The 110,664-nt window shown below is 69.0% G+C and carries 106 protein-coding genes and 9 pseudogenes (2 of these 115 running past the window's edge); 63 read left to right on the top strand and 52 right to left on the bottom strand.

Translation table 11 applies throughout. From position 1 onward, the window contains the following. A protein-coding gene (locus CSEG_RS04375; protein WP_013078050.1) for a hypothetical protein crosses the window boundary here: on the top strand, positions 1-355 show its final stretch. 1,196 nt of this gene lie to the left of the window's left edge; 355 of the gene's 1,551 nt are visible here — the last part of the coding sequence; its start codon lies off the left edge, out of view; the stop codon is at positions 353-355. 12 nt (positions 356-367) lie between these two features. On the opposite strand, the gene CSEG_RS04380 is transcribed toward CSEG_RS04375, so the two are convergent. From CSEG_RS04380 to CSEG_RS04390, 3 genes are all read right to left on the bottom strand, one after another. Then, positions 368-2,593 (bottom strand): sensor histidine kinase, encoded by a 2,226-nt coding sequence (locus CSEG_RS04380; RefSeq protein WP_227878886.1) that lies wholly within the window; start codon positions 2,591-2,593, stop codon positions 368-370. Positions 2,594-2,746: 153 nt separating this feature from the next. Then, complete coding sequence (locus CSEG_RS04385; RefSeq protein ID WP_013078052.1) at positions 2,747-4,174, bottom strand: DEAD/DEAH box helicase; 1,428 nt, start codon at positions 4,172-4,174, stop codon at positions 2,747-2,749. 367 nt (positions 4,175-4,541) lie between these two features. Continuing rightward, on the bottom strand, positions 4,542-4,991 hold the full coding sequence (locus CSEG_RS04390; protein WP_013078053.1) for a nuclear transport factor 2 family protein: 450 nt from the start codon (positions 4,989-4,991) through the stop codon (positions 4,542-4,544). Between the two features lie 104 nt (positions 4,992-5,095). Here CSEG_RS04390 and mutT point away from each other — a divergent pair, with 104 nt between their 5' ends. Next, on the top strand, positions 5,096-5,500 hold the full coding sequence (mutT, locus tag CSEG_RS04395) for an 8-oxo-dGTP diphosphatase MutT (RefSeq protein WP_013078054.1): 405 nt from the start codon (positions 5,096-5,098) through the stop codon (positions 5,498-5,500). Positions 5,501-5,524: 24 nt separating this feature from the next. Here mutT and CSEG_RS23170 read toward each other — a convergent pair. After that, positions 5,525-5,656: pseudogene (locus CSEG_RS23170) on the bottom strand (hypothetical protein); the annotation flags it as partial. A gap of 19 nt (positions 5,657-5,675) precedes the next feature. Next, positions 5,676-6,590 (bottom strand): methyltransferase domain-containing protein, encoded by a 915-nt coding sequence (locus CSEG_RS04405; protein WP_013078055.1) that lies wholly within the window; start codon positions 6,588-6,590, stop codon positions 5,676-5,678. On the opposite strand from CSEG_RS04405, the gene CSEG_RS04410 reads away from it, so the two are divergent. From CSEG_RS04410 to CSEG_RS04430, 5 genes are all read left to right on the top strand, one after another. Beyond that, the gene (locus CSEG_RS04410; RefSeq protein WP_041538186.1) at positions 6,589-7,380 is read left to right on the top strand and encodes a ComF family protein; all 792 of its coding nucleotides are present in this window, start codon (positions 6,589-6,591) and stop codon (positions 7,378-7,380) included. The two genes, CSEG_RS04405 and CSEG_RS04410, sit on opposite strands and share 2 nt — an antisense overlap. A gap of 28 nt (positions 7,381-7,408) precedes the next feature. After that, positions 7,409-7,663: a glutaredoxin 3 gene (grxC, locus tag CSEG_RS04415; RefSeq protein WP_013078057.1), complete on the top strand. Its 255-nt coding sequence runs from the start codon at positions 7,409-7,411 to the stop codon at positions 7,661-7,663. Between the two features lie 14 nt (positions 7,664-7,677). Continuing rightward, the gene (locus tag CSEG_RS04420; protein ID WP_083778452.1) at positions 7,678-8,496 is read left to right on the top strand and encodes a carbon-nitrogen hydrolase family protein; all 819 of its coding nucleotides are present in this window, start codon (positions 7,678-7,680) and stop codon (positions 8,494-8,496) included. A gap of 19 nt (positions 8,497-8,515) precedes the next feature. Next, a complete protein-coding gene (locus tag CSEG_RS04425) occupies positions 8,516-8,950 on the top strand; it encodes a DUF1178 family protein (protein WP_013078059.1) in 435 nt (144 codons plus the stop codon). Positions 8,951-9,025: 75 nt separating this feature from the next. After that, positions 9,026-9,802: a helix-turn-helix domain-containing protein gene (locus tag CSEG_RS04430; protein WP_013078060.1), complete on the top strand. Its 777-nt coding sequence runs from the start codon at positions 9,026-9,028 to the stop codon at positions 9,800-9,802. 25 nt (positions 9,803-9,827) lie between these two features. On the opposite strand, the gene CSEG_RS04435 is transcribed toward CSEG_RS04430, so the two are convergent. The 6 genes from CSEG_RS04435 to ubiG form a co-directional block, all read right to left on the bottom strand. Next, entirely contained in the window at positions 9,828-12,146 is a 2,319-nt protein-coding gene (locus CSEG_RS04435) for a glycoside hydrolase family 31 protein (protein WP_013078061.1), read from the bottom strand. 119 nt (positions 12,147-12,265) lie between these two features. Then, a complete protein-coding gene (locus tag CSEG_RS04440) occupies positions 12,266-12,787 on the bottom strand; it encodes a lipocalin family protein (RefSeq protein ID WP_013078062.1) in 522 nt (173 codons plus the stop codon). Between the two features lie 125 nt (positions 12,788-12,912). Then, positions 12,913-13,218, bottom strand: a complete 306-nt coding sequence (locus tag CSEG_RS04445; protein WP_013078063.1) for a glycine zipper 2TM domain-containing protein — start codon at positions 13,216-13,218, stop codon at positions 12,913-12,915. Positions 13,219-13,330: 112 nt separating this feature from the next. Next, positions 13,331-14,344, bottom strand: coding sequence for a glycine zipper domain-containing protein (locus CSEG_RS04450; RefSeq protein WP_013078064.1), 1,014 nt, complete (start codon positions 14,342-14,344; stop codon positions 13,331-13,333). 117 nt (positions 14,345-14,461) lie between these two features. Continuing rightward, entirely contained in the window at positions 14,462-14,845 is a 384-nt protein-coding gene (locus tag CSEG_RS04455; protein WP_013078065.1) for a hypothetical protein, read from the bottom strand. Positions 14,846-14,881: 36 nt separating this feature from the next. After that, a complete protein-coding gene (gene ubiG, locus CSEG_RS04460; protein WP_013078066.1) occupies positions 14,882-15,640 on the bottom strand; it encodes a bifunctional 2-polyprenyl-6-hydroxyphenol methylase/3-demethylubiquinol 3-O-methyltransferase UbiG in 759 nt (252 codons plus the stop codon). A 169-nt stretch (positions 15,641-15,809) separates the two neighbouring features. Between ubiG and CSEG_RS04465 the strand changes: the two genes are divergently transcribed. From CSEG_RS04465 to CSEG_RS04475, 3 genes are all read left to right on the top strand, one after another. Next, positions 15,810-17,057 carry an aspartate kinase gene (locus CSEG_RS04465; RefSeq protein ID WP_013078067.1) on the top strand — a complete coding sequence of 416 codons (1,248 nt, stop codon included), beginning with the start codon at positions 15,810-15,812 and terminating at the stop codon, positions 17,055-17,057. A 221-nt stretch (positions 17,058-17,278) separates the two neighbouring features. After that, positions 17,279-17,743: a hypothetical protein gene (locus CSEG_RS04470; RefSeq protein WP_013078068.1), complete on the top strand. Its 465-nt coding sequence runs from the start codon at positions 17,279-17,281 to the stop codon at positions 17,741-17,743. An 18-nt stretch (positions 17,744-17,761) separates the two neighbouring features. Continuing rightward, positions 17,762-18,493 (top strand): AraC family transcriptional regulator, encoded by a 732-nt coding sequence (locus tag CSEG_RS04475; protein WP_013078069.1) that lies wholly within the window; start codon positions 17,762-17,764, stop codon positions 18,491-18,493. Between the two features lie 39 nt (positions 18,494-18,532). Here CSEG_RS04475 and CSEG_RS04480 read toward each other — a convergent pair whose 3' ends face one another. Further along, positions 18,533-18,976 (bottom strand): nuclear transport factor 2 family protein, encoded by a 444-nt coding sequence (locus tag CSEG_RS04480; RefSeq protein ID WP_013078070.1) that lies wholly within the window; start codon positions 18,974-18,976, stop codon positions 18,533-18,535. A gap of 197 nt (positions 18,977-19,173) precedes the next feature. Between CSEG_RS04480 and CSEG_RS04485 the strand changes: the two genes are divergently transcribed. The 6 genes from CSEG_RS04485 to CSEG_RS04510 all read left to right on the top strand — a co-directional run bounded on the left by CSEG_RS04485 (position 19,174) and on the right by CSEG_RS04510 (position 26,114). Continuing rightward, a complete protein-coding gene (locus CSEG_RS04485; protein ID WP_013078071.1) occupies positions 19,174-20,133 on the top strand; it encodes a DMT family transporter in 960 nt (319 codons plus the stop codon). A gap of 80 nt (positions 20,134-20,213) precedes the next feature. Continuing rightward, complete coding sequence (locus tag CSEG_RS04490) at positions 20,214-20,609, top strand: hypothetical protein (protein ID WP_013078072.1); 396 nt, start codon at positions 20,214-20,216, stop codon at positions 20,607-20,609. A 231-nt stretch (positions 20,610-20,840) separates the two neighbouring features. Then, complete coding sequence (gene ptsP, locus CSEG_RS04495) at positions 20,841-23,105, top strand: phosphoenolpyruvate--protein phosphotransferase (protein ID WP_013078073.1); 2,265 nt, start codon at positions 20,841-20,843, stop codon at positions 23,103-23,105. A gap of 186 nt (positions 23,106-23,291) precedes the next feature. After that, complete coding sequence (locus tag CSEG_RS04500; RefSeq protein ID WP_013078074.1) at positions 23,292-24,380, top strand: helix-turn-helix domain-containing protein; 1,089 nt, start codon at positions 23,292-23,294, stop codon at positions 24,378-24,380. A 182-nt stretch (positions 24,381-24,562) separates the two neighbouring features. Further along, the gene (ispG, locus tag CSEG_RS04505; RefSeq protein ID WP_013078075.1) at positions 24,563-25,702 is read left to right on the top strand and encodes a flavodoxin-dependent (E)-4-hydroxy-3-methylbut-2-enyl-diphosphate synthase; all 1,140 of its coding nucleotides are present in this window, start codon (positions 24,563-24,565) and stop codon (positions 25,700-25,702) included. Between the two features lie 10 nt (positions 25,703-25,712). Beyond that, on the top strand, positions 25,713-26,114 hold the full coding sequence (locus CSEG_RS04510; RefSeq protein ID WP_013078076.1) for a hypothetical protein: 402 nt from the start codon (positions 25,713-25,715) through the stop codon (positions 26,112-26,114). 12 nt (positions 26,115-26,126) lie between these two features. Here the strand turns inward: CSEG_RS04510 and CSEG_RS04515 are convergent, their stop codons facing one another. Further along, complete coding sequence (locus tag CSEG_RS04515) at positions 26,127-27,575, bottom strand: S41 family peptidase (protein ID WP_013078077.1); 1,449 nt, start codon at positions 27,573-27,575, stop codon at positions 26,127-26,129. 86 nt (positions 27,576-27,661) lie between these two features. After that, entirely contained in the window at positions 27,662-28,765 is a 1,104-nt protein-coding gene (locus tag CSEG_RS04520; protein ID WP_106907066.1) for a helix-turn-helix domain-containing protein, read from the bottom strand. Between the two features lie 137 nt (positions 28,766-28,902). Here CSEG_RS04520 and CSEG_RS04525 point away from each other — a divergent pair, with 137 nt between their 5' ends. Next, entirely contained in the window at positions 28,903-29,421 is a 519-nt protein-coding gene (locus tag CSEG_RS04525) for a glycine cleavage system transcriptional repressor (protein ID WP_013078079.1), read from the top strand. A 43-nt stretch (positions 29,422-29,464) separates the two neighbouring features. Here the strand turns inward: CSEG_RS04525 and CSEG_RS04530 are convergent, their stop codons facing one another. Continuing rightward, on the bottom strand, positions 29,465-30,943 hold the full coding sequence (locus CSEG_RS04530) for a hypothetical protein (protein WP_013078080.1): 1,479 nt from the start codon (positions 30,941-30,943) through the stop codon (positions 29,465-29,467). Positions 30,944-30,964: 21 nt separating this feature from the next. Further along, entirely contained in the window at positions 30,965-32,047 is a 1,083-nt protein-coding gene (locus CSEG_RS04535; RefSeq protein ID WP_041538187.1) for a trypsin-like peptidase domain-containing protein, read from the bottom strand. 606 nt (positions 32,048-32,653) lie between these two features. On the opposite strand from CSEG_RS04535, the gene CSEG_RS04540 reads away from it, so the two are divergent. From CSEG_RS04540 to CSEG_RS04550, 3 genes are all read left to right on the top strand, one after another. Continuing rightward, a complete protein-coding gene (locus CSEG_RS04540; protein ID WP_013078082.1) occupies positions 32,654-32,818 on the top strand; it encodes a hypothetical protein in 165 nt (54 codons plus the stop codon). A 132-nt stretch (positions 32,819-32,950) separates the two neighbouring features. After that, positions 32,951-34,129, top strand: a complete 1,179-nt coding sequence (locus CSEG_RS04545) for a mannosyltransferase family protein (protein ID WP_041538188.1) — start codon at positions 32,951-32,953, stop codon at positions 34,127-34,129. Next, a complete protein-coding gene (locus CSEG_RS04550; RefSeq protein WP_157038967.1) occupies positions 34,099-34,626 on the top strand; it encodes a hypothetical protein in 528 nt (175 codons plus the stop codon). Before CSEG_RS04545 ends, CSEG_RS04550 begins: the two co-directional genes overlap by 31 nt. A 2-nt stretch (positions 34,627-34,628) precedes the next feature. On the opposite strand, the gene CSEG_RS04555 is transcribed toward CSEG_RS04550, so the two are convergent. Beyond that, positions 34,629-35,399, bottom strand: a complete 771-nt coding sequence (locus CSEG_RS04555; RefSeq protein WP_013078085.1) for a pseudouridine synthase — start codon at positions 35,397-35,399, stop codon at positions 34,629-34,631. Between the two features lie 58 nt (positions 35,400-35,457). Further along, positions 35,458-36,528: a peptide chain release factor 1 gene (gene prfA, locus CSEG_RS04560; protein ID WP_013078086.1), complete on the bottom strand. Its 1,071-nt coding sequence runs from the start codon at positions 36,526-36,528 to the stop codon at positions 35,458-35,460. Positions 36,529-36,746: 218 nt separating this feature from the next. On the opposite strand from prfA, the gene CSEG_RS04565 reads away from it, so the two are divergent. Then, complete coding sequence (locus CSEG_RS04565; protein WP_013078087.1) at positions 36,747-38,960, top strand: putative bifunctional diguanylate cyclase/phosphodiesterase; 2,214 nt, start codon at positions 36,747-36,749, stop codon at positions 38,958-38,960. Positions 38,961-39,213: 253 nt separating this feature from the next. Here the strand turns inward: CSEG_RS04565 and CSEG_RS04570 are convergent, their stop codons facing one another. From CSEG_RS04570 to CSEG_RS04580, 3 genes and pseudogenes are all read right to left on the bottom strand, one after another. After that, complete coding sequence (locus tag CSEG_RS04570; RefSeq protein ID WP_041538474.1) at positions 39,214-41,490, bottom strand: TonB-dependent receptor; 2,277 nt, start codon at positions 41,488-41,490, stop codon at positions 39,214-39,216. 295 nt (positions 41,491-41,785) lie between these two features. Continuing rightward, positions 41,786-42,184, bottom strand: coding sequence for a DUF1801 domain-containing protein (locus tag CSEG_RS04575; protein WP_013078089.1), 399 nt, complete (start codon positions 42,182-42,184; stop codon positions 41,786-41,788). Positions 42,185-42,212: 28 nt separating this feature from the next. Continuing rightward, positions 42,213-44,601: pseudogene (locus tag CSEG_RS04580) on the bottom strand (PAS domain-containing protein). 73 nt (positions 44,602-44,674) lie between these two features. On the opposite strand from CSEG_RS04580, the gene CSEG_RS04585 reads away from it, so the two are divergent. The 3 genes and pseudogenes from CSEG_RS04585 to CSEG_RS23175 form a co-directional block, all read left to right on the top strand. Further along, on the top strand, positions 44,675-45,154 hold the full coding sequence (locus CSEG_RS04585; RefSeq protein WP_013078090.1) for a Dps family protein: 480 nt from the start codon (positions 44,675-44,677) through the stop codon (positions 45,152-45,154). 17 nt (positions 45,155-45,171) lie between these two features. Further along, the gene (locus CSEG_RS04590; protein ID WP_013078091.1) at positions 45,172-46,407 is read left to right on the top strand and encodes a cell wall hydrolase; all 1,236 of its coding nucleotides are present in this window, start codon (positions 45,172-45,174) and stop codon (positions 46,405-46,407) included. 10 nt (positions 46,408-46,417) lie between these two features. After that, a pseudogene (locus CSEG_RS23175) lies at positions 46,418-46,591 on the top strand (hypothetical protein); the annotation flags it as partial. On the opposite strand, the gene trxB reads toward CSEG_RS23175, so the two are convergent. After that, positions 46,554-47,561, bottom strand: a complete 1,008-nt coding sequence (gene trxB / locus CSEG_RS04595) for a thioredoxin-disulfide reductase (protein ID WP_013078092.1) — start codon at positions 47,559-47,561, stop codon at positions 46,554-46,556. The pseudogene CSEG_RS23175 and the gene trxB sit on opposite strands and share 38 nt — an antisense overlap. Positions 47,562-47,707: 146 nt before the next feature. Here trxB and CSEG_RS04600 point away from each other — a divergent pair, with 146 nt between their 5' ends. The 3 genes from CSEG_RS04600 to CSEG_RS04610 all read left to right on the top strand — a co-directional run bounded on the left by CSEG_RS04600 (position 47,708) and on the right by CSEG_RS04610 (position 49,630). Next, positions 47,708-47,917 carry a hypothetical protein gene (locus tag CSEG_RS04600; RefSeq protein ID WP_013078093.1) on the top strand — a complete coding sequence of 70 codons (210 nt, stop codon included), beginning with the start codon at positions 47,708-47,710 and terminating at the stop codon, positions 47,915-47,917. Between the two features lie 229 nt (positions 47,918-48,146). Then, the gene (gene pseI / locus CSEG_RS04605) at positions 48,147-49,199 is read left to right on the top strand and encodes a pseudaminic acid synthase (protein ID WP_013078094.1); all 1,053 of its coding nucleotides are present in this window, start codon (positions 48,147-48,149) and stop codon (positions 49,197-49,199) included. Positions 49,200-49,201: 2 nt separating this feature from the next. Then, positions 49,202-49,630, top strand: a complete 429-nt coding sequence (locus CSEG_RS04610) for an NUDIX hydrolase (protein ID WP_013078095.1) — start codon at positions 49,202-49,204, stop codon at positions 49,628-49,630. Here CSEG_RS04610 and CSEG_RS04615 read toward each other — a convergent pair. After that, positions 49,627-50,487: an MBL fold metallo-hydrolase gene (locus tag CSEG_RS04615; protein WP_013078096.1), complete on the bottom strand. Its 861-nt coding sequence runs from the start codon at positions 50,485-50,487 to the stop codon at positions 49,627-49,629. The genes CSEG_RS04610 and CSEG_RS04615 overlap by 4 nt on opposite strands. 73 nt (positions 50,488-50,560) lie before the next feature. Here CSEG_RS04615 and CSEG_RS04625 point away from each other — a divergent pair, with 73 nt between their 5' ends. The 3 genes from CSEG_RS04625 to CSEG_RS04635 are packed head-to-tail and all read left to right on the top strand — an operon-like array spanning position 50,561 to position 52,209. Beyond that, positions 50,561-50,923, top strand: a complete 363-nt coding sequence (locus CSEG_RS04625; protein WP_013078097.1) for an ArsR/SmtB family transcription factor — start codon at positions 50,561-50,563, stop codon at positions 50,921-50,923. Further along, positions 50,889-51,425 (top strand): rhodanese family protein, encoded by a 537-nt coding sequence (locus tag CSEG_RS04630; protein ID WP_013078098.1) that lies wholly within the window; start codon positions 50,889-50,891, stop codon positions 51,423-51,425. The genes CSEG_RS04625 and CSEG_RS04630 overlap by 35 nt, the downstream gene beginning before the upstream one ends. A 4-nt stretch (positions 51,426-51,429) precedes the next feature. Next, positions 51,430-52,209, top strand: a complete 780-nt coding sequence (locus CSEG_RS04635) for a sulfite exporter TauE/SafE family protein (RefSeq protein WP_013078099.1) — start codon at positions 51,430-51,432, stop codon at positions 52,207-52,209. A 126-nt stretch (positions 52,210-52,335) separates the two neighbouring features. Here the strand turns inward: CSEG_RS04635 and pseG are convergent, their stop codons facing one another. Then, a complete protein-coding gene (gene pseG / locus CSEG_RS04640; RefSeq protein ID WP_013078100.1) occupies positions 52,336-53,331 on the bottom strand; it encodes a UDP-2,4-diacetamido-2,4,6-trideoxy-beta-L-altropyranose hydrolase in 996 nt (331 codons plus the stop codon). After that, positions 53,328-54,041: a cytidylyltransferase domain-containing protein gene (locus CSEG_RS04645; protein ID WP_013078101.1), complete on the bottom strand. Its 714-nt coding sequence runs from the start codon at positions 54,039-54,041 to the stop codon at positions 53,328-53,330. Before CSEG_RS04645 ends, pseG begins: the two co-directional genes overlap by 4 nt. A 119-nt stretch (positions 54,042-54,160) precedes the next feature. Between CSEG_RS04645 and CSEG_RS04650 the strand changes: the two genes are divergently transcribed. The 7 genes from CSEG_RS04650 (at position 54,161) to CSEG_RS04680 (ending at position 59,541) form a co-directional block, all read left to right on the top strand. Next, the gene (locus CSEG_RS04650) at positions 54,161-54,823 is read left to right on the top strand and encodes a glutathione S-transferase family protein (RefSeq protein WP_013078102.1); all 663 of its coding nucleotides are present in this window, start codon (positions 54,161-54,163) and stop codon (positions 54,821-54,823) included. Positions 54,824-54,994: 171 nt separating this feature from the next. After that, positions 54,995-55,321, top strand: coding sequence for a hypothetical protein (locus CSEG_RS04655; protein ID WP_085954002.1), 327 nt, complete (start codon positions 54,995-54,997; stop codon positions 55,319-55,321). Continuing rightward, the gene (locus CSEG_RS04660; RefSeq protein WP_013078104.1) at positions 55,318-56,949 is read left to right on the top strand and encodes a methyl-accepting chemotaxis protein; all 1,632 of its coding nucleotides are present in this window, start codon (positions 55,318-55,320) and stop codon (positions 56,947-56,949) included. Before CSEG_RS04655 ends, CSEG_RS04660 begins: the two co-directional genes overlap by 4 nt. Positions 56,950-57,201: 252 nt before the next feature. Next, positions 57,202-57,675, top strand: a complete 474-nt coding sequence (gene greA / locus CSEG_RS04665; protein ID WP_041538194.1) for a transcription elongation factor GreA — start codon at positions 57,202-57,204, stop codon at positions 57,673-57,675. A gap of 109 nt (positions 57,676-57,784) precedes the next feature. Then, the gene (locus CSEG_RS04670) at positions 57,785-58,861 is read left to right on the top strand and encodes a mitochondrial fission ELM1 family protein (protein WP_013078106.1); all 1,077 of its coding nucleotides are present in this window, start codon (positions 57,785-57,787) and stop codon (positions 58,859-58,861) included. 95 nt (positions 58,862-58,956) lie between these two features. Next, a complete protein-coding gene (locus CSEG_RS04675; protein ID WP_041538195.1) occupies positions 58,957-59,337 on the top strand; it encodes a hypothetical protein in 381 nt (126 codons plus the stop codon). A 9-nt stretch (positions 59,338-59,346) separates the two neighbouring features. Beyond that, complete coding sequence (locus CSEG_RS04680) at positions 59,347-59,541, top strand: hypothetical protein (protein ID WP_013078108.1); 195 nt, start codon at positions 59,347-59,349, stop codon at positions 59,539-59,541. Between the two features lie 65 nt (positions 59,542-59,606). On the opposite strand, the gene CSEG_RS04685 is transcribed toward CSEG_RS04680, so the two are convergent. The 4 genes and pseudogenes from CSEG_RS04685 to CSEG_RS04695 form a co-directional block, all read right to left on the bottom strand. Then, positions 59,607-60,062 (bottom strand): hypothetical protein, encoded by a 456-nt coding sequence (locus CSEG_RS04685; RefSeq protein WP_013078109.1) that lies wholly within the window; start codon positions 60,060-60,062, stop codon positions 59,607-59,609. 102 nt (positions 60,063-60,164) lie between these two features. Beyond that, a pseudogene (locus CSEG_RS23180) lies at positions 60,165-60,245 on the bottom strand (hypothetical protein); the annotation flags it as partial. 12 nt (positions 60,246-60,257) lie between these two features. Further along, positions 60,258-61,142, bottom strand: a complete 885-nt coding sequence (locus CSEG_RS04690) for a kinase (RefSeq protein WP_013078110.1) — start codon at positions 61,140-61,142, stop codon at positions 60,258-60,260. Next, entirely contained in the window at positions 61,142-62,812 is a 1,671-nt protein-coding gene (locus CSEG_RS04695; RefSeq protein WP_013078111.1) for a sensor histidine kinase, read from the bottom strand. The genes CSEG_RS04690 and CSEG_RS04695 overlap by 1 nt, the downstream gene beginning before the upstream one ends. A 169-nt stretch (positions 62,813-62,981) precedes the next feature. On the opposite strand from CSEG_RS04695, the gene pgsA reads away from it, so the two are divergent. Further along, entirely contained in the window at positions 62,982-63,599 is a 618-nt protein-coding gene (pgsA, locus tag CSEG_RS04700; RefSeq protein WP_013078112.1) for a CDP-diacylglycerol--glycerol-3-phosphate 3-phosphatidyltransferase, read from the top strand. Between the two features lie 85 nt (positions 63,600-63,684). Here pgsA and CSEG_RS04705 read toward each other — a convergent pair whose 3' ends face one another. Next, positions 63,685-63,864, bottom strand: a complete 180-nt coding sequence (locus tag CSEG_RS04705; RefSeq protein ID WP_013078113.1) for a hypothetical protein — start codon at positions 63,862-63,864, stop codon at positions 63,685-63,687. 283 nt (positions 63,865-64,147) lie between these two features. Between CSEG_RS04705 and CSEG_RS04710 the strand changes: the two genes are divergently transcribed. Beyond that, positions 64,148-64,357, top strand: coding sequence for a cold-shock protein (locus CSEG_RS04710; protein ID WP_013078114.1), 210 nt, complete (start codon positions 64,148-64,150; stop codon positions 64,355-64,357). A 153-nt stretch (positions 64,358-64,510) separates the two neighbouring features. On the opposite strand, the gene CSEG_RS22815 is transcribed toward CSEG_RS04710, so the two are convergent. Continuing rightward, entirely contained in the window at positions 64,511-64,681 is a 171-nt protein-coding gene (locus tag CSEG_RS22815) for a hypothetical protein (RefSeq protein WP_013078115.1), read from the bottom strand. Positions 64,682-64,802: 121 nt separating this feature from the next. Here CSEG_RS22815 and CSEG_RS04720 point away from each other — a divergent pair, with 121 nt between their 5' ends. Continuing rightward, positions 64,803-65,987 (top strand): patatin-like phospholipase family protein, encoded by a 1,185-nt coding sequence (locus CSEG_RS04720; RefSeq protein WP_013078116.1) that lies wholly within the window; start codon positions 64,803-64,805, stop codon positions 65,985-65,987. Here the strand turns inward: CSEG_RS04720 and CSEG_RS04725 are convergent, their stop codons facing one another. Continuing rightward, on the bottom strand, positions 65,988-66,752 hold the full coding sequence (locus tag CSEG_RS04725; RefSeq protein ID WP_013078117.1) for a LytTR family DNA-binding domain-containing protein: 765 nt from the start codon (positions 66,750-66,752) through the stop codon (positions 65,988-65,990). A gap of 105 nt (positions 66,753-66,857) precedes the next feature. Between CSEG_RS04725 and CSEG_RS04730 the strand changes: the two genes are divergently transcribed. Both CSEG_RS04730 and carB read left to right on the top strand, forming a co-directional pair. Continuing rightward, the gene (locus tag CSEG_RS04730) at positions 66,858-67,484 is read left to right on the top strand and encodes a DUF2306 domain-containing protein (RefSeq protein ID WP_013078118.1); all 627 of its coding nucleotides are present in this window, start codon (positions 66,858-66,860) and stop codon (positions 67,482-67,484) included. Between the two features lie 148 nt (positions 67,485-67,632). Further along, positions 67,633-70,926 carry a carbamoyl-phosphate synthase large subunit gene (gene carB, locus CSEG_RS04735; protein ID WP_013078119.1) on the top strand — a complete coding sequence of 1,098 codons (3,294 nt, stop codon included), beginning with the start codon at positions 67,633-67,635 and terminating at the stop codon, positions 70,924-70,926. Positions 70,927-71,061: 135 nt separating this feature from the next. Here carB and CSEG_RS04740 read toward each other — a convergent pair whose 3' ends face one another. Beyond that, positions 71,062-71,601: a hypothetical protein gene (locus CSEG_RS04740; RefSeq protein WP_013078120.1), complete on the bottom strand. Its 540-nt coding sequence runs from the start codon at positions 71,599-71,601 to the stop codon at positions 71,062-71,064. Positions 71,602-71,776: 175 nt separating this feature from the next. Between CSEG_RS04740 and CSEG_RS04745 the strand changes: the two genes are divergently transcribed. Continuing rightward, positions 71,777-73,936 carry a DUF6311 domain-containing protein gene (locus CSEG_RS04745; protein WP_013078121.1) on the top strand — a complete coding sequence of 720 codons (2,160 nt, stop codon included), beginning with the start codon at positions 71,777-71,779 and terminating at the stop codon, positions 73,934-73,936. On the opposite strand, the gene CSEG_RS04750 is transcribed toward CSEG_RS04745, so the two are convergent. The 5 genes from CSEG_RS04750 to CSEG_RS04770 form a co-directional block, all read right to left on the bottom strand. Beyond that, positions 73,920-74,366: a GtrA family protein gene (locus CSEG_RS04750; protein WP_013078122.1), complete on the bottom strand. Its 447-nt coding sequence runs from the start codon at positions 74,364-74,366 to the stop codon at positions 73,920-73,922. The two genes, CSEG_RS04745 and CSEG_RS04750, sit on opposite strands and share 17 nt — an antisense overlap. Then, a complete protein-coding gene (locus CSEG_RS04755; RefSeq protein WP_013078123.1) occupies positions 74,363-75,385 on the bottom strand; it encodes a glycosyltransferase family 2 protein in 1,023 nt (340 codons plus the stop codon). Before CSEG_RS04755 ends, CSEG_RS04750 begins: the two co-directional genes overlap by 4 nt. A gap of 81 nt (positions 75,386-75,466) precedes the next feature. Next, the gene (locus CSEG_RS04760; RefSeq protein ID WP_013078124.1) at positions 75,467-76,078 is read right to left on the bottom strand and encodes a hemerythrin domain-containing protein; all 612 of its coding nucleotides are present in this window, start codon (positions 76,076-76,078) and stop codon (positions 75,467-75,469) included. Positions 76,079-76,216: 138 nt separating this feature from the next. After that, positions 76,217-77,152 carry an alpha/beta hydrolase gene (locus tag CSEG_RS04765; protein WP_013078125.1) on the bottom strand — a complete coding sequence of 312 codons (936 nt, stop codon included), beginning with the start codon at positions 77,150-77,152 and terminating at the stop codon, positions 76,217-76,219. Positions 77,153-77,305: 153 nt separating this feature from the next. Further along, on the bottom strand, positions 77,306-77,710 hold the full coding sequence (locus tag CSEG_RS04770) for a hypothetical protein (protein ID WP_013078126.1): 405 nt from the start codon (positions 77,708-77,710) through the stop codon (positions 77,306-77,308). A gap of 105 nt (positions 77,711-77,815) precedes the next feature. Between CSEG_RS04770 and CSEG_RS04775 the strand changes: the two genes are divergently transcribed. Both CSEG_RS04775 and CSEG_RS04780 read left to right on the top strand, forming a co-directional pair. Beyond that, positions 77,816-78,586 (top strand): response regulator, encoded by a 771-nt coding sequence (locus tag CSEG_RS04775; RefSeq protein WP_227878887.1) that lies wholly within the window; start codon positions 77,816-77,818, stop codon positions 78,584-78,586. A 13-nt stretch (positions 78,587-78,599) separates the two neighbouring features. Continuing rightward, entirely contained in the window at positions 78,600-79,946 is a 1,347-nt protein-coding gene (locus CSEG_RS04780; RefSeq protein WP_013078128.1) for an ATP-binding protein, read from the top strand. 10 nt (positions 79,947-79,956) lie between these two features. On the opposite strand, the gene uvrC is transcribed toward CSEG_RS04780, so the two are convergent. The 3 genes and pseudogenes from uvrC to CSEG_RS23705 form a co-directional block, all read right to left on the bottom strand. Further along, complete coding sequence (gene uvrC, locus CSEG_RS04785; RefSeq protein WP_085953982.1) at positions 79,957-81,870, bottom strand: excinuclease ABC subunit UvrC; 1,914 nt, start codon at positions 81,868-81,870, stop codon at positions 79,957-79,959. A gap of 19 nt (positions 81,871-81,889) precedes the next feature. Then, positions 81,890-82,168, bottom strand: coding sequence for a type II toxin-antitoxin system RelE/ParE family toxin (locus tag CSEG_RS04790; RefSeq protein WP_013078130.1), 279 nt, complete (start codon positions 82,166-82,168; stop codon positions 81,890-81,892). Further along, positions 82,165-82,281: pseudogene (locus CSEG_RS23705) on the bottom strand (hypothetical protein); the annotation flags it as partial. The gene CSEG_RS04790 and the pseudogene CSEG_RS23705, both read right to left, overlap by 4 nt. Before the next feature lie 220 nt (positions 82,282-82,501). Between CSEG_RS23705 and CSEG_RS04800 the strand changes: the two are divergent. Next, a complete protein-coding gene (locus CSEG_RS04800) occupies positions 82,502-83,122 on the top strand; it encodes a TIGR02466 family protein (protein WP_013078131.1) in 621 nt (206 codons plus the stop codon). Between the two features lie 9 nt (positions 83,123-83,131). Here the strand turns inward: CSEG_RS04800 and CSEG_RS21440 are convergent, their stop codons facing one another. Further along, a complete protein-coding gene (locus CSEG_RS21440) occupies positions 83,132-83,692 on the bottom strand; it encodes a hypothetical protein (protein ID WP_013078132.1) in 561 nt (186 codons plus the stop codon). A gap of 33 nt (positions 83,693-83,725) precedes the next feature. After that, positions 83,726-84,358, bottom strand: a complete 633-nt coding sequence (locus tag CSEG_RS04810; RefSeq protein ID WP_013078133.1) for a DUF998 domain-containing protein — start codon at positions 84,356-84,358, stop codon at positions 83,726-83,728. Positions 84,359-84,416: 58 nt separating this feature from the next. On the opposite strand from CSEG_RS04810, the pseudogene CSEG_RS23710 reads away from it, so the two are divergent. Continuing rightward, positions 84,417-84,520, top strand: a pseudogene (locus tag CSEG_RS23710) (hypothetical protein); the annotation flags it as partial. A gap of 40 nt (positions 84,521-84,560) precedes the next feature. Here the strand turns inward: CSEG_RS23710 and CSEG_RS04815 are convergent. Next, positions 84,561-86,285: a M20/M25/M40 family metallo-hydrolase gene (locus CSEG_RS04815; RefSeq protein WP_013078134.1), complete on the bottom strand. Its 1,725-nt coding sequence runs from the start codon at positions 86,283-86,285 to the stop codon at positions 84,561-84,563. Positions 86,286-86,689: 404 nt separating this feature from the next. Here CSEG_RS04815 and CSEG_RS04820 point away from each other — a divergent pair, with 404 nt between their 5' ends. Together CSEG_RS04820 and CSEG_RS04830 are read left to right on the top strand one after the other, a co-directional pair. Beyond that, the gene (locus tag CSEG_RS04820) at positions 86,690-86,929 is read left to right on the top strand and encodes a flagellar basal body rod C-terminal domain-containing protein (RefSeq protein ID WP_013078135.1); all 240 of its coding nucleotides are present in this window, start codon (positions 86,690-86,692) and stop codon (positions 86,927-86,929) included. 575 nt (positions 86,930-87,504) lie between these two features. Beyond that, positions 87,505-87,690: a hypothetical protein gene (locus tag CSEG_RS04830; protein WP_157038969.1), complete on the top strand. Its 186-nt coding sequence runs from the start codon at positions 87,505-87,507 to the stop codon at positions 87,688-87,690. Positions 87,691-87,842: 152 nt separating this feature from the next. Here the strand turns inward: CSEG_RS04830 and CSEG_RS23520 are convergent, their stop codons facing one another. Together CSEG_RS23520 and carA are read right to left on the bottom strand one after the other, a co-directional pair. Then, positions 87,843-87,971, bottom strand: a complete 129-nt coding sequence (locus CSEG_RS23520) for a hypothetical protein (RefSeq protein WP_265416128.1) — start codon at positions 87,969-87,971, stop codon at positions 87,843-87,845. Positions 87,972-88,002: 31 nt separating this feature from the next. Further along, entirely contained in the window at positions 88,003-89,187 is a 1,185-nt protein-coding gene (gene carA, locus CSEG_RS04835; RefSeq protein WP_013078137.1) for a glutamine-hydrolyzing carbamoyl-phosphate synthase small subunit, read from the bottom strand. Positions 89,188-89,527: 340 nt separating this feature from the next. On the opposite strand from carA, the gene CSEG_RS04840 reads away from it, so the two are divergent. Beyond that, complete coding sequence (locus tag CSEG_RS04840) at positions 89,528-89,812, top strand: DUF1272 domain-containing protein (RefSeq protein WP_013078138.1); 285 nt, start codon at positions 89,528-89,530, stop codon at positions 89,810-89,812. 47 nt (positions 89,813-89,859) lie between these two features. Here CSEG_RS04840 and CSEG_RS22465 read toward each other — a convergent pair. Further along, positions 89,860-89,977: pseudogene (locus tag CSEG_RS22465) on the bottom strand (hypothetical protein); the annotation flags it as partial. Positions 89,978-90,215: 238 nt separating this feature from the next. On the opposite strand from CSEG_RS22465, the gene CSEG_RS04845 reads away from it, so the two are divergent. The 4 genes and pseudogenes from CSEG_RS04845 to CSEG_RS23185 form a co-directional block, all read left to right on the top strand. After that, on the top strand, positions 90,216-93,305 hold the full coding sequence (locus CSEG_RS04845) for a TonB-dependent receptor (RefSeq protein ID WP_013078139.1): 3,090 nt from the start codon (positions 90,216-90,218) through the stop codon (positions 93,303-93,305). A gap of 202 nt (positions 93,306-93,507) precedes the next feature. Then, positions 93,508-93,642, top strand: a complete 135-nt coding sequence (locus tag CSEG_RS23525; RefSeq protein WP_013078140.1) for a hypothetical protein — start codon at positions 93,508-93,510, stop codon at positions 93,640-93,642. 96 nt (positions 93,643-93,738) lie between these two features. Next, positions 93,739-94,440, top strand: coding sequence for an HAD family hydrolase (locus CSEG_RS04855; protein WP_013078141.1), 702 nt, complete (start codon positions 93,739-93,741; stop codon positions 94,438-94,440). Next, a pseudogene (locus tag CSEG_RS23185) lies at positions 94,441-94,647 on the top strand (hypothetical protein); the annotation flags it as partial. Here CSEG_RS23185 and CSEG_RS04860 read toward each other — a convergent pair. Continuing rightward, positions 94,575-95,654: an acyltransferase family protein gene (locus CSEG_RS04860; RefSeq protein ID WP_041538203.1), complete on the bottom strand. Its 1,080-nt coding sequence runs from the start codon at positions 95,652-95,654 to the stop codon at positions 94,575-94,577. The pseudogene CSEG_RS23185 and the gene CSEG_RS04860 overlap by 73 nt on opposite strands. A 15-nt stretch (positions 95,655-95,669) precedes the next feature. On the opposite strand from CSEG_RS04860, the gene CSEG_RS23715 reads away from it, so the two are divergent. After that, the gene (locus CSEG_RS23715; protein WP_407642824.1) at positions 95,670-95,765 is read left to right on the top strand and encodes a hypothetical protein; all 96 of its coding nucleotides are present in this window, start codon (positions 95,670-95,672) and stop codon (positions 95,763-95,765) included. Positions 95,766-95,835: 70 nt separating this feature from the next. Here CSEG_RS23715 and CSEG_RS04865 read toward each other — a convergent pair. The 3 genes and pseudogenes from CSEG_RS04865 to manD all read right to left on the bottom strand — a co-directional run. Further along, positions 95,836-96,159, bottom strand: a pseudogene (locus CSEG_RS04865) (endonuclease domain-containing protein); the annotation flags it as partial. Positions 96,160-96,318: 159 nt separating this feature from the next. Then, the gene (locus CSEG_RS04870) at positions 96,319-97,068 is read right to left on the bottom strand and encodes a FadR/GntR family transcriptional regulator (protein ID WP_013078144.1); all 750 of its coding nucleotides are present in this window, start codon (positions 97,066-97,068) and stop codon (positions 96,319-96,321) included. A gap of 109 nt (positions 97,069-97,177) precedes the next feature. Next, entirely contained in the window at positions 97,178-98,389 is a 1,212-nt protein-coding gene (gene manD / locus CSEG_RS04875) for a D-mannonate dehydratase ManD (protein ID WP_013078145.1), read from the bottom strand. A gap of 246 nt (positions 98,390-98,635) precedes the next feature. On the opposite strand from manD, the gene CSEG_RS04880 reads away from it, so the two are divergent. From CSEG_RS04880 to CSEG_RS04915, 8 genes are all read left to right on the top strand, one after another. Then, a complete protein-coding gene (locus CSEG_RS04880; RefSeq protein ID WP_013078146.1) occupies positions 98,636-100,780 on the top strand; it encodes an alpha-glucuronidase family glycosyl hydrolase in 2,145 nt (714 codons plus the stop codon). 198 nt (positions 100,781-100,978) lie between these two features. Next, positions 100,979-102,295: an amidohydrolase gene (locus CSEG_RS04885; protein ID WP_013078147.1), complete on the top strand. Its 1,317-nt coding sequence runs from the start codon at positions 100,979-100,981 to the stop codon at positions 102,293-102,295. Between the two features lie 254 nt (positions 102,296-102,549). Next, entirely contained in the window at positions 102,550-103,701 is a 1,152-nt protein-coding gene (locus tag CSEG_RS04890; RefSeq protein ID WP_013078148.1) for an endo-1,4-beta-xylanase, read from the top strand. Positions 103,702-103,873: 172 nt separating this feature from the next. Continuing rightward, positions 103,874-105,559 carry a glycoside hydrolase family 43 protein gene (locus CSEG_RS04895; protein WP_013078149.1) on the top strand — a complete coding sequence of 562 codons (1,686 nt, stop codon included), beginning with the start codon at positions 103,874-103,876 and terminating at the stop codon, positions 105,557-105,559. A 228-nt stretch (positions 105,560-105,787) separates the two neighbouring features. Beyond that, positions 105,788-106,306, top strand: coding sequence for an FKBP-type peptidyl-prolyl cis-trans isomerase (locus CSEG_RS04900; protein WP_013078150.1), 519 nt, complete (start codon positions 105,788-105,790; stop codon positions 106,304-106,306). A 140-nt stretch (positions 106,307-106,446) separates the two neighbouring features. Continuing rightward, positions 106,447-108,075, top strand: coding sequence for a sensor histidine kinase (locus tag CSEG_RS21445; RefSeq protein WP_106907070.1), 1,629 nt, complete (start codon positions 106,447-106,449; stop codon positions 108,073-108,075). Positions 108,076-108,240: 165 nt separating this feature from the next. Then, the gene (locus CSEG_RS04910; RefSeq protein WP_013078152.1) at positions 108,241-109,836 is read left to right on the top strand and encodes a flavin monoamine oxidase family protein; all 1,596 of its coding nucleotides are present in this window, start codon (positions 108,241-108,243) and stop codon (positions 109,834-109,836) included. A gap of 2 nt (positions 109,837-109,838) precedes the next feature. Next, on the top strand, positions 109,839-110,261 hold the full coding sequence (locus CSEG_RS04915) for a c-type cytochrome (RefSeq protein ID WP_013078153.1): 423 nt from the start codon (positions 109,839-109,841) through the stop codon (positions 110,259-110,261). Positions 110,262-110,409: 148 nt separating this feature from the next. On the opposite strand, the gene CSEG_RS04920 is transcribed toward CSEG_RS04915, so the two are convergent. Continuing rightward, positions 110,410-110,664, bottom strand: partial view of an aldehyde dehydrogenase (NADP(+)) gene (locus CSEG_RS04920; RefSeq protein WP_013078154.1) — the end only. 1,329 nt of this gene lie beyond the right edge of the window; the window shows 255 of its 1,584 coding nt (coding positions 1,330-1,584); its start codon lies off the right edge, out of view — the gene reads right to left on this strand; it ends in the stop codon at positions 110,410-110,412.

The raw sequence follows: 110,664 nt of genomic DNA on the forward strand, positions 1-110,664 counted from the left end.
GGTGGGCCTGCTGCTGGTCGTCCCGGTCGTGGTGATGGCGTGGTTCCAGCCTCTGGCGGGCTTCTGGACGGGGCTCGGCGCGGGCCTCACGGCCTGGGCGGCCGGCATGATCGGCATCTGGCGTCAGAAGCCGGGCAAGCGCGCCGACTTCCGCCGCCGGCGCGCAAGCTCGTTCCTGGCGGCGCTCGGCGAGCTGGCCGTGACCATGCTGCTGGGCGCGGCGACCGCCCTGGCCGTCGCCGGCTGGCTGGTCTGGGCCGTCCTGCCCCTGATCGTGGCCGGCGCCCTGATGATGGCTCTGCGGCGCACGGAAGAGCAGATCTCCGCGGCCCTGCGCGCGGCGGCCATGGCCTAGGCGGCCGGCCGCTCAAGCCTCCAGCAGCGCTTGGATCTGGCAGACGACGCCGGTCGGGTGGAACTCGATCGTCGCCGAGCCGGACAGCTCCGCCGCCAGGCCGCGCTCGATCAGGCGCGAGCCGAAGCCCCGCTGGGCCGGCGGGGTCACGGGCGGACCGTCGCGCTCGCTCCAGGTCAGGTGCAGACGTTCGGCGCCTTGGCCGGCCGACACGTCCCAGGCGATGCGGACACGCCCGGCGGGCGCGTTGAGCGCCCCGTACTTGATCGCGTTGGTCGCCAGCTCGTGCAGGGCCATCGACAGCGACAGAGCGGTCTTCGGCGAAAGGCGCACGGCCGGACCGCTCAGCTCGAAACGATCCGCGCCGCCGTGCAGCGCCGCCAGGCGCTCGGCCACCTTGTGCAGGTCCGCGCCTTCCCAGTTCTCGCGGGTCAGCAGGTCGTGGGCCTCGGCCAGGGCGACCAGGCGATCGGCGAACGCCTCCTTGGCCTGGGGCAGGGAGTGGGCGTCGGTGAAGCTCTGGGCGGCGATGGCCTGGATGGTGGCCAGGCTGTTCTTCACCCGGTGGTTCATCTCGTTGACCAGCAGGCGCAGGTGCAGCTCGGCGCGCTTGCGGTCGGTGACGTCGACGGCCGCGCCGACGAACCGGACCGGGTTCCCATTGGGGCCGAAGAACACCTTGCCCTTGGCGTTCAGCCAGCGCTCGACGTGGTCGTCTCGGCCGATCACCCGGTACTCGCTGGCGTAGTCGGCGCGGATCGCGGGATCCATGGCGCGCGCGACGGCGTCGCGGACCCGGTCCGCGTCGGCCGGATGCACGTAGTCCAGGGCCGCGCTGATATCGGGCGGCTCGCTCAGGTCCACGATGCCGAACATGGCGTAGACGCGGTCCGACCAGACCAGGTCGCCGGTCTCGATATTGTAGTCCCAGGTGCCGACGTCGGCGGCGTCGATGGCCAGGCGCAGGGTTTCCTCTTGGCGCAGCAGCCGGTCGATCGCCTCCCGCCGCTCGGTCACGTCCGAGACCACGCCGACGAAGCGTACGCAGACCCCCCGCTCGAAGAAGGCGCGGCCGAAGACCTCGACCCAGCGTGTGACGCCGTTCTGGCGGACGATCCGGTACTCCAGGTTCATCAGGCCCGAACCGTCCGGATCGACGGCCGCCGCCACCGCCGCGCGCACGGCGGGCAGGTCGTCGGGATGCACCGCCTTCTCGAAGATCGACGTGGAGGGCGGGGCGTCGGGCGGGATGCCGAAGATCGTGCGCGCGCGCGCGTCCCAGTAGCGCAGGCCCTGCGATGGATTGTGGTCCCAGCGACCCATGCCGGCGGCTTGGGCCGCGAGGTCGATGTCGACGCGGGCGGCCTCCAGCGCGGCCTCGACCGCCTTGCGCTCGGTGATGTCGATGATGACGCCGGTGTTGCGGGCCGGCTTGCCGTCAGCGCCGAGATACGAGCGGCCGCGCGTATAAATCCAGCGGATCGAGCCGTCGGGCTGGACCAGCCGGTATTCCTCGGAAAAGCCGCCCCCGGTCTGCAGCGAGGTCTGGGCGGCGACCGCTATCCGCTCGACGTCGTCGGGATGAACCGCTGGCGTGAAGGCTTCGACGGGCAGGCCCGCGGCGGCGAGTTCGGGCACGACGCCGTGCAGCTCGGCGTAGCGGGCGTCGGCGTAGACCTTGTTGGCCCGAACGTCCCATTCCCACGCTCCGACCACGCCGGCGGCCTCGCGGGCGAGCTCGTAGCGCTCCTCGGCGCCGCGCAGCTTCTGCGTGGCCTTGACGGTTTCGGTGATCTCGACGGCGCTGATCAGCACGCCGCCGACGCCGTGGGGGGCGGAGGCGTCGGGAACGGGGCTGTAGCTGATGGTGAACCAGGCGGTCTCCTGGCGGTCGGTCCGCATCAGCTTGAACGACAGCTTTTCGAACACGAACCCGCGGCTGGCGCCGCTCAGGAGGTCGGCGTAGAGCGCCCGCGTGGAGGCCTGGAAGTCCGCGGACGTGTTCTTGAACAGCACGCCCAGATATTCGGGATGTCGCTCGCCCAGGGCCGGCGCATAGGCGTCGTTGTAGAGCAGGACCAGTTCTGGGCCCCAGCGCAGCGCCATGGGCAGCTGCGTGGCCAGCACCATGTCGACGGCGAACTTGAGGCTGGGGGACCAGGTCTCGATGGCGCCCAGGGGCGTGGACGACCAGTCGAACGCGCGCACGCGTTCGGCCATCTCGCCACGGGCGAGCATCGTCAACCCAGGCGCGGCGACGGACCCGCTCCCGCCCATTCAGTAGCCCCCCGATCCGGCTCGTCAGCCGGCCTTAAAGCGAGGGGCAAACCCTATAGCGGTTGCTGTTGCCCGGGCCTGCAACAAAAGGTCGCAGGCCCGGCTATGGAGGGTTTAGTCGATCGGCGACCAGCGCTTCTCGGCGGGAGCCGCCGGACGCTTGGGACCGCGGAAGCCGTTTCCGCCGCCGGCGGCCTTCTGGCCCTGCGGCTTGCCCTGGCCTTGGCCGCGACCTTGACCCTGGGCCTGAGGGCCCTTCTGGCCGCCGCCGCCATTGCGAGCGCCGCCGTTGCGGTTGCGCTTGCGGCGCAGCTCGGACGGCACGTCGTTGCGCGGGTCGGCGCGGCGCGGGTCCACGTACTTTTCCGCCGGAACCAGCTTGTCGGCCACGGCCGCGGCCGCCGCCAGCTGCTTGTCGTTGCGACGGTCGAAGGCCGGGATCGTCTGGCGGGTGGCCTTCTGGATGTCCTTCAGCAGGTTACGCTCGTCATCGGCGCAGAAGCTGATGGCGATGCCGTCCTTGCCCTTGCGCGCGGTGCGGCCGATCCGGTGGACATAGGCCTCCGGCACGTTGGGCAGCTCGTAGTTGATCACGTGGCTGACGTCGTTGACGTCGATGCCGCGCGCGGCGATGTCGGTCGCCACCAGGGCCCGCATCTCGCCGGCCTTGAAGGCCGCCAGGGCGCGCTCGCGCTGGCCTTGGGTCTTGTCGCCGTGGATCGAGGCGGCCTCGATACCGGCGGCGTTCAGATACTTGGCCACCCGGTCGGCGCCGCGCTTGGTGCGCGTGAAGACGATGGTGCGCGAGAAGCTGCTATCGGCGAACAGCTCGGCCAGCAGCGGACGCTTGCGCTGGGCCTCGATGAACAGGACGCGCTGGTCGATACGCTCGACCGTCGTGGCCTGCGGCGCGACCGAGACCTGGACCGGGTCCTTCAGCAGCTCGCCGGCCAGCTTGCCGATTTCGCTGGGCATGGTGGCCGAGAAGAACAGGTTCTGGCGGTTCTTGGTCAGCTGGCTGGCGATCTTGCGGATCGGCACCACGAAGCCGAGGTCCAGCATCTGGTCGGCTTCGTCGAGCACGAAGATCTCGGTGCCCGAGACGATGGCCGACTTTTCGGCCATGTGGTCCATCAGGCGGCCGGGGGTGGCGACCAGGACGTCGATGCCGCCGGCCAGGGCCTTCATCTGCGGGCCGTACTTCACGCCGCCATAGATGGTGTGGACCGACAGGCCCATGTGGACGGCGTAGGCCTTGAAGTTCTCGGCGATCTGGGTCGCGAGTTCGCGCGTCGGCGAGAGCACCAGGCAGCGGAAGCCGCGGCGCGGGGCCGGCTTACGGTCCTCGGCCAGGCGCTGGAGGATGGGCAGGGCGAAGGCGGCGGTCTTGCCGGTGCCGGTCTGAGCGATGCCCAGCAGGTCCTTGCCTTGCAGCACCACCGGGATGGCCTGGGCCTGGATCGGCGTCGGCTCCTTGTAACCCTTCTCGGCGAGGGCCTTCAGCAGCGGCTTGGCCAGGCCAAGGTCAGCAAATTGAGTCACGTGTGTTTCGTCTTTTCATGCGCCGAACGCAGCCCATGCGTCCTCGCACGGCTGGCCCCTCGGCTGGTCGTCGGGGAGCGCCCCGCGTGCACGGGCGATCTAATGAGAAGCTCTTCAGGGCGCTCGACAGGCTGGTCCGAAAGGGGACCCTCACGCGGCTGGAGCACCGATAGCGCCAAGGTGGCGCAGGCGTCGTATCGGTTATCCCAGTGGGAAAGTCAAGTTTTGGGCGCGGCCAGTTCCTCCCCCGCGACGCGGGGGAGGTGGCCCAGAGGGTCGGAGGGGGCCAGCTAGGCCTTTACGGCGCTTGCCCCCTCAGTCGCTGCCGCGACAGCTCCCCCGCATCGCGGGGGAGCATCTTGTCACCCTACGCCGCGGGCTTGGCCTTGGGGGCCACGTCGAAGATCTTGTGCACGATCTTCCAGCCGTCCGGGGTCTTCAGCAGCTGCATGTAGTCGGTCAGCACGGCGGTCGGGTAGTCCAGCACGATCTTGGCGCTGGCGGCCGAGCCGGTGATCGAGATCGACTCGATCCAGCGCTTGCGCTGGGCCTCGTCGGCGGCGGGCTTGCCCGAAGCGCCGCCGATGTACTCGTCGTCGGAACGCTGGACCAAGGCGTTGTCGCGGATCCACATCAGCCGGCTTTCGTCGTGGAAGGCCTGGCGGAATTCCTTGGGATCGCCGGTGGCGTGGCCGGCCAGATAGTGCTCCAGCACCGCGCGCACGGCGGGTTCCTCGGGATTGGCGGCCTGGGCCAGGGCCGGAGCGGCGGCGAGCAGGGTCGTAACGGCGGCCAGGGCCGCGATCGTGTGGCGCATGATGGTGTCCCTCCCAATAGCGAGAGGAGTTACAGGGGTGATTGCGGCGCCGATGGGGCGAGCCGCCTCTTGCCAGTGCGCGCCCACCGCGCCAAACCCGGCCCATGAGCAAGCCCATCGTCCTCGTCGCCGCCGCCGCCCTGATCGATGTCGACGGGCGGGTGCTGATCTGCCAGCGCCCCGAGGGCAAGCAGCTGGCCGGCCTCTGGGAGTTTCCCGGCGGCAAGGTCGAGGCCGGCGAGACGCCCGAGCAATGCCTGATCCGCGAGCTGGACGAGGAACTGGGGATCAAGGTCGCCCAGGCGTGCCTGGCGCCCTTCGTCTTCGCCTCGCACACCTACGAGACCTTCCACCTGTTGATGCCGCTCTACCTGCTGCGCCGCTGGGAAGGGCAGGTGACCCGCAAGGAGCACGCCGGCCTGGCCTGGGTGAAGCCCGACAAGCTGGCCGACTACCCCATGCCCCCGGCCGACGAGCCGCTGGTGGCGTGGCTGCGGGATGTGCTGTAGGCGCTCACGTTTCCAACAGGCCCGTCATTCCCGCCCTTGTGGCGGGAACCCCTGGTTCAGCCCGCAGGTGCGGCGCAAGCGGACCGCTGGCGGTCCGCCCCTTCCTCACCTGCGGCGGATAGAGAGGTTCCCGCCACAAGGGCGGGAATGACGGAAAGATTTATAGGTTGGGAGCTTACGACCCGGCCTTGTCCCCCGCCGGCTGCTCCTTCACCCCCAATGCATCCGCCAGCCGCATCTTCGCCGAGCCCGGCCGCAGCGGCTTCTGCTGGCTCTCGTGCGGGGCCCAGCCGGTGACCGAGACGATCTCGAAGGTCGCGGGGACCTTGCCGTCGGGCTCGGCGAAGCGCTCGGCATAGAGCTCCATGGCGCGAAACAGCACCTTGCGGGACAGCGGCTTGCGCGAGCGGTCCAGCAGCACGCTGGTCTCGCCCATGGCGCGCAGGTCCTGAAGCAGCTTGATCGGGTGCGAATACCGCACCTTGACCCGGTCGACGTCGGCGACGGGCAAAGCAAAACCGGCGCGTTGCAGCAGGCCCGCCGCGTCGATGGCGTCGGCGAACGGCGAGACGCGCATGGACGCGCCATCGGTCAGCTCGGACTCGGCGGCCAGCAGGCATTGGCGGAGCTCGGTCAGGGTGGCCCCGCCGAAGATCGCGCCGACGAACAGGCCGTCGGGCCGCAGCGCCCGGCGGATCTGGATCAGGGCGCCTACGAGGTCGTTGGTCCAGTGCAGCGACAGGGTCGAGACGATCAGGTCGAGGGTCGCGTCGCCGAACGGCAGGCGCTCTTCGTCGGCCACGACGCGCAAGGTGTTCCGACCGCCCAGCATCCGCCCCGACAGGTCGGCCTCGATCAGGGTGTCGATGTTGGCGCGGGCGTCGCTGGCGTCCAAGGCTTTGAAAAAATGGCCGTTTCTCGCGCCGAGGTCGACGGCGACCGGAAAGCGTCGCAGGATCGTCTCCAGCCGCATGACCACGTCTTGCGCCGCCCGTTCCTTCAGGAAGTCGGCGGCGGCGTAGTCGGGCGCGGCGCGGTCCAGGCGGGCCCGGTGCAGGGCGCGGTCGAACAGGAGGGGCGAGGCGGTCATGGGCGCGGAACATGGCGATTTGCGATCGACATGGAAAGCCGCGCCGTCCCGGGCGCGTCCGTTTTTCGCCGAGCTGGGGCGCGGCGTGCTGGACCTGCTGCTGCCGCCCGCCAGCCTGGACGGCGAAATAGCCCTGACCGGCGGACTTTCGGCCAGCGCCTTTTCCAAGGTGACCTTCCTGGACGACCCGGTCTGCGACGGCTGCGGCCTGGCGCAAGCCTATGAAGCCGAGACGCGCTGCCCGGCGTGCCAGGCCAAGCCTCGGGCGTTCCAGCGGGCGCGGGCGGCCTGTGTCTATGACGAGCACTCGCGGGAGCTGATCCTGAAGCTGAAGCACGCCGACCGCACGGACCTCTCCGGCCTGTTCGCGCGCTGGCTGTCGCGAGCCTCGGCGGACCTGCTGGCCGAGGCCGACGCGGTGGTTCCCGTGCCGATCCACCGCGCCCGGCTGCTGCGCCGCCGCTACAACCAGGCCGCCGAGATCGCCCGGCCGTTGGCCCGGATGGCGGGGCTGGCCTATCTGCCCGACGCGCTCACCCGCAAGCGCGACACCGCCAGCCAGGGCGGCAAATCGGCCTCGGGCCGCCGCCGCAACGTCGCGGCCGCCTTCGCCGTGCCGCCGAGCAAGCGCAAGCTCGTGGAGGGCCGGCGGATCGTCCTGGTCGACGACGTTCTGACCACCGGCGCCACGGCCGAGGGCTGCGCGCGGGCCCTGCTGGCGGCCGGCGCGGCCAGCGTGAGCCTATCCGTCGTCGCCCGCGTTACAGAAGGCCAAGCGCGTCCTATATGAGGACGTCGGAACACCTACGAGTCAGAGCATGGCCAAAGTCACCATCTACACCCGTCCGTTTTGCGGCTACTGCGCGCGCGCCCTGGCGCTGCTGAGCGAGAAGGGCGCGGACTTCACCGAGATCGAGGCGGGCATGGATCCGGCCCTGCGCCAGGAGATGATGCAGCGTTCGGGCCGCAGCACCTTCCCGCAGATCTTCGTCGGCGACCAGCACATCGGCGGCTGCGACGACATGATGGCCCTGGAAGAGCAGGGCAAGCTGGACCCGCTCCTCGCCGCATGAGCGCGCAGGGGGGCATGCTTCGGGTCGGGCTGATCCAGACGCGCACGCCGGCCACGCACGCGGCCGCGCTGGCGCATGTCGCGCCGCTGGTGCGCCAGGCGATCGGCGAGGGCGCCCAGTTCGTGCTGACGCCGGAGTGCACGAACGTCCTGCAGAAGGACCGCGCCAAGCTGCTGCCCACCCTGACCGCGCTCGAGGACGATCCGGTGGTCAACGGCCTGCGCGCGATCGCGGCGGAGACCGGGACCTGGATCGATGTCGGCTCGGCTCTCGTGCGGCGCGAGGATGGAAAGGCCGCCAATCGCCAGGCGGTCATCGACCCGAGCGGCGCGATCGTGGCGACCTACGACAAGCTGCACATGTTCGACGTCGACCTGCCCACCGGCGAGACGGCGCGGGAGTCGGCGACCTATACGCCCGGCGAGCGCGCGGTGGTCGTCGATACGCCGGCGGCCAAGATCGGCCTGACCATCTGTTATGACATGCGCTTTCCGGCCCTGCACCGGGCCCTGGCCCTGGCCGGCGCCACGGTGATCACGGCCCCCGCCGCCTTCACGCGTCCGACCGGCGAAGCGCACTGGGACGTGTTGCTGCGGGCCCGCGCCATCGAGACGGGCTCGTTCGTGATCGCCGCCGCGCAGGGCGGCTTCCACGAGGACGGCCGCGGCACGTGGGGCCGCTCGATCGCCATCGGGCCGTGGGGCGAGGTGATCGGAAAGCTTGACCACGACGAGCCCGGCGTGCTGATGGCGGACCTCGATCTGGCCGCCGCCGACAAGGCGCGCGCCGCGATCCCCGTGCTCAAGAACGCCCGGCCTTTCGTCGGGCCGTAAAGGGTCCCATCTTTAGTCGATGATCAGGTACGCGCTTCAGTGCGATCAGGCTCACGCGTTCGAGGGCTGGTTCGGCTCGTCGTCAGACTATGACGACCAGGCCGCGCGCGGTCTCGTCGAGTGCCCGGTCTGCGGCTCGCACGGCGTCTCCAAGCAGATCATGGCCCCCGCCGTGGCGGGCACGAAGGCCCAGCGCGCCACGCCCGCGCCAGACCCGAAGATGCGCGAGATGATGATGGCCGCCATAGGCGAGGTCCGCCGGCACGTCGAGGACAATTTCGACTATGTCGGCGACGCCTTCGCCAAGGAGGCCCGCGCCATCCACGAGGGCAAGTCCGAGGAACGCGGCATCTACGGCGAGGCCTCGCCCACCGAGGTGAAGGCCCTGGTCGAGGACGGCGTGAAGGTGGCGCCGCTGCCGCCGGGGCCGCCGAAGAAGACCGAGGTGAACTAGGCGGCGCGCGGCGAACCTTGGCCGACTCTGGTGTGTCTCGTTAGACTGCCACCGGTCGTTGAAAGGCGCTCCGCGATGAATGAACGGTCCCAGACGCTCACCGAGCGCGAGAAGGAGACGCTGCGGCTGCTCCTGGCGGGCCACGACGCCAAGTCGGCGGCCGCCGCGCTGGGGCTATCCGTGCACACGGTCAACGAGCGCCTGCGCGAGGCGCGTCGGAAGCTCGGCGTCGGCAGCAGCCGCGAGGCGGCCCGGACGCTGGCCCGCGCGGAAGGCCCAAATTTCTTGGGGGACAAGCAATTGGGGGTCGCCCAGGCCGCCGCCCCAGGCCCAGAACACCGCCCGTCAGATCAACGCCGACGCTTGGGGTCGCCCCTCGTCTGGCTCTCTGGAGGAATGGTGATGATGCTCGCGATGGTCGCCGCGGTGGCGATGACGATGGCTCCGCACGGCGACGGCAAGGCCAACCCCGCCAAGACGCCGGTGGCCTACGCCGCCGCCGATACGGCGTCGGACAAGGCTGGCGTGGATTCCGCCGAAGCCTGGACCAAGCTGCTGGACCAGCAGCGTTGGGGCGATAGCTGGAAGGCGTCGGGAACCCTCTTCCAGTCCAAGATCGACCAGGCGCGCTGGGCCGCCACCGCCCAGCCCCTGCGGCAGCGACTGGGCGCGGTGTCCTCGCGCTCGGTGAAGAGCGTTTCCAGCGCCACGACGCTGCCGGGCGCGCCCGATGGCCAGTACAAGATCGTCCAGTTCGCCACCGCCTTCGCCAGCAAGCCCGACGCCATCGAGACGGTGGTGCTGGCCAAGGAAGGCGCCGACTGGAAGGTCGACGGCTACTTCATCCGCTAGAACGCGCCGCGAGGCGGGTCTCGCCCTACCGGCAGTCCGGCAGGGCGACGCTGGTCTCGGCGCCCGCGTAGCGCACGTCCTGGACCTTGCCGGTCGGGACGCAGACCACCTTCAGGGGCTGCACCGGCTTCATGCCCGGATAGCGACCCTCGCGCGCGCTGAGGCGCAGGGTCCTGGCCGCGTCGTTCCAGGTCAGCAGGGTCGTGGCCCGCTCGCCCTTCTCGTAGGCGCGGCCGTCGCCGGCGTCGTCATAGAGCTCGAAGCGGCCGTCGCGGCCCGGATAGATCCGGATCTCCAGGGGCTCCTGGCTGGGCTGGTCGGCGTAGCTGACCACCGGTCCCAGCGGCAGGATCGTCCCCGCCGGGACGTGGACCGGGATCGTGTCGATGTCGGCCTTGACCGCCAGGACCTTGCCGCCCGTGAGCTTGGCGCCCGTCCAGAAGTCGTACCAGTCGCCCTTGGGCAGGTAGATCGTTCGCAGGTCGGCGCCTGGCTGGACCACGGGGCTGACCATCAGGGCTCGGCCGAACATGTATTGGTCGGCCAGCCGCAGCGCGTTCGGATCGCTCCGGAAATCCATGACCAGGGGCCGCATCATGGTTCCCGACCGCTGGGTCACCTCCCAGGCGGTGGAATAGATGTAGGGCAGCAGGCGATAGCGCAGCTTGTCGTAGGCGATCAGCCGCGCCTGGGTCTCGGGCTTGAAGTCCCAGAGCGCCTTGCCCTTGCCCGTGCCGTGAACGCGGAACATCGGGTTGAAGACCCCGAACTGGTACCAGCGGGTGAAGAGCTCGGCATAGGCGGGGTCCTGGGGATCGCCGCCGAAGAAGCCGCCGATGTCGGCCGACCAATAGGGAATGCCGCTGGCCGAGAAGTTCAGGGCCGCCGGGATCTGCTTGGCGAAGGTGTGCCAGTCGCCGTTGACGTCGCCCGACCAGGTGATGGCCGCGTTGCGCTGCTGACCGGCATAGGCCGAGCGGGTCAGGATGAAGGCGCGCTTGCCCGGCATGTCGCGACGCATGCCGTCGTGGACCGCGCTCGTGTGCAGCAGGGGATAGCTGTTGAAGGTCTCCGCGCCCGGACCGGCGGCGGTGGTCAGGGCCGCCATCTGGCCGGGCTTGCCGCCCAGCTCGGCCTCGGAGCCATCTAGCCACCAGCCATCGAAGTCGTATCGGCCCAGGTTTCGCATGATCTGGTTCCAGTAGATCTCGCGGCCCTTGGGCGACCAGGCGTCGTACCAGCGGCCCTCGCCCGCTGGATAGACGTTGGGATAGGCGGGCTCGAACAGGGCGCCGGCCTTGCGCAGCTCGTCATGGTTGGCGGTGGTCAGGTCGAAGCGCGGCCAGACCGAGATGATGATGTGGGCGTTCAGGTCGTGGACCGCCTTTACCAGGCCGGCCGGATCGGGGAAGCGCTTGGCGTCGAACTGGTGACTGCCCCAGCCGCCGGGCGCCCAGTACTGCCAGTCCTGCACGACCGCGTCGAACGGGACGCCCATCTGGCGGTAGCGCTGGACGATCGACAGCGTCTCGGCTTGCGTCTCGTAGCGCTCCTTGGATTGCCACAGGCCCCAGGTCCAGCGCGCCATCAGCGGCGCCTGGCCGGTCAGGCCGCGATAGCCGGCGATCACCTGGTCGATCTCGGGGCCGACGATCAGGTGATAGTCCACGCCGCCGCCGGCTTCCGAGGCGAAGCGCAGGCTGTGGGCGTACTGAGGGCTGGCGACGTCGACCCGGGTGGTCGCCGGGTTGTTCCAAAGGACGCCATAGCCGCGCGAGGACACCGCCATCGGCACGGCGACGTCGGTGTTGATCTGCTGCAGCAGGACGCTGGATCCGCGATAGTCCAGCTGGCCGGCCTGATGCTGTCCCAGGCCGTAGATCGCCTCCTGGGAGTCCAGCTCGAAGCGCTGGACGGAGGGACCGGCGTCCGTGTCGCTGGGTCGGGCGCGCGTCACCCGCTGGCCCTTGGCGTCGAGCACCTGAAGCTCGCCAGAGGCCCGGTCGACGACGACCTGGAGGGTGGGGGTCCTCAGCGTGACCTTGTCGGCGCCGGTCTCCAGCGTCCAGTCGACCTTCCCGGGCTGGGCGATCACGGCGGGATTGTAGTTTCCGGTCCAGGCGGGGCTCTTCGAGAAGCGGACCCGCACGATATTGTCCGACCACGGGTCCAGCCGCAGGACGCCGTCGGTCAGGCGGATCTCGACGCCGGTCGCGGTCTTTCGGACGGCGGCCTCCTCAACGGCGACGCGCGCACGGGCCAAGGCCGGACTGGTCTCGCAGACAGCGAACGCCGCCGCCATCAGCGCCATCAACCCGATCCCGCTCGCCATGGAACGTCGCATGCCGTCGCCTCCCTCGATGTCGGGCGGCCGGCTGGTGCGGCAAAAATACTCCGACAATTGTCGTACGATTGCCCGGTCTGGCGGCGGTCGTAAAGAGGGCGCGTGGTCTTAGGCGGCGGCTAGGGCGCGACGGGCCGAGCCGGTGGGAACTCGATTTCGCCCGCATAGCCTGCGCGACGGGCGCGTTGGGCCAGGTCGTCGAGCTGGGCCTGGGGCAGGGGCCGTCGCGCGTAGAGGAAGACCTTCTTCCGGTCCGGCGAGGCCGAGATGAACCAGGCGCCGGCCGGATCGGTCTCCACCACCTCGTAGCGCCAGGTCACGAACGGCAGGTAGCTCACCTTCAGGCGGCGGTTCACGCCCGGATCCTCGATCACGCCCTTGCCGCGGATAGCCTTGCGCTTGCCGTCGACGCCGCCCTTGCGGCAATCGTCCTCGACGTCCACTCGCCGCTCGTCGAGGCGGGTGTAGGTCGTCGAGCCCGCCACGCAGCCGTCGGTGATCCACATCGGCGTGCGGCCAAGCTCCAGCCAGACGCCGGAATAGTGGTTGGCCGCGTCGAGGGGGAGCTGCCGGGGCTCGGCCGGGCTCCCAGCGGCGAGGGCGAGCGCGAAGGCGACAACGGCGAACGGCGTGCTGGTCATGGCGATCTCCTTGTCCAACGCTACGGACCGGACGGGCTGGCGGACGCCTGAGACGACGCGCTGAAACGAGAAAGGGCGCCAAGCCCTTCGGCCTGGCGCCCTTGTCTTCGACCTAGGCCTCTCGATTACCGGCGATAGCGGTACTCGTAGTGGCACTTCTTCTTGCCCTTGCCGATCTCGTGGCCGGCGACCGCGCCGACCGCGCCGCCTAGCAGGGCGCCTTCGGTCTTGTTGCCGCGGCCGGCGACGGTGTTGCCCAGCAGGGCGCCGCCCAGGCCGCCGATGATGGCGCCGTTCTTGGCCTTGGACTTATTGCAGACCAGGACGCGATAGCGTTCGCGCGACTGGGCGTCGGCGGCGGTGACGGCCACGCTGCTGGCGGTGAAGCCGACGACGGTGGCCAGGACGAGTGCTTTGAGACGGGGGCGCATGGCGGCTCTCCGGTTGTTATTGTCTAGATCCCTCGGGGGATAAACGTCCAAGCGGCGCGCCGGTTTCCCTTAAAGTCGGGCATCCGACGGTTCCGCTTAGACGTTCGGTCGATCAGCCTTCGACGCGGTAGCGACCGTCGGAGTCCGGGCAGACGCGGATGTAGCGGGTCTCGACGCGGCCGTTGTACTCGGTCGGGGCCGGGGCCAGGCGGCAGCGCTCGTTGGCCTGGGCGTAGCGGCCGTCGGCGTAGCGGTAGGGCTGGGTCTCTTCATAGGTCCAGTAGTTGCCGCGCGTGTCGCACTTGGCCGAGGCGTTGCCGACCGCCGCGCCGACGCCGGCGCCGACCAGGGCGCCCAGCACCGAGCCTTCGGTCTTGGCGTTGCGGGCCGCGACGTTCGAGCCCAGCGCCGCGCCGGCCAGGGCGCCGATCACGCCGCCGACAGTGGCGTTGCGCTTGGCGTCCTGACGGCACTCCTCGCGGTTCACGACACTGGCGCTGGTGTCGAGGCTGTAGGCCCCGCCGGCGTAGGGCGTGTTGTAGCGGGTGGCGTAGTCGGGATAGCGGCGATCATAGGCGCCGCCGCCGTAACGACGGTCGTAGTCGGCGCGGGCGCGCTCGTACTCCGCCCGGTCGCGTTCCCACTGAGCGCGCTGGCTGTCATAGCCGCCGTTGCTGGCGTAGCCGCCGTTGATGCGGAAACGGTCCGCCTCGGCCCGGTGGCGACGGTCATAGGCGCCCTCGCCGTAGCGGCGGTCATAGTTGTAGCGGGCGCGCTCGTAATTGGCGCGCTCGCGCTCGAACCGGGCCTGTTCGGCGCGGTAGGCGGCGCTTTCGCGGTACTGGGCCGCCCGATAACGCTCGGCCTCGGTCCGATTGCGGCGGTCATAGGCGCCGCGGCCATAACGGCGGTCATAGTCGTCGCGGGCCTGAAGATAGTTGGCGCGATCACGCTCGTAGGCCGCCTGGCGTTCGCGGTACTCGGCCACGCGCTCATAGTAGTTGGCGCGCTGGTCGTCGTAGCGCTGCAGGCTTTGCTGATAGGCCGAGGTCTGGGCCAGGGCGGGGGCGATCGCGCCGCACGCCATGGTGGTCGCCATCAGCGCGACGAGGGTCTTGGACGTCATATTGAGTCTCCGTTCAGATCGAACGGATCGACGGCCGACCCCCGACACCGGGTCGCCAATCCGGGGCTTTATGTCCCTGCGGAGATGATAAGGCGCAGGTTGGCCCAGAGGTTCCGCTTAGTCCGAGATCCAGGTTACGCGGAAGGCGCGACCGTCCCACTTGGCGACGGCGAGAGAAGCCTCGGCGGTTCCAAACAGCAGATCGCCCTTTTCGACCGTGACGACCTTGTCGGGACACGGCGCGTCGCGTGGTCCGGCGCCCTTGGCGCAGGCCGTGGCCTCGACGCTTTTGGCCTGGGCCGCTGTCAAAATGTCGGGAAAGCCCTTTCCCAGGCGAATCCGAGCCGGGGTTTCCGCCCCGCCGCCCCGCTTGATGCTCAGGACATAGGCCTCGCCGCCGTCACGCTGGACGGCGGCGACGTCGGGCTTGCCGTCATGATCGAAGTCGCCGGACACGGACGCCGGCAGGCCGGTCGCCAGCAGAAGGATCAAGGGCAGCATCGGGACCTCACGCGGAATGCTTGAGGCGACTGTGGCTCAGTCCTTCGTCACCGTCATCATGTAGTTGATGTCGGTGTCGGCCGAGCGGCTCCAGCGGCCGGTCAGCGGGTTGTAGGCCACGCCGAACGGGCCCTGCATCGCCACCGGCTCGCCGGCCAGGAAGGCGCGCAATTCTTCGGGTTTCAGGAACTGCTTCCAGTCGTGGGTGCCGGGCGGCACCCAGCGCAGCACGTACTCGGCGCCGATCTTGGCGAGCGCGAGCGCCTTCAGCGTGCGGTTCAGGGTCGCCACGAACATGATCCCGCCGGGCTTCAAGAGCTTGGCGCAGGTGCGCAGGAACGCGCCCGGATCGGCGACGTGCTCGATGACCTCCATGGTCAGGACGACGTCGAACGGCCCCGCGCCCTCGGCCAGCAGCTGCTCGGCGGTGGCGGGGCGGTAGCCGATCTTGAGCTCCTGCTCGGCCGCGTGGGTGGCGGCGGTCTTGATGTTCTTCTCCGAGGCGTCGATCGCCGTGACGGAAAAGCCCAGCCGGGCCATCGGCTCGCTCAGCAGCCCGCCGCCGCAGCCGATGTCGAGCAGGGACAGGCCCTCGAACGGCATGCGCAGGTCGCCGTCGCGCCCGAACCGGGCCAGGGCCTGCTCACGGATGAAGGCCAGGCGACAGGGATTGAAGACGTGCAGCGGCGCGAACTTGCCCTTGGGGTCCCACCACTCGGCGGCGATGGCCGAGAAGCGGGCCACGTCGGCCGGGTCGATGCTCCAGGAGGGGGCGGAGGAGGCGGCTTGCGTCATGTGGCCTGTCTAGCACGGACGCCGACGCTCGCCACGATCCCGCAAAAAAGACGTGAGCGCGACATTGCCGTTGCGCCATCGCGCCGCTAGAAGGCGCTTCGCTTGCGCGAAGGGGAGGGTTCCCGCCGCGCGGGCGCAAGAAATAACCAAGTGTCGAGGTACCAAGGACGTGTCACGTCTGGTGATGAAGTTCGGCGGCACGTCGGTGGCCGACCTGGAGCGCATCCGCCGTGTGGCGCGCCTGGTCGCCGCCGAGGTGGCGACGGGTAAAGAGGTCGCGGTGGTCGTCTCGGCCATGTCGGGCAAGACCAACGAGCTGGTCGCCTGGACCGACGGCGCGGGCCGCGCCGCGCAAGGCCTGCCGGAGTCGGACGACGAGTACGACGCCGTCGTCGCCTCGGGCGAGCAGGTGACCGCCGGCCTCCTGGCCATGACCCTGCGCAACATGGGCCACAAGGCCCGCTCGTTCCTGGGTTGGCAGGTGCCGATCATCACCGACGAGGCCCACGGCCGCGCGCGGATCGAGGAGATCCCGCCGGAGAACCTTGAGGAATGCTTCGCCAACGGCGAGATCGCCGTGATCGCGGGCTTCCAGGGCGTGACCCCCAAGCGCCGCATCACCACGCTGGGCCGCGGCGGCTCGGACACCTCGGCCGTGGCCATCGCGGCGGCCGTGAAGGGCGCCTGCGACATCTACACCGACGTGGACGGCGTCTACACGACCGATCCGCGCATCGAGAGCAAGGCCAAGCGCCTGGCCAAGATCTCCTACGAGGAGATGCTCGAAATGGCCTCTCTGGGGGCCAAGGTTCTGCAGACCCGCTCGGTCGAGATGGCCATGGCCCATCGCGTCCCGGTGCGGGTGCTGTCCAGTTTCGTCGAACCGGGCGAAGCCCCGGGCCAAGGTACGATCGTCTGCGACGAGGAAGAAATCATGGAAAAGCGCATCGTCTCGGGCGTCGCCTACAGCCGCGACGAAGCCAAGATCACCCTGCTGGGCCTGCCCGACCATCCGGGCGTGTCCTCGCAGATCTTCGGCCGTCTCGCCGACGCCAACGTCAATGTCGACATGATCGTCCAGTCGCGCGCGCGCACCAACGCGACCGCGAACATGGAATTCACGGTCGGCAAGCGTGACGCCGCCCGCGCCGTCGAGATCGTCCAGGCCGCCAAGGCCGAGATCGGCTTCGAGGACGTCGCGGTCAACGAGGACGTCGCCAAGGTGTCGGTGATCGGGGTCGGCATGCGCAGCCACGCCGGCGTCGCCCAGTCGATGTTCGCGGCCCTGGCCGAGAAGAACATCAACATCCAGGTCATCTCGACCTCGGAGATCAAGATCTCGGTCCTGATCGACGCGGCCTACACCGAACTGGCCGTCCGCGCCCTGCACGCGGTTTACGGGCTGGACCAGCTGTAGGATTGCTGAGCGGAGGGGAGCGCCCCTCCGTCACGAGGCTTCGCCTCGCGCCACCTCCCCCGTTCCACGGGTGAGGAGGACGATCACCCATCCTCCCTCGCGAAGCGGGGGAGGGGGACCGCGAAGCGGCGGAGGGGGCGCTTTCGCCTTTCCTTCGACAAAACGTCGCCTTCGGACGTTATGAGGGGCGCAAGCCCTCGAAAGCACCGTAAGAAGCCCGCATGTCCGACGTCTTCAAGTTCGATCCCGACGCCAAGACCGTCACCTTCCACGGCGACGCGGGGCTTGAGCTGCTCTACGACCTCCTGCTGCGCGCCAAGTTCGGCGACGGCTACGAGAAGCCGCTGCTGATCAGTCCGTGGCTGGCCGCCCTGCTGAACAAGCTGGACAAGGCCCTGCCCGACGACGGCCAGTGGTTCCCGGAAAAGCCCGGCCAGCCGATCTTCGACACCGACGACCTCCTGGCCATGGGCGACGCGGTGATCGAGGAAGGCCACACCGTCGGCTGGTGGACCATGACCGAGGCCGAGCGCCGGGCCTATCTGCGCGACGTCGTCGCCGCGCCCCATCCGCTGACCGACCTGCAGGTCGAGTTCATCGAAAACGACATCGACGCGGCGCTGGAACAGGCAAGGCGCCTGGTGGCCGACGCCGACGAGCCGCTAAGCCTGCCAGGGCACGGCTGATCCCGCTATAGTCGCGGCATGGCTCACGCCCTGACCGCGCCCGCCGAACTGTCGTTCCGCCGCTATGGCGAGGACGCGCCGCCGCACGTCCACGCCTTCGACCAGATCGTGTTGCCTCGGCGCGGCGTGCTGGAGATGGAGATCGACGGCAAGGGCGGCCGGGTCGATCCGGGCCGTGCGGCGGTTGTCCCGCCCGGCGCGCGCCACGCCTTCGCCGCCTCGGGCGAGAACCTGTTCGTCGTGGCCGACATCGGCGGCGACCTGATGAAGCCGTTCGAGCGCCTGCGCGAGCGGCCGTTCGCCCCGGTCACCGGCGCGGTCCGGGGGCTGCTGGACTTCCTGTCGGGCGAGGCGCCAGGCGCGATCGAGAGCGGCGTCGCCCGTCTGTGGACGCCGCTGCTGCTGCGCGGACTTTCCGCCGCGCCGACCACGGTCGATCCGCGCCTGGCCCGCGCCATGGGATTGATCGAGACCCGCTTCGACCAGCCGCTGACGGTCCGCGACCTCGCCGCCGAGGCGGGCATGAGCCAGAGCCGCTTTTTCGCGCGGTTCGCCGAAGCCTATCGCACGACCCCGTATGCGGCCCTGGTCGATGCGCGGCTAAGGGCGGCCCAGCGTCTGCTCTCCGACACCCATCTGTCGATCGCCGAGATCGCCGCGCGCACCGGGCACGGGGATCAGAGCGCTCTGACCAAGCGCATGAAGGCGACGCTGGGCGTCACGCCGGGCGCGTGGCGCAGACAGCGGTGACCCCAGCCGCGGCGGCGGCGTCGGAGCGCGCCGGTCCGCTTACTTCGCGGCCGGGCGGGGCTTGGCGTGCCACAGCGCGTTGACGATCACCCAGCGCTCGCCGAACCGCCCGAGGTTGAGGTAGTCGACGAACCAGGGCGTTTCCACGCGGGCCACCGCCGCGTCGCCGGCGATGTCCAACACCCTGACGCTGCGGTCCCACTGATCGCGCGGCGTCTTCAGGGCTCCCTGCCGCGTCAGGTCGATGAGCTCGTCTCGGCTCATGCGGCGCAGAGCCAGCGTCTCGTCGGGATCGGGTTTGCTGCGCACGGCGCGCTTGGCGAGGTCTGGGTGCAGGGCGCGGGTGACGCGCGCGACATCCCCCTCCAATTGACCGTCGACATAGTCGTAGGCCACGGCCTCGACCGCCTTCACCGCCGCCGGATCCATCGCCGGCGTGGCGGCGCTGTTGAGCAGCAGGGCGGCGAACATGGCGGCGATCATGGAAGGCTCCGATGGCGATCAAGTTCAGCTGACGCCGAATCCTGGCGGGACGCCAAGCTCCTTACGAAAAGCGACGCTTGAGTGGCAAGCCGTCGTTCTTTGAACGTGTGCGTTCAATTCGAGCACGAGAGCCTTCGCCAAGTCTCCCGGAGTTTTCGCCAAAGTCAGCCGCCGCCGGGCCTGCTAACTCCCAACCCATGACCCCGTCCCGCAAACTCCTGCTCGGCCTGCTATGCGGCGTGATCGCCGGGGCGTTCTGGGGCGGCGTGTTCCTGGCGCCGAGACTGCTGGCCGACTTCACGCCGCTGCAGGCGACGGCGGGGCGCTATCTGGCCTATGGCCTGGCGGCGACGGCGCTGCTGATTCCGAGTTGGAAGACCGTCATGGCCCGGATGGACGGGCGCGACTGGCGCGACCTCTTCCTGCTGAGCCTGCTGGGCAACCTGATCTACTATGTCGGCCTGGCCGTGGCGGTTCAGAGCGCCGGCGTGGCCCTGGCCTCGCTGGTCATCGGCCTGCTGCCCGTGACCATCACCCTGGTCGGCGCCCCCTCCAGGAAAGATGGGCCCGGGGAGGGGACGCCGATACGCCGGCTGATCGCGCCCCTGGCCCTGATCGTCGCCGGCGGGGTCTGCATCAACCTGGACGCCTTCGCCGCCGCTGGACGGGCCGGCGCGGGGCGGACGCTGGTCGGCCTGGCCGGCGCGCTCCTGGCCCTGGCGGTCTGGACCGCCTACGCCGTCTGGAACGCCCGGCGATTGGCCGCCACGCCGAAGTTCAACAGCCACGAGTGGTCTCTGCTGACCGGCGTCGCGACGGGCTTGCTGTCCCTGGTCATCGTGGTCCCGGCCTTCGCCCTCGGGGGGAAGGCGCATGCGGCCAGCGCTTGGGGCCTGTTTTGGGGCGTCAGCTTCGCGGTGGCGATCGGCGCATCGGTGATCGGCAACGGCCTGTGGAACGCCGCCAGCCGCCTGTTGCCGCTGTCGCTGTCGGGCCAGCTGATCGTGTTCGAGACGGTGTTCGCGCTGGCCTACGGCTTCCTGCACGAGGGGCGGTGGCCGCGCCCCCTGGAGAGCGTCGCCATCGTGCTGATGCTGGCCGGCGTGCTGTGGTCGGCGCGGCGGCATCGGGCCCCGACCGAGGCGCTCGCAACATGACGCGAACCTGAACGGCCAGTCCCGATCGGGTTCAGATGCGGGGGTCTAGAACAGCTATCAACAGAGATAGGAGACCCGCCATGACCACCATCGGCAAGTTCACCAAGACCGCGATCGCTGTCACCGTCGCCGGCGCGCTGGTCGCTCCCGCCACCGCCGCTTTCGCCGGCGAAAAGACCGAGCGCGCCATCCTGGGCGCGGTGATCGGCGGCGTCGCCGGCGCGGCGCTGGGCAATGGCAAGGGCGATGCGGTCGCCATCGGCGCGGTCGCCGGCGCGGCCCTGGGCGCCACGACGGCCAAGGACAAGAACGACCGCCGCTACAGCCACGGCTATCGCACGGCGCCGCGCTACGACAACCGCTACTACAACGCCGGCTATCGCAACGACCGCTACGCCTACGATCGCTACGACCGTCGCAACGATCGCTCTTACGACCGCTACGACAACCGCTACGCCTACGGCTATCGCCGTTAACCGCTAAGCCTTCCTCGTTGGAGTTTCGATCCCTCCTCCCGCGAGCAAACTGCGCCGTCCCGGACCGGGGCGGCGCTTTTTCGTGCCGCCACACCTAAACATCGTTTGGTTGACACCAGCGGCTATCGCGGCGGCGAAATCTGCTATAGCCCCCTCTTGAGGAAAGAGTGGTTCGGGCCCGGCGCTAAGCGGGACCGGCTGTTCCTGGGTTAGGGAGCGCGCTTAAGGCTCATGGCGGCATCCGGCATCGCCGTTCGAGGACCACGAAGCCTGCTTCGGCAGATTCGAGAAGCCATGGCCGGGGGCGGCCCCGCCCAGGCCAAGCTCGACATGGTGGTGCGCACCATCGCCATCTCGATGGTGGCGGAAGTCTGCTCGATCTATCTGCGCCGCGCCTCGGGCGATCTCGAACTGTTCGCCACCGAGGGTCTGGCGCGCGAGGCCGTCCACGTCACCCGCCTGAAGCCGGGCGAGGGCCTGGTCGGCGAGACCATGCGCCTGGGCCGGCCGCTGAACCTGTCCGACGCCGCCAGCCACCCGCAATTCTCGTACCGTCCGGAAACGGGCGAAGATCCCTACCACGCCTTCCTGGCCGTGCCCCTGCTGCGCGGCGGCCGCGCCATCGGCGTGCTGGTCGTCCAGAACCGCACCGAGCGGGTCTATGACGAGGAAGAGGTCGAGGACCTGCAGATCATCGCCATGGTGCTGGCCGAGATGGTCAGCTCCAGCGAGCTGCTTGGCGCCGATGAGCTGAAGGACGTCGAGCTGGCGCCGCACAAGCCCGAGCGGCTGAAGGGCGCGCGCTTCGCCGAGGGCCTGGCCTATGGCGTGGCGGTTCTGCACGAGCAGCCGGTGGCGCCCGAGCAACTGTTGTCGGACGACGCCCTGGCCGAGGAGGCCCGGCTCAAATACGCGATCGAGACCCTGCAGACCCAGATCGACCAGATGCTGGAAGGCCAGCATGGCCTGGTCGGCGCGTCCTACGAGGTGCTCGAGACCTATCGCCTGTTCGCCCACGACCGGGGTTGGAACCGCAGCCTCGAGGAGGCCGTGCGCTCGGGCCTGACCGCCGAGGCCGCCGTCGAGCGTGTCCGCTCCGAGCACCGCGCGCGCCTGGGCCAGGCCCGCGATCCCTATCTGCGCGAGCGGCTGCACGACCTGGAAGACCTGAACGATCGGCTGCTGCGCCACCTGTCGGGCGACGTCCACCACGTGCGCCAGCTGCCTGACGACGCCATCCTGATCGCCCGGAACTTGGGTCCGGCCGACCTGCTGGAATACGACCGCACCAAGCTGAAGGGCATCCTCCTGGAGGAGGGCAGCGCCGCCAGCCACGCCGGCATCGTGGCCCGGGCGCTGGATATCCCGTGCGTGGGCCGCCTGGCCGGCCTGCGCGACCGGGTCAGCGAAGGCGACCCCGTGGTCGTCGACGCCGAGACTCAGGAAGCCTGGCTGCGGCCGCGTCCGGACGTGGTCAAGGCGCTGAAGGTCCGGATGGAGGTCCGCGCCCAGCGCAAGGCCGAGTTCGCCCGCCTGCGCGACACGCCGCCGATCACCAAGGACGGCGCCAAGATCACCCTGCTGATGAACGCGGGGCTCGCGGTCGATCTCGACATTCTGGCCGAGACGGGCGCCGAGGGCATCGGCCTGTTCCGGACCGAGTTCCAGTTCATGGTGGCCGAGGAGCTGCCGCGCCTCGAGGCCCAGACCAGCCTCTACGAGAAGGTGCTGGAGGCCGCCAACGGCATGCCGGTGACCTTCCGCACGCTGGATCTCGGCGGCGACAAGCTGCTGCCGTACATGGAGCTGGAGCGCGAGGACAATCCAGCCTTGGGCTGGCGGGCCGTGCGCATGGGGCTGGACCGTCCGGCCCTGCTGCGCATGCAGATCCGCGCGCTGATCAAGGCCGCCGCCGGCCGGCCGCTGCGGGTGATGTTCCCGCTGGTGGCCAATGTCGACGAGTTCCGCGCCGCCCGCTCGTTCGTCGACCAGGAAGTCGCCTGGGCCCAGCGTCGCGGTCGTCCCGCGCCGGCGCGTCTCGATGTCGGCGCCATGATCGAGGCGCCGTCGCTGCTGTGGCATTTGGACGCGTTGTTGCCGATGACCGACTTCGTTTCGGTCGGCACCAACGACCTGATGCAGTACCTGTTCGCCGCCGACCGGGGCAATCCGAAGGTCTCGGACCGCTACGACCCGCTGTCGCCGGCCGCCCTGAGGGCGCTGAAGACCATTCAGCAGGCTTGCGCCGACACGGGCACGCCGGTGTCGGTCTGCGGCGAGATGGCGGGGCGTCCGTTGGAAGCTTTCGCCTTGGTGGCCTTGGGTTTCGAGGGTCTTTCCATGCCGCCGGCGGGCATCGGCCCAGTCAAGCAGATGGTCCTGTCGCTTGATCGGGAGGCCGCTCGCCGCAATGTCGAGGCCCTGCTGAAGGGCTCCGGCGGATCGCTGCGCGGCGAAATCGAGACGCTCGCGCGAAAGCTCTACGTCGCGGTGTAGAACGCTGTTATGCGGTTAGGCAAGCGTGGCCGGTAAGTACATTGAATCCGGATACTTAGTTTGCTACCCACAAACACTCGTTAACAATTCCGTGCATGATGGAGTCGGCGAAGCCGCCGTGCTTTACCGGCGATCGGCGCCAGGCGGTTTTAAGTTCCAGGCGAGTTTCGGGGGCGCTTAGTCAGTATGCCGCGAGATATGGGCAACGTAGAGCGTTTGCATCTCGACGACGTCGAGGCTGAAACGGCGCCGTTCGCCGTCGCCGAGGCCGTGGTCAGCGAACCCATGCAGCATGAACCCGCCGACATCGGCGCCGCGTTGAAGGCCGCTCGCGAGGCGCGGGGTCTCAGCCTGCAGCAGGTCGCCGAAGCCACCCGCATCCGTCAGGGCTATGTCGAGGCGTTGGAAGAGATGCGCCTGGAGGCGCTGCCCTCGCGCCCCTTCACCATCGGCTATGTTCGCGCCTACGCGGCCCTGCTGGGCATGGATGGCGACACGGCCGTGGCCCGCTTCAAGACCGACGCGCCGGACGAGGGCGCCGAACTGCGCGAGCCGGTGGGCGTTCGCCGCGAGCGCGATCCGCGCCTGGCCCTGATCCTGGCCGGCGGCGTGCTGGTGGTCGGCGCGATCCTGCTCTGGAACGTCGCCCAGCGCGCCATCGCCAAGGATCAGCCGCCGCAGCAGATCGCGCCGGCCGCCGCCTCGACCCAGGTCCAGGCCCACGCCAACAACAGCTCGGTCGCGCTGGGCGCGCCGCTGCCGGCGCCGGTCGAGTCGACCACGCCCGAACCCTACAAGACGCCCGGTCTGGACGACGCCGCCGCCAATGGCGGCTCGGTCGACGCGGCCAAGGCCGCCGCCAAGGCGCGCGCCGAGGCCGACGCGCGGGCGGGGATCGTCGATCCCGCTCACCAGGTCCAGGTCGGCGCGCCGTTCAAGCCCCGTGGCGTCATGCTGGGCGCCGCGCAGGGCGAAGGCTCCGGCGTGGTGCTGCAGGCGCGCAAGCCCGCGACGCTGGTCGTGCGCGGCGTCGACGGCCAGGTCTATTTCGCCCGCGCCCTGACGGCTGGCGACGCCTATCGCGCGCCGCGCACGCCGGGTCTGATCGCCGACGTCTCGGATCCGATGGTGTTCGAGGTCTATTACGGCGGCGCCCTGGTCAGCCACCTGCCGTCCAACTCGACCGCGCTGTCCAAGCTGGTCCCCGCGCCGAAGGTGGCTCCGGCCGCCCCGGCCGTGGCGCAGACTGCGCCGGCGGCGACGCCGCCACAGTAGTCCCTTCTCCCCTTGCGGGAGAAGGTGGCCGCGAAGCGGGCGGATGAGGGGTTGAACCCCCGTCCGTCAACGTCTTCGCGACCCCTCATCCGTCGCCTGGCGGCGACACCTTCTCCCGCAAGGGGAGAAGGGGGGCGGGTAAGCCCCTTCTATCGCGGCTCAACACCCTCTAAATTAGCGCCATGTCCGCAGACCACACGTCCGTCCGTCCCTGGCGCCAGATCACGCGTCGGCCCTCGCGCAAGATCCGCGTGGGCTCCGTCGAGGTGGGCGGCGACGCGCCGATCTCGGTGCAGTCGATGACCAACACCCTGACCAGCGACGCGGCCGCGACGCTGGAGCAGATCCGCCAGCTGGAGGAGGCCGGCGCCGACATCGTCCGCGTCAGCTGCCCGGACGTCGAGAGCACGGCCGCGTTCAAGACCATCGCCCGCGAGGCCAAGGTCCCGCTCGTGGCCGACATCCACTTCCACTACAAGCGCGGCATCGAGGCGGCGCAGGCCGGCGCGGCCTGCCTGCGGATCAATCCGGGCAACATCGGCAGCCCCGACCGGGTGCGCGACGTGATCCAGGCCGCGCGCGACCACGGCTGCTCGATGCGCATTGGCGTCAACGCCGGCTCGCTTGAACGGGAATTGCTGGAAAAGTACGGCGAGCCCTGCCCCGAGGCGATGGTCGAGAGCGCCCTGAACCACGCCCGCATCCTGCAGGACCACGACTTCCACGAGTTCAAGATCTCGGTGAAGGCGTCCGACCCGTTCATGACCGTCGCCGCCTACTACCAGCTGGCCGAGGCCATCGACTGCCCGCTGCACCTGGGCGTCACCGAGGCCGGCGCGACGCGCACCGGCACGGTGAAGAGCTCGATCGGCATCGGCTCGATGCTGTGGGCCGGCATCGGCGACACCATTCGTGTTTCCCTTGCCGCGGATCCTGTCGAAGAGATCAAGGTCGGCTTCGATATCCTCAAGTCGCTGGGCCTGCGCCACCGCGGCGTCAACATCATCGCCTGCCCGTCGTGCGCGCGGCAGGGCTTCAACGTCATCAAGACGGTCGAGGCCCTGGAAGAGCGCCTGGCCCACATCGCCACGCCGATGTCGCTGTCGATCATCGGCTGCGTCGTCAACGGCCCGGGCGAGGCGCTGATGACCGACATCGGCTTCACCGGCGGCGGCGCGGGCGCGGGGATGGTCTACATGGCCGGCAAGCCGGATCACAAACAATCCAACGAGGGGATGATCGATCACATCGTCGAACTCGTCGAGAAGAAGGCCGCCGAGATCCAGGCGACCAAGACGGCCGGAGCCCTGGCCGCGGAATAGGAACAGCGCGATGCGTTCGATGCCGAAAGCCTTGGCGGCGGTTGTGGTTCTGGCGGCGGCGTCCGGCGCGGTCGCCGCGCCGAAGGAGGCTCCGGAGGTGAAGCTGGCGCGGCTGCTGGACGGCCGCGTGGCCGGCGAGCCGGTCAACTGCATCAACGCCAGCAACACCGACTCCATCGAGATCATCGACGGCGTGGCGATCGTCTACCGCATGAAGAACGGCGTGGCGTACGTGAACCGCCCGTCGATCGGCGCCGACAGCCTTCGCCGCGACCAGGTGCTGGTGACCAAGATGAACGGGAGCCAGCTGTGCCGCATGGACATGGTCACGCTGGTGGATCAGGGCTCGCGCTTCCAATCGGGCGCCATCAGCCTCGGGACGTTCACACCCTACGCCAAGCCGCGCCCCTAGAGCGTCCGTCGCCTAGCCCAAGGCCGCCATCAGCGCCGGATCGACGCCTGCGGCGATTGTCTCTCGCCGTCGAGGGACGAACACGTCAGGGGCGAGCCCCGCGTCCGGCTGGGGCGTCCTGGGGAAGTAGCCGATCAGCGGCAGGTCGACCTCGATCCCCGTGCGCGGCAGGCGCAGGAAGTAGAACGCGCCGCCGTTGATGCCGCGCCGGCTGCCGCCGGTCGTCTCGCCGTACAGCCGCCCCAGCCTCTCCCGCTGCATCAGCTGCGAGAACTGGAAGGTCGCCGAGCTGTTCTGCGGCCCGATCAGCACCCGGACCTCGCCCGCATAGCGCGGGCCCTTCGGTTCGATGACGGCGCCCTCGCTGTCGCGGCGCGCCAGGGTGTAGAAGCGGTCGTCATAGGGCTGGGCGTCGTCGCCCCAGTCGTCGAAGGCGCGGTCCCAGGTGTCGAGATAGGGCTTCAGGTTTTCCGGGATGCGGCGATAGCGGGTCAGCCGCAGCATGTCGTCCTTGCGCACCGGCGTCTGGGTCAGGCGCGCGATGATGGCGTCGCCGCAATCGAGGCCGCCTTCATTGTCCCGAATGTCGATCACCAAGCGGGGGACCTTCTGGGCGATCAGCTCGTCCATCCGCGCGTCGAGCCAGGCGCGCCAGTCCCAGGCCGCGCCGTACAGCGCCCAGCCCGGCATGGTCAGGATCGCCGCGTCCTTCTCGCGGCGCATCGTCCAGGCGGGCGTGTCGTGATCCTTGTCGATCTGCGGCGGCCGCTGGGCGCGCCGCTGCGCCAGGGTCATGGCCGGCGCCAGCAGACGCCGCCGGCGGCCATCCTGGCCCTCGATGACCAGGTCGTGGCGCGTCCGGGCGCCGAAGATCAGCGGGTAGAAGACGTCGAAGCTCTCGAAGCTGTCCTCGCCCCCGACCGACATCAGCTGGCGGCGCTTGGCGTCATTGCCGCCGTCCGCGCGAGCCACGGTCATCAGGGCGGCCAGCACTTCGCCGGCGGGAACACCGTTGAGGGTGACCACTTCGTCGCCGGGCGACACGCCCAGGCCCAGCGGATCGCCGGTGACGACCATGCGCGACCCCAGCCAGACGAACCGCAGCGGCAGACGGTCGGGGCCCTCGAACAAGGCCCGCCGCACCGGCGCGCGCTGATTGTAGAAGTTGGCGTAGGTGTGCCCGCAGCGGATCGTGGTCAGAAACCGCGACAGACGCAGGTAGAAGCCGGCCAGATCGCTGGGGCCTGGCGCGGTCAGGGCGGCGTAGCCAGCCTCGATCGTCGCCGGATCGTTGTAGCGCAGCAGGCCCGGATGCAGCGCGCCGTAGGCCTCGCGCATCAGCGCCACGTCCTCGGCGACGGCGTCTCGCGGGAGCGGGGTCTCGCCTTCGATCGGCGGGGCCGCCTGGACGAAGGGCGTGGCGGTCAGGGCGGTCAGCAGGCTTCGGCGGTCGAGCGACATGGGATGAGCATCTCCGGAAGAACGACCCTCGTCTTCCCGCAACCTCGCGCGGCGATCGTCTCAGAACCCTGGGCGCGGCGTGATTTTCAGCTTTTGAGACCTTCCAGCATCCGCCGCTTGGCTTGGGGCGTCATGCCGTAACGCTCGCGGAACGCCCGGTTGAAGCTGGCCTTGGAGCTGAAGCCGGCCTCCAGGGCCAGGTCCAGGATCGCGCCGGCCGGCGCGCTGGTCAGCCGCTCGGCGACCTCCTCGCAGCGCAGGGCGTTGATGGTGCGCGAGAAGTTCTGGCCCAGGCCCTGGTTGAAGGCGCGCGAGACATAGCCGGTGTTGGCGCCCAGCCGGCGCGCGGCGCGCCGCAGGCTGAGGTCGGGTTCGCGGTGCCAGCCCTCGGCGCGGATCTTCTCCCGCCAGGCCTGGCCCAGCGCCGCCCAGTCGCGCTCCTGGGCGGGCGGCTCGGGCGTCAGGTCGCGCAACGGCGGGAAGGGGAGGGCGGCGTTGCGCCAGCCTTCGATCGCCAGATAGACGGCGATGGCGGCGACCCCGACATAGAGGCCCATCAGCCCCTTGTAGTCGAGCGGCCGGACCAGGTCCCAGAGGGCGTAGACCGTCCAGATCGCCGCCAGCAGCGCCCCGGCGGCCAGGGCCCGCGTCAGCCAGCGCGCGGCGAAGCGGCTGTCGTCGCTGCGCCCCTGGGCCAGGGCCGCGCGGTAGGCGACCAGGCGCCGCCAGCTCGCTGTTCCGTAAGCGGCGAAACTGACGATCAGGGCCAGGGAAAAGACCAGGTCGCCCGGCTGCATGGCGATGTCCGCCCAGCGGTTCTTGAGGTCCAGCGGCAGCACGAAGCCGCCCAGCAGCCAGGCGAACTGGACAAGGCCCGGCAGCAGGTGTCGCCCCGCGCCGCGCGGGGTCTCGCCGACGACCAGCGCCTCGACGTACAGCCACAGCAAAGGCGGCCCCAGCAGCGGAACCGCGACGGGCAGGAAGGTCAGCCAGCGCCAGCGGTCGTAGAAGCCCGCGAAGCCGATCAGCCACGGCGTGAACACCCCGACCAGCACCACCAGCAGCAAGGCCAGGTCGCGGTTGGCGGTCCGGTTGGCCAGCGTGCTCCACAGGCCGCCGGCGATCGGCAGGATGACCAGCGCCGCGACGCTGAGCACCGCCGTCCGCCAGCCGAACACCAAGTCGTGCAACCTCGCGCCCCCGCCGCCTCGATCGGGCGAGCCTAGGGAAGATCGATGCGCGGATATAGGGGGCGACGTCTGCGTCGGCGCATTGACAGCGGCGCGGCCGCGTGGCGGGCTCCGCCTCCACGTTTTGGAGCGCCTCGATGACCACCCTGATCCTCAGCGTCGTCGGCAGCGACCGGCCCGGCCTGACCCAAGCCCTGGCCAGCGCCGTGCTGTCGGCCGGCGGCAACTGGCTGGAGAGCCATCTCAGCCAGCTGGGCGGGCTCTATGTCGGCTCGGTGCTGGTCGCGCTGGACGACGACAAGGTCGAGGCCCTGCGCGCGGCGGTCTCGGCGGTCGACGCCCACGGACTGGAGGTGCGGATCGCCCCGACGGTCGAAGCCCCCGCCGCGACGGGCGAGCTGCTGCAGCTGGGCGTCGTCGGCCAGGACCGTCCGGGCATCGTCCACCAGGTCACCGGCGTGCTCAGCGCCCTGGGCGCCAATATCGAGAGCTTCGGCTCGCGCCTCAGCATCGAGCCCCACCAGGGCGCGCCGCTGTTCCACCTGGACGCCCGCCTGCGCCTGCCGCGCGGCCTGACCGCCGCCGCCGTCCAGGACGCGCTGGAAGCCATCTCCGGCGAGATCATGGTCGACATCGCGCTGACCCCGGCGGGGTAGGGGTTACACCTTGACGCTTCGCCCTCGCGCTCTGCGGTCGACCTTAAGTCACAGGAAGCAAGTTCGGATAGGGCGGCCGATCGCCCAGCGCGACGGCGGCTTCGTTAGCCTTGGCCTTGAGGATCGTGAGTTCGTCGGCAAGGGCTGCGGCGGCCGTGGCGTCCCCCTTCTCTTGAGCCGCGCTGAGTTCGCGCTGCTTGGCGGCGACGGCGGTCATCGCCGAGACCATGGTGGTATCCGCCGTCGACCATTTCGGCTGAGGTGCGACGGCTTCCTGGACCGCTTTCCCAACGTTTTCAGACTGGCCTTTGAGCGCGGCCGCCACGGCCAGACCAAAGCCGTTTGCGTCGCGGATGACCACGAACCTCGCCTTAACGTTGGTGACGCCGAAGGTGCGGACGGTTTGCGCATCGGCTTCCTTCAATGCTTTTAAGCGGTTGGAAGCTTCATCAAGCTCCTTGACCTTGTCGCTTAGCGCCAACTCCGCCAAGCGCTGGGCCTCCTTGTCGTCGGGCTTCTTGGTGGCCAACGCTTTTCGCTGGGCCTCTTCGGCGACGCGAGTCGCGGTTTTCTTTTCGGCCTCGAGGGTCGCGACGGAGGCGTACAAGGCGTTGGTGTCGGCGAGCGCCTTCTCGGGGGCGCCGGCGATGGGGCGCTGGGGCAAGGCGATGAACTTGCGCCCGGCAAGATCCCACGACCCCACGGCGTTGTCGGGCGCCAACGAGGGCAGGGGGATCTGGACCGAGGCGAACGGCGCGCCGATATCCAGAGCGTCGGAGCCGGCGGCCGGGGTGGCGAAAGTCACATGTAACTCGGTCGGCGCAGCCTTGGATGGCGCGCCCTTTTTCCACGCTGCGCCGTACCAGGCGAGGACCGGACGAACCATCATGCCTTCGTCAGTGGGGATGAGTTCGGCCTCGACATAGAGACGTGGATCTACTCCAGCCCCGAGATCCTTAAGCGTATTGGTCGTAGCGTCCGCCGCGGCGTCGTCGAGGAAAGGGCGTAGCTCCAGCCCGGCGTCAGGCGCCTTAGCGTTGAGCCGCTGCAAGGCGCCGACCTCTTTCAAGCTCTTCGGCGACGGCGCCTTGCCTTTGCTCTGCTTGGCGCCGTCGGCGTCGGCCGGAAGAAACAGGATAAGGCATGAGCGGGGCTGCTCAAGCCTGGCCAATCGTTCGCCCTCCGCCGGATGGCTCAGATCGTAGAAGCGGAAGGTCGTGGCGCCCTCCGCCACGAAGCCCTTCTCTACGCTCGCCTTCTCAATTGCATTGCCGAGAGCCGTCATTCCCGAGCTGGCCAGGGAACCAGCGATGTTCGCGCCGACCATGGCCAAGGCCAGGCCCAGTGTTTCGCGGCTCTTATCGCTGCGCTCCATTTCGGTCGCCGTCGCGGAGCTGAGCGGGCACTGAGCGCGAACGGCGGCGCGCGCGGTCGTGACGCTTTCGGCACGCTCCGCGAGAGCCGCCGTCGGGCTGAGGATCAACCCAACGGCGGGAGCGAGGAGAGCGAAGCGGCGAAGCATGAGATCATCTCCGGAGTGAGATTAGGGGCGCACGGCGCTGGAGGCGGTTGCGGTGGTCACATAGGTTTCGCGGACGCCGCACGCGGCATCCTCCGCCATGGAGGGGCGGCTGATGAAGCCGATGACCTGCAAGGGCTGATCGGCGGCCGTCGTGTTCATGAAGACGGGGGTCCCCGAGAAGCCTTCGACGGTTTGACAGAGCAGCTTCACGCACTTGGTCTTTTCTTCCCGATAGACTTGGCAGAAGCCCTCTCTCGGCCACCGCAGTCCCTTGCGCCAAGAGGGGGCCGAGCTGACGGCGGGGCCATAGTCCGCCGCCTTGTGGTCGTCGAAATAGGCTACAAGCGAAACCGGTCCCGCCGCCGCTTCCTGGCGCAGATTGGTCGCGGGCGCGGCGATCGCATCGGTGGTGAGAATTTCCACTACGGCCCAATCGGCTTCGACGGCCTGGCCAGAGCCATGGTCTTTGAAGCGGGGCGCCACGGGCCAGGGGGCCGCGCGTCCATCCGCGGGCCGCACCCAGACTTTGCCGCTGGTCCAGGCCACGTTCCTGGCGCCTTCGAAGCAGTGGCGGGCGGTGATGAGGGTGCGATCGTTACGCAGCAGGCCGGCGCAGAATGGCCCGTTCTCGTCCTCGAGTAGGCCAACAGCGGCGAGCGCGCTGGTGGAGCTGCGCGCGAGGATGGCTGGGGGGATATCGGGACTGTACGAGCCGCCCTGGGCTCGTGGCTCGTAACTGCCAAGGCACGCCAAATCAAAGCGCGCGGCAATCGAGGCTGGAGGCCGGGACTTGGGATAGTATCCGAGATAGGCGTCGGCGGCCGCCGAGCAGTCGGGGTGGAGGCTGATCGCGTCGCGCATGGACGTGAGCGACCGATTCAGGTCGCGGGCGCGTTGGCAGCTGGGGCTCCCCAGTTTGAGAGCACACTCGCTCTCGAGAGTTTTCAGTTCTTTTTCGAGATACTTCGCGCCGTAGCTCGGATTCAGCGGGCGCTGGATCGTTTCGTTGCGCCGGAGAATCTGACCCAGGGTGATCGTCGATCCGAGGTCGACGACACCGAACTCCGGTCCGCGATAACCGGGTAGACTGAGCTTCTTCAGCACGTCCTCTAGATTATCCGTCGTCGAGACATCGACCGGGGCGGCGGGGCGCTGGAGCGTTCCGCTTCCAAGGGGTCTCGCTCCCGGACCCAACGCAGGGCCCAGGCCGGGTTGGCCGCCGAAGCTGGCGTTTTGAGCGAAAGCGTTCGGTGTCAGCAAAACACCGCCCGCGGCGCACAGGGCGGCAAAGACACGCCATTTGGGAAGCGTACTCAAATCTGACCCCCCTGCCAGATCGAATAGTCTTAACAGACAACCGTAAAGTGTGCTACGTGTCAATCGCACGTCGAAGCCGCTTTGAAGGCTAGGGCGCGCGTTAACCGCTCGCCGAGAGCCAGGCGTTCGGTTTAGGTCTCGCAGATTGGTGGGTGGCGTCGTCGTCCTGCGCCGCGCCCGCTGCGATCTTCAGCCGCGCCCCTTGAACGGGACGGGTGGCGCACCATCTGTTATCCATAAGCGATCGCCCGCTTACGTTTCCGCGCCTGTTATCGGCCGGATGTCAGGGCGATGCTTCGCTCGCTCCGCGCCGTTACAGATGGCCTTGAGCGATTTCCCACCCATCTAGCGTTTTGGGGCCCGCACTGTCGCCGGCCCCTGTTTTGGAACTTCATGAAAATCGTTTCTATCCGCGAGGCCGCCGCTCGGCGTGAGCCCCGCACTCAAACCCCGCAGCGCGTCGCGCTGTCGCCGGCGCGTCCGGCTCAAAGCGAATGGGCCTGGCCCGGCATGACCCGCGCCGCTCTGCGCGCCGAGATCATCGACCAGATCGGCTAAGCCTCCCCACCGACACGCGCCCGGCGGTTCGATCGCCGGTTGACGTGGTTCGGGCTTCCGTCGATCTAGCCTCTGTCCCATTCACCGGCGGAGGCGAGCTTGGCGAACACCGCGGCGAAAAGCCGAGCCCCCTTGGCGACCCGCCGCGAAACCTGGTTTTCGCTCGACGCCTGGAGGGCCTTTCACGACCGCCACGCCGTCGTGATCTGGAGTTTCCTGGCCAGCCGGCTGATGCTGCTGGCGGTCGGGCTGCTCACCCTGGTCAACATTCGACCGCTCACCAACACCGGCAACGCCCTGAGCCAAAGCGCCCACCAGGTCCTGAACATCTGGGGGGCGTCGGACAGCGGCTGGTACCTCGATCTCGCGACCAACGGCTACCAGCTGGTCCCCGCCGCCAACGGGCAGGCCAACTGGGCCTTCTTTCCGGCCATGCCGGGGCTGGCGGCCGGCCTCGCGCGCCTGACGAGCCTGACGCCGTTCGAGGCGATGCTGGTCGTCTCGAACCTCAGCTTCCTGGTCGCCCTGATCCTGGTCCATCGCCTCGCGCGCCAGGCCTTCAACGTGAAGACCGCCGACGTCACCGTCGTGCTGCTGTGCGTCGCGCCGGCCAGCTACATCTTTTCCGCCGCCTATACCGAGGCGCTGTTCCTGGCGTCGCTGACCGGCGCCCTGCTGCTGATCCGCGACCGCAGGTGGCTGGCCGCGGGCCTCGTCGCCGCGCTGGCCGCCCTGACCCGCAACCTCGGCCTGGCCCTGCTGCTGCCCTATGGCTGGGCGGTCCTGGAGCGTTGGCGGGCTCGGGACCAAGCCCCGCTGGGCCGGGCGGAGAGCGTCCGGATCGTCCTCGGCGGCCTGGCGCCGATCGCGGGCGTCGCGCTCTTCCTGCTGCATCTGAAGTCGCGCACTGGCGACGCCCTGGCGTTCCTGCACATTCAAAAGACGTGGGGCCGGAGCCTCGAGCAGCCCTTCGCCGCCCTCGTGCAAGGCCTGGTTCATCCCTCGTCCATCCCTGATACTGAGCTGCTGAGCTTCGCGATCGCCTGGCTGGCGCTGGGCCTCCTGCTGGCGCTGGCGCTGCTGAGGCGCTGGGGATGGCTGCTGCTGTCGGCGGTGTTGGTCCTGGCGCCGCTGGCGACCGGCGTGACCTCGTTCTCGCGCTACGCCCTGGTGGTCCTGCCGCTGTGGATGGTCGCCGGCCATCTGCTGAGCGAGCGGCCCCGGTCGACGATGGTCACCATCGCGTCGCTGGCCATGCTGAACGGGTTCATGATGGCGGCTTGGACACTGGCCTTGGGGATCACGGTTTGACGGCGCGCGGCTTTGGGCCGGTCGCCCTCGGCATCCTGATCGGCCTGGTCTCGCTGCTGGTGCTCACGCAGCTGAGCCAGAGGGCCGACCGGACCTACGACGAGGCCACGGCGATCCGCGTCGAAGGCCGGCGTGTGCTGACGCTCTATGATCGCACCACCCCCACCAGCGTGCTCGGCAGCGGCTGGACGGCGCCGGTCCGGGGGGAGGGATCATGGTCGACCGCGCCCGAGGCCCACCTGAACCCGCCTACCTCGTCGTTCGATGGCGAGGTGTTGGTCTCGCTGACCCTGGCCTCGCCGCCGCGCCAGCAGCCGGTGACGGTGCGCCTGGGCGATGCGGTCCTCGGCGCCTGGACGCCGTCGAGCCATCGCGAGGAGACGGTCACCTTCGTCGCGCCCAGAAGCCTGCGCGCGCACAGCTATGACCTGCAGCTGGTGCTGGAGGCGGGCGACGCCCCCCTCCGGATCGTCAAGGTCGTGACGAAGGTTCGCTGAGGCTAAGCGGCGCTGAGCAGGGCCGCGCGCTCGGCGCTCGTCAGTGGGCGCCAGCGGCCTTCGGGCATGTCGCCCAGGTCCAGCGGACCGATGCGCACGCGGAACAGGTCGACGACCTTCAGATCCACCAGGTCGCACATCCGGCGGATCTGGCGATTGCGGCCTTCGCGCAGCACGAAACTCAGGCGCTGGTCCGAGATCACCTCGACCTCCGCCGGGCGCAGCTCGCGGCCGTCGAGTTCCAGGCCAAAGCGCAGCAGCTCCAGCTTCTCCTCGGTCAGCTCGCCCATGACGGCGACGCGGTATTCCTTTTCCAGGTCCGACTGCGGCCCGATCACGGCCTTGGCCACCACGCCGTCCTGGGACAGCAGGAGCAGGCCGCGCGAGTCCTTGTCCAGGCGCCCGACCGGCGGGATCAGGTCGCCCGACTGCGGGATGGCCACGCCACGCGCGTCACCCCACAGGTTGGCGCGGGTCAGGAGGCGCGCGGCCGGGACCTGGCCGGGATCCGGCTGGGACGAGACCACGCCGCGCGGCTTGTGGATCAGGTAGGTGGGCGTGCCGTCCAGCTTGGCCGTGGCGCGATCGGCCAGGACCAGGGTCTGGCCCGGCTGGATCTTGCGGCCCACGTCTTCGACCACCTCGCCGTCGATCGACACCAGGCCGTCGGAGATCAGCTGTTCGGCTTCCCGGCGCGAGCACACGCCGCTCTGGGCCAGCCACTTGTTGACCCGCTGGGGCTCGGCCTCGTCGTAGGTGCGGGTGAAGGCCATCAGAGCGTGATCCCGAAAAGTGGGAACCGGTTTTCGGACGAGATCATGCTCCAAGCCATCAGCCAAAGCTCTCTTCCAGGCTGGCCAGGCGCTCGGCCTGGTCCTCGGCGATCAGCGGGTTGATGACGTCGTCGAGGGCGTCGCCTTCCATGATCCGCGACAGGTTGTAGAGGGTCAGGTTGATGCGGTGGTCGGTCACCCGGCCCTGCGGGAAGTTGTAGGTGCGGATGCGCTCGGAGCGGTCGCCGCTGCCGACCTGGCTCTTGCGGGCTTCGGACCGGGCGCTGTCCAGCGCCTCGCGCTGCATGTCGTAGAGGCGCGCCTTCAGGTTCTTCATGGCCCGGGCGCGGTTCTGGTGCTGCGACTTTTCCGAACTGGTCACCACCACGCCGGTCGGCAAGTGGGTGATGCGCACGGCCGAGTCGGTCTTGTTGACGTGCTGGCCGCCCGCGCCCGACGAGCGGTAGGTGTCGATCCGCAGATCGCTTTCCTTGATGTCGATCTCGACATCCTCGGCCTCGGGCAGCACCGCGACGGTGGCGGCCGAAGTGTGGATGCGGCCCTGCGCCTCGGTGGCCGGCACGCGCTGCACGCGGTGGACGCCGCTTTCGAACTTCAGCCGGCCGAACACGCCGTCGCCGGTGATCGAGGCGACGATTTCCTTGTAGCCGCCCATTTCGCCTTCCGAGATGCTGTCGATCTCGACGCGCCAGCCGTGCAGCTGGGCGTAGCGCTGGTACATGCGGAAGAGGTCGCCGGCGAACAGGGCCGCCTCGTCGCCGCCGGTTCCGGCGCGCACTTCCAGGATGGCCGAGGCGTTCTCGTCCTTGTCCTTGGGGGCCAGCATCAAAGCCAGGTCGCGTTCGAGGACCGGCAGCTTCTCGTCGAGCTCAGCCATCTCGTCGCGGACCATGTCGGCCATTTCCGGATCGGCCGCCATGACGTCCAGCTCGGCGCGCTCGGCGCTCAGCTTGGCCAGGCGCTCGACGGCCTCGGCCACCGGCTTCAGCTCGGCGTGCTCCTTGGAGAGCTTGACGATCTCGGTCCCGTCGGTGGCCGCGCCCATGCGCGCCTCCACTTCGCGGAAACGATCGAGAACCTGGTCGAGACGGGCCTGGGGAAGTCGCAAGGGAGGTTTCGCGCAGCTCTGTGAGGACGGGTCGGTCTCTCTAGAACCTTTCCGGCCCAAAGTGAACGGTCGGCCCCAAGAACCCTGCGGGCGATCCGGCCAGGGGTGCGACGGCGGGTCGCGGCCGGTCAGGTTTGGTTAAGGTGACCGCTTAGGCCAAGTTTAGCCATTTTCAGCGAACGGTGATCGCGAAGTTTCAAGAAAGGGACAGCCGCGCAATGACGGCCCTCTCAAGGAAGCTGTCGGCGCCGTTGGCGATGATCGCCCTGTCCGCGGTGGGGCTGCTTCTATCGGTCATGATCATCCTGGCCGGGGAAATCGACCAGGAAGCCGAGCGGCACGACCGCAATCTGGTCGAGCGCGGCCTGATCGCGACCACGCGCGACATCGAACACGCGATCGCGCCCCAGGTGGTCTGGGACGAGGCCGTGCGACGCCTGGACAACCAGTTCGACCTGGCCTGGGCCAAAGAGAACGTCGCCGCCTATCTCGTCCAGCAGAGCGGCTTCGAGCAGGTGCTCGTCCTGGACGGCGAGGACCGGATGCGGCTGGCCCAAGCCGAACACGCGGTTCTGTCGCCGGCCGAGGGCGAGCGGCGCGTGGCCATGCTGGCGCCGCTGGTGGCCAAGCTCCGCCGCAACGAGCAGGCCATAAGGTCAGACTCCGGCGTCGCGCCGATCGGCGCGCTGGCCTTGCATCCCGCTCAGGTCAGCGCCTTCGCCAAGATCGACGACAAGGTCTATCTCGTGACGGCCAGCCTGGTGCGACCGGACTTCAACCACGCCGCGCTCCGGCACGCGCGGGCGCCGATCGTCCTGACGGCGATGAAGTTGGACGGCCCCTTCATCGAGGCCTTCGCCGATCGCTTCCTGCTGGCCGGGACCCATCTGCACCATGGCGGCGCCAGCGAGCCGGCCTACAGCCATCTGCCGCTGCGCGACGCGGCGGGCAAGGTCGTGGCGACGCTGGACTGGAGTCCGCCGCATCCCGGCCAGCGCCTGTTGCGCCGGATGATCGGACCGGTGATGGGCGTGGTCTGCGCCCTGGCCCTGGCGACCATTCTGCTGGCCCGGCGCGGACGGATGATCGCCGAGGGGCTGATCACCAGCGAGGCGCGCGCCAAGCATCTGGCTCTGCATGACGGCCTGACCGGCCTGCCCAACCGCCTGCTGTTCGAGGAGCGGCTGCGCCAGGCGATCGACAGCCTGGATCGCAAGCGGCGGCCCATGGCGGTGCTGGCGATCGACCTCGACCGCTTCAAGGCCGTCAACGACACCTATGGCCACGCCGCCGGCGACGAGCTGATCCGCAAGGTCGGCGAGCGCCTGGCCAGCGTGTGCCGTGGCGGCGAGACCGTCGCGCGCCTGGGCGGCGACGAATTCGGCGTGGTCGCCTCGGACCTCGACGCCAACGGCGCGGCGATCGTCGCCGAGCGGCTGCTGAAGGCCCTGTGCGGGCCTATGGAAATGTCGTTCGGCGTCCACTTCGTCAGCGGCTCGGTGGGCGTCGTGCTGGTCGGGTCCGAAGAGGCCCACATCGGCGCCGCCGAGGCCGCGCGACGGGCCGACGTGGCGCTCTATCGCGCCAAGAGCGAAGGGCGCGGACGCTACTGCTTCTTCGAGGACGCCATGGACGCGGCCCTGAAGGCCCGCCGAGCGCTGGAGGAGGACCTGCGCACGGCCCTGCGGGAGGGCGCTGTGCGTCTCGACTACCAGCCGCAGGTGGACGCCGCCGACCGCGTGGTCGGGGTCGAGGCCCTGGCCCGCTGGTCGCATCCCACCCGCGGCGAGATCCCGCCGGACGCCTTCATCCCCCTGGCCGAGGACTGCGGCCTCAGCGAGGAGATGGGCCGCTATGTCCTGAAGCGCGCTCTGGAGGACAGCGTCCGTTGGCGCAGCCTGCAGGTCGGGATCAACATCTCGGCCCGGCAAATGAAGCGCGCCGGCTTCGTCGACGAACTGGCCGAGCTGCTGCGGGAGACGGGCGCCAATCCGCGTCAGCTGGCCCTCGAGATCACCGAGGGGGCGCTGCTGGGCGACGGCGAGGGCGTACATGAGACGGTCGACCGTCTGCGGCAGGTGGGTTTCTCGCTGGTGCTGGACGATTTCGGCGTCGGCTGCTCAAGCCTGTCCTACATCCGCCGCTACCCGATCGACCGGATCAAGATCGACCGCAGCTTCGTCGCGCCGCTGGGCCATGACGCCGACTCCGAGGCCGTGGTCGCCGCGATCGTCCGCCTGGCCAAGGCGCTCAGCCTCTCGGTCATGGCCAAGGGGGTCGAGACCCTGGCGCAGCGCGAGATCCTGAAGGCGATCGGCTGCGCCCAGGCCCAGGGCTTCCTGTTCAGCCCGCCGGTCTCGGCCGACGCGATCGACGCCCTTATGGCCCAAGGCGGCCGCATCCGACCGCTCGCCGAGCCCGACGCGGCGTGAGGGGGCAGGCCTCCCACTCCCACGCTCAATTTCCTTGTCATCCCGGAAGCCTCGCAGAGGCTATCCGGGACCTAGGGGTGCAAGAGCGCCGTGCGCACCGCCCCTGGGTCCCGGCTCTCCGCGCTATGCGCTACGGCCGGGATGACACGGAAATTGGGAGCGGGGATGAAGCCCAAAGAAAAAGCCCCGCGGCTTTCGCCACGGGGCCGAGAGGTTTGCCCCGCCGGAACGACGGGGCAGGGGGAGGAAGTCGCTAGTTCAGCTTGGCGCTCAGCGAGACGCCGATGACGCGCGGCTCGTTGTAGACGGCGGCCATGTAGTTCTCGATCACGCCCTTGAGGTTCTTCTCGTTGGTGATGTTGCGGCCGAACAGGGCGATCTCGTAGCCCTTGTCCAGGTTCTCGTAGCCCAGCTTCACGCCGCCCTCGAAGTTGCCCTTCGAGTAGAACTCGCGGGTCTTGTAGAGCACGAAGTTGGTGTAGCCCTGGACGTTCCAGTCCGTGGCGATGAACACCCGGCGGTCGTCGGCCACCGGCACGTCGTAGCGGGCGGTGAAGTTCAGGTTGTACTTCGGCGCGTTCGGCAGCGGCTGGCCGTCGATCTGGGCGAAGGTGTTGGCGCCGACCTTGATCGTCGGGTTCTCCACGGTGCAGACCACGACGCCGTTCAGGGCGCAGACCTGGGCGTAGACGCGCTTGTCCTTGATCTCGCTATGCAGCCAGCTGGCGCCGGCGGTCAGCAGCAGGTTCGGGATCGGGCGCCATTCGGCGTCGGCTTCCAGGCCATAAGCCTTGGCCTTGTCGGCGTTGAACAGCACGCCGTTGCCGTTGCTGTCGTTGCCGTTCAGCTGGATGTCGCTGACCTCGTAGGTGAAGGCCGAGGCGTTCAGGCGCAGCGTGTTGTCCAGCAGGCGGCTCTTGAAGCCGGCTTCCCACGACAGGATCGTTTCCGAATTCGCGGTCGTGAAGTCGGCGTTGAACACCGCCGAGCGGCCCTGGATGGTCGGGCCGCGGAAGCCCTTGGCGACGCGGGCGTAGACGCTGAAGTCGTCGGTGGCTTCGTACAGGGCCGACAGGTCCCAGCTGGGCTGGGTGTCGGCCAGGCGCACGTAGCGGCGGCCGGTGTAGGTGACGACGCCGGCGGCGGTGTCGGCGGTCTTCAGGAGGTTGGTCTTCTTGACGTCCTTGGTCTCGCGAGCGCCCGCCGTGACGGTCAGCTTGTCGGTGACCTTGTAGCTGGCCTGGCCGAACACGGCCCACGAGGTGTTCTCGTTGCGCAGCGCCACCCAGTTGTTCGGATTGGCCTTGGTGAAGTAGGCGCGCTGATAGAAGTTGGTCAGGTCCTCGGAGCTGAACAGCATGCCGCCGACCTGCCACTTCAGACGGCCGTCGCTGTTGCTGGCCAGGCGGATTTCCTGGCTGACCTGGTCCAGGTCCTTCAGCTGGCCCATCGACTGGCCAAAGCCGTTCGGCACGCCATTGACCGGGAAGTTGGCCGCCGCGCCGCCGTCGGTGTCGCCGCGGCTCTTGCCCTTGGCGGCCTCGTAGGCGCTGATCGAGGTCAGGGTGACCGGGCCGAAGTCGTAGGCGATGTTCAGGCTGGCGCCTTCCATCTGGTAGGCCTGCGGATTGTTGTCGGCCTCGTCGTAGGCGACGCTGTCGCGCGGGGCGTTCGGCTTGTTCGAGCCCTTGGTCAGGGCGTTGCGCAGGAACAGGGTCGAGGTGCCGTCGTAGTCGCGGGCGTGGGCCGAGGCCAGCACGGTCAGCTGGTCGTTCGGCGTGGCCAGCAGCTGGACGCGGACGTCCTTCTCGTCATAGCCGCCCATGGCGTTCTTCTTGGGCGTGACGGTGCCGTCGGCGCTGGTCCCGCTGAAGGTGTTGTCCACCCAGTCGTCGCGGTGCTGGTAGAGGGCCGAGACGCGGAAGGCCAGCTTGTCCTGGACGATCGGACCGCCGATCCCGCCGTCGAACGTCGTCGTGCCGTAGCTGCCGTACGAGGCCGAGAAGCGGCCCTGCAGGTCCTGGGTCGGCTTGGCGGTGTCGAACTTGATGATGCCGGCGGTGGTGTTGCGGCCGAACAGCGAGCCTTGCGGGCCGCGCAGCACCTCGACCTGCTTGATGTCGAACATCGGGTTCGACTTCAGGGTCACGTGCTCCAGGACGACGTCGTCCTGGATGATGGTCACGGGCTGCGAGGCGCCCAGGTAGAAGTCGATGTTGCCGAGACCGCGGATGTAGAAGCGCGGGAAGATCCGGCCCGTGGTGGTTTCGGCGTACAGGCTGGGGACGCGGCCGGAGAGGGCCAGGATGTCCTCGCCGCCGGCCTGGACGGCGCGCAGCTGGTCGCCGCCGACCGCGGCCACCGACAGCGGAACCTTCTGCAGGTTTTCCGAGCGGCGCTCGGCGGTGACGACGACTTCTTCCAGAGCCGTGGTGGGCTCGGCGGCCTGACGGGCCTGGGCCGCCGAGGCGACGCCCAGCAGGGACACGCCCAAGAGGCACGCCAGCTTGAGGGAGGATTGAGTGCGCATGAAAGAGACCTTGTTCGCGGCCTTTTGGCCGTCGTTCGAGAGACGCGTGGAGCTAGCGGGGCGCGCGCGATTCGTCTCGCGTCCAAACCCCATGCCCGACACGCTCGCGCTATAGGCGGCTTCCATGTCACTTCAGTGAAGGCTTACTTACTTGAGGGGGGATTCCTTCTCCCCTTGCGGGAGAAGGTGTCAGCGAAGCCGACGGATGAGGGGTTGAAAGTCCTTCCGTCTAGCGGAGCGCAACCCTTCGCCCGACCGCCTTGGGCGGCCCTCCTCTCCCGCAAGCGGAGAGGGACTATTTCTTCTTCCCCGCCGTGTTCACCGCCACCGCTGCGCGGATCAGATCCTTGAACGCCGCCTCGTCGAAGGCCTCGTCCCGGCGGAAGTCGATCGCGCGCCGGACGTTTCCGTCCAGGCTGGAATTGAACAGGCCCGAGGGATCCGGCACGGACGCGCCCTTGGCGAAGGTGGTCTTCACATAGGCCTTGTAGGTCTCGCCGGTGCAGAGGATGCCGGCGTGCGACCACACCGGCTTGCCCCACTTCCACTCCTCGACCACGTCGGGATCGGCCTCGTGGATCAGCTTGCGGAGCTTGGCGAGAATCTCGCCGCGCCAGTCGCCCAGTTCTGCGATGGCCTGGTCGATCAGGTCCGAGACGGGAACGCCCTCGGGCGCGGGTTTCATCTTGCCCATGAGGCCAAAGCTCCTTCGATCATCGAACCTAGTGCGGCCGCGCCTGAGCCAACGCCTGGGCCAGGGTCTCCAGCGAGAAGGGCTTGGAGATGAACGGCCAGTCGCCGGCGCGAGCGCGGCTCTGGTCGCCGCCGACATAGCCCGAGCACAGCACCACCGGCAGGCCGGGACGCGAGGCGGCCAGCTGCTCGGCCAGATCGACGCCGCTCTTGCCGCCCGGCATGATCACGTCGCTGAGCACCAGTTGGATGTCCGGGTCCTGCTCCAGGCGCGCGAGCGCCTCGTCGACGCCACTGGCGCGGACGACCGTGTGTGGCCCAGATCGCTGAGCATCGCCTCGATCAGCTCGGCCACCTGGGGATCGTCCTCCACCAGCAGCACGCGGGACGGCGTCTGGGCGCGGATGTGGTCCACCTTCACCGCCGGATCGCCCGACGGCGCAACCTCGACCACCGGCAGCAGCAGCGAGACGGTCGAGCCCTCGCCCACCACGCTTTCGATCTCGACGGAGCCGCCGCTCTGGCGGGCGAAGCCGTAGACCTGGGACAGCCCGAGGCCGGTGCCCTCGCCGGGGGGTTTGGTGGTGAAGAAAGGCTCGACCGCGCGGGCGATCGTGGCGGCGTCCATGCCCGAGCCGGTGTCGCGGACCGAGACCTTCAGATAGGCGCCGGGCTCGAGCTCGCCGGTCCGTTCGGCGAGCGTCGCCGCGCGCCCGACTCGATGGTGACCGAACCGCCGGGCGGCGTGGCGTCGCGGGCGTTGACCACCAGGTTCAGCAGCGCCGCCTCGAACTGGCCGGCGTCGATACGGGCCGAGCGCACGCCCGCGCCCAGCCGCAGCCTGAACCCGTAGGCGTCGCCCAGGGCGCGCTTGAGCAGCTCCTCGCTTTCGGCGATCAGGCGGTCGACCCGGCGGACCTCCGGCTTCAGCGGCTGGCGGCGGGCGAAGGCCAGCAGGTGCTGGGTCAGCTTCTCGCCGCGCTTGGCCGCCGCCAGCGCCGCGCCGATCATCCGCTCGCGCCGGCGCACGTCATCGGGATGGCGCGAGACCACGTCCAAGGCGCCGATCACCACCGTCAGCAGGTTGTTGAAGTCATGGGCCACGCCGCCGGTCAGCTGGCCGATCGCCTCCAGCTTCTGGGACTGCAGCAGCGCGGTCTGGGCGGCGTCGCGCTCGGCGACGGCGGCGGCCACGCGCTCGCTGAGCAGTTCGTTGATATTGGTGAGATTCTCCTCGGCGCGCTTGGCGTCGGTGATGTCGAAGGCGATGCCGACGAAGCCGGTGAAGACGCCGGCGGGATCGAAGCGCGGCTGGGAGAACGACTTCAGCCAGCGCCATTCGCCGTCGCCGCGCAGGTAGCGCGCTTCGAGGCTGAACGGCTTGCGCGACGACTCGCCCTCGATCTGCGCCTTCAGGATCTCCGGCAGGTCTTCGGGCATGAGCCGCGAGCGCCAGTCCAGGTTCAGCGCCTCGTCGTACGAAAGCCCCGCGAACGCGACATAGGCCTGGTTGACGAACGCGCGGACCCCGCCGGGGCGGGTGGTCCACATCAAGGCCGGGGAGCTGTCGGCCAGGCTGCGGAAGCGCGCCTCGCTCTCGCGCACCTGCTCCTCGGCGCGGCGGCGGTTGGTGACGTCGAAGTTCAGGCCGATCATCCGGGTCGGCTTGCCGGTCTCGTCGCGGATCACCTCGCCCCGGCCGTGGACCCAGCGCTCACCCTGGCTGGTGTCGGCCAGGCGGTACTCGACCTCGTAGTCCTCGGCGCCGGCCAAGGCGGCCCGGACCCGTTCGCGCGCCATGGCGCGGTCGTCGGGATGGACGTAGTCAGCCATGTCGGCCAGGTTGATCGGCCCTTCCAGCGGCGCGCCCAGGTTCCGCCGCGCGGCGGACGAGAGATAGAGCTCGCCCGTCTCCAGATCGAACTCCCAGGGACCGACGCCCGCGGCGGTCTGGGTCACGCGAAGGCGGTCCTCGGCGTCGTTCAGATCCTTCTTGACCTTGGCCAGGCCGCGCAGGGCGCCGCGCAGGCCTTCGGCGACGCCGACCACCATCACCGCGCACATCAGATAAATGACCATGGTGGCCAACTCGTCCTCGGACAGCGGCACGCCTTCGCGGCCGCCCCACAGCCACCAGCCGAACGCCGCGCCCGACAAGGTCGGAACCAGCCCCCAGCGCCATCCGGCGTAGAGCGTCACCATCATCACGGCGGGAAAAAACGGCTGGGTCGCGCCGACGCCGCCGTGCAGCCCCAGGAGCGCGACGCGGATCAGGACGGCCATCCCCACGCCGATCAGGGCCGCCAGGGCGCAAAGCGGCGCCGGTGGGGGAACCGGAGGGATCAGCCAAGCGCTAATCAGGCCGTGAATGCGTCCTTGCTCGTCAGAGACAAGGGACGGGGCGTCTTTGTTCTCCATCTTCGTCCCAGCAAAGATGTCTTGCGCGGAAGATGGGCACGCTTACCTAAGACAAGCAACACGGGAGATCACGATGGCCGACGCGCTGAACACCGGACTGAGCGCCAAACAACGTTCCGACATCGCCGCGGCGCTGAACAAGGTGCTGGCCGACAGCTATGCGCTCTATCTGAAGACGCACGGCTATCACTGGAATGTTCGCGGCCCGAATTTCCAGTCGCTGCACGTCCTCCTGGAAGGCCAGTACACCGAGGAATGGACGGCGCTGGACGCCATCGCCGAGCGCATCCGCGCCCTGGGCGAGCTGGCTCCGCAGGGCTACGCCGCCTTCGGCAACCTCTCGAGCATCAAGGACGGCAACCCCGAGAACGACTGGGAAGCGATGCTCAAGGAGCTGCTGGCCGACAACGAGACGGTGATCCGCACCCTGCGCGACAGCTTCCCGGTCGCCGACGACGCCGGCGACGAGGCCACGGCCGACCTGTTCACCCAGCGCCTGCAGGCCCACGAGAAGCACGCCTGGATGCTTCGCTCCACCCTCGGCGGCAAGTAGCCGTCAGAGGGGGCGGGGTGGGGACCCTGGACGCCTTTAAAGCTCACAAGGCCGCCGCGACCCTGCTGGTCGTCGGCGGTCTTTGCGCGTGTTCGACCACGACCTACTACGTCGCCGCCGGCGAGGGACGCGAGGCGGGGCTGGTGCGCGTGACCGGCAGCTTCAGCGACAAGGGCCTGGCCCGCTATGTCGCCGACTACGACCCGGCGATGCTGGCCCTGGCCAAGCGCCACGACCCGCGTCCGCACAAGGATTACTGGGGCCGTGTCGAGGGCTGGGAGGTCATCGACCTCAAGGTCATTCCTCGATTGGGCGATCGCGCCCCCGACTTCGACGAGGCGCGGATCATCAACGCGCTGCGCCCCGTCGCTCCGGACGGGCTGGAGGCGGCCAAGCCGTTCGTGCTGACCGGATCGGCCGACGCGCGGGCCAAGGCGTTGAAGTGCCTGACCCAGGCCGTCTATTACGAAGCGGGCTTCGAGCCGGGCGAGGGCCAGATGGCCGTGGCCCAGACGGTGATCAACCGGATGCGCCATCCGGGCTACCCAAAGTCGATCTGCGGCGTGATCTACGAAGGCGCGGCGCGGGTCACGGGCTGCCAGTTCAGCTTCGCCTGCGACGGCTCCCTGGCCCGCGAGCCGGTTCCGACCATCTGGGCGAACGCCGAGGCCGTGGCGCGGCGCGCCCTCAAGGGCTTCGTGTTCAAGCCGGTCGGGACGGCCACCCACTACCACGCCGACTATGTGGCGCCGTACTGGGCGCCGACCCTGGTCAAGCTGAAGCAGTTCGGCCAGCACATCTTCTATCGCTGGACGGGACCGTCGGGGACGCTGGCGGCGTTCCGCGGGCGCTACTCAGGCAACGAGACGGTTTCGGCCGACATCCTGCTGGCCGCCGACCCGCGGACCCTGGAAGCCGCGCCGCCCGAGGTGCTGGCCGCCCAGGCCGGACCCGCGGCGCCGTTGGCGACCGGCGCGGCGGCGCAGATGTTGGGCGTCGCGAACCTGGTCCTGCCCGAGGCCAAGCTGGTGACGGTGCCTGACGCCAACTCCCCGACGGGCGAGCGCGTCGTGGCGCAGGGCGTGGTGGCCGGCCGCCGCATTCCGACCGCCGACGAGATCGCGCGGATCAACAAGGCGCTGGAGGCGGTGACCGAACCCGCGCCACCCGCCGTCACGGCGCCGCCCGCGCCGCCCCCTCCGCCGCCAAAGCCGAAGCCCCGTCCGCCGAGTTTGCTGAATCCGCTGAATTAGAGGGAAGGGAAGCGCCCCCTCCGTCTCGTCGCTACGCGCCGATCCACCTCCCCCGCGCGCGGGGGAGGATGATCCTTCCTCCTCACCCGTGAAACGGGGGAGGTGGCGCGATGCGAAGCATCGTGACGGAGGGGGCGCTGCCTACCTCACCAAACCCCGATCTTGTTCGCTTCCGCGTGGCTGATCGGGTGGTGGGCCTTCTTGTGGTCTTCCTCGGCCAGGAAGCGGACGGCTTCCAGGGCGGCCATGCAGCCCATGCCGGCGGCGGTGACGGCCTGGCGGTAGACGTCGTCGGTGACGTCGCCGGCGGCGTAGACGCCCTTGATCGCGGTCGAGGCCGTGCCCGGCTTGACCTTCAGATAGCCGCCGGGGCCCGTCTCCAGCTGGCCGGCGAACAGCTCCGACGAGGGCGCATGGCCGATGGCGATGAAGACGCCGTCGCAGGCCAGGTCCGTGGTGGCGCCGGTCTTGATGTTCTTCAGGCGCACGCCGGTCACACCCATCGGATCGGTGTCGCCCTTCACCTCGTCGATGACGCTGTCCCAGACCACCTCGATCTTCGGGTGGGCCAGCAGGCGCTCCTGCAGGATCTTCTCGGCGCGCAGTTCGTCCTTGCGGTGGACCAGGGTCACCTTGCTGGCGAAGCTGGTCAGGAACAGGGCCTCCTCGACGGCCGTGTTGCCGCCGCCGACCACCACGACTTCCTTGTTGCGGTAGAAGAAGCCGTCGCAGGTGGCGCAGGCCGAAACGCCGAAGCCCTGGAACTTGCTCTCGCTCTCCAGGCCCAGCCACTTGGCCTGGGCGCCGGTGGCGATGATGATCGTCTCGGCGATCCAGTCCTGGCCGCTGTCGGTCTTGACCGTGAACGGGCGCTTGGAGAGGTCGACCGAGGTGACGATGTCGTTGACCAGCTCGGTCCCGACATGCTCGGCCTGGGCGCGCATCTGGTCCATCAGCCAGGGGCCCTGGATGACGTCGGCGAAGCCCGGATAGTTCTCGACGTCCGTCGTGATGGTCAGCTGGCCGCCCGGCTGGATGCCGGCGATCAGCACGGGCTTGAGCAGCGCGCGCGCGGCGTAGATGGCGGCGGTGTAGCCGGCGGGACCCGATCCGATGATCAGGCAGCGGGTTTGGCGGGGAGCGGTCGTGGACATGGCGGATATCTAGGCGCGATTCCGCCTCCGCGCCAGATTGGCTCCCCTCCAGCGTGATCATGTCACGGTGAAGGTGCGTAGACATAACCCTGTTTTTGGTGTGGACTTCCATCTTAGTGGCGACAAAAGCCACCGGAGGAACACTCATGAAGCTCGGAGTCATGCTGGGCGTGGGTCTGGTCGTCCTGTTCGCGGGACTGGCCAATTTCTGGATCGGCGACGTCAAGCTGGGCTTGGCGCTGATCGCGATCTTCGCCGCCCTGGCCGGCGTTTCCGCCCTTGTCGGCAAGCGCGAATACGAAGAACGGCGTGGCCGCCGGCCCAACCTCTCTGATTACGAGCCTCATCCCGAATAGGGTTCTTCTCAACAGAACCCGTCATCCCGCGCTTTATGCGCGGGACCCATCTATCCGTCGCACGTGCGGCGCGAGATCGTTCTCTCTCGACTAAGCTGAACCATGGTTCCCGCGCATAAAGCGCGGGATGACGGTGTTTTTCCGTGGCGGATTCAGACCTGAAGAGATTGACGGCTCGTCCACCTTTGGCGGGTTAAGCTGGCGGCAACCACGTTTCCGGTGATCCGTCATGTCCGCCCCCTTCATTGAAATAGATGGTCGCCGCATCGGCGCCGACTATCCGCCCTATGTGATCTGCGAGCTGTCCGGCAACCACAACGGCAGCCTGGACCGCTGCCTGGAGATGGTCGACGCGGCGGCGGACACCGGCTGCGACGCGATCAAGATCCAGACCTACACCGCCGACACCATCACGCTGGATGTCGACCGCCCCGAGTTCAAGATCCACGGCGGGCTGTGGGACGGCCGCACGCTGTACGAACTCTACCAGGAAGCCCAGACGCCGTTCGAATGGCATGCGGCCATCTTCGAGCGCGCCCACAAGCGCGGCGTGACGATCTTCTCAAGCCCGTTCGACGAGACCGCCGTCGACCTGCTGGACGACCTGGGCGCGCCGGCCTTCAAGATCGCCTCGTTCGAGGCCGTCGACCTGCCGCTGATCAAATACGCCGCGTCCAAGGGCAAGCCGCTGATCATCTCGACCGGCATGGCCAATCTCGAGGAGATGAAGACCGCCCGCGACACCGCCCTGGCCGCCGGCGCGGCGGGCGTGCTGCTGCTGCACTGCGTGTCCAGCTATCCGGCGACCTTCGCCGACGCCAATGTGCGGACCGTGCCGGACATGGCCGCCCGCTTCGGCTGCCCGATCGGCCTGTCGGATCACACCCCGGGCACGGCCGCCTCGGTGGCGGCGGTGACCCTGGGCGCCTGCTGCGTCGAGAAGCACTTCACCCTGGCCCGCGCCGACGGCGGTCCCGACGCGGCCTTCAGCCTGGAGCCGGCTGAGTTCAAGGCCCTAGTCGACGACACCAAGAACGCCTGGGCCGCCCTGGGCGTCGCGCACTACGACGTGCTGGGCGCCGAGCGCGCCAACCTGCAGTTCCGCCGCTCGCTCTATGTCACCGCCGACGTCAAGGTGGGCCAGACCCTGAGCCGCGCCAATATCCGCTCGGTCCGCCCCGGCGCGGGGTTGCCGCCCGGCGAGCTCGACAAGGTGCTGGGCCGCCCGGCGACCCGCGACATCGCGCGCGGCGAACCGCTGGACTGGTCGATGGTCGGCTGACCATGGCCTACACCGTCGGGGTCTTCGCCACGGTTTTCGACGATCTGGGTCGCGTGCTGCTGGTGCGCCAGGCCTATGGCGAGCAGGCCTGGACGCAGCCTGGCGGCGGTCTGGACGTCGGCGAAACCCCGGTTGAGGGCGTGCTGCGCGAGATCCTGGAAGAGACGGGATGCACGGCCGAGGTGACCGGCTTCATAGGGACCTACGTCTCGGTGTTCCGCTCCGACGTCGTGCTGCACTTCGAGGCTCGCATCGTCGAGCACGGCCAGCGGGAGCCGGACGACGAGATCGCCGCCCTGGGCTTCTTCGTCGCCGACGACCTTCCGAGCCACATGCGCGTCCATACCCGCGCGCGCGTCGGCGACGGCCTGGCCCGTCGCCGGAACGTCCTGCGCACCCTGACCTCGACTGACGCCTGGACAGACCTCTAGGCCGCCCGAGTCACGGGGATCCTCAAGAACACATTCCCCGCCGGCGTGGGATCGGGCAGGGCGCCGGCGCGGATGTTCACCTGCAGCGAGGGCAGGATCAGGGTGGGCGCGGCCAGGGTCGCGTCGCGGGCCTGGCGCAGGGCCACGAAGTCGGCCTCCTCGACGCCGTCGTGGACGTGGATGTTGCGGGCCCGCTCCTCGGCCACCGTGGTCTCCCAGCGATAGTCCGAGCGGCCCTCCGGCAGGTAGTCGTGGCCGACGAAGATCCGGGTCTCCGGCGGCAGGTCCAGGACCTTGCGGATGGAGCGATAGAGCGTGGCCGGGTCGCCGCCGGGGAAGTCGGCGCGGGCGGTGCCGTAGTCCGGCATGAACAGGGTGTCGCCGACGAAGGCCGCGTCGCCGATCAGATAGGTCAGGCACGCCGGCGTGTGGCCCGGCGTGTGCAGGGCGCCGATCGACAGCTCGCCCAGCGGCAGGGTGTCGCCCTCGTTCATCAGCACGTCGAACGCCGCGCCATTGGCGTCGGCGTCGGCTTCGAACACCGGGATGAAGGTCTTCTGCACCTCGACGATGCGGGCGCCGATCACGATCTTCGCGCCGGTCTCACCGCGGATGTAGTCGGCGGCCGACAGGTGGTCGGCGTGGGCGTGGGTCTCCAGCACATAGGCCAGCGTCAGGCCGCGCGCCTTGATCGCGTCGACAAGCGCGTCGGCGGACGTGGTCGAGAGCTTGCCGGCCTTGGGCTCGAAGTCGAGCACCGGGTCGATGATGGCCGCCACGCCGGTCGCGGGGTCGCTGACCAGGTAGCTGGCGGTGAAGGTGGCGGGATCGAAAAACGCTTGAACGTCGGGACGCATGGCTAGAGCCTCCAATCAGCACGGCCTTCATATAAGGACTTGCTAATTTAGCACAAGCTAATATATGGCGCTCATGTTCGATCTCTCGCGTTTCGATGTCAGCCAGTTCGAGGCCAGCGCCGCGGAAGCCGCCAAGCTTCTGCGCGCCCTGGCCAACGAGCGCCGGCTGATGATCCTGTGCCAGCTCGCCGAGGGCGAACGGTCGGTGGGGCAACTGACGCCCCTGGTCGGCCTGTCGCAATCGGCCCTCTCGCAGCACCTGGCGGTGCTTCGCGAGGAGGGCGTCGTGGCCGCGCGCCGCGAAGCCCAAACGGTCTGGTACCGGATCGCCGACCCCGCCGCCGTCAAGGTGGTGGGCGTCCTCGCGGAGATCTTCTGTCCCCCAGCAGAGAGCGCCGCCCATGACCACCGCCCAACTGATCCCGCTGAAACCTGAAGACGCCGCCCAACGCGTCGCCGACGGCCGCGCCGTCCTCATCGACATTCGCGAGCCCGACGAGTTCGCCCGCCGCCGCGCGCGGGGCGCCCTGTCGCGTCCCGTCTCCACCCTGGCCGCCAAGGGCCTGGGCGCGCCCGACGCCCGGGAGGTGATCTTCACCTGCCGCTCGGGCATGCGCACCGGCGCCCACGCCGGGGCCCTGGCCGCCGCCTGCGGGACGCGCGGCTATGTGCTGGACGGCGGGCTTGACGCCTGGGACGCCGCCGGCCTGCCCGTCGAGGTCGACGCCAAGGCGCCGCTGGAGATGATGCGCCAGGTGCAGATCGCCGCCGGCCTGCTGGTGCTGACCGGCGTGGTCCTGGGCCTGCTGGTCTCGCCGCTGTTCTTCGGGATCGCCGGCTTCGTCGGGGCGGGCCTGACCTTCGCCGGCGTCACCGGCTTCTGCGGCATGGCGCGCCTGTTGGCGCTGGCGCCCTGGAACCGTCCGGCGAGCGCGTGAGGTCATGGACCCCGTCTGGACATACGGGGCCGCCGCCCTGAGCGGCGCGCTGGTCGCCCTGCTGCTGACCCTGTTCGGCGGCGGCGGCTCGGTGCTGGCCACGCCCCTGCTGCTCTATGTCGTCGGCCTGCGCGACGCCCACATGGCGATCGGCGCCTCGGCCGCGGCCGTGGCGGTCAACGCCGCCGCCGGCCTGGCCGCCCAGGCGCGGGCGGGACGGGTGAAGTGGCCCTGCGCCCTGACCTTCGGCGCGCCGGGGCTGGTCGGCGCGCTGCTGGGCGCCCAGATCGCCAAGACCCTGCCGGCCCAGCATCTGCTGGCCTGGTTCGCCGTGGCCATGGCGGCGGTCGGGCTCTCGATGCTGCGCGCGCCGCGCTCGCCGGGCGACCCGGACGTGCGCATCGATCCGGCCAAGGCGATGAAGCTCGCGCCGATCGGCCTGCTGACCGGTCTGGCGGCCGGCTTCTTCGGCATCGGCGGCGGCTTCCTGATCGCGCCCGGCCTGATGGCCGCCACCGGCATGACCCTGGCCAACGCCGCGGCCTCGTCCCTGGTCTCGGTGACCCTGTTCGGGGCGGCCACCAGCGCCAGCTACGCCGCCTCGGGCCTGGTCGACTGGCCGGTGTTCCTGGCGGTGGTCGCGGGCGGCGGCGTCGGGGTGCTGGCGGGCGCGAAGCTGGCGCCGCTGATGGCCAGCCGGGTCCTGCTGGCGCGACGTCTATTCGCCGGCATGATCGTGGTGACGGCGGTCTATGTCGCGTGGCGAGCGGTGGGCGCAGGCTAAATTCTCTCGTCATCCCGGGCGGCGAAGCCGACCCGGGACCCAGGGGCCAAGCGCGATGCGGCCGCCCCTGGGTCCCGGCTCTCCGCTACGCTGCGGCCGGGATGACGAAGGAACAGGGTTTCGAGGCTAAGAACTCATCCCGCCGACGATCTCCAGGAACGCCTTCGCCGCCCTCTCGGCCCCAAGGCCATCGCACACCGTCGCGCTCGCCGCCGACAGCGCGGCGCGGCGCTCTCCCTTCTCCAGCAGGTCCGAGACCTCCCGCGCGAAGGCCGCCTCGAAGTCCTGGGCGGCGACGTCCAGGCAAGGCGCGACGCCGGCGGCCTCCAGAGCCCGGGCGGCGGGGGCCTGGTTGTCGGCCAGGATCAGGGCCAGGGTCGGGAGGGCCAGCACGCAGCGCTCCCAGGTGGTCGAGCCGCCGGCCCCGACGGCGAGATCGGCCTCAAGCGTCAGGCGCGGCATGTCCTGGGCGTCGACGTGGAGCGCCAGGCGCGGGTCCTCGGCGGCCAGGGCGCGCAGGGCGGGCAGGCTGGACGCCGCCCCGCCGACCACCACGTCCAGCGCCGCCTCGCCGGCGAGCGGGCGCAGCAGGCCGACCACGCGCTGGGTGATTCCGCCGACGTCGGTCAGGCCCAGCGACACCAGGATGCGCCGCACGGGCGGTCGCTCGGCCCGCCGCGCCAACGCCGCGTCGCGCAAGGCGGCGAAGGCGGGCCGCACCGGCGCGTAGGACGGTCCCAGCAGCAGGCGCGCGCCGGACGGGATCAGGCCGTCATAGTCCTCCGCGTTGCGCGCCGGCCCCGAGTCCAGCACCAGGTCGGCGGCCAAAGGGCGATCGGCGAGGTCGTCGAGGGCGAGGGCGGGGCGGCCCTTGGCCAGCGCGCGATGGTCGTCCGCGCCCAGGCCGTAGTGGTCGAACACGATGGCGTCGAAGTCCCGATCATCCTCTGCGCGCGCCATGCCGGGCGCGAAGGCGTCCAGCACCGCGCCGACCTCGGGACGGGCCAGGAAGGCGCAGGCCGCGCCGGCCCGCTCAAGCGCCCGCGCCAGGGTCAGGGACCGCATCACATGGCCGCCGCCGACAGCGGCGCCCGCCCCGCAGACGAACAGGATCCGGCTCATACCCGCCGGTCGCCCCCGTACTCCTGCAGATCCGGCCGGTCGCGCACGAAGGCCCGCACGTCGTCCGAGGTGAAGGCGCGGTTCTTCGGATAGAGCGCGTCATAGACGGCGGCGACGAAGGCGTAATCGTCGGGGCGGTCGACCGTCCAGCGCACCGCGCCCTGGTCGGGATGGCAGGCCAGGAACACCTGCCGCCAGCGCTCGGGCTGGGTGCGCAGGTCCCAGGTGACGTGTTCGCGCGCTTCGGGGCTGGCGACCTTGGCCGCCTCGCGCAGGGCCGAGACCCGCATCACCTCGACGTCGGTGCCCTTGGGCCAGGCGCGCCCCTCGGCGACATTGTTGGCGTAGTCGGCGCCGCTGGAAAGGCAGAGGTCGATGGTGGCGTCGATCAGGTCGGGATCGGCCAGCGGACAGTCCGCGGTCAGCCGCACCAGATGCTCGGCCGGATGGGCGTCCAGCGCGCCGAGGAACCGCTCCTGCACATCGTAGAGCGAGCCGCGGAACACAGCGATGCCCTCGCGCAGCACGGCCTTCTCGATCGCGTCGTCCTCGCGGCCGTCCGAGGTGGCCACGACCAGCTTGTCGATCTTGCGGGCGCGGGCGACGCGCTCGATCTGCCGCACGATCATCGGTTGGCGCACGATGGGCATCAGCACCTTGCCGGGCAGCCGGGTGGAGCTCATGCGGGCCTGGAGGATGGCGACGATCATGCGCGGATGATGGGGTGTCTCGCCGTGAAAGGCTAGCGCCAGGCGAGGCGAGACGTGGAGCCTTGCCGAACGCTGAACGGCTGGTCATTGGTTAGACCCAGAGACCGGAGGAACGCGTCGTGATCGTCGTCCATCACCTGAACAATTCCCGGAGCCAGCGTGTCCTTTGGCTGCTCGAGGAGCTGGGCGTTCCCTACGAGGTCAAGCGCTACGAGCGCGATCCCCAGACCATGCTGGCCCCGCCGGCGCTGAAGGCGATCCACCCGCTGGGCAAGTCGCCGGTGATCAGCGATGGCGACACGGTCATCGCCGAGACCGGCGCGATCATCGAGTACGTCACCGAGGTTCACGGCCAGGGGCGTCTGATCCCGGCGGCGGGCTCGGCGGAGCGCCTGCGCTACACCTACTGGCTGCACTACGCCGAGGGCTCGGCCATGACGCCGCTGCTGCTGACGCTGGTGTTCTCGGCCCTGCCCAAGCGCGCGCCGGGTCTGATGAAGCCGCTGGTGAAGTCGATCGCCGCCAAGGCCCAGGCCGGCTTCGTCGATCCGCAGCTGAAAACCCACATCGACTACTGGGAAGCCGAATTGGCCAAGTCGCCGTGGTTCGCGGGCCCCGAGTTCACCGCCGCCGATATCGCCATGAGCTTCCCGCTGGAGGCGGGCGCCGACCGCGCCGGCGCCGCCAGCCGCCCGCATATCAAGGCGTTCCTGGAGAAGATCCACGCCCGCCCGGCCTACCAGCGGGCCCTGGAGCGCGGCGGGCCATACGCTTACGCGTAACGGGTTTGGCGGCCTGCGACCAAGCGTCGCCGTGGCGTTAAAGTTAAGGCTTGGCAAACCAACGCCCGAGCAATCGTGAGCCTAGCGTCGCGGCCTCCGTCCGTGGCGCGGAGAGGGAGCACGCCCGCCTTGATCTCGGCCTCGACGCCACAGCCTGCTGAACGCCGCCGCGTGGCGACGATCCTGAGCTCTGTCGCGCTCGGCGTCTCGGGCGCGCTGCTGGGCCTGTTCGCCGCCGTGGCCGTGGAGGCCCAGCCCCGGACGCCCGGCCGCGTTGCGGCGATCTTCCCGCCCTGGTGGTCCTCCGCCCGGATCTTCGGCGCGGCCGGAACGGCCGGCGACATCGCCGACGCCGGCGGCGCGCCCTTCATCGTCATTCTGCGCGGCGATCCCGCCCGCCTTTCGGAGCGGGCGCGCGAGGCCGGCGCCTTGCTGTTGCTGGACCCGGCCCTGGCCGGCGTCTGCGCTCGCCCGTCTTCACCGGACGCCACGCCATGAAAGCGCCCTCCGCCATGAAAGCGCCCTTCAACCTGGTCTTCTCGAGCCTCGACGAGCAACGCAAGATCGGCGGCAAGCTGATCGTCGTGCTGGCCTGGGCCATGGTTCCGGTCGTGCTGGGCGCACGCCTGCTGGCCCACGGCGCCCTTCTGGGCCTGGCCGTGGCCGTTGTCATCGCGGCCGCGGCCGCCACCCTGGCCTGGCGGCGCGGGGGGCAGGGATCGGCGGGCCGGGCGCTGCTCGGCGTGGCCCTGATGGCGCAGGTTTCGCTGCTGGTCGCCGCGCTGGGCGGCCATGCGTGGCAGACCGACATGCACATGGCCTATTTCGCGGCCCTGGCCGTGCTGGTGGTCTATTGCGACTGGCTGGTGATCGCCGCCGCGGCCGCGACCGTGGCCGTGCATCACCTGGGGCTGAGCTATCTGCTGCCGCAGGCGGTCTTCCCCGGCTCCGCCAGTTTGGGGCGCGTGATCGTCCACGCCGTGATCCTGATCGTGGAGGCGGGGGCCCTGATCGCCATCAGCGCCAGCGTCAACCACATGTTCGCCGTCGCTCAAGGCGCGCGCGCCAAGGCCGAGGAAGCCGTTGAGGAGGCCCGGGCCGCCCAGGACGCCGCCGAGGGCGCGCGCCGCTCCGAGCAGGAAACCCGCCTCAGCCACGCCGACGCGCATAGGCAGGCCGAGACCCAACGCGACGCGGCCATCGCCGCCCTGGGCCAGGCGCTGTCCCACCTGGCGCGCGGCGACCTGACCGCGCGGCTGCACACCCAGTTCGCCGAGGCCTACGAGGCCCTGCGCTCCGACTACAACACAGCCGCCGACCGTCTCGCCGACGCCCTGACCGTGATCGAGGGCCGGGTCGACGGCGTGCGTTCGGGCTCCGACCAGATCGCCGACGCCGTCCAATCGCTGGCCCGCCGCACCGAGCGCCAGGCCGCCAGCCTGCAGGCGACCGCCTCGACCATGGACGACATCACCGCCACGGTCGGCCAGACGGCCTCGGGCGCCAAGCGCGCCGCCGACGTCGTGGCCCGCACCCGCGACGACGCCGAACGCTCCAGCGAGGTCGTCGAGCAGACCGTCTCCGCCATGACCGCCATCGAACGCTCGTCGCAGGAGATCACCAACATCATCGGCGTGATCGACGAGATCGCCTTCCAGACCAACCTGCTGGCGCTGAACGCGGGGGTCGAGGCCGCCCGGGCCGGCGAGAGCGGCAAGGGCTTCGCCGTCGTCGCCATGGAAGTCCGGGCCCTGGCCCAGCGCTCGGCCGAGGCGGCCAAGGAGATCAAGCAACTGATCTCGACCTCGACGGGCCAGGTCGAAACCGGCGTCGGCCTCGTGGCGCGCACCGGCGAGGCCCTGCAGCGGATGGTCACCCAGATTTCGGAGATCGACGCCCTGGTCTCGGAGATCGCCGGCTCGGCCCAGGCCCAGGCCCAGGGCCTGGCGCAGGTCAATACGTCCGTCGCCGAGATGGACCAGGGGCTGCGGGAGAACGCCGGCATGGTCGAGGAGACCTCTGAGGCGACCCAGACCCTGAACGCCGACGCCGCCCTGCTGGCCGACCTCGTCGACCAGTTCGACCTGCCGCATGGGCCGCCGACCATCGAGCGGCTGCGGGCCTAGGGCGCGCCGCGGCCGGCGGACGCCGGGGCGGATCGCCCTCGCGGGAACTGACGCGTGCGCGCCGCGTTTTGAGCCGCTAGCCCTAAACGTTCCGGATCGCTCGGAAGCTCGGACTTACCGGCCAAGCTAAGCTTGACCTTGAGCCCGCCCCCCTTGCTTATCCAGAACTGGGCGCCTATCCTCCCAGCCCCCGGTCACGAGCGCCCGCGACCGGAAGTCTTTCCTCTCAAGGCGTCCGAGCTAAAATCCGCAATGGAAAAAGTGCCGATGACCGTCGGGGGTTATCAAACCCTCGACGAAGAACTGAAGCGTTTGAAGACCATCGAACGTCCGTCGGTGATCGCCGCGATCGCCGAGGCGCGTTCGCACGGCGACCTGTCGGAAAACGCCGAGTACCACGCCGCCAAGGAGCGTCAGGGCTGGATCGAAGGCCAGATCGCCGAGATCGAGGACAAGATCGCCCGCGCCCAGGTCATCGACGTGTCGAAGCTTTCGGGCAAACAGGTCAAGTTCGGCGCCACCGTCTCGGTGATCGACGAGGACACCGAGGAAGAGGCCCGCTACCAGATCGTGGGCGACCACGAGGCCGACGTGAAGTCGGGCCGCATCTCGCTGTCCTCGCCGCTGTCGCGCGCGATGATCGGCAAGGAAGTCGGCGAGGTGGTCGAGGTCAACACGCCCGGCGGCGTGAAGGCCTACGAGATCACCAAGGTCGAGTGGCTCTAAGGCTTCCCGCCTTAGCGACGCCACAAGTCTGATAGACCTAGACAAGGCCGTTCCAGGCGACTCCGCCCAGGGACGGCCTTGTTTCGTTTTCGTTGCCCGGGGTGACGACTTGGCCGAAACGCCGAAATCTCCGCCCGCCCTTCCGCTCAAGGTCTGGGCCGTGTCCGACGGTCGCGCCGGCATCGAGGCCCAGGTCGTGGGCCTGGCCGACGCCCTGTCGCGCCTCGTTCCCTGCGAAGTGACGGTCAAGCGCGTGGCCTGGAAGGGCCGCACGGGGCGGCTGCCCTGGTGGCTGAACCTCTTCCCCCGCCGCTGGCTGGCGCCCGAGAGCGACATTCCCGGCCCCAAGGATTCCGAGGCCTGGCCCGACGTCTGGCTGGCCGCCGGCCGCGCCACCTTGCCCCTGTCGATCCGGGCCAAGCGCTGGTCGGGCGGCAAGACCTATGTCGTGCAGATCCAGGATCCGCGCGTCCCGGCCACCATGTTCGACCTGGTGATCCCGCCCAAGCACGACCGCCTGTCGGGCGACAACGTCCTGCCGATCATGGGCTCGCCGCACCGGGTGACGCCCGAGCGGCTGGAACAGGAGGCCAAGGCCTTCAAGCGCCTGACCGATCCGCTGCCGCATCCGCGGGTGGCCGTGCTGGTGGGCGGCAAGTCGAAGGCCTTCGATCTCTCCAGCGAGCGCGCGGCCCAGATCGCCCACTCCATCCAGATCCCGCTGGAGCAGGAGGGCGGGTCGCTGATGATGACCTTCTCGCGCCGCACGCCCGAACCGGCCCGCGCCCTGATCACCGCCCGTCTGCGCCACCTGCCGGGGGTCATTTGGAACGGGGAGGGGGCCAACCCCTATTTCGCCTTCCTCGCCGCCGCCGACTACATCCTCGTCACCGAGGACTCGACCAACATGGCCACCGAGGCGGCCTCGACCGGCAAGCCGCTCTTCGTGCTGAAGATGGACGGCTCCAGCCTGAAGTTCCGGCTGTTCCACGAAGAGCTGGAGCGCATGGGCGCGGCGCGTCCCTACGGCGGGGCCTTCCACGGCTGGACCTACGAGCCGGTCAACGAGACCGACCGCGCCGCGCGCGAGATCCTGGCGCGGATGGAGGTGGAGGTTCCGACGGCCGCCGAGCCGCTGCCTAGGCCCAAGCGCAAGCCGAGAGCGCCGAAGGCCGATCCGGCCTAGCCGGCCTTGGCCGCGAGGCTCGCCTCTGAACTGAAGACCTGAAGGTCGGCTTTGGGTGGATTGCGGACGAGCTCGGCGCGCCTCAGACTTCGGCCATGAGCACGAGCGATACAAAAGCATTCGATGTCCGGGTCCGCGAGGACGGTGCAATCGAGATCAGTGGATCAGCCGCCGCACACACGTTGATGCGCATCGCATTGACAGCGAAGTTCCAGACCCAGGTCTCGGCTGAAATACTCCTAAGCCCCTTCGTTCAGGAGCTAATCGACGCCGTTTTGAAGGTCACTCCCTACCCACCTAATATCGACTGGTCGGAGCCCGGAGTTTTGACGCCCCCCGCCTTTCTGGACGTCGTCGGGGAGGTCAGGGAGTTCCAGGCGCGACACCAACCGGCGACGCCGCTCGCCGAGCTAGTGCAACGGGCGCTGCATCCCTACCAAGTGCCACTCGACCGGCTCGGCCTCGGCACGGAGTAAACGCCACCAATGATCAAGCTCCGCCAGACGGCTACCTTCTCCGACATCCGCCTTTCCATCCATGAACTGACGCTCCTCAGCAACGCGCTGAACGAAGTGTGCAACGGTGGGGATATTGACGACGCCGAGTTTGCGACACGCCTAGGCGCAGAGCGAGATGAGTTACGCCAGCTCCTTGAGAATATCGGTTCGGCAATCCTCTAAGCAGACCTGCCTGACTTCCGACTAGGGTCGAAAGCCCGTCTTGGTCTCAGGCCGGTGATCGGACATTATTCGTCGCCGGCCGCCGCCTCCATGGGCGGATGCTCCAGCGGCTTCAGATCCGGCGCGAGCCAGCCTCGCCGGGCCTCCACCGAGAACAGGCGCTCGCGGGACCAGTGGGTCAGCGGCCAGGCCTTGTCGCCCATCGGGGTCGCCAGCAGGCGCGCGACGGCGTCGCTGTCGCTAGTCCCGGCCGGCAGGGCCCCGACGAAGGCGCGGATGGCGGCCAGATAGGCCTGGGTGATGGTCTCGTGATAGCCGCTGGTGTCGTCGTTCACGCCGCCCACGGCGACGTTGTAGGTCTGGATGATCCCAGGCAGGTCGCGCTCCAGCTCCGCGTCGCGGGTGCGGACCAGGCGCAGGGTGGCGGCCAGGTGCGCGGCGTGCGTCCAGCGCTCCTTGGGCAGGGTGCGGCCCACCAGCCCCTCGGCCAGGGCGGCGATCTCTTCGTCGGCGTAGCTCATGAAACGGTGTTAGCCGATGGCGGGCGGCGAAGGCTAGAGCGGGTGCGATCACGGCCGTCCAACTCCAATCACCGTGTCATCCCGGAAGCCTCGCAGAGGTTATCCGGGACCCAGGGGGTGCGTGAACGCCGTGCGAACCGCCCCTGGGTCCCGGCTCTGCGCTGCGCTTCGGCCGGGATGACACTGGAAAAGGGCTTAAAGCGCCTCTCTTGGCCACCGCCGCTCATCCAACCTCACCACGACATCCGCCACGCCCGGCAGGTCTTCCGCGATCCAGCGGGTCAGGCGCTCGTAGTGGGCGATGAAGCGATCGAGGGCGGCTTCGTCCATGGCGAGGGCGGGGTCCCGACCCTCGGCGGCGAGCCGCGCGCGCAGGCGTTCTTCCTGTTCTCCGCGCCAGACGCGGACCGTGGCGAAGTCCGGGGCTGTCATCAGCGCCAGGCGGTCGAGCCGCGCGAACAGCGGCGCGTAGGGCCCCGCCAGCGCCGCGTTGGCGAAGCCGCGCCAGGCGCCGTCGGGGTCCTCGTCGCGCTCGAGGGCGTTGATGGGGACGTCCAGCATCGTGGCCGGCTGGGCGCGCGCGCCGACGCACCAGCCCTCCAGCAGCACGATGTCGACCGGACCCGCCACGCGCGGCCATGTGGCCTCCGGCGCGCGGTCGTCGAGGGCCTTGTCGAAGCGGGGCAGGGCGGTGGCTCCGGGCCTTCCCAGGGCGTCCAGCACCGCAAGCCCCAGGGCCGGGTCGTGGGTGCCCGGAACGCCGCGCGTCGTCAGCAGCGGATGAACCTCGCGCGCCAGCCGGGTCCGCTCGGCGCGGGTCAGGTAGAGGTCGTCGATCGACAGGACGGCGACCTTGAGGCCGCGCGCGGCCAGCAGCCGCTCGACCAGGGCGACCAGGGTCGACTTGCCCGAGCCTTGCGGCCCGCAGATCCCGACCACCAGCGGCGAGCGGCCCTCGTCGGCCCAGCCGGCGATCCGCGCCGCCAGGGGCCGATGCAGGCGGGCCGCCAGGGTCGCGAAGTCCTCCGGCAGACCCTCCTCGCGCGCGAAGGTCGCGACGATCGCCGCCTCGGACGCCATCAGAACGGGTTGGCCCAGCGCACGGTTTCGGGCAGCGGCAGGCTGGCCTCGAACACCAGGCCGTCGGGGTGGAAGTCGAAGCGGGCGTGGCCCTTCTGCTCGCGCCGGATCGAGCTTTCGATCAGCCGGGTGCCGAAGCCTCGGGCCTTGGGCGGCGAGACAGGCGGCCCGCCGACGTCGCGCCAGGTGAAGGCGAGGTTTCCGGTCACCGGATCGAGCCGCCAGGTCACCTCGACCGTGCCGCCGGGCGCCGAGAGCGCGCCGTACTTGGCGCTGTTGGTGGCCAGCTCGTGGAACACCATCGAAAGGCCGACCGCCGTGTGCGGCGCCAAGGCCACCGTCGGGCCCTCGCGCCGCACGCGGCCGGAATGCGCGCCCAGGGCCTTCTGGACCAGCTGATCCATGTCGGCCTCGCGCCAGCCGGTCTTGGTCAGGAGATCGTGGGCGCCGGAGAGCGCGATCAGCCGCTCTGTGAACACGTCGACCGGCGCGCCCTCGGTCTTCAGGAAGGTCTGGCGAGCCAGGGCCTGGACGGTGGCCAGCGTGTTCTTCACCCGGTGGTTCAGCTCGTTGATCATCACCACCTGCCGCTCCTCGCGGGTCTTCAGCTCGCGTGACGCCTCGCGCAGGGCCGAGTGGACGGCGGCGATCTCTTCCAGGCTGTCGGGATCGGACGAGGGGAGGGTCTCGCCGCGCCCGATCGCGGCGGCGTCGCTGACCAGCCGCCGCATCTCGCCATTGATCCGGCGGGCGTAGGCCAGGGACAGGGTGATGCCCAGCACCAGCAGCAGCAGGAACACCGCGCCGGCCATCACCACCGAGCGATTGACCGTGCTGGCCAGATCGTCGCGCGGGATGGCCACCACCAGGGTCCAGCCGGTCTGGGGCGAGCGGGTGTAGGCGACCATGGTCGGCACGCCTTCCAGCGACTGGCTCTTGTTCACGCCCTCGGTGGAATGGCGCAGGTTCTCCTCCATGTCCTTGGAGGCGAGGGCGCCGGTGAATTTCTCATTGAGGCGCGAGCGGGCGATGACCCGGCGATTGTTGTCCAGCAGGGTGGCGACCCAGCGGTCGGGCACGCGCTGCTGGCGGAACACCGAGGTGAACGAGGCCGACTCCACGACGTAGGACAGGACGTAGGGCTCGCCCTTGACCAGGATCGGCGTGGCGACCGTGATCACCGGCTTGCGGGCCACCTTGCCCTGGCGGAGGTCGGAGATCTTGCTGCGCCCGGCCAGCAGCGCGCTGGTCAGCTCGTTGGCGCGCGTCGAGACCGGCAGGGGCGAGCCGTAGGGCTTGAGCGTATTGAGGATCTGCTGGCCGTGGATGTCGGACACGACGATCCAGCCCGGACGACGCTGGATGGCGCGCTGGGCGCGGGTGTGGAAGTCGGCCCAGTCGCCATTGATCAAGGCCTGGTCGCTGGCCAGGGTCTCGACGACGGCCACGCCGACGGCGGCCTGGCGGTCGACGGCGCCGGACAGCGCTCGGGCGGTGGTGACCAGTTGCTGATAGAGCTGGCCGCGCGACTCCCGGTCCGCGCCGGCCAGCAGCAGCACCATGGAAACGATGGCCGGGATCAGCAGGCTGACCGTCAGGAGCACCAGGCGCCCACGCACCGTGCTGACGCGGCGGCGGCCGTCCAAATCGCCGCGATCCCTCTGTGCCATGCCTTGGCGCGCCCGCCTCGACGAGGGCCCAGCTTCGCCCTCATGACTTGTATATCGGAGCGAGTCGTTGACGGCGTCTCAAAAATCGCCGTTTTTCATCGACGGTCTTCGTCGGGCTCGGCGCAGCGGAACCGTATCGCCGCTGCGGGTTTGTGGGTTATGAGAGCTCATGAAATCCCTGCCCAACATCCTCACCAGCTCGCGCCTCGTGATGGCGCTGTTCATGTTCGTGGCCCTGGCGGCGGCGGCCGGCGCGGTCCCGTGGGTGAGCGACCAACTGACGGCCGAGGCCCAGCTGCGCCTGGAGCGCTGGGCGTTCTACGCCTTCGTGGTCGCGGCGGTGACCGACTTCTTCGACGGCTGGCTGGCGCGCAAGCTGGACGCGGTCAGTGTCTGGGGCGCGATCCTCGATCCGATCGGCGACAAGATCCTGGTCTGCGGCGCGTTGCTGGGCCTGATGGCCCTGGGCCCGAATCCTCTGGTCGTGCTGCCGGCCGGCCTGATCCTGTTCCGGGAGTTCGCGGTCAGCGCGCTGCGCGAAGTCGGCGCGGGCAAGGGCGTCAAGCTGCCGGTCACGCTGCTGGCCAAGTGGAAGACGACTTTGCAGCTGGTGTCGATCGGCGCCGAGATGATCCTGGCCTCGTGGGGGGCCTTTGGTCTGTCGCAGGATCCGACGGTGATCGGGGGCTTCACGCTGGTGGCTCACGGCCTGCTGTGGCTGGCCACCCTGGTGACCCTGATCACGGGCGCCCAGTACTGGGAAGCGGCGCGCAAGGCGCTGGCCTGAGGGGCGGGGGCGAAGGGCCCTTTCGTCCGTTCGCATATCCGCGCCGCTCCGCCTCCCCGCATGGGAGGCGGCGGCGCTGAAGTCTCTAACGCCCCCCGCGCCCCACCGAGCGACGACGCGAGGCCTCGCGTTCCAGGGGCGTGATCACCTCGGCGACGGCGCGGCGCTGTTCGGGCGTGCCGGTCACGTCAAGGCGACGAGCATTGGCCAGCAGGACCTTCAGTTCGGCGTCGCCAAGCGTCGGAATCTTTTCGAGAAGGGTCATGGAAAACTCTTGTTCGACGTCGGAGAAATCGACGCATCGCCATGAAAACGCTTGAGGCGCAGCTTGGCTCCGGCGGCGCGGCTAAAGTCGTCCGAAAATATTTTTCTTGTTATTTCCTAGAAGTGCTTCAAGATAAGGCCATCGAATTCGCTGCCGCTCGGCCTGCTATTCCTTGCTCCGCGTGCCGGAGCGCCGGACGCGCCTTCCGAACTTCCAACGAAATTTGATCGTCGCCCGAGACGTTTTCGGACGACGAACACCCATGTCTACAAGGATACTCACCATGGCTACTGGAACCGTGAAGTGGTTCAATTCCGCCAAGGGCTTCGGCTTCATCCAGCCGGACAACGGCGGCCAGGACATCTTCGTCCACATCTCGGCCGTTGAGCGCGCTGGCCTGAACGGCCTGAACGAAGGCCAAAAGCTGTCGTTCGAGCCTGAAGTCGATCGCCGTAGCGGCAAGACCTCGGCCGGCCAGCTGCAGGCGGTCTAATCGACCAAGGTTTCGCGGACCCCCGGGTTCGCAACGGACAGGCCGGCGCGTGCGCCGGCCTGTTTTGTTTTAAGGGTCTGGCCGGCGCGTGCGCCGGCCTGTTTTGTTTCAGGGTTCTGGCCGGCGCTCGCGCCGGCCTGTTTGCGTTTGGGACTATTCCGCCGCCAGGAGGCGTGGGGGCTCGAGCTCCTCGGTCTCCACGACTTCGGGATCGGACGGGCCGTGCAACAGCCAGGACAGATCCTGCTCCCGCGCCCCGCGCCGGCATCGGTCCGCGCTCATCATCGAGGCCAGCACGCTCACGCCCGTGGTTCGCAAGACCATGATCGACTCCCTTGCATCTAATATTGAGAATGACTCGCAAATATGGGCGATGACAAGGCGGCAATTCCCCTAAGGGGTCTTCGCGGCTAATCATCGCGCTCGACCTTCGGAGACGCACTCGATGCGCGGCTTTCGCGTCCTCGCCGCCCTGGCGCTCTCGCTCGCCCTCTCGGCTTGCGGGACCGTGTCGCGTGACGCGTTCACGGCCCAGGACCTGGGAGCCGTCGCGCCGCAGGGGCTGGCCGACGTGCGGTTCAGCGCCGCCGATCCCGCCGCGGGCCTGAAGTTCGCGAAGGAGGTCCATGACCACACCGCCGGACGAAAGGTCAACGTGCTGGCGATCTCGGGCGGCGGCTCGAACGGGGCCTATGGCGCCGGCGTGCTGGTCGGCTGGACGGAGGCGGGCGATCGGCCGGACTTCGACATCGTCACGGGCGTCTCGACGGGCGCCCTGACCGCGCCGTTCGCCTATCTGGGCAAGGACTGGGACCGGCGCCTGACCGAGGCCTACACCAGCGAGGCCGCCGACCGGATCCTGCAGAAGCGGGGGCTGGATCTTTTCTTCGCGCCCAGCATCTTCCGCAACCACGCCCTGCGCGATCTGGTGGGCAAATACGTCGACCCGCCGCTGCTCTATGCGGTGGCCATCGAGCACGCCAAGGGGCGGCGGCTGATGATCGCCACCACCAATCTCGACACCGAGCAGACGATGATCTGGGACATGGGGGCGATCGCCTCGCGCGGCGACGCGGCGGCGCTGCAGCTGTTCCGCGACGTGCTGGTCGCCTCGGCCAGCATCCCCGGCGTCTTCCCGCCCAGCCTGATCGAGGTCCAGGGGCCCAACCGCAAGTTCTCGGAGATGCACGTGGACGGCAGCGTCACCACGCCGTTCTTCGTCGCGCCCGAGACCCTGCTGCTGTCGATCCTGCCGGGCCAGGACAAGACCGGGCCGGGCGAGGTGTCGGTGATCGTCAACGGCCAGATCGACGGCGGCTTCGGTTTCACCAAGGGCGACGCCCTGTCGATCCTGGGGCGGTCATGGATCGCCATGAACAAGGCCCAGCTGCGCACCCACCTGACCGCCAACGCCGCCTTCACCCGGCGCAACGGCGGGGTGTTTCGCTACACCGCCATTCCCGACGACGCCAAGGGCGACTTCTCGGGCCTGAATTTCGCGTCGGAGGGGCGGCGAGCCCTGTTCAAGCTGGGCTACGACCTCGGCAAGTCCGGCGCGGCCTGGGTCGCGCCGAGCGATCCCTCGGCGGAGGTCAAGGCCGCCGCGACGCGCGAGAAGACGCCCGGCTGACTAGAGCCAGCCCGCCGCGCGCAGGACAGGGGCGTGGCGGCGGCTGACGGGGGCCACGAGATCGCCCGACAGGCGCAGCTCGCCCGCGCCGCGTCGCCAGTGGGCCGATCGGATCGCCTCGCCCGCCACCCACCACGAGCGATGGGTCTGGAAGCCGTGGGCGCCGGCCAGCTCGGCCAGGGCGTCGGAGAAACGCAAGGTCAGCAGCTCCGGGCCCGCGTCGGTGTGGACCCGCAGGTAGTGGTCGTGGGCCTCGACGGCGATCAGCCTGGCCGTCCGCCGCTTGGCCGAGAGCCGGCGACGGAAGGCGGCCTCGGCCTCGGGCAGGGGCGGCTCGACCAGCACCCGGGTCTCGACCACGGGCGGCGGCGCGGCCGGCTTGCGCCAGGCCAGGATGCGCACGGCCATGACCAGGCCGCTGATCACCCACACCCGCCACCAGAGGACGGGCGGCGCGATGAAGCGGCCGTTGGTGTCCATGTCGATGACCCCGACCAGCAGCACCACGCCGGGCGTCATCAGGGTGGTGACGACCAGCAGCCGACGCAAAAAGCCGTCCAGCCGCCGGCCGATCAGTTCGTCGACGAGCACGCCGATCATGCCCCCGCCGACGATGCACTCGAACCAGTACGTGGCGCGCCCCGACGGGGTGAGTTTGACGGTGTCGAACGGCGCCAGGACCGCCAGCACCAGGCTGAGCGCGGTCAGCAGCGCCAGGTCGATGGCGAGACGCCGTAGGGGCAGACCGTTAGCGATGGAACCCATGTCTCTCCGCCGCGGCGCCGTTCGCGCAGAATGGGCGCCGCTCACGGGCTTGGCGTAGCGCGGCTCCTCGACCCTTGCAATCTCGGCCCGAAACCGGAGCCGAAGATGTCGAAGATCCTGTCCCGTCCCGCTTGGGCGCTGATGACCCTGTTGAGCCTGGCGGTGGCGCTGATCTCATACCGCTATGTGCTGAACGTCGGGCCGCTGGCCCCCAACGTGCTGGCCAATCTGTTCGCCAGGCCGTTCCTGGTCGTCCATGTGGCCGGCGCGGCGACCGCCTTGCTGATCGCGCCGTTCCAGGTGCTGCCGGGCCTGCGCGCGCGTCGGCCGGCGCTTCATCGCGTGATGGGACGGATCTATGTGGCCGGCTGCCTGGCGGGCGGCGTCGGCGGTCTGGCCCTGGCCTTCGGGTCGACCGCCGGTCCGATCGCCACCGCCGGGTTCGGGCTGCTGGCCGTGGCCTGGATCGGAACGACGGCGCAGGCCTGGCGCATGGCGATGGCGCGTCGCATCGCCGAGCACCGGGCCTGGATGATCCGCTCGCTGGCCCTGACCCTGGCGGCGGTGACCCTGCGCCTCTACCTGCCGCTGGCCGCCGTGGGGCCGATCCCGTTCGTCGACGCCTACCGCGCGATCTCGTTCCTATGCTGGGTCCCCAACCTGCTTCTGGCCGAGGTCTGGCTCTTCGCCGCACCGTCGCGGGACGCAAAGTCGGCCTCGCTCGGCCTTTGAACAATGTTCGGCAAAGCTGGCGTTAACCCCTTCATAAGATGCGGGGTTGCGCCGAGCCGACTCCGTCTCTACACGGGCGCCTTAACCTGCAAGATGGTCGACAGCGGGCGCGCGGATGTGCGCGACCGTGTCTTTGCGCGAGTTAGCCATGCCCAAGAGAACAGACATCTCCTCGATCCTGATCATCGGCGCCGGTCCGATCGTCATCGGTCAGGCTTGCGAGTTCGACTATTCGGGCGTCCAGGCCTGTAAGGCGCTGCGCGCCGAGGGCTACCGGATCATCCTGGTCAACTCGAACCCCGCCACGATCATGACCGATCCGGACGTGGCCGACGCGACCTATATCGAGCCGATCACCCCGGAGATGGTCGCCAAGATCATCGAGAAGGAGCGCCCCGACGCGCTGCTGCCGACCATGGGCGGCCAGACGGCTCTGAACACCGCCCTGGCCCTGGAAGAGCAGGGCGTGCTGAAGAAGTTCGGCGTCGAGATGATCGGCGCCAAGGCCGAGGTCATCGACAAGGCCGAGGATCGCCAGAAGTTCCGCGACGCCATGGACAAGCTGGGCCTTGAGAGCCCGCGTTCGCGCGCCTGCCACACCCTGGACGAGGCCATGGAAGGCCTGGAGTTCGTCGGCCTGCCGGCGATCATCCGCCCGTCCTTCACCCTGGCCGGCACCGGCGGCGGCATCGCCTACAATGTCGAGGAGTTCAAGGAGATCGTCGAGCGCGGCCTCGACCTCTCGCCGACCACCGAAGTGCTGGTCGAAGAGAGCGTCCTGGGCTGGAAGGAGTACGAGATGGAGGTCGTCCGCGACAAGGCGGACAACTGCATCATCGTCTGCTCGATCGAGAACATCGACCCGATGGGCGTGCACACCGGCGACTCGATCACCGTCGCTCCGGCCCTGACCCTGACGGACAAGGAATACCAGTGGATGCGCGCGGCCTCGATCGCCGTGCTGCGCGAGATCGGCGTGGAGACCGGCGGTTCGAACGTGCAGTTCGCCGTCAACCCGGCCGACGGCCGCATGGTCGTCATCGAGATGAACCCGCGGGTGTCGCGCTCGTCCGCCCTGGCCTCGAAGGCCACCGGCTTCCCGATCGCCAAGGTCGCCGCGCGCCTGGCCGTCGGCTACACGCTGGACGAGCTGAAGAACGACATCACCGGCGGCGCGACCCCGGCCTCGTTCGAGCCCAGCATCGACTACGTCGTCACCAAGATCCCGCGCTTCGCCTTCGAGAAGTATCCGGGTTCGGAGCCCCTGCTGACCACGGCCATGAAGTCGGTCGGCGAGGTCATGGCCATCGGCCGGACCTTCAAGGAAAGCGTCCAGAAGGCCCTGCGCGGCCTGGAGACCGGCCTGTCGGGCTTCGACGAGATTGAGATCCACGGCGCCGATGATCCCGACACCGGCAAGGCCGCCGTCGTCCGCGCCCTGGGCACGCCGACCCCCGACCGCATCCGCGTGATCGCCCAGGCCTTCCGCCACGGCCTGACCGTGGAAGAGGTCAACGCCGCCTGTTCCTACGAGCCGTGGTTCCTGCGCCAGATCGCCGAGCTGATCCGCCAGGAAGGCTGGGTCCGCGCCGGCGGGCTGCCCAAGGACGCCGCCGGCTTCCGCGCCCTGAAGGCCCAAGGCTTCTCGGACGCCCGCCTGGCCAAGTTGACCGGCCAGACCGAGGCCGCCGTGCGGAGCCTGCGCCAAGAGCTGTCCGTCCGCCCGGTGTTCAAGCGCATCGACAGCTGCGCCGGCGAGTTCCTGGCCTCGACGCCGTACATGTACTCGACCTACGAGACCGGCGCGCTGGGCCAGGTCCCCGAGTGCGAGAGCGATCCGTCCGACCGCAAGAAGGCCGTGATCCTCGGCGGTGGTCCGAACCGGATCGGCCAGGGCATCGAGTTCGACTACTGCTGCTGCCACGCGGCGTTTGCCTTGGACGCCATCGGCGTCGAGTCGATCATGGTCAACTGCAACCCCGAGACCGTCTCGACCGACTACGATACCTCCGACCGCCTGTACTTCGAGCCGCTGACGGCCGAGGACGTGCTGGAGCTGCTGCACGTCGAGAAGAGCAAGGGCACGCTGGCCGGCGTCATCGTCCAGTTCGGCGGCCAGACGCCGCTGAAGCTGGCCCACGCCCTGGAAGAGGCCGGCATCCCGATCCTGGGCACCAGCCCCGACGCCATCGACCTGGCCGAAGACCGCGAGCGCTTCCAGCAGCTGCTGAACGGCCTCGACATCGCCCAACCGGAAAACGCCATCGCCCGCACCTGGGACGAGGCGCGCGCCGAGGGCGACAAGATCGGCTTCCCGTTCGTGATGCGTCCGTCCTACGTGCTGGGCGGCCGCGGCATGGAGATCATCCGCGACCACGAGGCCATGGAGCGCTACATCGCCGGCGCCGGCGAGATCTCGCTCGAGCACCCGATCCTGCTGGACCACTATCTGAGCCGCGCCACCGAGGTCGACGTCGACGCCCTGTGCGACGGCAAGGACGTGTTCGTGGCCGGCGTGCTGGAGCACATCGAGGAAGCCGGCGTCCACTCGGGGGACTCGGCGTGTTCGATGCCGCCCTTCTCGCTGAAGGCCGAGACGGTCGAGGAGCTGAAGCGCCAGACGGTGCAGATGGCCCTGGCCCTGAACGTCCGCGGCCTGATGAACGTGCAGTTCGCGATCGAAGAGCCGCACAGCGACAACCCGCGCATCTACGTGCTGGAAGTGAATCCGCGCGCCTCGCGCACGGTGCCGTTCGTCGCCAAGACCATCGGCCAGCCGGTCGCCGCCATCGCCGCCAAGATCATGGCCGGCGAGACCCTGGCCAGCTTCGGCCTGAAGGACGTTCCCTACGACCACATCGCGGTCAAGGAAGCGGTCTTCCCGTTCGCCCGCTTCGCCGGCGTCGACACGGTGCTCGGCCCGGAAATGCGCTCGACCGGCGAGGTCATGGGCCTGGACTGGAAGCGTGACGGCGAGACCGACATGGGCCCGGCCTTCGCCCGCGCCTTCGCCAAGAGCCAGCTGGGCGGCGGCGTGAAGCTGCCGCGCTCGGGCACGGCGTTCGTGTCGGTCAAGGAAAGCGACAAGCCCTGGATCGTCGAGCCGGTGAAGCTGCTGCTGGCGGCCGGCTTCAAGGTGCTGTCGACCGAGGGCACCCAGGCCTATCTGGCCGAGCAGGGCGTCCAGGTCGAGCACGTCAAGAAGGTGCTCGAAGGCCGTCCGCACATCGTCGACGTGATGAAGAACGGCGGCGTCCAGCTGGTGTTCAACACCACCGAGGGCAAGCAGGCGCTGGAAGACAGCTTCGAGATCCGCCGCACGGCCCTGATGATGAAGGTGCCGTACTACACCACCTCGGCCGGCGCCCTGGCCGCCGCCCAGGCCATCGCTGGCGCGCCGGCGGAGTCCTTGGACGTCCGTCCGCTGCAGAGCTACGCCTGATCCAAGGATGCTCCCCCGCGCTGCGGGGGAGCTGTCACGGAGTGACTGAGGGGGCGAACGCCGCATAGGCCGAGCTGGCCCCCTCCGGCCCTCTGGGCCACCTCCCCCGCAAAGCGGGGGAGGAACTAGCCTGATCTACTCCACCCGAACCCCGTTCTTCACCGCGTAGCACCGGCGTTTGCCGAGCTCGGTGCCGCAGAAGCCGGGCTCGGTCGTCCCCTCGTGCAGCATGACGTATTGGTCGCGGCGGCATTCGAACCAGGCCTTCTGGAAGGCGATGTGATCGACGTCCTGGTGGAACACCGGCCGCTGATCGACCGTGTAGAAGCGGGCCATGGCGGTCAGGCCGCCGAAGCTGCCCCGGCCGTTGACCAGACCGCAGACCTGGCCCGAGCGGGTGGCCCACACAGCGCCGAGCTCCAGCGGCAGGGTCTGGTTCAGGCGGGTCTCCAGATGGGTCCGGACCTGCCGCCATTCCGCCCGCGCGGCCGGCGCGTATCGGGTGCGCTGGACGGGCGTCGGCGCGCGCTTGATCGCGTTATCATGCTCGAAGCGCGCCAGGTCGATCACCGTGAACATCAGCGCGGCCAGCGCCCCGACGACCGCGACGGCCGAGAAAACCAGCGGGGTCCGAGACCGCTTGACCACCCGCGTTCCAAAGTCCTTGACCGTCATGGCGCCGCCCTCCGCGAAAAGCAGATTGGCGGCTCCCCATGAAATTACAAGTTTAAATTATTTATCGCTGTAATTTCCCCCTTGGGCGACGCGGGGGGTCAACCGTAGGGCGCGAGCCGGGGTGTCCCCGCGCGCCTTCGATGCTATGCAGCCCTCCTGTGTCCCGAGGGAATCCATGCGGTCGCCGAAGTCTTTTTCCCGCGAGCAGGTGCTGTTCGCCGCCGTCCTGACGATCGTTCCGATCCTGCTGTGCGGCTTCATGTTCGGCTTCGACATTCCGCTGGCCTCGGCCGACTTCTGGCGGACGCCCAAGAACGACATGCTCGCCATGACGGGGGCCTATGAGGCCTATGTCCGGCAGCCTTGGACGTTCCCGCTGACCATGGTCTCGGGCCTGTCGCCCAAGCCGTTCTCGATCGTGTTCAGCGACAGCATCCCCTGGCTGGCGATCCTGCTGAAGGCCTCGGGCCTGGGACCCTCCTTCAATCCGCTGGGCGTCTTCCTGATGCTGTCCTACCCGCTGCAGGCTTGGGGCATGGTGGCCCTGCTGCGGTCGCTGGGCGTCCAGGACCGGGTCACGCTGGCGATCGGCGGCCTGATGGCCCTGCTGTTCCCGACCTGGATCGCGCGTCAGTTCGGCCACATCGCCCTGTGCGGCCACTGGCTGATCCTGTTCTCGCTGGCCCTGGCGGTGTCGTCGGCGCGCCTTGGCCTGACCTGGAAGCGGGTGGGGGGCTTCGCCGCCCTGGCGGCCTTGGCCACGGGCATCCACGCCTATCACCTGGTTCCGATCGGCGCCTGTTTCGGCGCGGCCCTGCTCGCCGAGCTGCTGCAGCGCCGTGAGGGCGCCTGGACGCGCGTGCTGGCGGGTGGCGTGGCGGTCCTGGCCTCGGTCGGCGTCCCGGCCTTCATCCTGGGCTATGGCGGCGGAGACGGCGCCGCCGGCGGCGCCGATGCGCTGGGCGTCTATTCGATGAACGTCCTGGCCCCGGTCTGGCCGCAGGCGTCCAACGTCTTCGGCCAGCACTGGAACGGCGGGTGGTTCGAGGGGACCATGGCCCCGACGGGCCAGTACTTCGAAGGCTTCCAGTTCATGGGCGTGGGGGTGGTGCTGCTGGTGGCCCTCGCCCTGGGTCTCAAGGTCAGGAGCGTCCGACAGGCGCCCGTGGTCGAGCGCGAGGCCTGGGCGCGCTGGACGCCGCTGGCCCTGGCCATGCTCTTCCTGACGATCTGGGCCATCGGCTGGGTCGTCTATGCCGGCTATTGGCATCTGTTCGACGTTCCCAAGCCCAAGGGCAAGGTCGCCGACCTGATCTCGACGTTCCGAGGCCACGGCCGCTTCTTCTGGGCGCCGGGCTATCTGATCCTGGCCCTGGCCATCCGGCAGGTCAGCCTGATGCGCCGGCCCGTCGCGGTCGCCGTGCTGGCCGGCGCGCTCCTGCTTCAGGCCTACGACACCAGCCCGCTGCGCCAGGGCGTTCGAGCGATCTTCGCCGCGCCGGACGCCTTGATGGTTCCGGCCGGTCTGCTCAGCGACCCCGCCGTCCGCGACCGGCCTTGGGTCTTCCGCCCGACCTATTTCTGCACCGTCAACGCCGCGGACCTGCAGGTCATCAGCCAGATGGTCTTGGTCGCGACCCGCACGGGCGGGACGGCGAACACCTTCGCCATGGCGCGAAACAACGATCCTCTGCCCTGCGACGTGGTCGATCCCGAACTCACCCGCGACGCGGCGCCGGGCGATCGGCGCATGACGATCGTGCTGGCGGACGACAAGCTGGAAGGCGGCTTCCTCCAGCCGGTCGGCCAGCGGACTGACTGCTACCGCTTCGAGCGCGGGGTGATCTGCGGCCGCGACCTCGAGGGGGTGGAGGGGCTGACCCCCGTGGCGCCGGGCGAGTTGACCGCGTCCCGCACGCCGTTCCAGACCATCCGGCTGGATCAGCCGCCGAAATCGCCGGCGCTGCTGTCGGGGTGGTCCACCCTGGATCCGGGCGGCAAGGGCATCTGGACGACCGCGCACAAGGCCGCGTTCAAGTTGGACGTGCCCGCCGACATCGGCGCGAAGGGCTTCCTCATCGACGTGGTCGCCATCGGCTTTTCGGACCTGCCTCTGCGTCCCCAGCGCGTGACGCTCTACGCCGAAGGCCGAGCCGTGGGCGCGCGCGAGGTCGAGACTTCCACCTTCGGCAGCCATCGCTTCGTGGTGCCCGCCGACGTCGCCAGGCCGGGTGAGACGATGACGTTCACCTTCGACCTTCCCGACGCGCGGACCAGCCGGGCCGATCCGCGCATGCTCGGCATCGCCGTTCAGGAGATCAGGGCGTCGCGCTAGGGCCCGCCGCGTCGTCCTGATGGGCGAAGACCCAGAAGTGGCTTAGCAGGAACAGGGCGCCGGTGTAGCTGACCGCCGCCGCGCCTTGCGCCGCCACGCTCCACAGGTCTCCGTGCGGCAGCAGCGCCTTGGCCAGGGTCAGGACCCCCTGGTTCAAGGCGAAGGCGCCGGCCACCGCCACGATATAGCGGACGGGCGCCGAGCGGGCGGTGCGGCGGGCGCGGAACACGAACAGCTTGCTCAAGACGAAGCTGACGCAGATCCCGACGGCGTAGCCAATGGCGTTGGCCAGGTGCGCCGGCAGATGCAGGCCCACGTCCAGCGCCACGATGATCGAGAAGCCGACCAGGGTGTTGACCACCCCCGCCAGGCCATAGCGCAGGGCCGAGACCAGGAACGCCCGCCGCGCCGGCGTCAGCAGGGCGCTCAAGCGACGGGGCCCCCTGCGAAGGGTGGGGCGTCGTCGAAGCCGTAGCGGTCCATGACCACGTACAGCGGCCGACCCTTCACCTCCTGATAGATGCGGGCGACGTATTCGCCCAGCGACCCGATGGCCAGCATCTGCAGGCCAAAGCTCATCAGGATCACCACCATCAGCGACGGATAGCCGGGCACGTCGCGGCCGAACAGCAGGGTGCGCAGCACCAGGAGGCCCGCGACCCCGACCGCCAGCACCCCGGCGATCAGGCCGACATAGCTCCACACCCGGATCGGCGCGGTGCTGAACGAGGTGATGCCGTCCAGGGCGAAGTTCCAGAGCTTCCAATAGCGCCACGAGCTGGTCCCGGCCGCGCGCTCGGGACGCGCATAGGGGATGGCCTCCTGGCGAAAGCCGACCCAGGCGAACAGGCCCTTCATGAAGCGATTGCGCTCAGGCAGCTTGCGCAGCACCTCGACCACCCGCTTGTCCATCAGGCGGAAGTCGCCGGCGTTGTAGGGCAAATCCACGTCCGACAGCCGGTTGAAGGCGCGGTAGAAGCCCTGGGCCGTGAAGCGCTTCAGCGGCGTGTCCGCCCGCCGGTCCACGCGCACGCCGTAGGCGACGTCGGCCCCGGCCTCCCAGGCCTCGACGAACTGGCCGATCAGCTCGGGCGGGTCCTGCAAGTCAACGTCGATCGGTACGACCATGTCGCCGGTGGTCACGTCCAGGCCCGCCGACAGGGCCGTCTCCTTGCCGAAGTTGCGGGCCAGGTTGATGACCTTGATGCGCGGGTTGCGCTGATGGTGGGCCAGCAGCACCGCCAGCGTGTGGTCGCGGCTGCCGTCGTTGACGCAGACGATCTCGTAGTCGAGGCCCAGCTTGGCCAGCTCCTCCTCGATCCGGGCGAAGAACAGGTCCAGCACTTCCTGCTCGTTGAAGCAGGGCGCGACGATCGACAGCCGCTTGCCGGCGCGAGCGCGAGCGGGGACGGAAAACGGGGCCTGGACGGCGGGCGGCGCGGAAACCATGCCGACGGTTTAGCCGTCTTGCGCGCGGAGCGGGAGGGGGCGTTTCACGTCACGCCGCTCGATCCGCGCGCGTCTGGCGGCCTAGTCCTTCAGCTTGATCTTCTTCTCGATCTCGGCGTCGGCCTTTTCGGCCTTCTTGCGGCGCTCGAACACCTGGCGCATGTGCTGGGCGTCGCTGGCGCTGAGGCGCTTCTCGGCGGCGACGAACTGTTCCTGCTCCTCCTCGCGGATGTGATGCAGGTACTCCTCCTTCAGGCCCGCGAAGCATCGCAGCCAGCCGGGCGAGGCCATGTCGCGCGCGGCCAGGTCTTCCAGCATGTCCTCGATCTCCTTGTGCTCGGAGATGGCGTGGCGGGCGAAGTCGGTGGTTTCCGGATCGCGCAGCACCGTCGACCACAGCGCCTGCTCCTCGGCCGCGGCGTGGGCCTTGAGCTCGTAGGTCAGCTCGGCGAACAGCGCGCGGCGGTCCTCGGAGTCGCCTTGCGTCTCCTCGATCATCGCCAGCAGGGCGCGGTGGCGGTCGTGGTCCTCGACCAGGCGGCCGAAGATGTCGGGATCGCCCCGGAACGTGGTTTTCGGCGTGCTGCCGATGCGCGCGGCCACGTCCGGCGCGATCGCCTTGGCCTTGGCGATGGCTTGGGCCTTGGCGTCCCGCTCGCGGTGGGATGAGGTGTCGACGATCTGGCCGGTCATGGCTGCAGCTCCCGCTTGCGATCGCGAGATCGCTTTCCGCCGTTACGCGCGGCGCGGGGGATCGGTTCCCAGGAAGCTGAGCCGGAAGGCTGGATGGTGGTCAGGGCGGCGGCGTCCACCGTCACCCGCTTGACCCTTTCACCGCGCCAGCCGCTCTCCGATGAACCCGTCCACGGCGTCGGTGTAGGCGCCCGGCAGGCCCAGGGTGCGGTTGACGTCGGCGTGGGTCAGGGGCTGGGGCAAGACGGGCATCCGCACGCCCGAGCGCTTGGCCAGGGCCTGGAAGGCGCGGGCGTCGTCGCAGGGCTTGTCGGGGCGCTTGGTCGAGCAGACCAGGAACATCGGCACGGCGGACGGCGTCCACTGGTCCATCGGCGAGGCCTTGGCCCAGCCGGCGGGATCGCCGCCGAACGCCTCGTCGTAGAACTTCGGATGGCGGCCGGCCATGGTCTCGGAGACCTTCATCGTCGCCGAGTCCAGCACCACCGTCCCGGCCCAGGGTTGGCCGACCATCGCGGGCTTGGACGACAGCAGGGCGACCAGGTGCGCGCCGGCGGAGTGGCCCATCAGGATGATGTTGCGGTTGCTGGCGCCCCAGTCGGCGGCGTGGCTCTGCGTCCAGCGCAGGGCGGCGGCCACGTCCTGGGCCTGCGTATAGGCCATGGCCTGGGGCAGCATGCGATAGTTGACGCTGACGAACACGAAGCCCTTGGGCAGCCAGTGGCGAAGCTTGTTCTCGACCGAGCCCGTATTGGCCTTGTCGCCGATCTTCCAGGCGCCGCCATGGACCATCACGATCACCGGCGCGTCGCGCGGGACGTTCGGCGGGATGTAGATGTCGACAGCCTGGGCCGGATCGGCGCCGTACGAGGCCGTCAGCTTGCGGGCGCCGGGCAGGATGGCCTGGAGGTCGATCGGGCGCTCCTCTTCGGCCTTCTTCTCCTGCAGGCGCTGCATCATGCGTTCGCGCATCTTGCCGCGCGGGCCGATCTGGGCGTCGGCGACGCCACTAGCGGTCAGCGAGACGGTCATAGCGGCGGCCAGGGCGAGGGTCAGCGGGCGGGTCTTCTTCAAGGTCAGTGCTCCAGCGAGAAAGCGATGGCCGACGCGCGATACTAGGGGGGCTGCCGCGCGCCGGCCTCCGGCGCCCGTCCGTGGACAGGCTCGGACTCTGGCGTCCGGAGCGCGCCGGGCGGGGGTTTCGCCGCCGACGCGCTCCGGCCTCGATCAGGGGCGGCTCACAACGCCGCTGACCGAACGGGTGTCGCCGTCATAGCCGGTGCGGCTGGCGTTGTAGCTGTAGGTGCCGTCGCCGTTGTTGACGACGCTGGTCGCGCGGTTGGCCGAGGCGCCGTTGTTGAACGTCCGAGAGGCGCTTCCGGAATAGGCGCCGTCGCCCCAGCTGGCGGCGCGCTGGCTGGCGACGCCGTAGCCGCTGTTGGTCTGGGTCCCGCGGGAGACCGAGACGGCGCCCGGCTGGCGGTTGACATGGCGGTCGTGGACGTAGCCACGGCCGTAGGCGCCCTGAACGCGAACGGTGCGGCCGTGCTGGCCGGCCTCGGCGGCGGGGGCGAGCGCGATAAACAGGGCCGTGGCGGTCATGCCGGCGGCGGCGAAAACAGTCTTACGCATGGTGTCTTCCATCTCTTGGGTGACGTCCCTCGTCGCTGGACAGAAAACACGCCGGCGCGCTCGCCCTGATGTTTCCTCGCCGACGAAACGTGTCGAAATGTAATCGTGGGCCGCTTGGCCTTTTCCGCGCCGCGCGCCTGGGGCAAGGCTTCGGTCATGATCGACAACACCCTGATCGCGGTCGTCGAGGACGACGCCGAAATCCGCGACCTGACATTGGGCCTGCTGCGCCGGGAGGGCTGGGAGGCCGTGGGCTGCGAGGACGCCGCCGCCTTCGACCGACTGGCCGCCCGCCGTCGCGTCGACCTGGTGCTGCTGGACATCATGATGCCCGGCGAGGACGGCCTGTCGCTGTGTCGCCGCCTGCGGGCCACGGGCGACATGGCGATCCTGATGGTCACGGCCAAGGGCGACGACATCGACCGCGTGGTCGGGCTGGAGATCGGCGCCGACGACTACCTGCCCAAGCCCTATGTGCCGCGCGAGCTTCTGGCCCGGGTCCGCGCCATCCTGCGCCGCACGCGCGAGGTCCATCGGGTGGCCGTCGCGCCGCCGGGCGAGGTCTATGGCTTCGCGGGCTGGCGGCTGGACTCGGCCAGCCGCGATCTCCTCGACGCCGCCGGCGCGCCGGTGGTGCTGACGGGCGGGGAGCACGACCTCTTGATGGCCTTCCTGCGCCACGCCCAGCGCGTGCTCAGCCGCGACCAGCTGCTGGACTGGACGCGCGGCCGCAGCGCCACGCCATACGACCGCTCGATCGACGTCCTGCTGGGCCGCCTGCGCCGCAAGCTGGCCGCGGGCGCGGGCGGCGAGGGGCTGATCAAGACCGTGCGCGGCGGCGGCTATCTGTTCAGCGCGCCGGTCGAGCGACTTTGAGGGCGCGCCGTCGATGGTGATGCTGGACAACCTCTCTTCGCGCATCGCCGCCATCCTGCTGGCGGGCCTGATGATCCTGCTGGTCCTGGGCGCGGCGCTGCTGATCTGGCCCTCAGATGATGGCGGCGGGGTGCGCTTCTACCAACTGCCCCAGCCGGCCGAGGCGGTGGCCATGGTCGAGGCCCTGGACGCCTCGCCGCCCTCGGCCCGCCCCGCCGTGATGAAGGCGCTGGACACCGGGGTGATCCGGGCCACGCTCGGCGCGGACTTTCCCGCCTCGCTGCGGCGTGCGCGTCCCGCCGACGCGCGCGATCCCGGCTACGGGGCCTACGACCGGGCGCTGGTGGGGCGCGACTGGCGGATCGAGGTGCTGCGCGGCGGCCGGCTCCGTGACGGCTTCATGCCCGGACGCGCGGCCCTGCGCCTTTCGGTTCGGCTGGAGGACGGATCGGTTCTGACCCTGCGCCGCCGCGCGCCGGAGGCGGCGCGGCGCTATCTGGGGCGCATCACCCTGGCTTGCGCCGCCCTGCTGGCGGTGACCCTGCTGATGATCCTGGTGGCCATGCGCCAGACGACCCGGCCGGTCGAAAGCCTGGCCCGGGCCGTGGCTCGGTTCGGCGACGACCTGGACGCCGCGCCCCTGCCGCCCGGCGGTCCCCGCGAGATCCGCGAGCTGTCGAGCGCCTTCAACACCATGCGCGGACAGATCCGGGGCCTGATGGACGAGCGCACGCGCATGCTGGCCGCCATCGCTCACGACCTTCGCACCTACCTGACCCGCCTGACCCTGCGGGCCGAGTTCATCGCCGACCCCGAGCAGCGGACCAAGGCGACCCGCGACCTGGCCGAGATGTCCCAACTGTTGGACGACACCCTGCTGTTCGCCCGCCAAGAGGCGGGGCGCGGAGAGGTGGCGGGGCCGGTCGAGGTTCGACGCGAGTTGGAGGGGCTGGTCGCTCTGCGCGCGGAAATGGGCCAGGCGGTGACCCTGTCGGCGGGCGCGCCCGTCACCGCCCTGGTCTCTCCCGTGGCCCTCCGACGCATGCTGGACAATCTGGTCGACAACGCCTTGGCCTATGGCGGGAGCGTGGCCCTGGACGCCGAGGTCGCCGACGGCGAGGCGCGCATCGCCGTGCTGGATCGCGGTCCCGGCCTGCCCGACGCGGTGCTGGCCCGCATCGCTGCGCCGTTCGAGCGCGGCGAGGCCTCGCGCAACCGCCGCACCGGCGGCGCGGGCCTTGGCCTCTCGATCGTGCAGGCCCTGGCCCAGGCGCATGGCGGGCGGCTCGTCCTGGCCAACCGCGAGGGCGGCGGGCTGTCGGCGACGGTGGTGCTGCCGACGGCGCCGGCGGGACGCTAGAGCGCGCCGCTCACCCCTTCCGGAAAAACCCGTGGATGCGCTCGGCCAGGGCCTGGCTGACGCCTTCGACCTTCACGAGGTCCTCGACGCTGGCGCGGCCCACGCCCTTGGCTGAGCCGAAGGCGTGGAGAAGGGCCTTCTTGCGGCCCGGACCGACGCCTTCGATCTCGTCGAGGGGATTCTTCTTGAGGTCCATGGACCGGCGCGTGCGGTGGGCGCCGATGGCGAAGCGGTGGGCTTCGTCGCGGAGGCGCTGCAGGTAATACAGAACCGGCGACTTGGGCTCGAGCATGAAGGGCGGCTGGCCGGGCAGGAAGAAGCGCTCCAGCCCCGCATCGCGGTCTGGACCCTTGGCCACCCCGACGACGGCGATGTCGTCGACGCCCAGGTCGGCCATGATCTCCAGCGCCGCGTCCAACTGCCCCTTGCCGCCGTCGACCAGCACGAGGTCGGGGCGGTTTTCGCTGTCGCCTTCCTCCTCCTCCTTGACCAGGCGGGCGAAGCGGCGGCGCAGCACCTCCTTCATCATGCCGTAGTCGTCGCCGGGCGTGAGCTCGGTGCTCTTGATGTTGAACTTGCGGTACTGGCCTTTCATGAAGCCTTCGGGGCCGGCCACGATCATGCCGCCGACGGCGTTGGTGCCCTGGATGTGGCTGTTGTCGTAGACCTCGATCCGCTCGGGGCTCGCCTCCAGCTTGAAGGCCTCGCAGACCCCGGCCAGGAGCTTGGTCTGGGCGCCGCTCTCGGCCATCTTCCGGCCCAGCGCCTCCTTGGCGTTGGTCAGGGCGTGCTGCACGAGGTCGGCCTTCTCGCCGCGCTTGGGCACGCTGATCTCGACCTTGCGGCCGCTCTTCAGCGCGAAGGCTTCGGACAGAAGTTCACTCTCGGCCGGCTGGATATTGGCCAGGATCAGGCGGGGGATCGGCTTGTCGTCGTAGAACTGGCCCAGGAACGCGGTGATGATCCGCTGCTCCTCGGTGACGCCTTCTTCTTCGCTCTCGTCGGCCGCGCCGGTGATGCGGGGGAAGTAGGCGCGGTTGCCCCAGTTCTGGCCGGCGCGGAAGAAGAACACCTGCACGCAGGCCTGGCCGCCCTCGACGTGCAGGGCCACGACGTCGGCCTCCTCCACGGTCTCGGGATTGATCTGGGTCTCCTGGGCGACGCTGGAGAGGGCGCGGATGCGATCCCGGAGTCTGGCGGCGCGCTCGAACTCCAGGTCCTCGGCCGCATCTTCCATCTGCTTGGCCATCGAGGCGATCACCGCGCGGGACTTGCCCCGCAGGAAGGCCTCGGCCTGGTCGACCAGGGCCTGGTAGTCGTCCTTGCCGATCAGGCCGGTGCAGGGGGCGGCGCAGCGCTTGATCTGGTGCAGCATGCAGGGCCGGTCGCGCGTCTCGTAGACGCTGTCGCTGCACGAGCGGAGCAAAAACGCTTTCTGCAGGGTGTTCAGCGTTCGGTTCACCGCCCAGGCGCTGGCGAACGGCCCGAAATAGTCGCCCTTGATCGTGTGGGCGCCGCGGTGCTTGCGCAGCTGCGGGGCGTCGTGGTCACGGCGGATGACGATCTCGGGGAAACTCTTGTCGTCGCGCAGCAGCACGTTGAAGCGCGGCTTCAGCGACTTGATCAGGTTGATCTCGAGCAGCAGGGCGTCGGCTTCGGTGCGGGTGGTGACGAACTCCATCGACCGCGTGGCGTCGACCATGTGGGCGATGCGGTTGGTGTGGAAGCGACCCTGGGCGTACTGGATCACCCGCTTCTTCAGGCTCTTGGCCTTGCCGACGTACAGAACCTCGTCGCCCTCGCCGATCATGCGATAGACGCCGGGCGCGTCGGGCAGGCGCGTGACCTCGTCCTTGATCAGGGCGGCGCCGGTCAGGCGGGGGGAGGCGTCGGTGTCGGTCGTGGTGTCGGTCACGGGGCAGATATAGGCGAGTCCGGGCGGGCTAGCGACGTTCCAGGCTGTGGAACACGCGGGAGATCACGACACGGTCGCTCTCAACGAAATACTGTAGGACATAGCCGGCCGAACCGAATGAAACCGGAAGCTCCCTGATCCCCTCAAGCGCTAGACGGCCACGCCCGTGAAAATCGGCCAGCGATCTGGCCGCCACCAGAATCGTTTCGGCGGCCCGCTTTGACGCGTTCGGAGATCGCTCGGCTAGCCAACGTCGCAGGTATCGGATGCCCTTCTGGGCGTCCGCCGAGATCTCGACACGCCTCATTCAGCCTCGCGACGGCGCGGCTCGGGTGGTGGAAGTTCGTTCTCGGTATCCCAAGACTCGACCCAACGCTGGACGTCTTCCAGCGGTATGCCCCCGTCTCTCAGAGTCTCATCGGCAATACGTCGAACATCTTTCCAGTGCGCTTCGTTGTCCTCGAAGCCGGGACGTTCAACGAAGTCGCTCTCAGGCGGCTTTTGAGCGAAGACCGCCAAGTTCCGACCGGGCGCTTCGTGGGGCGCTGCATCGATCTTGGGCGTCTTCTTGATAGCCATGTTCTCATCATGTTCCATCCCCTGTTTGTCGTCAACGCGCCGCGCCTGTATGACGCGCCCCATGACCACGCGCAGCCTCTTCGCCACCCCGATCTACCAAGCCAGCCTCGCCGGCGAGAAGGGCTTCGAGACCTTCATCGACGACCTGCACGACGCCTGCGTCGCCATCGCCGAGGAGGACGAGGCCGGCCAGGCCTGGGCCTATAACAAGGGCTATCTGGGCTACACGTCCTACGCCTCGCTGAACGACCTCCCGCAGCGCGACAGCCTGTTCGCGGACCTGAAGAAGAAGCTCGACAAGCACGCGGGCGCCTTCGCCAAGGACCTGTGCTTCGACCTGGGGGCCGGCAAGCTGGTCATGGACAGCTTCTGGATCAACATTCTCGAGCCGGGCGGCCAGCACACCGGCCACATCCACCCGCACAGCGTCATCTCCGGCACGATCTACGTGACCATCCCGCCGGGCGCCTCGGCCCTGAAGTTCGAGGATCCGCGCCTGCCGATGATGATGGCCGCGCCAAACCGCCTGGCCGACGCGCCCGAGGCGCTGCAGCCCTTCGTCTATGTCCAGCCGGCGCCGGGGACGATCCTTCTGTGGGAGAGCTGGCTGCGCCACGAGGTGACGCCCAACCAGGCCGACGAACAGCGGATCAGCGTCAGCTTCAACTACGCCTGGCGGTAGCGGGCGCCGCTACGGCCCGCAGGTCCAGGTCCCCTTGACCACATGCTTGGCGCCGTCGGCGCGGTGGTAGGTGAGGGTCGCGGGATAGGGCGGAGACTCGCCGCCGCCAGCGGCCGGACCCGTGATGGCGATGACCACCGTCTTGCCCTGGCCGCTGAACTTGGCGCCCTTGACCATGCCGTCGAAGCCGCGCGCCGCGGCGATGGGTTCGACATAGTCGGTGACCTTCACGAGGCCCCGCGCGGGGTCCTTGGAGCCCACGAAGCCCTTGGCGACCAGCAGGGGATCGGGGCCGCCCGCCTGGAAGGCGCAGCCCAGCTCGCCCGGCAGGGCGTTCGCCGCCAGGTCCGCCGCGGTCAGCGCCGACAACAGGACGGGCGAGCCGTCCCCGCCGATGACCTGGCTGCCGGCCGGTGTGATGGAGGCCTCCGGGGCGGCGGGCGCGGGGGCCGGCGCCGTGGAGGGCGCGACGGAGGCAGGCGGATCCTGGGTCTTGCGCTCCGAGCACGCGGCCAGGGCCACGGCGAGCGCCACGCCGATGAACGGCGTGCGGAAGGGGTGTCGGATCATGGCGGCTTTTCCTCGTGGCCCCGGGCCAACGGGCTAGACGACCGCCGGTTCCGGTTGAGCCAGGGCGGCCTTCCTCCACCCCTTCTCCAGGGTCCAGGCGGCGACGGCCAGCCATAGCAGGCCCAGGAACGCATGGCCACGCTGCCAGTAGCCGACGTCGTGGCCGGTGCGGACGTTCCAGACGCCGGTCAGCAGGGCGAAGACCAGCAGGAGGCCGAGGAACCAGCCCAGCGAGAAGTTGGCCAGGCGTCGGTGCTCGGGCTGACCCCACAGGGCCCAGGCGGTGAACAGCGGCGCGAACTGGATGGCCAGGCCCACGCCGCAGGCGCGGTGCATGGGATCGGGCCAGTGGAAGATCCCGGCGAAGACCGCGCCCAGGCCCGTCAGCGCCACGAACAGGCCCGCGAAGGCCGAGACCACGCGGCGGCCGCCGGCGTGCTCCAGCGCGTGGGTGAAGCCGGCGCCCGCGAACAGGCCCGCGATCCCGGCGATCACCATGCCGATGTTGAACACCTCCGGCATCGGCGCGGCCGGTCCGCCCAGCTCGCTGATGAACTGCGCGCCGGCGTCGAAGCCGGGGAACAGCCGCTGGGCGATCCACACGTCGGCCACCATCACGGCCGGCGCGATCACGCCGATCTTCAGGAAAGCGCCGGTGCGGAGCAAGGAAGGGCCTCGGGGCGGAAGGGGAGCCCGAAAATCGCTCTGGATGGGGGAGGGGTCAATGCTCCAAACCCCAAACGCAAAATCATCGTGTCATCCCGGCCGCAGCGAAGCGGAGAGCCGGGACCCACGGCAACCGCGATGCGCCGGCCCCTGGGTCCCGGATAGCGCTACGCGCTTCCGGGATGACGGTGATTTAGGGGACCTACTTCGCCGCCGACGGATGCCCCGCCGGGGCGAACGCGGCGCCGAAGAAGTCGCCCTTCTTCCAGACCGGGCGGGCCGGGGTGTTGGCCAGCTCGCGGGCGATCTCGTAGTTCACGAGGGCGAACTTGGCGGCCGCCTGGTAGTCGATCGGCTGGTTCAGGTCGTCGCCCGGGTGGTGGTAGTTGGTCTTCAGGAAGGTGGTGAAGGCCTTCTCGCCGCCGTTCTGGAAGCCGGTCATCAGGAACACCGAGGGGATGCCCTGCTCGACGAAGCGGTAGTGGTCCGAGCGGGTGAACAGGCCTTCCTCGGGCATCGGATCGCCCGACAGGGCCACGCCCACGCGGCCGGCGGCGTGCTTGACCGCCTCGCCCACGGTCGAGCGGTCGGCGCCGAACGCGATCACGTCGGTGAACGGATACAGCAGCACCGGCATGTCCAAGTTCACGTCGGCGGCGATGTCGGCCTTCGTCACGGTCGGGTTGTTGGCGAAGTAGTCCGAGCCGACCAGGCCCTTCTCCTCGCCGGTCACGGCCAGCAGCACGATCGAGCGCTTGGGGCGGACCTTGGTGTTCTTGAAGCCGCGGGCGACCTCCAGCAGGGTCGCGACGCCCGAGGCGTTGTCGAGCGCGCCGTTGTTGACGCGGTCCTCGCCCGGCTTGGCGTTTTCCTTGATCCCGATGTGGTCGAGGTGCGCCGACAGGATGACGGTCTGGGCCTTCAGCGTCGGGTCCGAGCCCTCGATCAGGCCGACGACGTTGCTGCTCTCGCGCTTTTCGATCTCGGTCTTCAGCGTGACCTTGGCCTTGGTCGCCAGGGGGAAGCCCTTGACCGCGCCCTGCGGAGTCTCGGCCTCAGCCAGGACGGCGTCGAGGGCGGTCGGGGCGCCGGCGAACAGCTTGGCCGCGCCGGCCATGCTGATCTGGGCCAGGGACGGGGCGGCCGGCGCGCGGATGGCGCCGACGTCCTGGGCGTCGCGCCAGGTCACGCGCCATTCCTTCATGCCGTTCAGGCCGCGAGCGAACGGACGGCGCTTCTCGCCGCTGGTGGTCGGGATGGTCAGGACGCCGATCGCGCCGCGCTTGGCGGCTTCCGTGCGCTTGGTGTTGGGGCTGGAGAGGTGAGCCCGCTCCTCGGTCTGGATAGCGGTCGGGGCGCCGGTCAGCATGACGACGATCTTGCCCTTCACGTCCAGGCCCGCGTAGTCGTCGCGGCCGCGCGTGGCGTCGACGATACCATAGCCGACGAAGACCAGCGGGGCCTCTACGGAGAGGTCGGCGGCCTGGGCCTGGGCGTTCGGCAGATAGTCCTCGCCGTACTTCAGGGCCAGCGCCGCGCCGTCGGCGCCGGTCACGGACACCGCGCCTTCGCCCGAGGGGCGGAAGGCCAGCAGCGGCACGTGCTGCAGGTAGCTTCCCTTGTCGCCGGCCGGCTTGACGCCCAGCAGGGCGTACTGGGCGGCGACGTAGTTGGCGGCGATGTCGTAGCCGCGCGTGCCGGCCTCGCGGCCTTCCAGGGCGTCGTCGGCCAGGAAGGTCATGTGCGCCTTGATCGCCTCGGGCGAGGGGACGAAGTCCGAACCGGCGGCCGGCTTCTTAGGAGCGACCTTTTGGGGGGCGACCTTTTGGGCGGCGACGGCGGGTTTGGACGGAGTGGCCGCGAGGGCCGGCTGGACGACCATCAGCAGGGCGGCGCTGGCGAGCGCGGCGCGACGCGTGAACGACATTCTCAAGAGGCTCCTCGGGACGTCATCCCTGCCATCGGCCTCGGTCGCGTCCAAACAGTTATCGAAAAACGGCGCCCGCGGGGGGCGGCCGCGAACCATGTCGGGACGATGACGGCTTGTCGAGGCGTCGACGCCTGAACGTTTTGTAATCTTCGGCAGGATCTTGCGCCGTAAGCCTTTGCGTCGGTGCGCCAAGTGCTCGTTCGGCGACGGCGTTCGCCGTTGCTGTCCTCCACCTCTGGCTGAGGGGGCGTTTCGACCTCCAGCGGAGGTGGGGGTAGGGACCGGCTTTATGGTTAACCGGCGCTAAAAAAGATGACCAAGCGGTAAATTTTACCATCTTTGGTTGCGACCGCTTAACCCAACCGCCCGGATAACTCGCTGCGAGAACGGAGGACGCCTTTATGCAGGCTCTCGCTATCGCCGCCGCCGGCATGACCGCCGCCGCCGAGCGTCTGACCGCCAGCGCTCAGCGCGTTGCATCGGCCGACGTGCGCGCCGAGACGGCCGAAGACCTGAAGGACGTGGACTACGGCAAGGAACGTGTCGAGCAGATCAGCGCTCAATACGACTTCCGGGCCAACGCCAAGGTCGTTCAGACCGCAGACCAGATGACCGGCGCGCTGCTGAACATCAAGGCCTAGTCCCGCTCCACGCGTTTGGGTCTCGCGCTTTCCCGGTTCGCCGGAAGAGCGCCGGACTCTACCCCCAGCCAAGCGCCCGAAGCGCGCCCCCTTTTGCCGAGGGCGCTTGGCCGCCGCCTCCCGCAGCGCCCCCTATGTTTGCGGGAGGCGGCCCCTAGCCAGGGGCTCGCGCCGATGATCCAGGAAGCTACTTATGTGGCGGGCTTTCTGGGCGGCGAGCGCAGGCCGACTGGCAAAGGCCGTCGACATGAACATCCAGGCCACGATCCAAGATCAGCTGGGCGATCTTCATCGCCGCTGCAGTCTGTCCGCCCCTGAGTTGACGCGCAGGGACCGGACGGAGTCGGGGAGGGTCGCTACCAGCGCCTCCGCCACGGGCGCGGTCAACGGCCCACAAAGCGAGACTTCCGCGCGGCTAGTTCGTTTTATCTGAACGCTGCATCTCAGGTCCGCGCTCCGGCGCGCGGTCCGGAGACTTGCATGCCGCAAGGACGGCTGTGAAAGTGAGCATCGCCGCCGCTGCAACCTTCGCCATCGCGCGAAGTTTCACGGATGCGCCCTTATCGGAGACACGCGTGAACTGGTTTGTCGCGTTCATCGTCCTCGCTCTAGCTATCGCCGCCAAGTTTCTGGCCCCAAGGGTGTTTGGCGGCTCGTCCGACTTGGTCGGCTGGGCGGCGGCGGCGGTGACGGCCATAGTCGCCACCCTTCTTGCTATTCGCCGCCGCCGCCGCCGCGACGCGGGTCGGCCGCGGTACTAGCTATCGTCTTCATAGGGATTATAGCGTTAGAGGCCGACACGACGCTTTCCCTGATGGCCAACGCCATGGATGCGCGCCGGTACGCTTACAGGAGCGCAGCCCTGGAGAAGCGTCAGTGGCCTTACAGCATTGAATGGGAGCCGCGCGGCGAACTAGCCGAATTCTTCCATGGCTGTCTGGCGGCGATCGTCGATCAGGCCGCGCGAGGAAACCTGGACGCGGCCCGTCAGACGCTTGATGGCGCCTTGCAGCGGGCCGGCGTCCACCGATGGGGCGCTCAAACGACAACCCCGCTCAACGCGCCCTGAGGCGCTACTTCGCCTTGTCCATCAGGCCCGCGAAGCGCTCGAACAGATACAGGCTGTCCGTCGGGCCGGGCGAGGCTTCCGGGTGGTGCTGGACCGAGAAGACCGGCTTGTCGGCCAGCTGGATGCCGGCGTTGGTGCCGTCGAACAGCGAGACGTGGGTCTCCTGCACCGGCGCGGGCAGCGAGGCGCTGTCCACGGTGAAGCCGTGGTTCATCGAGACGATCTCGACCTTGCCGGTGGTCAGGTCCTTCACGGGGTGGTTGGCCCCATGGTGGCCTTGCTCCATCTTCACGGTCTTGGCGCCCAGCGCCAGGGCCAGCATCTGGTGGCCCAGGCAGATGCCGAACACCGGCTTGCCGCTGGCGACCAGCTTCTGGATCTCCGGCACCGCGTACTCGCCAGTCGCCGCCGGGTCGCCCGGGCCGTTGCTCAGCAGCACGCCGTCCGGGTTACGGGCCAGGATGTCCTCGGCCGAGGTCGAGGCCGGCACCACCGTGGCGCGGGCGCCGACATGGGCCAGGGCGCGCAGGATGTTGCGCTTCACGCCGTAGTCGATGACGACCACTTCGTACTTGGGCTTGTCCAGCTTGGCGTAGCCTTCCGGCCACGACCACAGGCCCTCGTCCCAGGTGAAGGTCTGGGTGGTCGAGGCGTCCTTGGCCAAGTCGAGGCCCTCGAGGCCGGCCCAGGCCTTGGCCTTGGCGACCAGCGCGGGAAGGTCGAACTTGCCGTCGGGCGAGTGGGCGATGACGCCGTGCGGCATGCCGGTCTCGCGGATCTTGCGGGTCAGGGCGCGGGTGTCGATCCCGGCCAGGCCGATGACGCCGCGGTTCTTCATCCAGGCGTCGAAGTCGCCGCCAGCGCGCCAGTTGGCCTGCTCGGTCGGGACGTCGCGGAACAGGGCGCCGCGGGCGGCGGTCTCGGCCACGCCGGTGATCTGCTCGACGTCTTCGACGTTCGTGCCGACATTGCCGATGTGCGGGAAGGTGAAGGCCACGATCTGGGCCATGTAGGAGGGGTCCGTCAGGATCTCCTGGTAGCCGGTCATGGCGGTGTTGAAGCACACCTCGCCGACCGCGTCGCCGACCGCGCCGCAGCCCACGCCTTGCAGGATCGTGCCGTCGGCCAGGGCCAGAACGCCCGTTACGCCTTCAAGGAGGGTGACGCCGGGGAGAAGGTCTTGGGACATTCTGTTGAGCGCTCCTGAACGCAATCGGGCCCGGAATTGGGCGGTCATTTTCGCAAAAAGGCGGACCCGGGGTAACCCCCGTCCGGCCCCCGCGCGCAGGGGCGTCTCCTTGCAAGAAAGCGGACGGGCTTTGGGCCCGTCCGCCGCGCAAACGGCGCGGTGTCTAGGGGGTATGGGGGAGGGGGTCAACCCCTCGTTTTTCCTCGGCTGATCACACGGATTTTCCGAGGTTCCACATTCCCGTGATCGGCGAACGGAGACCCTCGCGCGGAGGGCGAAAAACACCTTATAGTAAACGGCTTCCGGACATCGAAGCGCGGCGGACACGGGAGGACGGCCCATGCTCGAGTTGCGTCCCAATTGCGAGTGCTGCGACCGCGATCTGCCGCCCGCCAGCGACGCCGCGCGAATCTGCACCTTCGAGCACACCTTCTGCGCCGACTGCGCGGAGCTGCGCTTCGACGAGGTCTGCCCGGACTGCGGCGGCGGCCTGGTCGCCCGCCCGATCCGACCCGAGGTCCAACTGCATCGCTTCCCGGCCTCGCTTCGGCGGGTGCTGAAGGCGCATCGGCCGGCGGCGACCGTCCGGACGCCTGGGCGGGAGCGGCCGGCGGAGTGGGTGTAGGGTCCCTTTCCTGCTCGACCGCCTGAGCGCCCCCTCCGTCACGTCGCCTATCGGCGCCGCGCCACCTCCCCCGCGAGCGGGGCAGGAGGGAAGCGGTTTCATCCTCACCCGTGCAACGGGGGAGGTGGATCGATGCGGATACGCATCGAGACGGAGGGGGCGCTGAGCGCCTTAACCCTCCCCTAACCAAACACCGTGGCGCCGGCGCCGCAGTGGCCAACCAAAGGTCCGACAGGTCTCCGGCAACGAGGTCTGACCACGTTGACACATGAGGACATACCTCGTAACGCTTCCAGTGTGACCGCTACCACTGTCTTTTGGCAGGGCGTCAGACTCTAAAAAGAGTCGGCGGGTCGCGGCGAACAACGAACTGGCGCGATGCGCCAACCTTAGGGGGAGAAACATGCGGACTACTCCACAAAACCGTTCCGCCCGTCGTCTGGCTCTGATCGGCGCGACCTGCCTGACCACTTTGGCGATCGGCCAGGCCGCTTACGCCCAGACCGCCCAGGCCCCGGCCGCCGTCGCCGATGACACCGCCGTCGAAGAGATCGTCGTCACCGGCTATCGCAAGAGCCTGGCGCAATCGACGGTCGCCAAGCGCGAGACCACCGGCTTCGCCGACGCGATCTTCGCCGAAGACATCGGCAAGTTCCCCGACTCCAACATCGCCGAGTCGTTCAACCGCATTCCCGGCATCACCATCACCCGCGACATCACGGGCGAAGGCACGAACGTCGCCATCCGCGGTCTGGGTTCGAACTTCACCAACGTGACCCTGAACGGCGCCTCGATCGCCGTGGCCTCGTCGGGGGCGACCGACGCGCAGGGCACCGACCGCTCGGTCGACCTGTCGTTCTTCCCGACCGACCTCTTCACCAAGCTGACGGTGAACAAGAGCTACTCGGCCAGCCTGCTGGAAGGCGGCGCGGCGGGTAACATCGACATGCGCTCGGCGCGTCCGTTCGATCGTCCCGGCCAGCACCTGACCATGAACGTCCAGGGCGTGAAGCCGGACGGCGCCAAGCTGGGCGCCAAGGGCTCGCTGATCGCCAGCAAGACCTGGGACAATTTCGGCGTTCTGTTCGGGTTCTCGGGCCAGCGCCTGCACACCGACACGCGCGGCTACGAGACGATCGGCTTCACCAACCCGAACCTGTCGGCCGCCCAGTGCGGCGCGACCAGCGGCTGTAACGCCACGGGCGGCGGCAACTGGACGATCCCGGCCACGGTGCCGGTCGGCGCGGGCGCGGGCCTGGTGGCCGGCACGGTCATCGACCGCGACTTCCTGCTCTCCAAGAACCCCGGCGCGACCATCCAGCAGATCGACAACGGCCTGCTGCCGCGCCTGGGCCGTCCGTCGGCCGAGTACGGCCGTCGCGACCGGATCAACCTGGTCGGCAGCGTCGAGTGGCGTCCGAACGACGACATGAACTTCTATGTCGACGGCATGTACGGCTACAAGGACAACGATCTTGAGCGGATCGACATGGCCTGGATCGTGCGCAACGGCGCGATCATTCCGACGAACACCAAGTACGACAAGACCGACTGCTCGACGGGCTGCACCGTCACTCAGGGCACGTACGCCAACTCGCAGTTCTTCCTGGAATACCGCCCCTATCTCGAAAAGACCGAGCTGTGGGGCATCAATCCGGGCGGCGAATGGCGCATCAGCGACACGCTGAAGGTCGAGGCCCAAGCCAACTACACCAAGAGCAATTTCCACCGCGAAAGCCCGACCTTCGGTCCGGTGACCGCGCTGGGTCTCGGCACGACGGTGGACTACACCTACAACCCGAACGGCCCGCCGACGATCAAGAGCAGCGTCGACCTGAACAACCCGGCCAACTTCGTGTGGACCGGCGGTCGCCTGAACATGCAGGACGAAAAGCGCTGGTATGAGACGAAGGGCGCGCGCGCCGTCGTCACCTGGGGCGACGAGAAGCTGAACCTGAAGTTCGGCGGCAACTACGACGACGTCTCGCGCACCATCCGCGGCTACGACAACACCGGTCCGTGGCAGAACGCGACCTGCGGCAACAACCCCAGCATCAACCTGACCTCGCCCAACGGCCAGCCGCCCTGCCAAGGCCTGAACCAGCCGGGCGCCGCGCCGGCCGGCTATCCGACCTATCCGGGCTACGGCACGGGCGCCACGGCCGGCCAGACCGGCACGCTGACCTACGGCGGCTCGCTGATCCCGACCGCCAATCTGGCCAGCTACCTGAAGCCCGGCCCGGCCGGCTTCGTCACGGTCGACTGGGACAAGGTCAAAAAGGCCACCAACTACGACGCGCTGCACGACGCCTCGCCGGAAACCGGCGGCTCCAACACCGGCGCCAGCGGCGGCTACATCAACGAGAAGAACAGCGCGGCCTACACCGAGCTGAACGGCGTCACCCAGGTGCTGGACAGCGACCTGCGCTACAACGTCGGCATCCGCTACGTGCACACCAAGCAGACCATCGGCGGCCGCGTCTCGCTGGCGGATCCGCGCAACACCCTGCCGGGCGGCGCTCAGCTGCCGGACGGCGCGCGCTATCCGAACATCACCAACTTCGTCTACACCGAGAACACCTATTCGAAGTGGCTGCCGGCCGCGAACATCGCCTATGACATCGGCGAGCACGCCGTGGCCCGCGTCGCGGTCTCGGAAACGATGACCCGTCCGGATCCGGCCGCCCAGCTGCCGGGCGTGTCCTTCGGCGCCCCGTCGGCCGACCAGGCCACGATCGGCAACTCGGCCCTGAAGCCGTACTTCTCGAAGAACATCGACCTGGGCTTCGAGCTCTACACCGGCCAGGAAGGCGTGATCGCGGTCAACGCGTTCCGCAAGTCGCTGACCGGCTTCACGACCAACAACGTCGTGACCCAGCCGTTCTCGTACCTGGCCCAGTACGGCATCACCTACGACACCCTGAACGACACCCAGAAGACGGCCATCAACTCGCGTGGCGGCCCGACCCAGGCGCAAGTCCAGATCCAGTCGCAGATCAACGTGCCGAACAAGCTCACGATCAACGGCCTGGAATTCCAGTGGGTTCAGCCGCTGGACTTCCTGACCAGCCGCTTCGGCGTCGAGGGCCTGGGCTTCAACGCCAACGCCACCATCGTCGACCAGACCAGCAACGGTCCGGCGATCGCCTACGGCGTGGCCAAGTACACCTACAACCTGACGGGCTACTACGAGCACAACGGGATCAGCCTGCGTCTGAGCCACGTGTACCGGAAGGGCTCGCAGTCCAGCGGCGCCAACCAGAACGGCGTCACTCAGGCCGCTCTGTTCTCGGACACGTACAAGCAGACGGACTTCTCCTCGAGCTACGACCTCGAGAAGCTCCTCGGCATGAAGAACGCGCCGCAGCTGACCTTCAACGTCACCAACCTGACCAACGAGGCGCTGCGCTCGCACTTCCAGTACGACAACGCGACCTTCACCTACTACAAGCCCGGCCGCCAATACGTGGTCGGCATGCGGATGAGCTTCTAGGCTCATCGACTTCTGGTCCGGGCTCTTCGGCGCCCGGACCGCGCTTCCTCCCCCAAGACCATCTGGCCCGGCCTTGCGCCGGGCCTTCTTTTTGGGCCGTGCGGGTCTCTCGCGGACAATCTGTCGCAGCCGATTCCGGCGTCAGGGTTCCGACCCGTTAACGAGGATCGGGCTAGCTAGATCGGGTAGGAGCGCACACCGAATGATCCCGACCCCGCCGCACGAACTGTTCTCGGCCACCCGCCTGGTCCTTGGCTTCGCCGAGGCCGTGGTGGGCATGGTGCTGTCCGCCGCCGTGCCCGTGAGCCTGGTCGTCTTCGCCGTCCTGACCTTCTGACCCCGCCCGTCTGACGCTGCTCATCCGCCCTGGCCCTCCGGCATGGTGTCGGAAGGGGCGTGTCGTCGCGCCTTGGCCGATGCTATGTCGTCGGCCATGACGAGCATCACCACCGTCGGCGTCGACGCCGACGACACCCTCTGGCACTGCGAAAGCCTGTTCCGCCTCTCGCACCAGCGCTTCCTGGACCTGCTGTCCGAGCACGGCGACCCCGAGAAGATCGAGGCCCAGCTGACGGCCGTCGAGAAGCGCAATCTGCGGGTCTACGGCTACGGGGCCAAGGGCTTCACCCTGTCGATGATCGAGACCGCGCTGGAGGTCACCGACGGCCGCGTCGACACCCGCGTGATCCGCGAGATCCTGGCCGTCGGCCGCGAGATGCTGACCGAGCCGATCGAGCCCCTGCCGGGCGTCGAGAACGCCCTGGCCGAGCTTTCCAAGCGCTACCGCCTGATCCTGGTGACGAAGGGCGATCTGCTGCACCAGGAGCAGAAGCTGGCCTCCTCGGGCCTGGGCGACTACTTCGTGGCCGTCGAGATCGTGTCCGAGAAGGACGCCAGCACCTATCGCCGGGTGTTCGACCGCTACGGCACCGGCGCCGAGCAGGCGGTGATGGCCGGCAACTCGATGAAGTCAGACATCCTGCCCGCGCTCGAAGCCGGCTGCTGGGGCGCCCTGATCCCATACCCGCTGGTCTGGTCGCACGAAGCCGCCGACGCGCCGGTCGGGCACGCGCGCTATGTCGAGCTAGGCAGCATCAGCGAGCTGCCGGCGTGGGTGGATGGGGTTTCGCGCTAAAGCGCCCCCTCCGTCTCGTCGCGTATCCGCGCCGATCCACCTCCCCCGCAAGCGGGGCAGGAGGGAGCGGCTTCTTCCTCACCCGTGAAACGGGGGAGGTGGCGCGATGCGAAGCATCGTGACGGAGGGGGCGCTCATGCCTGCTTCTTCCCCAGCCCCGCCATCCAGTCCCGCGCCGGGCGCTCGAAAAGCACCAGCGACAGGTAGGCGATCGGGAACAGGGCCACGACCCAGAACAGGACCCACAGGCGCATCAGGTCGCCGTTCAGGTTCCACATGCCCAGGCCCACCCAGGCCAGGCCCATCTTCAGGGCGATGGGGTGCAGCAGGTACAGGCTGAACGACAGCTGGGCCCAGGGCGCCAACCGCTGGCTGACGCCGCCCTGGACGCCCTTGGCGTCGGCCGCCACGCCCAGCAGGCCGATCGCATAGACGACGAACAGCAGGGCCGTGCGCGGCGTCCCCGCCCACGAGGCGACCAGATAGGCGCCCAGCAGCAGCCACATCAGCAGGTTCGGACGTGGGATCCTCGCTAGCCGGTCGCGTAGCTGGAAGGCGGCCATGCCGATCAGGAAACCGGGGACCGCGCGCAGCACGCCGTAGTCCCAGGTCCACTGGTGGAACGGCCGGTCGCCATGCGGGGTCTGCAGCAGGACCACGATCGACAGCAGGGCCGCCCCCAGAGTGACCCAGGGGCCGCGCGCGGTCAGCAGGAACAGCAGCGGCAGGATCAGGTACATCCCCATCTCGGCGCTGATGGCCCAGCTGACGAAGTTCCAGGTCTGCGAATGGCAGACGCCCCAGGCGTGGACGAACAGGATGTTGGGCACGATGCAGGCCACGTCATAGCGGCGCGGATCGCTGTCCTGGACCCAGCCGGCGGCGCCGGCGGCGGCCACGGCGATGAACACCAGCATGGTCGCCCAGTGCAGCGGTCCCAGCCGCGCCACGCGCTTCTGCAGGAAGTCGAGATACTTGGCGACGGTGGTCAGGCGCCCTGTGTAGATCGCCGCCATCACATAGCCGGAGATCAGGAAGAACAGGTCCACGATCAGGCTGAAGGTCTTGATCGTATCGTCCGCCCACTGCCAGTGGCCGTCCAGGTTGATGAACCGGTTGAAGTGGAACACCACGATCATGACCGCCCCGACGATCCGCAGGGCGTCGAGATGCAGCATCTGGTCGGAATCAGGCTTCAGGGGCGGGAGGCGCATGGGGCAAGCTGTGGCATGAGACGCCCCCTCCGTCACGATGCTTCGCATCGCGCCACCTCCGGCTTTACCCCTCCTGCCCCGCTTGCGGGGGAGGTGGCGCGGCGCCGATAGGCGACGTGACGGAGGGGGCGCTCTTTCGGGCGCGTTGCCTCATCAGGTCCATGCAGGTGCCCCAGATCCCGTCCGCGACGCCTGTCGGATCGCGCATGACGTCGTCAGCGGCGTAGCGCAGGATCTCCAGTCCTTGGTCACGCATCCACGCGTCGCGCCGCTCATCCCTAGCGCCCTGACCACCCATGTTGTGGCCCCAGCCGTCGATCTCGATCACCAGTCGGGCTTGCGAACAGTAGAAGTCAGCGATGTAAGGGCCGATCGGGTGCTGGCGCCGGATGCGAGGTCCGCCGGGCTGTCGCGAGCGGAGGCGAACCCAAAGTATGACCTCCGGCGGAGTCATCTCGCGGCGTAACGACTTCGCGCGCGTGTGGGTTCGGCTGAGTGATCGCATGGGTTGAGTGTGCGCCTTTGCGCCCCCTCCGTCACGATGCTTCGCATCGCGCCACCTCCCCCGTTGCACGGGTGAGGAGGGTGACCGTCATCCTACCCCGCTTGCGGGGGAGGAGGCGTGGCGCCGATAGGCGACGTGACGGAGGGGGCGCTCTTCGCCCTAGATCGCCACCCGCTTGGCGATCGCGCTGCGGCGGGCCTTGGTTTCCTGCTGGGCTTTCTGGACCGCTTCGGTCTCGGTCGCGTGGAGCAGGTGGTCGATGACGCGTTCCAGGTGGTCGCGCATGGCCTGGCGGGCGGCGGCGGGGTCGCGGGCCTTCAGGGCGTCGACCACGCGGCGGTGCTCGACGATGCGGGGCTCCAGGCCCATGCCGCGGGCGCGGGCCAGGATGTTGCGGGCCAGGGGCGAGCGGTTGCGCCAGTCCCACAGGTTCTCGATCGTGGCGATGATCGCGCCGTTGCCGGTGGCCCGGGCGATGGTCAGGTGGAACTCGCGGTCGGCGTCCTCGCCCCGGATCTCCTCCTCCTCGTGCATCCGCCGCAGCAGGCCCTCGAGCTCGACGATCTGGTCGTCGGTGATCGAGGTGGCGGCCAGGGCCGCGGCCTCGCCCTCGAACAGCCGGCGGGCCTCGATCAGCTCGAAGGCGCCGATCTCGAAGTCGATGTCGGCCGAGGGCGCGATCGGGCGCACATTGCCGGTGACGTATATGCCCAGACCGTGACGGGCCTCGATCATGCCCAGCATTTCCAGGGCGATCATCGCCTCGCGCAGGGTGGGGCGGGAAACCCCGAACTGCTCGGCCAGCTCGCGCTCGGTCGGCAGTCGGTCGCCGATCCGGTACTGTCCCGCCTCGATGGCCTCGGCCACGGTGTCGGCGATCTTACGGTAGAGCTTGACGTTGTCTGACATGGTCGGCGAAAGGGCCCGAAAGACGCTAGCTTGTCTAGGTCCGGATTCTAACACGGACCATGGCGACGCTTGGCGTGTTTTCTCCTGTCAGGCTTTCTCGCCGCTCTGGTCACCAATCGTGCATCGAGCCGTCCAGGCGGCGGGCGACCGGCAGGTAGGCGCGCTTGTACGGATACTTGGCGGCCAAGTCTTCGTCGATGTCGACGCCCAGGCCCGGGGCCTCGCCCGGGTGCAGCATGCCGTCCGAGAAGGTGTAGGCGTGCGGGAACACCGCGTCGGTCTCGGGCGTGTGGCGCATGTACTCCTGGACGCCGAAGTTCGGGATCGACAGGTCGAAGTGCAGGGCCGCGCCCATGCAGACGGGCGAGAGGTCCGTGGCGCCGTGGCAGCCGGTGCGCACGTGGTGCAGGTCGGCGAAGCTGGCCAGCTTCTTCAGGTGGGTGATCCCGCCGGCGTGCACGGCCGTGGCGCGGATGTAGTCGATCAGCTGCTCTTCGATCAGCTGCTTGCAGTCCCAGATCGAGTTGAAGATCTCGCCCACGGCCAGCGGCGTCGTGGTGTGCTGGCGGATGATCCGGAAGCTGGCCTGGTTCTCGGCGGGGGTGGCGTCCTCCATCCAGAACAGGCGGTAGGGCTCCAGATCCTTGCCCAGGCGCCCGGCCTCGATCGGGGTGAGCCGGTGGTGGACGTCGTGCAGAAGGTGGAGGTCATCGCCCAGCCGTACGCGCGCGGCCTCGAACAGGGCGGGGGTGCTGCGCAGATAGCGCTCGGTCGACCAGATGGTCTCCTTGGGCAGGTCGCTGTCGGCCGGCTCGTAGAACATCTTGTCCTTGGAGACGCCGTAGGTGCCGCTCATGCCGGGCACGCCGGTCTGCAGGCGGATGGCCTTGTAGCCCTGCTCGGCGTAGTGGGCGGCGTTGTCGAGGGTCTCCTCGATCGTCTCGCCGTTGGCGTGGCCGTAGACCATGACCCCCGAGCGGCAGGCGCCGCCCAGCAGCTGGTAGACCGGCAGGCCGGCGATCTTGCCCTTGATGTCCCACAGCGCCATGTCGACCGCGGCGATGGCGGCCATGGTCACCGGGCCCCGACGCCAGTAGGCGCCGCGATACAGGTACTGCCAGATGTCCTCGATCTGGTGGGCGTCGCGACCGATCAGGCAAGGGATGACGTGCTGCGAAAGATAGGCCTCGACCGCCAGCTCGCGGCCGTTCAGCGTGGCGTCGCCGATGCCGTACACGCCGTCGCTGGTCATGATCTTCAGCGTGACGAAGTTGCGCCCCGGGCAGGTGACGATGGTCTTGGCGGCGATGATCTTGGGCATGAGGCGCTTCGACTGGGCCGCTCGGGCCGTGAGTGGGTGGTCGAAAGCACGGGACGCCAGGCGCACAAGCCGCGCCAGCTATCCAAGACTTCCTCCCTGGCTTATCGATGTACCGGTACCATAAAGGTTGTCAACCCAGTGGTCTGACCTCTAAGACTACAAGACCGGACCTCCGAAGACGCTTGAGTTGTCGCGTCTTTCCGGGTTCGGAAGGTCATAAGAGCCGGGATTAGGGTAGGAAACATGATGCGTTTGAGGGCTTTCGCGGCTGCTTTGCTGTTGCTCGCCGCTCCGGCCGCGCGCGCCGAGGACGGTTATGACCTGTGGCTGCGCTACAAGCCGGTCGAGGCCTCGGCCAAGGGCGCTTACGCCGCCCGCGCCGCCGCCATCGCCCCGGCCAGTGATACGCCCACGATGAAGGTCGCCCGCGCCGAGCTGGAGCGAGGCCTGACGGGCCTCGTCGGCAAGCCGGCGTCCGCCGCCGCCGGGACGCGCGACGGCGTGATCCTGCTGGGCGCGGCCTCCGATCCGGCCGTGGCCAAGCTGAACCTGCCGCTTAAAAGCCTGGGCGAGGACGGCTATCTGATCCGCACGCTGCCGGTGAACGGCAAGGCGACCACGGTGATCGCCGCCAACCGAGACATCGGCGTGCTGTACGGCGTGTTCCGCTATCTGGAGCTGATCCAGACCCGCCAGCCCGTCGCCAGCCTGGATCTCGCCAGCGCGCCCAAGGTCAAGCTGCGGATGCTGAACCACTGGGACAACCTGAACCGCACGGTCGAGCGCGGCTATTCGGGCCAGTCGATCTTCGACTGGTGGAAGCTGCCGGATCACGTCGATCCGCGCATGGTCGACTACGCCCGCGCCAACGCCTCGCTGGGCATCAACGGCGCGGTGCTGAACAACGTCAACGCCAAGGCTGACAGCCTGACCGCGCCCTTCATCGACAAGGCCGCGGCGCTGGCCGACACCTTCCGCCCCTACGGCATCAAGGTCTATCTGTCGGCCCGCTTCTCGGCCCCGATCGAGATCGGCGGCCTGAAGACCGCCGACCCGCTGGACCCGGCCGTCCGCGCCTTCTGGAAGGCCAAGGCCGACGAGATCTACAAGGAGATCCCCGACTTCGGCGGCTTCCTGGTCAAGGCCAATTCCGAGGGCCAGCCCGGCCCGCAGGACTACGGCCGCACCCATGTCGACGGCGCGAACATGCTGGCGCAGGCCGTGGGCCCGCACGGCGGCGTCGTGATCTGGCGCGCCTTCGTCTACTCGCACGAGCAGCCGGACGACCGCGCCAAGCAGGGCTACACCGAGTTCAAGGCGTTCGACGGCCAGTTCGCCGACAACGTGGTCATCCAGGTCAAGAACGGCGCGATCGACTTCCAGCCGCGCGAGCCCTTCCACCCGCTGTTCGGGGCCATGCCCAAGAGCAACATCGGCATGGAGTTCCAGATCACCAAGGAATACCTCGGCTTCGCGACCCACCTCGTCTATCTGGGCCCGCTGTTCGAGGAGACCCTCAAGGCCGACACCATGGTCAAGGGCAAGGGCTCCACCGTGGCCAAGGTGGTCGATGGCCAGCTGGACGGCCGCAAGCTGACGGTGATGGCGGGCGTGGCCAACATCGGCTCCGACCGCAACTGGAGCGGCTCGCAGTTCGACCAGGCCAACTGGTACGTCTTCGGGCGCCTGGCGTGGGATCCGGAGGCCGACACCCGCGCCATCGCCCGCGACTGGGCCAAGATGACCTTCACCAACGACGAGCGCTTCGTGAAGCCCGCCGTGGACATGATGATGGGCTCGCGCGAGGCGGCGGTGGACTACATGACCCCGCTGGGCCTGCACCACCAGATGGGCGAGGGGCACCACTACGGCCCCGGTCCCTGGGTGTCGGGCGGTCCGCGCGCCGACTGGACCAGCGTCTACTACGCCAAGGCCGGCCCCGACGGCATCGGCTTCGACCGCACGCCGACGGGCAGCGACGCCACCAGCCAGTACGCGCCGCCCGTGGGCGCCTGCTTCGCCGACCTCAAGTGCGTCGACGAGAAGGACCTGCTGTGGTTCCACCACCTGCCCTGGGACTATCGCCTGAACTCCGGCGACACCCTGTGGGACGGCATGGTCAAGCACTACTCGCGCGGCGTCTCGTACGTGGACGGCATGAACCGCACCTGGGCCAGCCTGGCGCCGTATGTCGACGCCCCGCGCCACGCCGAAGTCGCCGACTTCCTGAAGATCCAGCGCAACGAGGCCCAGTGGTGGCGCGACGCCTCGATCGCCTGGTTCCAGACCTTCTCCAAGCGCCCGCTGCCGGCGGGGGAGAAGCCGCCCGAGAAGTCGCTGGAGTACTACCAGGGCCTCAAGTTCCGTTTCGCGCCGGGGAACGGACTGTAGGGGCTGCTAATAAACCACCGTCATCCCGCGCTTTAATGCGCGGGACCCATGGTTCAGCTCGCAAGTGCGCTGATGGGTTTTCGCTGCCCGTGCGGCGGATAAATGGGTCCCGCGCATAAAGCGCGGGATGACGATAAGGGTGGCGGATCAGCGTCCGCCATGCGTCATCTTAAGCGACGCCATTCGCTTGAGAGTCCCATGAAGCCCCTGTTCGCCGCCGCCGCTCTGGCGCTCGTCCTCACCGCCTCCGCCCAGGCCGCGCCGCTGAACGCGCCGGCGACGCTGAAGGTCATCGACGCCCAGCTCGACCGCGACTATCCGGCGCTGGAGGCGGTCTACAAGACGATCCACGCCCATCCCGAGCTGGCCTTCCAGGAGGTCCAGACCGCCAAGACCCTGGCGACCGAGATGCGGGCCCTGGGCTTCACCGTCACCGAGGGCGTCGGCAAGACCGGCGTCGTGGCGATCCTCAAGAACGGGGAGGGCCCCAAGGTGCTGATCCGCACCGAGATGGACGGCCTGCCCATGGAGGAGAAGTCGGGCCTGCCCTACGCCAGCCGGGCGACCGCGATCTGGCGCGACGGCCAGACCTTCGTCGCCCATTCCTGCGGCCACGACATCCACATGGCCGCCTGGCTGGGGACCGCCCGCCAGATGGTCGCCATGAAGTCCAAGTGGAAGGGCACGCTGGTCTTCGTCGCCCAACCCGCCGAGGAGGTCATCGGCGGCGCCAAGGCGATGCTGGCCGACGGCCTGTGGGACAAGATCGGCGGCAAGCCCGACTATGGCTTCGCCCTGCATGTCGGCCCAGGCGTGGCCGGCGAGATCTCCTACAAGGCCGGCGTGATCAGCTCGACCTCGGACGGGCTCGACATCACCTTCAACGGCCGCGGCGGCCACGGCTCGATGCCCTCGACGACGATCGATCCGGTGATGATGGCCGCCCGCTTCACCGTCGACGTCCAGAGCGTGATCAGCCGCGAGAAGGACCCCGCGGCCTTCGGCGTCGTCACCATCGGCTCGATCCAGGCGGGCAGCGCGGGCAACATCATCCCCGACATCGCCCGGGTGCGCGGCACGATCCGCACCCAGGACGACGCGGTGCGCGAGAAGATCCTCGACGGGGTCAAGCGCACGGCCAAGGCGGTGGTCGACATGGCCGGCGCGCCGCCGGCCGACGTCAAGCTGAACCCGGGCGGCAAGATGGTGGTCAACGACCAGACCCTGACCGAGCGGACGGCGGCGGTGTTCAAGGCCGCCTTCGGCGCTCGCGCGGTGGCCCAGACCACCCCTGGCTCGGCGTCGGAGGACTATTCGGAGTTCGTCATCGCCGGGGTGCCGTCGCTGTACTTTGGTATTGGGGGTTTTGATCGCGCCACGATCGAGAAGGCCAAGGCCGAGGGCAAGACGCCGCCCAGCAACCACTCGCCCTACTTCGCCCCCACGCCCGAGCCCAGCATCCGCACCGGCGTCGAGGCCATGACCCTGGCCGTGCTGTCGGTGACGGCGAAGTAGGGGCGAGCAGTCGAACGCTAGACAAAAACCCTCGTCACCCCGGAAGCCTCGCAGAGGCTATCCGGGACCCAGGGGCATGCGGCAGTGCGGTGGCTCCTGGGTCCCGGCTCTTCGCTGCGCTACGGCCGGGAAGACGAGCAGATGTTAGCGTAGGCTGCATGACCCCCTCTAATGGGTTGACCCCGCCGCCGGCCTAGGGTGATCTGCCGTCAAAATGGTAGCGGTAACGAGCTGCCGATAAGCGGGAGGGGCCCATGGCTTCCAACATCATCGACCCCACGCGGCGACAGGCCTTGGGTCTCGCCGCCGGCGCCGCCGCCGGCCTGATCGCGCCCCGGGCCTTCGCCGACGAGACTCCGCTCCGCGATCTGGCCCAGGCCAAAGGGCTCTATTTCGGCTCGGCGGTTCCGGCCGGACCGCCTGGCGCGACGCAGGGTCCGTTCGAGGACGCCCGCTACCGCGCCATCCTGGCCCGCGAGTGCGGCGTGCTGGTCCCCGAGAACGAACTGAAGTGGTACGTGGTCCGCCTGGCCGGGCCGGAGGCCTTCGACTTCAGCCGCGCCGACCGCATCGCCGCCTTCGCCAAGGAGAACGGCCAGGCCCTGCGCGGCCACACCCTGCTGTGGCACCACCCGCAATGGTTCCCGGCCTGGACCAAGACCTACGACTTCGGCGTCAAGCCCGCCCAGGCGGCCGCCAAGATGGTCACCGAGCACATCCAGGCCCTGTGCCAGCGCTATCCGCAGATGATCTCGTGGGACGTGGTCAACGAGACGGTCGACCCCAAGGACGGCTCGATCCGCTCGACCTTCCTGTCCGACGCCATGGGCAAGGAGGAGGTGCTGGACCTGTCGTTCCACGTCGCCCGCCAGGCCGCGCCCAAGGCCCGCCTCGTCTACAACGACTACATGAGCCAGGAGGTCGGCAACGAGAAGCATCGCTACGGCGTGCTCAAGCTGCTGGAAGGCTTCAGGAAGCGTGGGACGCCCGTCGACGCCCTGGGCATCCAGAGCCACATCGGCGCGGAGAACGCCGACACCTTCACCGGCTTCGGCAAGCCGCAGGAGAAGGAGTGGACGGCGTTCCTGAACGACGTCACCGGCATGGGCTATGACCTGCTGGTCACCGAGTTCGACGTCCACGACAAGGGCCTGCCGGCCGAGTTCGCGCCGCGCGACGCGGCGGTGGCGGCCTACGCCAAGGCCTTCCTCGATCAGGTGCTCAGCTACCGCCAGACCAAGGAGGTCCTGGCCTGGGGCATGATCGACAAGTACTCGTGGCTGCAAGGCCAATGGCTGCGCGAGGACAAGAAACCCAAGCGCCCGACCCTCTACGACGACGACTACAAGCCCAAGCCCCTGCGCGAGGCCGTGGCCGCCGCGCTGCGGGCCGCGCCGGCGCGGTAGGGTTTAGCAGCGCCCCCTCCGTCGCGGTGCGGATACGCACCGCGCCACCTCCCCCGCGTCGCGGGTGAGGAGGAGGGCGCATCATCCTCCCTCGCGCAGCGGGGGAGGTGGATCGCCGCCACCGGGCGGCGAGACGGAGGGGGCGCTCAAAAGCCCCGAAGGGAGTAGACGAATGATCCGAACGGCAATGACCCTGGCCCTGCTGGCCGCCCCCGCGCTGGCGCCGATGACGGCTCAAGCCGCGCCCAACACCGCCGCCTTCAGCAACTTCGTCTATCAGGGCAGCGACCCGTCCGACGCGATCAAGGCGGGCCCGGGCCAGTACCGCAATCCGGTCGTCCAAGGCTTCTATCCCGACCCCAGCGTCACGCGGGTGGGAGGTGACTATTACCTGGTCAACTCGACCTTCACCTGGTTCCCCGGCCTGCCGATCCACCATTCCACCGACCTGGTGAACTGGACCCAGATCGGCAACGCCATCGACCGGCCGGGCATGCTGGACTTCAAGCGCCTGGGCCTGTCGCGGGCGGTGTTCGCGCCGGCCATCACCCACCACGACGGCCTGTTCTACATCCTCAACACCTGCGTCGACTGCGGCGGCAACTTCCTGATCACCGCCAAGGACCCGAAGGGGCCGTGGTCGGATCCGGTGTGGCTGCCGCAGGTGGGCGGCATCGACGCCTCGCTGTTCTTCGACGACGACGGCCGGGGCTGGATCGTCAACAACGAGGAGCCGCCGGGACCGGCGGAATACCAGGGCCACCGCGCCATCTGGATCCAGGAATACGACCCCAAGACCCAGAAGACGATCGGCCCGCGCACGGTGCTGCTGGACAAGGGCGTCAACCCGGCCGCCAAGCCGATCTGGCCCGAGGGGCCGCACATCCTGAAGAAGGACGGCTGGTACTATCTGACCGCCGCCGAGGGCGGCACGGCCGAGGGCCACAGTCAGGTGGCCTTGCGTTCCAAGGCCGTCACCGGTCCCTACGTGCCCTATGAGCACAACCCGATCCTGACCCAGCGCGGCCTGCCCAAGGACCGGCCGCTGCCGATCACCTCGGCCGGCCACGCCGACATCGTCGACACGCCCGACGGCAAGTGGTGGGCGACCTTCCTGGCCGTGCGGCCCTACGGTAACGACCTCTACAACACCGGCCGCGAGACCTTCCTGCTGCCGGTCGAGTGGAAGGACGGCTGGCCGGTGATCCTGGAGAACGGCAAGACCATCCCCTACGTCGCCGACGCGCCGAAGTTGCCCAAAACCCCGGCCCCGCCGACCTCGGGTCCGTTCAAGGCCGCCGAGAGCTTCGCGGGCCCCGAACTGCCCCCGGGCTGGATGACCATGCGCATCCCGACGTCGCGCTGGTGGTCGGTGAAGGGCGGGACGCTGAACCTGGAAGCCCGCAAGGACAAGCTGGGCGGCCAGGAGCAGCCCTCGATCTGGGCCCGCCGCCAGCAGCACATGAACGCCACCGCCTCGACCACCGTGCGCTTCACCCCCAAGGCCGACGGCGACAAGGCGGGCCTGGTGGCTCTGCAGTCCGACGACTTCTACTGGTTCGTGGGCCTGGTTCGCGACGGCGGCAAGACGCTGGTGCGGGTCGAGAAGCGGACCGGCAAGGGCGATCCGGTCGATGGCGTCGTGGTGGCCGAAAAGTCGGTTTCCCTCAAGAACGGCCAACCGCTGAACCTGAAGATCGACGTCAAGGCGGGAGCTCTGGACTTCGCCTACGGGACCGCGCCCGGGAAGTGGGAGACGCTGAAGGCCGGGGCTGATGGGACGTCCCTGAGCACCAAGGTCGCCGGCGGCTTCGTCGGGACCATGCTGGGGGTCTATGCCCACGGGGCGGAGCAGTAGGTAGAGCGCCCCCTCCGTCTCGCCGCGTATCCGCGGCGATCCACCTCCCCCGTTTGCACGGGGGAGGATGACTCTTCCTCCTCCCTCGCGAAGCGGGGGAGGTGGCGCGACGCCGAAGGCGGCGTGACGGAGGGGGCGCTTACGTCCTCCCCCAAATTTCGCCGCGAAGTTCGGGTGAACCCCCGCTAGGGTGTCGCTGATCGACACCGAGTCCCGAAAGATCCCTTGATGCGCCTTCTCGCCCCCTTGGCCCTCGCCGCCGCGCTCGTCGCCCCCTTGGCCGCCGGCGCCGCCCACGCCCAGACCCCGCAGGTGTCGCCGCCGCCGCAGCTGAACGCCGGGCCCTCGGCCGCCGCCGTCGCCGGCAAGGCCTTCCTGGAGAAGAACGCCAAGGCCCCGGGCGTCGTCACCCTGCCGTCGGGCCTGCAGTACAAGGTCGTGACCAGCGGCCCCAAGACCGGTCCCTCGCCGAAGCTGGGCGACATCATCAAGGTCAACTACGAGGGCAAGCTGCTGAACGGGACCGTGTTCGACAGCAGCTTCGCGCGCGGCAAGGCGGCGATCATGCCCGCCGACGGCCTGATCCAGGGTTGGCTGGACGCCCTGCCGCTGATGCATGTGGGCGATGAGTGGACGCTCTACATCCCCGCCGAGCTCGGCTACGGCTCGCGCGACATGGGCGAGATTCCGCCCGACAGCGTGCTGATCTTCCGCCTGAAGCTGGAAGGCATGCTGGCGGTGGATTGATCAGGCTCTCCTGGCGAGAGACCGCGACGGACGGCGCCTGTGGCCAAAAGCCGCGTTTTACGCTTCGCTATCTCCGGCGACGTAGGGCGTGGGTGATGATGCGGAAGTCTTCTCTTTCCCGCCGGCCCTTCAAGCGGCCGATGCGATTGATCCAGGGGATGGTCGCCGCCGCCGCCGTTCTGGTGGTGGTGTCGATCCTCGGCGGTCTGGGCCTGACGGTCCTGACAGCGCGGACCCTGGATCGCATCGAGGCGCGGGACGAGATCCGCCTGGTCCGCCGCTCGATCGAGGTTTCGCTGGAGCGCATGACGCGCGAGCTGACCTCGGCCACCGTGTGGGACGCGGCCTACGCCGCCATGGGGGCCAAGGTCGACGCGCCCTGGGCCGACATCAATTTCGGCGCCTACTACAAGGAGCAGTTCGAGCACGACGTGGCCTTCGTCCTGCGCGACGGCAGGGTGATCTACGCGTCGAGGGACGGCAAGCGCGGCGACGCGCGGGCGTTGGGCGGCTTCCCGGCCCAGGCCGCGCCGATCGCCGCCGAGGTGACCAAGGACGCCGCCGCCGTCCTGGCCAAGGGCCGCCTGAGCACCGGCGCCGAGGTGACCCGTAGGGGGCTCATGAAGGTCGACGGAGCGGTCTATCTGGTGGCTTTCGCGTCCGTGACCCCCGAAAGCCGGGCGGTCGCCGACGCCTATGCCGGCCCGCCCGCGGTGGTCGTCGTCGCCCGGCGGATGGATGGGCCCTTCATCCGCCGCTTCGCCGACGACCTGGGCCTGGAGGACCTCCAACTGCTCGCCGCGCCTCCCGGCCTCAAGCCTCGCGTCCAACTCGCCGACATCAACGGGCGGCCGATCGGGGTGTTGTCGTGGGACGCCGCCGATCCTGGCCTGACCCTGATCAAGAGCCTGGCGCCCTGGCTCGCGCTCGGCTTCCTGGTGATGAGCCTGGCCGCCTTCTTCCTGCTTCGGCGCGTCATGGAGGCGCTGGCCCAGATCCGCGACAGCCGTCGCCAGTTGATCGCCGCCAAGGAAGAGGCCGAGGCCGCCAACGCCGCCAAGACGCTGTTCCTGGCCAATATGAGCCACGAGATTCGCACGCCGCTGAACGGCGTGCTGGGCATGGCCCAGGTCATGGCCGCCGATACGCTGAGCGAGCCGCAAGCCCGACGTCTGCGCATTCTGGAGGAATCGGCGCGTTCGCTGATGGCGCTGCTCAACGACATCCTCGACATCGCCCGGCTGGAGCGCCGCGCGATGCGCCTGCGCGAGCAGCCCTTCGATCTGGTCGAGATGGTCGACGCCGCCTGCTCGGCGTTCTCGGGGGCGGCCGCCGCCAAGAACCTCGGCCTGAAAGTGGACGTCGCGCCCGAGGCCGGCGGACGCTGGACGGGAGATCCCATCCGGCTGCGTCAGGTGCTCGGCAACCTGGTGGCCAACGCCATCAAGTTCACCGAAGTCGGCGGCGTGACGGTGCGCGTTCGCCCCCTGACCAAGGGCTTGCGCTTCGAGGTCGAGGACACCGGTCCGGGTATCGCGCCGCAATCCTTGCCCAGCCTGTTCCGGCGCTTCTCGCAGGCCGATTTATCCATGACCCGGGCGCACGACGGCGCCGGCTTGGGGTTGTCGATCTGCCGCGAGTTGATCGAGCTGATGGGCGGGTCGATCGACGTGCGCTCCGAGCCCGGCCAGGGGTCGAGTTTCTTCTTTGTTGTCCCGCTCGAGCGGCTGGCCGATCAGCGGCCGTCGCTCCGGGTGGTGGGGTCGTAAGGCTGCACAGTTCCCGCGCAGCCAAGCCGTCCGGGCGCCGATAATTCGGAGCCTGGGCCGCATCCTGGGAGCCGGGTTCCACGCGGCGCCTCGCCGCCGACGCAACGACTGATAGCCCTTTTATCCGCACGCCGAATTCGGCGGCGCGTGAGGGGAAGGGCTTTCATGGATTCCGGTGTCAGGGCGCCGACGCGGCGCCAGCTTCTGTCCGCCATCGCCAAGGTCGGCGGGACGGCGGCGCTCTATCAGGCGATGACCACGCTGGGCCACGCGGCCGAGACGCAGTTCCACGGGCCGCCGAACCTGCAAGGCGCGCGGCCGGGCGCCAGCGTCATCGTGCTGGGCGCGGGCCTGGCCGGCCTGCTGGCGGCCTACGAGCTGCGCAAGGCCGGCTACAAGGTCCAGGTCCTGGAGTTCCAGAACCGCGCCGGCGGCCGCAACTGGTCGCTGCGTGGGGGAGATAGTTACACCGAGCTGGGCGGCGCGACGCAGAAGGTCGCCTTCTCGCCCGGCAACTACCTGAACCCCGGCCCCTGGCGGATCCCGCACCACCACCGGACCCTGCTGCACTACTGCAAGGCGTTCGGCGTGGCCCTGGAGCCGTTCATCCAGTTCAACCACTCCGGCTGGATCCACTCGTCCCAGGCCTTCGGCGGCAAGCCGGTGCGGTTCAACGCCGCCGCCGCCGACTTCGAGGGCAACATCGCCGAGCTGCTGGCCAAGTCGGTCAACGCCAAGGCGCTGGACGACACGGTCACGGCCGAGGACCGCGACAAGCTGCTGGAGGCCATGAAGGGCTGGGGGCTGCTGGACAACAATTACAAGTACTCGCCCAGCCTGAAGGCCTCGTCGCACCGCGGCTACGAGCGCCCGCCGGGCGGCGGCGTCAACGGCGCGCCGATCGCCTCGAAGGACCTCTACAGCCTGCACGACGTGCTGGACCCGCAGGTCTGGACCTCGATGGGCTTCTTCATGAACCACGAGATGCAGACCACCATGTTCCAGCCGGTCGGCGGCATGGACATGATCGGCAAGGGCTTCGCCAAGCAGGTGGAGGGCCTGATCACCTACAACGCCAAGGTCGGCAAGATCGCCCAGGACGACAAGGGCGTCACCGTCAGCTGGACCGACACCGTCACGGGCAAGGCGACCGACGCCAAGGCCGACTGGTGCGTCTGTACGATCCCGCTGGGCGTGCTGGGCCAGATGGACCTGCAGGTCACCGACGAGATGATGGCCGCGATCAAGGCCGTGCCGTACTCCGGCCAGGTCAAGATCGGTCTGGAGATGAAGCGCCGCTTCTGGGAAGAGGACGACTACATCTACGGCGGCCACAGCTTCACCGACCAGGAGATCGCCCTGATCTCCTATCCAAACAACAACATGTTCAAGGACGGCCCGGCCGTGCTGCTGGGGGCTTTCGCCCGCGAGATGGGCGCCTATCGCCTGGCCGGCATGACGCCCGAGCAGCGGATCGAGGTCGCCCTGGCGCAAGGCTCGGTGATCCACCCGGAAAGCTACCGCAAGGAGTTCGCCTCGGGCGCCTCGGTGGCCTGGAGCCGCGTGCCCTGGACCCTGGGCTGCTGCGCCCGCTGGAACGAGGACACCCGCAAGCAGCACTACCAGACCCTGGTGGGCATGGACCGCCGGATCGTGCTGGCCGGCGAGCACGCCTCCTATGTCGGTTGCTGGATGGAGGGCGCGCTGCTCTCGTCCATCGACGCCATCACCCGTCTGCACAAGCGCGCGCTGGAGGCTTGATCATGAGAAAGCTCATTCTGGCGGTCGCCGCGCTGGCGGCCTTCCCGGCCATGGCCCAGACCCCCGCGTCCGGCGGGGGCGACACCGGCGGCGGCATCGTGCGCGCGGCCAAGCCGGTGACCGGCGAGCAAGTCTACACCCAGGTCTGCCAAGCCTGCCACATGGCCGACGCCAAGGGCGGGACGGGGGCGGGGACCATTCCCGCGCTCGCCAGCAATCCCAGGCTGGCCGGCGCGGCCTATCCGATCATGGTCGTGACCAGCGGCAAGGGCGCCATGCCCGGCTTCGTCGGCACGCTGAGCAACGCCCAGATGGCCGAGGCGATCACCTATGTCCGCACCCACTTCGGCAACGCCTACGCCAAGCCGGTGACCGAAGCGGACGTGGCGAAGCTGGCCAAGCCGCCTGCGGCGGGCGGGCATTAGACGGCGCGATCCTTCTTCCCCCTCCGGGGGGAGGAGCGCCGAAGGCGCGGAGGGGGCAAGTCCTGAGCGAAGTCACCCTACTTGCCCCCACCTGACCGCGCTTTGCGCGGTCGTCCGCCCCCAGAGGGGGCGGAAGGATGCCGTCGCCTCAGCCCACCTTCACCTTGCCATCCACGCGCCGCGCGATGCCCAGCGGGTTCTCCGTCTTCAGCTCGGCCGGCAGCAGGGCTTCCGGCAGGTTCTGGTAGCTGACCGGGCGCAGGAAGCGGGCGATGGCCAGGGTGCCGACCGAGGTCGTGCGGCCGTCGCTGGTGGCCGGGAACGGACCGCCGTGGACCATGGCCGGCGCCACCTCGACGCCGGTGCCGAAGCCGTTCACGAGAATACGGCCGGCCTTCATTTC

The sequence above is a fragment of the Caulobacter segnis ATCC 21756 genome (assembly GCF_000092285.1).
GTDB lineage: Bacteria > Pseudomonadota > Alphaproteobacteria > Caulobacterales > Caulobacteraceae > Caulobacter > Caulobacter segnis.

Bases quoted from the DNA above. Each gene is read 5' to 3' on its own strand.
- CSEG_RS04425 (WP_013078059.1), top strand. From the start codon at position 8,516: ATGATCAGGTACGCGCTTCAGTGCGATCAGGCTCACGCGTTCGAGGGC.
- CSEG_RS04695 (WP_013078111.1), bottom strand. From the start codon at position 62,812: ATGGCACAGAGGGATCGCGGCGATTTGGACGGCCGCCGCCGCGTCAGC.
- CSEG_RS04645 (WP_013078101.1), bottom strand. From the start codon at position 54,041: ATGATCGTCGCCATCCTCCAGGCCCGCATGAGCTCCACCCGGCTGCCC.
- mutT (WP_013078054.1), top strand. From the start codon at position 5,096: ATGAGCAAGCCCATCGTCCTCGTCGCCGCCGCCGCCCTGATCGATGTC.
- CSEG_RS04900 (WP_013078150.1), top strand. From the start codon at position 105,788: ATGCGCCTTCTCGCCCCCTTGGCCCTCGCCGCCGCGCTCGTCGCCCCC.
- CSEG_RS04910 (WP_013078152.1), top strand. From the start codon at position 108,241: ATGGATTCCGGTGTCAGGGCGCCGACGCGGCGCCAGCTTCTGTCCGCC.
- ispG (WP_013078075.1), top strand. From the start codon at position 24,563: ATGTCCGCAGACCACACGTCCGTCCGTCCCTGGCGCCAGATCACGCGT.
- pseI (WP_013078094.1), top strand. From the start codon at position 48,147: ATGTCCGCCCCCTTCATTGAAATAGATGGTCGCCGCATCGGCGCCGAC.
- CSEG_RS04420 (WP_083778452.1), top strand. From the start codon at position 7,678: ATGCTTCGGGTCGGGCTGATCCAGACGCGCACGCCGGCCACGCACGCG.
- CSEG_RS04430 (WP_013078060.1), top strand. From the start codon at position 9,026: ATGAATGAACGGTCCCAGACGCTCACCGAGCGCGAGAAGGAGACGCTG.
- pseG (WP_013078100.1), bottom strand. From the start codon at position 53,331: ATGAGCCGGATCCTGTTCGTCTGCGGGGCGGGCGCCGCTGTCGGCGGC.
- CSEG_RS21440 (WP_013078132.1), bottom strand. From the start codon at position 83,692: ATGATCCGACACCCCTTCCGCACGCCGTTCATCGGCGTGGCGCTCGCC.
- carA (WP_013078137.1), bottom strand. From the start codon at position 89,187: ATGTCCCAAGACCTTCTCCCCGGCGTCACCCTCCTTGAAGGCGTAACG.
- ubiG (WP_013078066.1), bottom strand. From the start codon at position 15,640: ATGACGCAAGCCGCCTCCTCCGCCCCCTCCTGGAGCATCGACCCGGCC.
- CSEG_RS04720 (WP_013078116.1), top strand. From the start codon at position 64,803: ATGCGCGGCTTTCGCGTCCTCGCCGCCCTGGCGCTCTCGCTCGCCCTC.
- carB (WP_013078119.1), top strand. From the start codon at position 67,633: ATGCCCAAGAGAACAGACATCTCCTCGATCCTGATCATCGGCGCCGGT.
- CSEG_RS04380 (WP_227878886.1), bottom strand. From the start codon at position 2,593: ATGCTCGCCCGTGGCGAGATGGCCGAACGCGTGCGCGCGTTCGACTGG.
- CSEG_RS04880 (WP_013078146.1), top strand. From the start codon at position 98,636: ATGCGTTTGAGGGCTTTCGCGGCTGCTTTGCTGTTGCTCGCCGCTCCG.
- CSEG_RS04530 (WP_013078080.1), bottom strand. From the start codon at position 30,943: ATGCTTCGCCGCTTCGCTCTCCTCGCTCCCGCCGTTGGGTTGATCCTC.
- CSEG_RS04410 (WP_041538186.1), top strand. From the start codon at position 6,589: ATGGGCGCGGAACATGGCGATTTGCGATCGACATGGAAAGCCGCGCCG.
- CSEG_RS04705 (WP_013078113.1), bottom strand. From the start codon at position 63,864: ATGACCCTTCTCGAAAAGATTCCGACGCTTGGCGACGCCGAACTGAAG.
- CSEG_RS04515 (WP_013078077.1), bottom strand. From the start codon at position 27,575: ATGTCGCTCGACCGCCGAAGCCTGCTGACCGCCCTGACCGCCACGCCC.
- CSEG_RS04800 (WP_013078131.1), top strand. From the start codon at position 82,502: ATGACCACGCGCAGCCTCTTCGCCACCCCGATCTACCAAGCCAGCCTC.
- CSEG_RS04485 (WP_013078071.1), top strand. From the start codon at position 19,174: ATGACCCCGTCCCGCAAACTCCTGCTCGGCCTGCTATGCGGCGTGATC.
- CSEG_RS04685 (WP_013078109.1), bottom strand. From the start codon at position 60,062: ATGAGCTACGCCGACGAAGAGATCGCCGCCCTGGCCGAGGGGCTGGTG.
- CSEG_RS04870 (WP_013078144.1), bottom strand. From the start codon at position 97,068: ATGTCAGACAACGTCAAGCTCTACCGTAAGATCGCCGACACCGTGGCC.
- pgsA (WP_013078112.1), top strand. From the start codon at position 62,982: ATGAAATCCCTGCCCAACATCCTCACCAGCTCGCGCCTCGTGATGGCG.
- CSEG_RS04675 (WP_041538195.1), top strand. From the start codon at position 58,957: ATGAGCACGAGCGATACAAAAGCATTCGATGTCCGGGTCCGCGAGGAC.
- CSEG_RS04680 (WP_013078108.1), top strand. From the start codon at position 59,347: ATGATCAAGCTCCGCCAGACGGCTACCTTCTCCGACATCCGCCTTTCC.
- CSEG_RS23525 (WP_013078140.1), top strand. From the start codon at position 93,508: ATGATCCCGACCCCGCCGCACGAACTGTTCTCGGCCACCCGCCTGGTC.
- CSEG_RS04815 (WP_013078134.1), bottom strand. From the start codon at position 86,285: ATGTCGTTCACGCGTCGCGCCGCGCTCGCCAGCGCCGCCCTGCTGATG.
- CSEG_RS04725 (WP_013078117.1), bottom strand. From the start codon at position 66,752: ATGGGTTCCATCGCTAACGGTCTGCCCCTACGGCGTCTCGCCATCGAC.
- CSEG_RS04690 (WP_013078110.1), bottom strand. From the start codon at position 61,142: ATGGCGTCCGAGGCGGCGATCGTCGCGACCTTCGCGCGCGAGGAGGGT.
- CSEG_RS04455 (WP_013078065.1), bottom strand. From the start codon at position 14,845: ATGCTGCCCTTGATCCTTCTGCTGGCGACCGGCCTGCCGGCGTCCGTG.
- manD (WP_013078145.1), bottom strand. From the start codon at position 98,389: ATGCCCAAGATCATCGCCGCCAAGACCATCGTCACCTGCCCGGGGCGC.
- CSEG_RS04540 (WP_013078082.1), top strand. From the start codon at position 32,654: ATGAAAATCGTTTCTATCCGCGAGGCCGCCGCTCGGCGTGAGCCCCGC.
- grxC (WP_013078057.1), top strand. From the start codon at position 7,409: ATGGCCAAAGTCACCATCTACACCCGTCCGTTTTGCGGCTACTGCGCG.
- CSEG_RS04845 (WP_013078139.1), top strand. From the start codon at position 90,216: ATGCGGACTACTCCACAAAACCGTTCCGCCCGTCGTCTGGCTCTGATC.
- CSEG_RS04915 (WP_013078153.1), top strand. From the start codon at position 109,839: ATGAGAAAGCTCATTCTGGCGGTCGCCGCGCTGGCGGCCTTCCCGGCC.
- CSEG_RS04890 (WP_013078148.1), top strand. From the start codon at position 102,550: ATGGCTTCCAACATCATCGACCCCACGCGGCGACAGGCCTTGGGTCTC.
- CSEG_RS04790 (WP_013078130.1), bottom strand. From the start codon at position 82,168: ATGAGGCGTGTCGAGATCTCGGCGGACGCCCAGAAGGGCATCCGATAC.
- CSEG_RS04770 (WP_013078126.1), bottom strand. From the start codon at position 77,710: ATGCGTAAGACTGTTTTCGCCGCCGCCGGCATGACCGCCACGGCCCTG.
- CSEG_RS23715 (WP_407642824.1), top strand. From the start codon at position 95,670: ATGAGACGCCCCCTCCGTCACGATGCTTCGCATCGCGCCACCTCCGGC.
- CSEG_RS04820 (WP_013078135.1), top strand. From the start codon at position 86,690: ATGCAGGCTCTCGCTATCGCCGCCGCCGGCATGACCGCCGCCGCCGAG.
- CSEG_RS21445 (WP_106907070.1), top strand. From the start codon at position 106,447: ATGCGATTGATCCAGGGGATGGTCGCCGCCGCCGCCGTTCTGGTGGTG.
- CSEG_RS04730 (WP_013078118.1), top strand. From the start codon at position 66,858: ATGTCGAAGATCCTGTCCCGTCCCGCTTGGGCGCTGATGACCCTGTTG.
- CSEG_RS04575 (WP_013078089.1), bottom strand. From the start codon at position 42,184: ATGGGCAAGATGAAACCCGCGCCCGAGGGCGTTCCCGTCTCGGACCTG.
- CSEG_RS04615 (WP_013078096.1), bottom strand. From the start codon at position 50,487: ATGCGTCCCGACGTTCAAGCGTTTTTCGATCCCGCCACCTTCACCGCC.
- CSEG_RS04450 (WP_013078064.1), bottom strand. From the start codon at position 14,344: ATGACGTCCAAGACCCTCGTCGCGCTGATGGCGACCACCATGGCGTGC.
- CSEG_RS04470 (WP_013078068.1), top strand. From the start codon at position 17,279: ATGTCCGACGTCTTCAAGTTCGATCCCGACGCCAAGACCGTCACCTTC.
- CSEG_RS04625 (WP_013078097.1), top strand. From the start codon at position 50,561: ATGTTCGATCTCTCGCGTTTCGATGTCAGCCAGTTCGAGGCCAGCGCC.
- CSEG_RS04660 (WP_013078104.1), top strand. From the start codon at position 55,318: ATGAAAGCGCCCTCCGCCATGAAAGCGCCCTTCAACCTGGTCTTCTCG.
- CSEG_RS04525 (WP_013078079.1), top strand. From the start codon at position 28,903: ATGACCACCCTGATCCTCAGCGTCGTCGGCAGCGACCGGCCCGGCCTG.
- CSEG_RS04390 (WP_013078053.1), bottom strand. From the start codon at position 4,991: ATGCGCCACACGATCGCGGCCCTGGCCGCCGTTACGACCCTGCTCGCC.
- CSEG_RS04435 (WP_013078061.1), bottom strand. From the start codon at position 12,146: ATGCGACGTTCCATGGCGAGCGGGATCGGGTTGATGGCGCTGATGGCG.
- CSEG_RS04755 (WP_013078123.1), bottom strand. From the start codon at position 75,385: ATGGTTTCCGCGCCGCCCGCCGTCCAGGCCCCGTTTTCCGTCCCCGCT.
- CSEG_RS04895 (WP_013078149.1), top strand. From the start codon at position 103,874: ATGATCCGAACGGCAATGACCCTGGCCCTGCTGGCCGCCCCCGCGCTG.
- CSEG_RS04780 (WP_013078128.1), top strand. From the start codon at position 78,600: ATGGTGATGCTGGACAACCTCTCTTCGCGCATCGCCGCCATCCTGCTG.
- CSEG_RS04570 (WP_041538474.1), bottom strand. From the start codon at position 41,490: ATGCGCACTCAATCCTCCCTCAAGCTGGCGTGCCTCTTGGGCGTGTCC.
- CSEG_RS04510 (WP_013078076.1), top strand. From the start codon at position 25,713: ATGCGTTCGATGCCGAAAGCCTTGGCGGCGGTTGTGGTTCTGGCGGCG.
- CSEG_RS04500 (WP_013078074.1), top strand. From the start codon at position 23,292: ATGCCGCGAGATATGGGCAACGTAGAGCGTTTGCATCTCGACGACGTC.
- CSEG_RS04760 (WP_013078124.1), bottom strand. From the start codon at position 76,078: ATGACCGGCCAGATCGTCGACACCTCATCCCACCGCGAGCGGGACGCC.
- CSEG_RS04885 (WP_013078147.1), top strand. From the start codon at position 100,979: ATGAAGCCCCTGTTCGCCGCCGCCGCTCTGGCGCTCGTCCTCACCGCC.
- CSEG_RS04490 (WP_013078072.1), top strand. From the start codon at position 20,214: ATGACCACCATCGGCAAGTTCACCAAGACCGCGATCGCTGTCACCGTC.
- CSEG_RS04565 (WP_013078087.1), top strand. From the start codon at position 36,747: ATGACGGCCCTCTCAAGGAAGCTGTCGGCGCCGTTGGCGATGATCGCC.
- CSEG_RS04585 (WP_013078090.1), top strand. From the start codon at position 44,675: ATGGCCGACGCGCTGAACACCGGACTGAGCGCCAAACAACGTTCCGAC.
- CSEG_RS04745 (WP_013078121.1), top strand. From the start codon at position 71,777: ATGCGGTCGCCGAAGTCTTTTTCCCGCGAGCAGGTGCTGTTCGCCGCC.
- CSEG_RS22815 (WP_013078115.1), bottom strand. From the start codon at position 64,681: ATGGTCTTGCGAACCACGGGCGTGAGCGTGCTGGCCTCGATGATGAGC.
- CSEG_RS04600 (WP_013078093.1), top strand. From the start codon at position 47,708: ATGAAGCTCGGAGTCATGCTGGGCGTGGGTCTGGTCGTCCTGTTCGCG.
- CSEG_RS04480 (WP_013078070.1), bottom strand. From the start codon at position 18,976: ATGATCGCCGCCATGTTCGCCGCCCTGCTGCTCAACAGCGCCGCCACG.
- trxB (WP_013078092.1), bottom strand. From the start codon at position 47,561: ATGTCCACGACCGCTCCCCGCCAAACCCGCTGCCTGATCATCGGATCG.
- CSEG_RS04630 (WP_013078098.1), top strand. From the start codon at position 50,889: ATGACCACCGCCCAACTGATCCCGCTGAAACCTGAAGACGCCGCCCAA.
- ptsP (WP_013078073.1), top strand. From the start codon at position 20,841: ATGGCGGCATCCGGCATCGCCGTTCGAGGACCACGAAGCCTGCTTCGG.
- CSEG_RS04555 (WP_013078085.1), bottom strand. From the start codon at position 35,399: ATGGCCTTCACCCGCACCTACGACGAGGCCGAGCCCCAGCGGGTCAAC.
- CSEG_RS04740 (WP_013078120.1), bottom strand. From the start codon at position 71,601: ATGACGGTCAAGGACTTTGGAACGCGGGTGGTCAAGCGGTCTCGGACC.
- CSEG_RS04445 (WP_013078063.1), bottom strand. From the start codon at position 13,218: ATGCGCCCCCGTCTCAAAGCACTCGTCCTGGCCACCGTCGTCGGCTTC.
- greA (WP_041538194.1), top strand. From the start codon at position 57,202: ATGGAAAAAGTGCCGATGACCGTCGGGGGTTATCAAACCCTCGACGAA.
- CSEG_RS04855 (WP_013078141.1), top strand. From the start codon at position 93,739: ATGACGAGCATCACCACCGTCGGCGTCGACGCCGACGACACCCTCTGG.
- CSEG_RS04635 (WP_013078099.1), top strand. From the start codon at position 51,430: ATGGACCCCGTCTGGACATACGGGGCCGCCGCCCTGAGCGGCGCGCTG.
- CSEG_RS04840 (WP_013078138.1), top strand. From the start codon at position 89,528: ATGCTCGAGTTGCGTCCCAATTGCGAGTGCTGCGACCGCGATCTGCCG.
- CSEG_RS04405 (WP_013078055.1), bottom strand. From the start codon at position 6,590: ATGACCGCCTCGCCCCTCCTGTTCGACCGCGCCCTGCACCGGGCCCGC.
- CSEG_RS04610 (WP_013078095.1), top strand. From the start codon at position 49,202: ATGGCCTACACCGTCGGGGTCTTCGCCACGGTTTTCGACGATCTGGGT.
- CSEG_RS04860 (WP_041538203.1), bottom strand. From the start codon at position 95,654: ATGCGCCTCCCGCCCCTGAAGCCTGATTCCGACCAGATGCTGCATCTC.
- CSEG_RS04710 (WP_013078114.1), top strand. From the start codon at position 64,148: ATGGCTACTGGAACCGTGAAGTGGTTCAATTCCGCCAAGGGCTTCGGC.
- CSEG_RS04440 (WP_013078062.1), bottom strand. From the start codon at position 12,787: ATGACCAGCACGCCGTTCGCCGTTGTCGCCTTCGCGCTCGCCCTCGCC.
- CSEG_RS04475 (WP_013078069.1), top strand. From the start codon at position 17,762: ATGGCTCACGCCCTGACCGCGCCCGCCGAACTGTCGTTCCGCCGCTAT.